Annotated in this window: 92 protein-coding genes and 1 tRNA gene (2 of these 93 running past the window's edge); 49 read left to right on the top strand and 44 right to left on the bottom strand. The window is 61.5% G+C overall.

What is annotated here, in order from left to right:
• Positions 1-1,900 carry the 5' portion of an efflux RND transporter permease subunit gene (locus ACP7BZ_RS04540; protein WP_426110444.1) on the bottom strand. The gene continues 1,211 nt to the left of window position 1, outside the view, so the window shows 1,900 of its 3,111 coding nt (coding positions 1-1,900); it begins with the start codon at positions 1,898-1,900; its stop codon lies off the left edge, out of view.
• 3 nt (positions 1,901-1,903) lie between these two features.
• On the bottom strand, positions 1,904-3,124 hold the full coding sequence (locus tag ACP7BZ_RS04535; RefSeq protein ID WP_426110443.1) for an efflux RND transporter periplasmic adaptor subunit: 1,221 nt from the start codon (positions 3,122-3,124) through the stop codon (positions 1,904-1,906).
• 343 nt (positions 3,125-3,467) lie between these two features.
• Here ACP7BZ_RS04535 and ACP7BZ_RS04530 point away from each other — a divergent pair, with 343 nt between their 5' ends.
• A complete protein-coding gene (locus ACP7BZ_RS04530) occupies positions 3,468-6,029 on the top strand; it encodes a sensor domain-containing protein (RefSeq protein ID WP_426110442.1) in 2,562 nt (853 codons plus the stop codon).
• Here the strand turns inward: ACP7BZ_RS04530 and ACP7BZ_RS04525 are convergent.
• Complete coding sequence (locus ACP7BZ_RS04525; protein WP_426110441.1) at positions 6,010-6,984, bottom strand: endonuclease/exonuclease/phosphatase family protein; 975 nt, start codon at positions 6,982-6,984, stop codon at positions 6,010-6,012. The two genes, ACP7BZ_RS04530 and ACP7BZ_RS04525, sit on opposite strands and share 20 nt — an antisense overlap.
• A gap of 39 nt (positions 6,985-7,023) precedes the next feature.
• On the opposite strand from ACP7BZ_RS04525, the gene ybaK reads away from it, so the two are divergent.
• Entirely contained in the window at positions 7,024-7,518 is a 495-nt protein-coding gene (gene ybaK / locus ACP7BZ_RS04520) for a Cys-tRNA(Pro) deacylase (RefSeq protein ID WP_426110440.1), read from the top strand.
• Between the two features lie 69 nt (positions 7,519-7,587).
• Here the strand turns inward: ybaK and ACP7BZ_RS04515 are convergent, their stop codons facing one another.
• The 4 genes from ACP7BZ_RS04515 to ACP7BZ_RS04500 form a co-directional block, all read right to left on the bottom strand.
• Positions 7,588-8,547 carry an IS1595 family transposase gene (locus ACP7BZ_RS04515; RefSeq protein WP_426110439.1) on the bottom strand — a complete coding sequence of 320 codons (960 nt, stop codon included), beginning with the start codon at positions 8,545-8,547 and terminating at the stop codon, positions 7,588-7,590.
• 107 nt (positions 8,548-8,654) lie between these two features.
• Positions 8,655-10,745 (bottom strand): ATP-binding protein, encoded by a 2,091-nt coding sequence (locus tag ACP7BZ_RS04510; protein ID WP_426110438.1) that lies wholly within the window; start codon positions 10,743-10,745, stop codon positions 8,655-8,657.
• A 188-nt stretch (positions 10,746-10,933) separates the two neighbouring features.
• Positions 10,934-12,409 (bottom strand): sensor histidine kinase, encoded by a 1,476-nt coding sequence (locus ACP7BZ_RS04505; RefSeq protein WP_426110437.1) that lies wholly within the window; start codon positions 12,407-12,409, stop codon positions 10,934-10,936.
• Position 12,410: 1 nt separating this feature from the next.
• A complete protein-coding gene (locus ACP7BZ_RS04500) occupies positions 12,411-13,100 on the bottom strand; it encodes a response regulator (protein ID WP_426110436.1) in 690 nt (229 codons plus the stop codon).
• Between the two features lie 195 nt (positions 13,101-13,295).
• On the opposite strand from ACP7BZ_RS04500, the gene plsY reads away from it, so the two are divergent.
• From plsY to ACP7BZ_RS04475, 5 genes are all read left to right on the top strand, one after another.
• Complete coding sequence (gene plsY / locus ACP7BZ_RS04495; protein ID WP_426110435.1) at positions 13,296-13,931, top strand: glycerol-3-phosphate 1-O-acyltransferase PlsY; 636 nt, start codon at positions 13,296-13,298, stop codon at positions 13,929-13,931.
• Positions 13,932-13,996: 65 nt separating this feature from the next.
• Positions 13,997-14,641: a DsbA family oxidoreductase gene (locus ACP7BZ_RS04490; RefSeq protein WP_426110434.1), complete on the top strand. Its 645-nt coding sequence runs from the start codon at positions 13,997-13,999 to the stop codon at positions 14,639-14,641.
• Between the two features lie 176 nt (positions 14,642-14,817).
• Entirely contained in the window at positions 14,818-16,068 is a 1,251-nt protein-coding gene (locus ACP7BZ_RS04485) for a CmpA/NrtA family ABC transporter substrate-binding protein (RefSeq protein ID WP_426110433.1), read from the top strand.
• 10 nt (positions 16,069-16,078) lie between these two features.
• Complete coding sequence (ntrB, locus tag ACP7BZ_RS04480) at positions 16,079-16,981, top strand: nitrate ABC transporter permease (protein WP_426110432.1); 903 nt, start codon at positions 16,079-16,081, stop codon at positions 16,979-16,981.
• A 1-nt stretch (position 16,982) separates the two neighbouring features.
• The gene (locus ACP7BZ_RS04475; RefSeq protein WP_426110431.1) at positions 16,983-17,789 is read left to right on the top strand and encodes an ABC transporter ATP-binding protein; all 807 of its coding nucleotides are present in this window, start codon (positions 16,983-16,985) and stop codon (positions 17,787-17,789) included.
• A gap of 43 nt (positions 17,790-17,832) precedes the next feature.
• On the opposite strand, the gene ACP7BZ_RS04470 is transcribed toward ACP7BZ_RS04475, so the two are convergent.
• From ACP7BZ_RS04470 to ACP7BZ_RS04460, 3 genes are all read right to left on the bottom strand, one after another.
• A complete protein-coding gene (locus ACP7BZ_RS04470; RefSeq protein ID WP_426110430.1) occupies positions 17,833-18,675 on the bottom strand; it encodes an endonuclease/exonuclease/phosphatase family protein in 843 nt (280 codons plus the stop codon).
• 139 nt (positions 18,676-18,814) lie between these two features.
• A complete protein-coding gene (gene tsaD / locus ACP7BZ_RS04465) occupies positions 18,815-19,855 on the bottom strand; it encodes a tRNA (adenosine(37)-N6)-threonylcarbamoyltransferase complex transferase subunit TsaD (RefSeq protein ID WP_426110429.1) in 1,041 nt (346 codons plus the stop codon).
• Positions 19,856-19,937: 82 nt separating this feature from the next.
• Complete coding sequence (locus tag ACP7BZ_RS04460) at positions 19,938-20,996, bottom strand: 3-deoxy-7-phosphoheptulonate synthase (RefSeq protein WP_426110428.1); 1,059 nt, start codon at positions 20,994-20,996, stop codon at positions 19,938-19,940.
• A 167-nt stretch (positions 20,997-21,163) separates the two neighbouring features.
• Between ACP7BZ_RS04460 and ybiB the strand changes: the two genes are divergently transcribed.
• The 8 genes from ybiB (at position 21,164) to ACP7BZ_RS04420 (ending at position 29,533) form a co-directional block, all read left to right on the top strand.
• Positions 21,164-22,153 (top strand): DNA-binding protein YbiB, encoded by a 990-nt coding sequence (gene ybiB / locus ACP7BZ_RS04455; protein WP_426110427.1) that lies wholly within the window; start codon positions 21,164-21,166, stop codon positions 22,151-22,153.
• 42 nt (positions 22,154-22,195) lie between these two features.
• The gene (locus ACP7BZ_RS04450; RefSeq protein WP_426110426.1) at positions 22,196-23,413 is read left to right on the top strand and encodes an NAD(P)/FAD-dependent oxidoreductase; all 1,218 of its coding nucleotides are present in this window, start codon (positions 22,196-22,198) and stop codon (positions 23,411-23,413) included.
• Positions 23,414-23,533: 120 nt separating this feature from the next.
• A complete protein-coding gene (gene rpsU / locus ACP7BZ_RS04445) occupies positions 23,534-23,746 on the top strand; it encodes a 30S ribosomal protein S21 (protein ID WP_008451879.1) in 213 nt (70 codons plus the stop codon).
• Positions 23,747-23,890: 144 nt separating this feature from the next.
• Entirely contained in the window at positions 23,891-24,337 is a 447-nt protein-coding gene (locus tag ACP7BZ_RS04440) for a GatB/YqeY domain-containing protein (RefSeq protein ID WP_426110551.1), read from the top strand.
• Positions 24,338-24,451: 114 nt separating this feature from the next.
• Positions 24,452-26,248, top strand: a complete 1,797-nt coding sequence (gene dnaG / locus ACP7BZ_RS04435) for a DNA primase (RefSeq protein ID WP_426110425.1) — start codon at positions 24,452-24,454, stop codon at positions 26,246-26,248.
• A 306-nt stretch (positions 26,249-26,554) separates the two neighbouring features.
• Positions 26,555-28,744 (top strand): RNA polymerase sigma factor RpoD, encoded by a 2,190-nt coding sequence (gene rpoD / locus ACP7BZ_RS04430; RefSeq protein ID WP_426110549.1) that lies wholly within the window; start codon positions 26,555-26,557, stop codon positions 28,742-28,744.
• Positions 28,745-28,854: 110 nt separating this feature from the next.
• Positions 28,855-28,933, top strand: a tRNA-Ile gene (locus tag ACP7BZ_RS04425).
• Between the two features lie 105 nt (positions 28,934-29,038).
• Positions 29,039-29,533: a hypothetical protein gene (locus ACP7BZ_RS04420; RefSeq protein WP_426110424.1), complete on the top strand. Its 495-nt coding sequence runs from the start codon at positions 29,039-29,041 to the stop codon at positions 29,531-29,533.
• Positions 29,534-29,565: 32 nt separating this feature from the next.
• Here ACP7BZ_RS04420 and ACP7BZ_RS04415 read toward each other — a convergent pair whose 3' ends face one another.
• Entirely contained in the window at positions 29,566-30,126 is a 561-nt protein-coding gene (locus ACP7BZ_RS04415) for a recombinase family protein (RefSeq protein ID WP_426110423.1), read from the bottom strand.
• A gap of 151 nt (positions 30,127-30,277) precedes the next feature.
• Entirely contained in the window at positions 30,278-30,676 is a 399-nt protein-coding gene (locus ACP7BZ_RS04410) for a surface-adhesin E family protein (RefSeq protein WP_426110422.1), read from the bottom strand.
• A 147-nt stretch (positions 30,677-30,823) separates the two neighbouring features.
• Here ACP7BZ_RS04410 and ACP7BZ_RS04405 point away from each other — a divergent pair, with 147 nt between their 5' ends.
• Positions 30,824-31,093, top strand: coding sequence for a hypothetical protein (locus ACP7BZ_RS04405; RefSeq protein WP_426110421.1), 270 nt, complete (start codon positions 30,824-30,826; stop codon positions 31,091-31,093).
• Positions 31,094-31,259: 166 nt separating this feature from the next.
• Here the strand turns inward: ACP7BZ_RS04405 and ACP7BZ_RS04400 are convergent, their stop codons facing one another.
• Together ACP7BZ_RS04400 and ACP7BZ_RS04395 are read right to left on the bottom strand one after the other, a co-directional pair.
• The gene (locus tag ACP7BZ_RS04400; RefSeq protein WP_426110420.1) at positions 31,260-31,643 is read right to left on the bottom strand and encodes a hypothetical protein; all 384 of its coding nucleotides are present in this window, start codon (positions 31,641-31,643) and stop codon (positions 31,260-31,262) included.
• Positions 31,640-31,984 (bottom strand): hypothetical protein, encoded by a 345-nt coding sequence (locus tag ACP7BZ_RS04395; RefSeq protein WP_426110419.1) that lies wholly within the window; start codon positions 31,982-31,984, stop codon positions 31,640-31,642. Before ACP7BZ_RS04395 ends, ACP7BZ_RS04400 begins: the two co-directional genes overlap by 4 nt.
• 500 nt (positions 31,985-32,484) lie before the next feature.
• Between ACP7BZ_RS04395 and ACP7BZ_RS04390 the strand changes: the two genes are divergently transcribed.
• Positions 32,485-33,639 (top strand): hypothetical protein, encoded by a 1,155-nt coding sequence (locus ACP7BZ_RS04390; protein WP_426110418.1) that lies wholly within the window; start codon positions 32,485-32,487, stop codon positions 33,637-33,639.
• 101 nt (positions 33,640-33,740) lie between these two features.
• On the opposite strand, the gene ACP7BZ_RS04385 is transcribed toward ACP7BZ_RS04390, so the two are convergent.
• From ACP7BZ_RS04385 to ACP7BZ_RS04360, 6 genes are all read right to left on the bottom strand, one after another.
• Positions 33,741-34,466, bottom strand: a complete 726-nt coding sequence (locus ACP7BZ_RS04385) for a hypothetical protein (RefSeq protein ID WP_426110417.1) — start codon at positions 34,464-34,466, stop codon at positions 33,741-33,743.
• A gap of 202 nt (positions 34,467-34,668) precedes the next feature.
• A complete protein-coding gene (locus tag ACP7BZ_RS04380; protein ID WP_426110416.1) occupies positions 34,669-36,666 on the bottom strand; it encodes an AAA family ATPase in 1,998 nt (665 codons plus the stop codon).
• Between the two features lie 94 nt (positions 36,667-36,760).
• A complete protein-coding gene (locus tag ACP7BZ_RS04375; protein ID WP_426110415.1) occupies positions 36,761-37,120 on the bottom strand; it encodes a hypothetical protein in 360 nt (119 codons plus the stop codon).
• 414 nt (positions 37,121-37,534) lie between these two features.
• Positions 37,535-39,133 (bottom strand): hypothetical protein, encoded by a 1,599-nt coding sequence (locus tag ACP7BZ_RS04370; protein ID WP_426110414.1) that lies wholly within the window; start codon positions 39,131-39,133, stop codon positions 37,535-37,537.
• Positions 39,134-39,241: 108 nt separating this feature from the next.
• On the bottom strand, positions 39,242-40,603 hold the full coding sequence (locus ACP7BZ_RS04365) for a tyrosine-type recombinase/integrase (RefSeq protein WP_426110413.1): 1,362 nt from the start codon (positions 40,601-40,603) through the stop codon (positions 39,242-39,244).
• Between the two features lie 480 nt (positions 40,604-41,083).
• Positions 41,084-41,641, bottom strand: a complete 558-nt coding sequence (locus ACP7BZ_RS04360) for a hypothetical protein (protein ID WP_426110412.1) — start codon at positions 41,639-41,641, stop codon at positions 41,084-41,086.
• A gap of 276 nt (positions 41,642-41,917) precedes the next feature.
• Between ACP7BZ_RS04360 and ACP7BZ_RS04355 the strand changes: the two genes are divergently transcribed.
• The 3 genes from ACP7BZ_RS04355 (at position 41,918) to ACP7BZ_RS04345 (ending at position 47,416) form a co-directional block, all read left to right on the top strand.
• Positions 41,918-44,149, top strand: coding sequence for a TonB-dependent receptor (locus ACP7BZ_RS04355; protein WP_426110411.1), 2,232 nt, complete (start codon positions 41,918-41,920; stop codon positions 44,147-44,149).
• Positions 44,150-44,179: 30 nt separating this feature from the next.
• The gene (locus ACP7BZ_RS04350) at positions 44,180-45,505 is read left to right on the top strand and encodes a metallophosphoesterase family protein (protein WP_426110410.1); all 1,326 of its coding nucleotides are present in this window, start codon (positions 44,180-44,182) and stop codon (positions 45,503-45,505) included.
• A gap of 279 nt (positions 45,506-45,784) precedes the next feature.
• On the top strand, positions 45,785-47,416 hold the full coding sequence (locus tag ACP7BZ_RS04345) for a methyl-accepting chemotaxis protein (RefSeq protein WP_426110409.1): 1,632 nt from the start codon (positions 45,785-45,787) through the stop codon (positions 47,414-47,416).
• A 16-nt stretch (positions 47,417-47,432) separates the two neighbouring features.
• Here ACP7BZ_RS04345 and ACP7BZ_RS04340 read toward each other — a convergent pair whose 3' ends face one another.
• From ACP7BZ_RS04340 to ACP7BZ_RS04330, 3 genes are all read right to left on the bottom strand, one after another.
• Positions 47,433-49,592, bottom strand: a complete 2,160-nt coding sequence (locus ACP7BZ_RS04340) for a DUF1631 family protein (RefSeq protein WP_426110408.1) — start codon at positions 49,590-49,592, stop codon at positions 47,433-47,435.
• Positions 49,593-49,751: 159 nt separating this feature from the next.
• Positions 49,752-50,309 (bottom strand): cytochrome b, encoded by a 558-nt coding sequence (locus ACP7BZ_RS04335; RefSeq protein WP_426110407.1) that lies wholly within the window; start codon positions 50,307-50,309, stop codon positions 49,752-49,754.
• 53 nt (positions 50,310-50,362) lie between these two features.
• Positions 50,363-51,058, bottom strand: a complete 696-nt coding sequence (locus ACP7BZ_RS04330) for a VIT1/CCC1 transporter family protein (protein WP_426110406.1) — start codon at positions 51,056-51,058, stop codon at positions 50,363-50,365.
• Positions 51,059-51,223: 165 nt separating this feature from the next.
• On the opposite strand from ACP7BZ_RS04330, the gene ACP7BZ_RS04325 reads away from it, so the two are divergent.
• Positions 51,224-52,063, top strand: a complete 840-nt coding sequence (locus ACP7BZ_RS04325) for a metallophosphoesterase (protein WP_426110405.1) — start codon at positions 51,224-51,226, stop codon at positions 52,061-52,063.
• Positions 52,064-52,392: 329 nt separating this feature from the next.
• Here ACP7BZ_RS04325 and ACP7BZ_RS04320 read toward each other — a convergent pair whose 3' ends face one another.
• Together ACP7BZ_RS04320 and ACP7BZ_RS04315 are read right to left on the bottom strand one after the other, a co-directional pair.
• Positions 52,393-54,780 carry a phosphoketolase family protein gene (locus ACP7BZ_RS04320; protein WP_426110404.1) on the bottom strand — a complete coding sequence of 796 codons (2,388 nt, stop codon included), beginning with the start codon at positions 54,778-54,780 and terminating at the stop codon, positions 52,393-52,395.
• Complete coding sequence (locus tag ACP7BZ_RS04315; protein WP_426110403.1) at positions 54,777-56,000, bottom strand: acetate/propionate family kinase; 1,224 nt, start codon at positions 55,998-56,000, stop codon at positions 54,777-54,779. The genes ACP7BZ_RS04320 and ACP7BZ_RS04315 overlap by 4 nt, the downstream gene beginning before the upstream one ends.
• A gap of 347 nt (positions 56,001-56,347) precedes the next feature.
• Here ACP7BZ_RS04315 and ACP7BZ_RS04310 point away from each other — a divergent pair, with 347 nt between their 5' ends.
• Positions 56,348-57,484: a sensor histidine kinase gene (locus tag ACP7BZ_RS04310; RefSeq protein WP_426110402.1), complete on the top strand. Its 1,137-nt coding sequence runs from the start codon at positions 56,348-56,350 to the stop codon at positions 57,482-57,484.
• Between the two features lie 79 nt (positions 57,485-57,563).
• Here ACP7BZ_RS04310 and ACP7BZ_RS04305 read toward each other — a convergent pair whose 3' ends face one another.
• Both ACP7BZ_RS04305 and ACP7BZ_RS04300 read right to left on the bottom strand, forming a co-directional pair.
• Entirely contained in the window at positions 57,564-58,934 is a 1,371-nt protein-coding gene (locus ACP7BZ_RS04305) for a M28 family peptidase (RefSeq protein ID WP_426110401.1), read from the bottom strand.
• A 61-nt stretch (positions 58,935-58,995) separates the two neighbouring features.
• Positions 58,996-61,803, bottom strand: a complete 2,808-nt coding sequence (locus ACP7BZ_RS04300; RefSeq protein WP_426110400.1) for a TonB-dependent receptor — start codon at positions 61,801-61,803, stop codon at positions 58,996-58,998.
• Positions 61,804-62,020: 217 nt separating this feature from the next.
• Here ACP7BZ_RS04300 and ACP7BZ_RS04295 point away from each other — a divergent pair, with 217 nt between their 5' ends.
• From ACP7BZ_RS04295 to ACP7BZ_RS04275, 5 genes are all read left to right on the top strand, one after another.
• Positions 62,021-62,512: an Lrp/AsnC family transcriptional regulator gene (locus ACP7BZ_RS04295; RefSeq protein WP_426110399.1), complete on the top strand. Its 492-nt coding sequence runs from the start codon at positions 62,021-62,023 to the stop codon at positions 62,510-62,512.
• Between the two features lie 129 nt (positions 62,513-62,641).
• Entirely contained in the window at positions 62,642-63,127 is a 486-nt protein-coding gene (locus ACP7BZ_RS04290) for a cupredoxin domain-containing protein (RefSeq protein WP_426110398.1), read from the top strand.
• Positions 63,128-63,194: 67 nt separating this feature from the next.
• Entirely contained in the window at positions 63,195-63,809 is a 615-nt protein-coding gene (locus ACP7BZ_RS04285) for an LON peptidase substrate-binding domain-containing protein (RefSeq protein WP_426110397.1), read from the top strand.
• Positions 63,810-64,000: 191 nt separating this feature from the next.
• A complete protein-coding gene (locus tag ACP7BZ_RS04280; protein WP_426110396.1) occupies positions 64,001-64,459 on the top strand; it encodes a sigma factor-like helix-turn-helix DNA-binding protein in 459 nt (152 codons plus the stop codon).
• Positions 64,456-65,334 (top strand): hypothetical protein, encoded by an 879-nt coding sequence (locus tag ACP7BZ_RS04275; protein ID WP_426110395.1) that lies wholly within the window; start codon positions 64,456-64,458, stop codon positions 65,332-65,334. Before ACP7BZ_RS04280 ends, ACP7BZ_RS04275 begins: the two co-directional genes overlap by 4 nt.
• 109 nt (positions 65,335-65,443) lie before the next feature.
• Here the strand turns inward: ACP7BZ_RS04275 and ACP7BZ_RS04270 are convergent, their stop codons facing one another.
• Positions 65,444-68,626: a ligand-binding sensor domain-containing diguanylate cyclase gene (locus tag ACP7BZ_RS04270; protein WP_426110394.1), complete on the bottom strand. Its 3,183-nt coding sequence runs from the start codon at positions 68,624-68,626 to the stop codon at positions 65,444-65,446.
• Between the two features lie 622 nt (positions 68,627-69,248).
• Between ACP7BZ_RS04270 and ACP7BZ_RS04265 the strand changes: the two genes are divergently transcribed.
• The 13 genes from ACP7BZ_RS04265 to ACP7BZ_RS04205 all read left to right on the top strand — a co-directional run bounded on the left by ACP7BZ_RS04265 (position 69,249) and on the right by ACP7BZ_RS04205 (position 84,010).
• Positions 69,249-70,739, top strand: a complete 1,491-nt coding sequence (locus tag ACP7BZ_RS04265; protein ID WP_426110547.1) for a DEAD/DEAH box helicase — start codon at positions 69,249-69,251, stop codon at positions 70,737-70,739.
• Between the two features lie 688 nt (positions 70,740-71,427).
• On the top strand, positions 71,428-72,237 hold the full coding sequence (locus ACP7BZ_RS04260) for an ABC transporter permease (RefSeq protein WP_426110393.1): 810 nt from the start codon (positions 71,428-71,430) through the stop codon (positions 72,235-72,237).
• 4 nt (positions 72,238-72,241) lie between these two features.
• Complete coding sequence (locus ACP7BZ_RS04255; protein WP_426110545.1) at positions 72,242-72,985, top strand: ABC transporter ATP-binding protein; 744 nt, start codon at positions 72,242-72,244, stop codon at positions 72,983-72,985.
• Positions 72,986-73,016: 31 nt separating this feature from the next.
• Positions 73,017-73,772 carry a glycosyltransferase family 2 protein gene (locus ACP7BZ_RS04250; RefSeq protein WP_426110392.1) on the top strand — a complete coding sequence of 252 codons (756 nt, stop codon included), beginning with the start codon at positions 73,017-73,019 and terminating at the stop codon, positions 73,770-73,772.
• A complete protein-coding gene (locus tag ACP7BZ_RS04245) occupies positions 73,772-74,401 on the top strand; it encodes a hypothetical protein (protein WP_426110391.1) in 630 nt (209 codons plus the stop codon). The genes ACP7BZ_RS04250 and ACP7BZ_RS04245 overlap by 1 nt, the downstream gene beginning before the upstream one ends.
• Positions 74,402-74,456: 55 nt before the next feature.
• Positions 74,457-75,080 carry an HAD family hydrolase gene (locus tag ACP7BZ_RS04240; protein ID WP_426110390.1) on the top strand — a complete coding sequence of 208 codons (624 nt, stop codon included), beginning with the start codon at positions 74,457-74,459 and terminating at the stop codon, positions 75,078-75,080.
• A gap of 1 nt (position 75,081) precedes the next feature.
• Complete coding sequence (locus ACP7BZ_RS04235) at positions 75,082-75,822, top strand: glycosyltransferase family 2 protein (protein WP_426110389.1); 741 nt, start codon at positions 75,082-75,084, stop codon at positions 75,820-75,822.
• Positions 75,819-76,145 (top strand): hypothetical protein, encoded by a 327-nt coding sequence (locus ACP7BZ_RS04230; protein WP_426110388.1) that lies wholly within the window; start codon positions 75,819-75,821, stop codon positions 76,143-76,145. The genes ACP7BZ_RS04235 and ACP7BZ_RS04230 overlap by 4 nt, the downstream gene beginning before the upstream one ends.
• 7 nt (positions 76,146-76,152) lie before the next feature.
• Complete coding sequence (locus tag ACP7BZ_RS04225) at positions 76,153-77,235, top strand: FkbM family methyltransferase (RefSeq protein WP_426110387.1); 1,083 nt, start codon at positions 76,153-76,155, stop codon at positions 77,233-77,235.
• A 15-nt stretch (positions 77,236-77,250) separates the two neighbouring features.
• Positions 77,251-79,251: a hypothetical protein gene (locus ACP7BZ_RS04220; RefSeq protein WP_426110386.1), complete on the top strand. Its 2,001-nt coding sequence runs from the start codon at positions 77,251-77,253 to the stop codon at positions 79,249-79,251.
• A 71-nt stretch (positions 79,252-79,322) separates the two neighbouring features.
• Positions 79,323-81,776 carry a hypothetical protein gene (locus tag ACP7BZ_RS04215; protein ID WP_426110385.1) on the top strand — a complete coding sequence of 818 codons (2,454 nt, stop codon included), beginning with the start codon at positions 79,323-79,325 and terminating at the stop codon, positions 81,774-81,776.
• Positions 81,766-82,977, top strand: coding sequence for a glycosyltransferase (locus ACP7BZ_RS04210; protein WP_426110384.1), 1,212 nt, complete (start codon positions 81,766-81,768; stop codon positions 82,975-82,977). Before ACP7BZ_RS04215 ends, ACP7BZ_RS04210 begins: the two co-directional genes overlap by 11 nt.
• Positions 82,970-84,010 (top strand): acyltransferase family protein, encoded by a 1,041-nt coding sequence (locus ACP7BZ_RS04205; protein WP_426110383.1) that lies wholly within the window; start codon positions 82,970-82,972, stop codon positions 84,008-84,010. The genes ACP7BZ_RS04210 and ACP7BZ_RS04205 overlap by 8 nt, the downstream gene beginning before the upstream one ends.
• A 71-nt stretch (positions 84,011-84,081) precedes the next feature.
• Here ACP7BZ_RS04205 and ACP7BZ_RS04200 read toward each other — a convergent pair whose 3' ends face one another.
• From ACP7BZ_RS04200 to ACP7BZ_RS04170, 7 genes are all read right to left on the bottom strand, one after another.
• Positions 84,082-87,792, bottom strand: coding sequence for a glycosyltransferase (locus ACP7BZ_RS04200; RefSeq protein ID WP_426110382.1), 3,711 nt, complete (start codon positions 87,790-87,792; stop codon positions 84,082-84,084).
• Positions 87,789-88,070 carry a hypothetical protein gene (locus tag ACP7BZ_RS04195; protein ID WP_426110381.1) on the bottom strand — a complete coding sequence of 94 codons (282 nt, stop codon included), beginning with the start codon at positions 88,068-88,070 and terminating at the stop codon, positions 87,789-87,791. Before ACP7BZ_RS04195 ends, ACP7BZ_RS04200 begins: the two co-directional genes overlap by 4 nt.
• An 89-nt stretch (positions 88,071-88,159) precedes the next feature.
• A complete protein-coding gene (locus ACP7BZ_RS04190) occupies positions 88,160-89,863 on the bottom strand; it encodes a hypothetical protein (protein ID WP_426110380.1) in 1,704 nt (567 codons plus the stop codon).
• A gap of 7 nt (positions 89,864-89,870) precedes the next feature.
• Entirely contained in the window at positions 89,871-90,266 is a 396-nt protein-coding gene (locus ACP7BZ_RS04185; RefSeq protein ID WP_426110379.1) for a GtrA family protein, read from the bottom strand.
• A gap of 25 nt (positions 90,267-90,291) precedes the next feature.
• On the bottom strand, positions 90,292-91,278 hold the full coding sequence (locus tag ACP7BZ_RS04180) for a glycosyltransferase family 2 protein (protein WP_426110378.1): 987 nt from the start codon (positions 91,276-91,278) through the stop codon (positions 90,292-90,294).
• Positions 91,279-91,326: 48 nt separating this feature from the next.
• Entirely contained in the window at positions 91,327-92,187 is an 861-nt protein-coding gene (locus ACP7BZ_RS04175) for a sulfurtransferase (RefSeq protein ID WP_426110543.1), read from the bottom strand.
• Positions 92,188-92,329: 142 nt separating this feature from the next.
• Positions 92,330-92,638 (bottom strand): hypothetical protein, encoded by a 309-nt coding sequence (locus ACP7BZ_RS04170; RefSeq protein WP_426110377.1) that lies wholly within the window; start codon positions 92,636-92,638, stop codon positions 92,330-92,332.
• Positions 92,639-92,823: 185 nt separating this feature from the next.
• Between ACP7BZ_RS04170 and dnaE the strand changes: the two genes are divergently transcribed.
• Positions 92,824-96,372, top strand: a complete 3,549-nt coding sequence (gene dnaE, locus ACP7BZ_RS04165; RefSeq protein ID WP_426110541.1) for a DNA polymerase III subunit alpha — start codon at positions 92,824-92,826, stop codon at positions 96,370-96,372.
• Here dnaE and ACP7BZ_RS04160 read toward each other — a convergent pair.
• Positions 96,369-97,652: an O-antigen ligase family protein gene (locus ACP7BZ_RS04160; RefSeq protein WP_426110376.1), complete on the bottom strand. Its 1,284-nt coding sequence runs from the start codon at positions 97,650-97,652 to the stop codon at positions 96,369-96,371. The genes dnaE and ACP7BZ_RS04160 overlap by 4 nt on opposite strands.
• 155 nt (positions 97,653-97,807) lie before the next feature.
• Here ACP7BZ_RS04160 and msbA point away from each other — a divergent pair, with 155 nt between their 5' ends.
• Complete coding sequence (msbA, locus tag ACP7BZ_RS04155; protein WP_426110539.1) at positions 97,808-99,532, top strand: lipid A export permease/ATP-binding protein MsbA; 1,725 nt, start codon at positions 97,808-97,810, stop codon at positions 99,530-99,532.
• Positions 99,529-100,569 (top strand): lipopolysaccharide heptosyltransferase II, encoded by a 1,041-nt coding sequence (gene waaF / locus ACP7BZ_RS04150; protein WP_426110375.1) that lies wholly within the window; start codon positions 99,529-99,531, stop codon positions 100,567-100,569. The genes msbA and waaF overlap by 4 nt, the downstream gene beginning before the upstream one ends.
• A gap of 55 nt (positions 100,570-100,624) precedes the next feature.
• Here the strand turns inward: waaF and ACP7BZ_RS04145 are convergent, their stop codons facing one another.
• The 8 genes from ACP7BZ_RS04145 to ACP7BZ_RS04110 all read right to left on the bottom strand — a co-directional run bounded on the left by ACP7BZ_RS04145 (position 100,625) and on the right by ACP7BZ_RS04110 (position 108,732).
• Complete coding sequence (locus ACP7BZ_RS04145; protein ID WP_426110537.1) at positions 100,625-101,326, bottom strand: ABC transporter ATP-binding protein; 702 nt, start codon at positions 101,324-101,326, stop codon at positions 100,625-100,627.
• Between the two features lie 11 nt (positions 101,327-101,337).
• Positions 101,338-102,045, bottom strand: coding sequence for an ABC transporter ATP-binding protein (locus tag ACP7BZ_RS04140; protein WP_426110374.1), 708 nt, complete (start codon positions 102,043-102,045; stop codon positions 101,338-101,340).
• On the bottom strand, positions 102,038-102,994 hold the full coding sequence (locus ACP7BZ_RS04135) for a branched-chain amino acid ABC transporter permease (protein WP_426110373.1): 957 nt from the start codon (positions 102,992-102,994) through the stop codon (positions 102,038-102,040). Before ACP7BZ_RS04135 ends, ACP7BZ_RS04140 begins: the two co-directional genes overlap by 8 nt.
• Positions 102,991-103,863 (bottom strand): branched-chain amino acid ABC transporter permease, encoded by an 873-nt coding sequence (locus ACP7BZ_RS04130; RefSeq protein WP_426110372.1) that lies wholly within the window; start codon positions 103,861-103,863, stop codon positions 102,991-102,993. Before ACP7BZ_RS04130 ends, ACP7BZ_RS04135 begins: the two co-directional genes overlap by 4 nt.
• Before the next feature lie 39 nt (positions 103,864-103,902).
• The gene (locus tag ACP7BZ_RS04125; RefSeq protein WP_426110535.1) at positions 103,903-105,069 is read right to left on the bottom strand and encodes an ABC transporter substrate-binding protein; all 1,167 of its coding nucleotides are present in this window, start codon (positions 105,067-105,069) and stop codon (positions 103,903-103,905) included.
• 70 nt (positions 105,070-105,139) lie between these two features.
• Positions 105,140-106,705: a class I adenylate-forming enzyme family protein gene (locus ACP7BZ_RS04120; RefSeq protein ID WP_426110371.1), complete on the bottom strand. Its 1,566-nt coding sequence runs from the start codon at positions 106,703-106,705 to the stop codon at positions 105,140-105,142.
• Positions 106,705-107,859 (bottom strand): acyl-CoA dehydrogenase family protein, encoded by a 1,155-nt coding sequence (locus ACP7BZ_RS04115; RefSeq protein ID WP_426110370.1) that lies wholly within the window; start codon positions 107,857-107,859, stop codon positions 106,705-106,707. The genes ACP7BZ_RS04120 and ACP7BZ_RS04115 overlap by 1 nt, the downstream gene beginning before the upstream one ends.
• Before the next feature lie 15 nt (positions 107,860-107,874).
• On the bottom strand, positions 107,875-108,732 hold the full coding sequence (locus tag ACP7BZ_RS04110) for an IclR family transcriptional regulator (RefSeq protein WP_426110369.1): 858 nt from the start codon (positions 108,730-108,732) through the stop codon (positions 107,875-107,877).
• A gap of 255 nt (positions 108,733-108,987) precedes the next feature.
• Here ACP7BZ_RS04110 and ACP7BZ_RS04105 point away from each other — a divergent pair, with 255 nt between their 5' ends.
• The 6 genes from ACP7BZ_RS04105 to ACP7BZ_RS04080 all read left to right on the top strand — a co-directional run.
• A complete protein-coding gene (locus ACP7BZ_RS04105) occupies positions 108,988-110,649 on the top strand; it encodes an OFA family MFS transporter (protein ID WP_426110368.1) in 1,662 nt (553 codons plus the stop codon).
• Positions 110,650-110,767: 118 nt separating this feature from the next.
• Positions 110,768-111,643, top strand: coding sequence for a formate dehydrogenase accessory sulfurtransferase FdhD (locus ACP7BZ_RS04100; RefSeq protein WP_426110367.1), 876 nt, complete (start codon positions 110,768-110,770; stop codon positions 111,641-111,643).
• The gene (locus ACP7BZ_RS04095; RefSeq protein ID WP_426110366.1) at positions 111,643-112,350 is read left to right on the top strand and encodes an ABC transporter permease; all 708 of its coding nucleotides are present in this window, start codon (positions 111,643-111,645) and stop codon (positions 112,348-112,350) included. Before ACP7BZ_RS04100 ends, ACP7BZ_RS04095 begins: the two co-directional genes overlap by 1 nt.
• Entirely contained in the window at positions 112,347-113,000 is a 654-nt protein-coding gene (locus ACP7BZ_RS04090) for an energy-coupling factor ABC transporter ATP-binding protein (protein WP_426110365.1), read from the top strand. Before ACP7BZ_RS04095 ends, ACP7BZ_RS04090 begins: the two co-directional genes overlap by 4 nt.
• 47 nt (positions 113,001-113,047) lie before the next feature.
• Entirely contained in the window at positions 113,048-113,857 is an 810-nt protein-coding gene (locus ACP7BZ_RS04085) for a substrate-binding domain-containing protein (protein WP_426110364.1), read from the top strand.
• Positions 113,858-114,010: 153 nt separating this feature from the next.
• A protein-coding gene (locus tag ACP7BZ_RS04080) for a diguanylate cyclase (RefSeq protein WP_426110363.1) crosses the window boundary here: on the top strand, positions 114,011-115,343 show its 5' portion. The gene runs 3,983 nt beyond the window's last position; the window shows 1,333 of its 5,316 coding nt (coding positions 1-1,333); its start codon is at positions 114,011-114,013; the stop codon falls past the right edge of the window.

Genomic DNA, 115,343 nt, shown 5'->3' with positions numbered 1-115,343 from the left:
CCTGTTGCGTGCGCCGCTTGACGTGGTTGCGGTCGGCCAGCTTGAGGTTCATCTGCGCCGTGTTGCGGCCATCATAGGTGCCGGCGGTGGTGGAAATGGTATCGATGTCCTTGCCGAATTCGCCCAGTGCCGCGGTCATCTGCTCGACCTTTTGCGCGGTGTAATCGAGGCTGGAGCCGACTGGCGTTTTAAAGCGCAGCTGGATGTAGCCATTGTCGGTCTCCGGAAACATTTCGCCGCCCACTTGCGGGATCAAGGCCAAGCTGCCGATGAACAGGGCCAGCGCCAGCGCCAGCGTGGCCTTGCGCCAGCGCAGCGCCGTGGCCAGTATCGCGCCGTACCACAGGTGCACGCGGTCGATGCCATGCTCGATGCGCTCCATCAGGCGGCCCAGCCACGGCACGTATTTAAAGCGGTCTTGCACCGGGTCCGGCCATACCGATGACAGCATGGGGTCGAGGGTAAAGCTGACGAACAGCGAGACCAGCACCGCCACGGCCACGGTGATACCGAACTGCATGAAGAAGCGGCCGATGATCCCCTGCATGTAGGCAATCGGCACGAACACGGCGACGATGGCAAAGGTGGTGGCCATCACCGCCAGGCCGATTTCATTGGTGCCGTCGAAGGCGGCGCGCAGGTGGCTCTTGCCCATGTTCAGGTGGCGCACGATGTTTTCGCGCACCACGATGGCATCATCGATGAGCAGGCCGATGCACAGCGACAGCGCCATCAGGGTGAGGAAATTGAGGGTAAACCCAAACGCTTTCATGGCGATAAAACTGGCCAGCACGGAAATCGGCAAGGTCAATCCGGTGATGATGGTGCTGCGCCACGAGTGCAGGAACAGGAACACGATGATCATCGTCAGCACGGCGCCTTCGATGATGGTTTCTTTCACGTTGTCGAGCTGGCTTTTGACGCGCTCGGCCTGGTTTTCCATCACCCGCAGCTGGTAGTCGCTGCCGAATTCCTTTTGCAGCTGCGCCGCCACCCGGGCCAGACTGGTGCCCACTTCGACCACGTTGGCGCCCTGCACCTTGGTCACCTCGATCGAGATGGCGCGCCGGCCATTGACGCGCGAGACCGAGGTTTCTTCCTGCTCGCCATCGACGATGGTGGCGACCTGGTCGAGGTAGACCGGACCGGACGCGCGCCGCGCGACGATGATGCGATTGAAATCGCGCGCCGTCTTCATGCGCCCTTCGATGCGCACCAGCTGTTCGCTGGCGCCGAAGCTGATGTTACCGGCCGGCAGATTGGCATTGGTCGCCTGGATCGAGCGCAGCACCTCATCGACCCCGATGTTCTGGCTCTGTAACTGCTCGGGCTTGAGGTTGACCAGGATCTGGCGGTTGGTGCGGCCGTTGACGCGCACCTGGCCGACCCCGGCCACCCCCTGCAGGCGCTTGGTGATGACTTGCTCGGTCAGGGTCGACAGCTCGCGCAGGCTGCGGCTGTCGGACATCAAGGTCATCTCGACGATGGGCTGCTCGTTATCGCCCTCGGCGCGAATGACCAGCGGCTCCTTGGCATCCTTGGGAAAGGCCGGGCGCACGCGGCCGATATTGTCGCGCACTTCCTGCATGGCCTTGTCGATATTGGCGCTGAGCTGAAACTCCAGGCTGATGCCGGCGCGCCCTTCCCACGAATTGCTGCGGATGGTCTTGATGCCGCTGACCGAATTGATGGCGTCTTCGAGCGGGCGGGTGATGTCGTTTTCCACCTGTTCGGGCGAGGCGCCGGGGTATTGCACTTCGACCCAGGCGAACGGGATTTCCACGCTGGGCATGCTCTCGAGCGGCAGCGTGCGGTACGAAAACAGCCCGAGCACCATCAGGCCGACCATGACCATGGTGGCGAACACCGGGTTGTTGATACTGGTTTTGGTGATCCACATGGCTTATCCCTTGCTGGCGCTGGTGGCAGTAGCAGCGGCAGCGGCCGGTGCCACAGTGGGGGCGGCGCCGATTCTGACCTGCTGGCCCGGCTTGACAGCATCGAGCCGCGCAACGATCACGGTGGCGCCGTCCTGCAGCCCGGTTTTGACTTCAGCGATGCCGTCGTCGTCATTGCGCAGGCCCAGGGTAACGGGCTGCAGCGCGACCTTGCCGGCGCTGATGGTGTAGACCACCGAAGCGCCCTTGACCTGGCGCACGGCAGCGAGCGGCACCAGCGGCGCCGGCGCCGACTTCTCGGTGGTGATGGCGCCCTTGGCGAACATGCCGCCGCGCAAAGAGGCATCGCGGTTGTCGACGCTGATATACACCACCATCGAGCGCGAACCGGCTTCCGTGGTGGGGCTGATGCGCGCCACCTGGCCGATAAAGTCGCGCTGCTGAAAGCCATCGACCTTGAAGCGCACTTCCTGCCCAATTTTTACCCGCGGCACTTCCGAGGCGGGCACCTGCGCTTCCAGGTTCAGCTGGCGCAGGCTGACGATGGTGGCCACCGGCATGTCCGGCGCCAGTTTTTCGCCGGCCTGCACGTGACGCTTGCTGATCACGCCAGCCAGCGGCGCCTTGATGACGGTGTCGGCCAGGGCGATGCGCGCCATGTCGAGCTGGGCGCGGGCGGCGGCCAGGCTGGCCTGCGCCAGTTCGACGCTGTTCTGGCTGGTATCGTGCGACGATTGCGAAATATAGTTTTGCGCCAGCAAAGCCTGGCTGTTGGCGCGGTTCTTGGTGGCCAGCGACAGGCGGGCCTGCGCTTCATCGCAGGCTGCCTGCATCTGCGCCACGCGGGCGCGCTGGTCGGCAGCGTCGAGGCGGGCGATGACTTGCCCGGCAGCTACTGACGTGCCTTCCTGCAGTCTCATCTCCAGCACCACACCCGATACTTTCGATTTGACGGTGGCCATCTCGGAGGGCGCCAGGGCGCCCGCCAGCGGCAGGTCCAGGCGCAGTTCGCGCCGCTTGATCAGCGCCACATCGGCCTTTGACAGCTCGTATACCGCCACTGCTGCGCCGTCTTTGACGGCCTTGGCGTCAGTGGCGGCGGTGGCGCGCGCCTTCATGGCGTACCAGCCGGCGCCGCTCAAGAGCACCAGCAGCAGGGCCGCGCCTTTTTTCCAGTGGCGGCGGGCAGTGGTGGCGGGGGGCAGCGGCAGGGTCTCGATTTTCATGGGGGCTTGGTGGCAACAGGGTTTGGGGTATTGTTATTGTTAATGCAATTGCGTGAACAGCGGTGCGCGTGTGCTCCGTCGTCAGCCGGTGGAGCGGGAAGCGCATGGTGACACTATAGAAAAACACCAGGCACATGGCCAGTAGTGCGCGACAGGCCGGCGAAAGGCGCCGATGAAGTGCGCAACAGCGCGACGAAGCGCGCCCGCATTGCCCCTGGCAACGGGGGCGGCGCGCAGTCCGGGATCTACTTTGAGGCCGCGCAAGCGCCAGACTGTCCGGCCATCCAAAATGCATAGTCAGAGTTGACCGCCACCACAGAGCGAGGATGCAGTGCCAGAAGACATGCAAATGCATTACCCCGGCAACGACCCGGAAGGTGCCGGCCTTGCCGCGCTCGATTTTCTGTATCGCTTCGTCGCCGCCGTCGAGCTCACCCCGAATGTCGCCGTGCACAGCTGCGACCGCGACGGCACCCTGCGTTACTGGAACAAAAGTTGCGAAACGCTGTTTGGCGTTCCCGCCCGTGACGCCATCGGCCAGCACCTGACCACGGTGGTGCCGCGCCCCGGCCACAACGACGAGTTCGACCAGCTCATTGCCCACGTCTGGGACAGCGGCGAGGTGCCGGCGCCGCGCGACTGGTTGATTGAACGCGCCGACGGCAGCGAGCGCTGGGTCTATTCGAGCCATTACGCCATCAGCCGCGACGGTTTTACGCGGCAAGTGCTGTGCATGGAAATCGACGTCACCGGCCGCAAGGTCGACGAAGCGGCGCTGCGAAGCGAGGGGGTGCATTTTCGCCAACTGTTCGAGCGCTCCAACGACGCCATCGTGCTCTTGCGCGGCAACATTGTGATGGACGCCAACCCGGCGGCGCTGCGCCTGTTTGGCTGCGAGCATGCGCAGCTGGTCGGGCACAGCCTGCTCGACTTCTCTCCCGAGCAGCAGCCCGGTGGCCAGTCGTCGCTGCTGCGCGACGCCGATTTCGCTGCCAGCGCCTTTATTGAAGGCAACGAGCAGTTCGAATGGCAATATAAACGCTGCAATGGCGAACTTTTTTTTGCCGAGGTGCTGTTAACCTCGGTGGCGCTCGACCATGAACAGCTCGCTTACGCGGTGATCCGTGATATTTCCACCCGCCTCGCCGCCGAGCAGACCTTGCTGATGGCGGCGCAAGTATTCGACAAGAGCCGCGACGCCATTTTGATCCTCGACCGCGAGCAGCGGGTGCTGGCCGTCAACCAGGCCTTTACTGACATTACCGGTTATGCCGCCATCGAGGTCATCGGCCGGCCGCTGCCGAATGTGCAGAACGGACCGCACGAGCCCGCCTTTTACCAGCAGATCTGGGACTACCTGACCGACCACGATCACTGGGAAGGCGAAATTTTCGGCGAGCGCGCCAACCACGACATCTATCCGGTGCATGTGGCCCTCACTGCCATCCGCCGCGCTGACGGCGCCATCAGCAGCTACATCGTCATCCTCAGCGACATCAGCAACCGCCGGCTGGCCGAGGAGCACACGCGCCACCTGGCCGAACACGACTTTTTGACCGACCTGCCCAACCGCGTGCTGTTTCTCGACCGCCTGCAGCAGGCGCTGGCCACGGCGCGCCGGCGGCGCACGCGGGTGGCGCTGATGTTCATCGACCTCGACCGCTTCAAGCAGGTCAACGACAGCCTCGGCCACCAGGCCGGCGACGCCGTGCTCAAGGAGCTGGCGCTGCGCATGACGCGCTGCGTGCGCACGGTCGACACCGTCAGCCGTCACGGTGGCGACGAATTCGTCATCATCCTGGCCGATATCCGCGGCGCCGACCAGGCCGCTCACGTGGCCGCCACCGTGATGCAGGCGGTGGCGCAGCCGATGACCATTCGCCACCCGCTGCCGGGCAATGGCAGCGTGCCCCCGCGCGAAGACCCGGTGGCCATCTCCGCCTCGATCGGCATCGCCATGTTCCCTGACGACGGTGACGACGCCGACACCTTGTTGCAGCATGCCGACGTTGCCATGTACCACGCCAAGCAGGCCGGCCGCAACACCCTGCAGTTTTTTAGTCCCGCCATGAACGCCCACCTGCTTGAACAGGTAGAAGTTGAGCAGCAGCTGCGCCAGGCACTGGCGCTCGACCAGTTCGAGTTGCACTACCAAAAAGTCATTCAAATCGCCAGCGGCCGCACGCTCGGTGTCGAAGCGCTGCTGCGCTGGCGCCACCCGCAACAGGGCTTGCTGCAGCCTCAACAGTTCTTGCCGGTGGCCGAGTCGGCCGGGCTGATGGGGGCGATCGGCGAATGGGTGCTGGGCCAGGCTTGCCGCCAGGGCCAGCGTTGGCATGCGCAGGGGTACAAGGTCATCGTCGGGGTCAACCTGTCGCCCAGCCAGTTTTTGCATGGCCAGCTGATGGCCGTGGTTGACGCCGCGCTGTTGCAGTCGGGGCTGGACGCCGCGTACCTCGAACTGGACATCGCCGAGGCGATGCTGGTCGAGCCCGACGCCGCCACCGTTGCAACCATCGACGCGCTGCACCGCCGTGGCGTGCGCCTGACGGTGGATGGCTTCGGCGCCGGATACTCGAGCCTGGCGAGCTTGCGCCGCTACCGCCTGTCCGCGTTAAAAATCGATCAGCGTTTTATTGACGAGTTGCTACCCGAGCCGGGCGTGCAATCGGTGGTGCCCGCCATCATTGCCGTTGCCCGCAGCCTGCAATGCGCGGTGATCGCCGAGAGCGTCGAACAGGCGTCGCAGTTACGTTATCTGGAACAGCATGGCTGCGATGCCTACCAGGGCTGGTATGCGGGGATGCCGTCGCCCGAGCCTGACTTGGGTGATCCGCTGGGTGATCCGCCAGCTGATCTGCTGGCTGATCCGAACGGTAAACCGTTTACAGGTCCGCAGCAGTAAATGGGGGCGCCAGATCAAACAGTCGGATGCGCGCCAGTACCTGGCCATGGTCGGACGCTTCCGGCACGCCCAGCACCAGGTGGTCGTTGAGATAAATGACGTCGACCACTTCGCCGATCGCATGGGGCAGGTCGGCGTTAAATTCTTCCGATACCAGGATATGGTCGATGGTGGTGTACTGGCCGTCGTGCATGCTGGAAAAGCCGACATGGCCCAGGTAATCGGGACGGCGCTGCAACTGGTAAGCATCGAACAAGCGTTCGCCCAGCGGCGCACCGGCACCGATGACGATGCCGGTGGTGACGGCATCGGCGACATCGTTGAAGTCGCCCAGCAGCACGCAGGGACGGCGCGTGTCGCGGTGCAGGTTGCTCAGCAGTACGCGCAGGGCCACTGCTTCGGTACCGCGCCGTACCAGCGAGCGCAGGCAGGCGAGGGCATACAGCAGGGAGTCGTCGCTGGTGTCGCCGGTGCGGTAATCGGGCCGCTTGCTCTTGAGGTGGACCACCAGCACATCGACTGTCAGCGTCGCCGACACCACCACCTGCGCGTGCAGCACGGGGCGGGCGAAGCGGTCGGCATCGCGGCTGCCAGCGGGCATGGCGACGCCGTCGGGAAAGGTGGTGTAGCAGACGGCGGTAGCGGCCAGCGGCAGGCGCGAGACCAGGGCCACGGTCGGGGTCGGCCGCTCGCAGGCGGGATCGGCATCGAAGCCGACATGGGTGGCGTCGCGGTAGTTGGCGGTACGCGATAGCACCAGCTTGAGTATGTCTTGGGAAAAAATTTCCTGAAAACCAATGACGTCAGCATCGAGCAAATCGATTTGCCGTGCTGTCCAGTTGACCTTGGCTTCGAACTGGGCATCGGTGCAAGGTTCCAGATTGTCGTACAGCTTGGCGCCGACGGGACCGAGGTTCAACAGGTTGAAGGTGGCAAAGCGAATTTCCTGTTGCATAATGACAGACTCCCCCGATGAATAAACAGCGTATCACGCATGGCCAAAAAAGAGCATATCTCCGAAACCCCCGCCACCGCCTGGCTGCGCAAGCACGCCGTTGCGTTTGGTAAACATCCATATGCCTATGAAGACAAGGGCGGCACCAGCGTGTCGGCGCGCGAACTGGACGTCGACGAGCACGCCGTCGTCAAGACGCTGGTGATGGAAGATGAGGGCGCCAAGCCCCTCATCGTGCTGATGCACGGCGATTGCAAAGTGTCGACCAAGGAACTGGCACGCCAGATCGGCTGCAAAAAAATCGAACCGTGCAAGCCGGAAGTGGCCACCCGACACAGCGGCTTTCTGGTGGGCGGCACCAGCCCTTTCGGCACCAAAAAAACGCTGCCCGTGTACATCGAGCGCAGCATTCTCGATCTGCCAATTATATATATCAATGGCGGCCGCCGCGGTTACCTGGTCAGCCTGGCGCCGCAGGACGTGCTGCAATTGCTGCAGGCGACGCCGGTAACGGTGGCGCTGCACGAGCGCTAGGGCAATGACGTTCAGTTTACCTATGTCCCCATATGTCCCATGTCTGCTCACCGAACGGCGCTTTACCCGTTAACTCCGGAAAACCCCCAGCGCCGCTCTCAGGAAGCCTTCGGCACTGCCAACGCGATTGTCATCAATGGCCCAGCGCCACCCCAGGTAGTTCGCCAGATAGCGGGTGGCGACGCCATTGAAATGGCTTAGCCAGCCCTTAAAACGGTTGTGATAGTTATTCACGTTCTGCACATGAATGGCGCCATCGACGCGGATTTTTCGTTTGAGATTGACGGCGCGGTGGGCAATGCCGGCGTCACGGGTAAACCGGCGGTAGACCGGATTGCCGTCGCTGACCAGTAAGGTATCGCTCTGCAGTGTTGGCAGCAAATGGCGCTGCAGACTGGCTGCCTTTAAGGCGCCACGGCCGCCGATAAAATCAATGGTATTCGCGGCGCGGTCGCGCGCCACCACGATCGTGACCTGTTCGGCCGAAATGCCGCGCCGGCTGGCGACGCCGCCGCGCCGGCGCGCAGGTCGTGTTAACTGCTTCGCGCCTTTTTGCGACTCCAATAAAAACGTTTCGTCAACTTCGACGATGCCCTGCAGGCTGCGCGGCCGGTCAAATTTCACCCAGTCGAGAAAACGGTGGCGCCACCGAAAACTGGTGTTTGCATGCACGCCCACTTTTTTTGCTGCCCGGTGTACGGTACACGCCGGATCGCGCAAACAATCGAGATAGCTCAGCCAGCGGTCTTTATGGCGCAGGCGCGCCAGCGGCGTGTCCGTCAAACTATTAAAGCTGCGCCCGCATTGGCGGCAGCGATAGCGTTGTAAGCCATTGGCGCTGCCGTCGCGATACAGCCTGGTGTTCTGGCAGCGTGGACACTGCAAGCGGTCCTGGGCCGCCTGCTCGATCAGGGCGTAAATGCGCTCGCCGTAAATCGAGTGGGCCATCTCCAGGCACACTTCCTCGCGCTCGTGCAGGCCCAATGCCCGCAAGCGTCGTAACAGCCGGTCGAAGGCGGCGCGGTCCATGTCACTCCCCTAATCAATGGTCGAGTAACTTGGAGTCGCGCGCGAGAATGAAGTTCAACAGCTGTCCGGACTTTACGGGTAAAGCGCCTGCCGAACGGTATGACCGGCTAAGCGACAGTTTCAGCGCGTTTGATCGCGGCCAGGATTGCATACAGCTGTTCCAGGTCAACCGGTTTGACGAAGTGGTAATCGAAGCCGGCCGCCGCTGTTTGCGCGCGGTCCTGCGTCTGGCCGTAGCCGGTGATGGCGATCAGTACCGCGCCAGCGCTGGCGCCGTGGGCGCGCAGGCGACGCGCCAGTTCGTTGCCATCCATGCCAGGCAGGCCGATGTCGAGCAGGAACACATCGGACGTTGCCGTGCTGATGTGCTCGAGCGCGCCGCGCGCGTGGTGGGTGACCGTTACTTCATGGCCAACGGCTTCGAGCAGCATGGCCAGCATGACGGCGGCATCGACGTTGTCGTCGACCACCAGAATGCGCAGCGCCGTCTTGGCCACCTCGCTGGCGCTGCCGATGGGGATGACGTCGGCGCCGCGCTGCTGCGCTGCCACCCGCGGCAGGCAGACGGTAAAGATACTGCCGCAGGCGGCGCCGGCGCTGCTGCAACTGACGCTGCCGTGATGCAGGCCGACGATGCTCTTGACCAGCGCCAGTCCCAGGCCCAGCCCGCCCAGTGAGCGGTCCGACGAGCGTTCGGCCTGGGTGAACAGGTCAAACGCATGCGCCGCCAGATCGGCCGCCATGCCGATGCCATCGTCGCTCACGTGAATGAGCACATGGTCGTCGCCCACTTCGGTGGTGACGGCAATGTGGCCGCTTTCAAAGGTGTATTTGGCGGCATTGTTAAGCAGGTTGGCCAGCACCTGCACCAGCCGGTGGCGGTCGCCCAGCACCAGCGCGGCCTGTTCGGTCGAGCTCACCGTCAGCCGGTGGCGGCGCGCGCGCATAAGCGGGCTGAGCTGCTCGACTGCTTCAGCCACCACCTGGGCGATATCGAGCCGCTCCATGTTCAGCTCGACCAGGCCGCTGGTGACGCGCGAGACGTCGAGCAGATCGTCGACCAGACTGGTCATGTGACGTACCTGGCGGGCGATGATCTGGCTGGTCTGGCGGATTAAGGCTTCATCGAGCAGGGCCACCTGCAGCAGATCGGCGGCGGCGCCGATCGGTGCCAGCGGATTGCGCAACTCGTGCGCCAGCATTGCCAGAAACTCGTCCTTGCGGCGGTCCGCCAGCGCCAGCTGTTCCTGGGCGGCGCGCCGCTCACTGACGTCGCGAAAGAAAAAGGCGACGCCACCATCGAACGAGCGCTGCGCGCGGACTTCCATCCACGCCTGCTGCTGGTCCGGCCAGGTGTAGAGGAGCTCAATGATTTCCGTGATACCTGTTTGCATGACCCGGTGGTACACCAGCTCCGCTGCGGTGTCTTTTAGCTCCGGCCATACCTCCCAGTGATTGCGGCCGATCACCTCGGCCGCCGTGCGCCGCGTCAGCCGCAGGCCTTCGGCGTTGACCTGCAAGATGGTCCAATGGCGGTCGAGCACGGCGAAGCCTTCGGCCATGCTGTCGAAGATGGACTGGCTGCGGTCGCGTTCGTAACGCAGGGCAGCCTGCGCCTGCGCCGCTTCGACCGCCGACCAGGTGCGCTCGGCGGTTTCCTGCGCCAGCCGCAGTTCGTGCGGCTGCCACTGGCGCGGCTGCGCGCTTTGCAGCGTTAGCACCACCGTCAGGACGCCGGCGCGCACGTATGGAATGATCAGGTCGGCACGGATGCCGATGTGCTGGTAGGCCAGCACGTGGGCGGCCGTGCGCGGGTCGCTGGCCACATCATGATTGACCACCGTCGCGCCCGCACGCAGGGCGTTAATGATGTGCGGGCTAAAATCATCCATGATTTTGTGCTGGCCCGCCAAACTGGGGCAGTCGCCGGCGGTCCAGTCGTGCCGCACATAGGCAGTACCGTCTTCTGCATGGACTTCGGCGTACAGCACGCGCGACACCCCCAGCGTGCGGCCGAGCAGGGCACAGGCGATTGCACTGACTTCGTCGGGATCGCTGAACTGGCGGATGCGGTCGCTGAGCTCGAGCTGGAAGGCCTGGTTGGCCTTCGCCTCTTCTAACTGGGAAATTTTTCGCGCCAGCGTGCTGTGCGCCAGGCGGGCGGCGCCCCGGTTCGCCCGCGCAAACGTGCCGCTCACCGCACCATCTTCGGCAACACGTTCGCATGGTGCGACACGCCTGCATCAAGTATTGGGCAGCGGTGGGTCGGGTCTGTAAACAGCGCGGCAGGGGGCAGATGGCCTGACATTGCCCATTTTTACATAAAATCGATTACCGGCGCGCACGCTCGGTGGTGACTGTTGGTCGCAGCAATGGTGACTGTTCACTACCTCGTCGCACTGCTGCAGGGCAGCATGATGCTCACGCACAGGCCGCCGCCGATGCGGTTACGGGCGGCCAGCGTGCCACCGTGGGCAGCGATCACGCGCTGGGCGATGGCCAGTCCGAGTCCGTGGCCGTCGATATTGTTGGCGCTGGGATCTGAGCGAAAAAAGGCTTGGAAGATACTCGACAGATGGGCCTCCGGCACGCCTGGACCGCGGTCGCGGACATCGATGAGGACGCGGCGGGCCGCGGTCGGGGTCGTCGCTGCCGGCGCCTGTACCGCGATTTCCACCACTGCACCGGGCGGCGAATACTTTATCGCATTGCGCACGATATTTTCGATGCCGCGCCACAACAGCTCGGGCGCGCCGCGCACCTGCATGCTGGCGTCGTCGCTGTCGGTGTGGCCCAGCAGTTGCACGCGGCATCCGCACAGTTCGGCTTCGAAATCGGCGTCGGTGGCGATCTGGTGCAGCAGTTCGCCGATGGCGACGTCTTCCAGCGGCGGCAGGTTGATGGCGGTATCCAGGCGCGACAAGGTCAGCAGTTCGCCCACCAGCTTGTCCATTCGCATGCTTTCGCGTTCGATCCGTTCGAGCGAGGAGCGCAGCTTGTCGGGATTTTGATGGGCCAGGCCGATGGCGGCGTGCAAGCGGGCCAGCGGCGAGCGCAGTTCATGGGAAACGTCGTGCAGCAGGCGCTGCTGGTTGTCCATCAGGGCGCGCAGCTTGCCGCTCATGCGGTCGAATTCGGGTCCCAGTTCAATCAATTCATCGCCCTTGCCTGGCTTGCCGTCGGCAAAGCGGGGCGCCAGATCGCCCGAGGCGGCAGCGGCAAAGGCGCTGCGCAGGGCGCGGATGGGACGCGAAATATACAAGGCGAGCACGGCGGCAACGACAAAACTGGCGAGGATGCCGATGACGATACCGATATACGGAATGCGCGGACCATGGGCGTCGCCGCGCATGGCACCGGGCTCGGTGGGACGGGCGAGGGCGGGCGGCCCGCCGAACAGCGGCGGCGCTGCGGGGAACGCCCGTGCAGCGTCGCCAAAGCCGCCATGGCCGACGCCGTGAATGACGAAGGCGGTCCAGACCGCTCCCCTGCCATTCTCATTCGAAAAATTGCGCACCACCGCGTGCCCTTCGGCCGTGCCCAGCAGGCGCTGCGCTTGGCCGCGCAGGGCCGCTGCCACCGGCCGGCCGCGCAGTTCGGTGCCGGCGCCATCGAGCACGTACAGATTGGCACCCATGCCCGTTTGCAGGAACTCGCGCAGGCCGGCAATGTCGCCATACTTGAAGGCGACCGCCGCCGCATCGAGGGTGGCGCTGGCGCGCATGCCGGTGTCAACGGTGCTGGCGGCGTGACTGCGTTCGACGGCCTGGCTGCGCAGCCAGAAAAACGCGCCGACGCCGCCAGTGGCGGCGACCTGGGCGAGCAGGATGGCGACAAAAAACTTCCAGAACAGGCGACCCATGTCAGTCGCCGATCAATTGGTAACCCTGGCGGAAAATGGTCAGCAGGCAAGAGCGGCCATCGGCCAGGGTGCCCAGCTTTTGCCGCAGGCTGCTCAGGTGAACGTCGATATTCCGGTCAAAACGGGCCAGCGGTCGTCCCAGTGCTTCTTCCGATAATTCATTCTTGCTGACGGGGCGCCCGGCGTTTCGCGCCAGCACTTCGAGCAGATTGAACTCGGTGCTGGTCAGTTGCAGGGGCTCGCCAGCGATGGTGGCGCGCCGCATGGCGGGCGTCATTTCCAGCTTGCCGACCTTGAGGGTGAGCGCTTTGACGGCATCGGCCACCGGCGCTTCGGCACGGCGCAGGATGGCGCGGATGCGCGCCGTCAGTTCGCGCGGCGTGCACGGCTTGGTGACATAATCGTCGGCGCCCAGTTCGAGGCCGAGAATGCGGTCGCTGTCGTCGCCGCGGCCGGTCAGCATGAGGATGGGCAGGCGGCTGTGCTGGCGCACCCGGCGCAAGGTTTCAATGCCATTCACACCCGGCATCATCACATCGAGCACGGCAATGTTGTAGTTGCCCGACAGCGCCAGCGCGGTGCCCTGCACGCCGTCATGGGCAGTGGCGACGGCAAACCCTTCCTGCGTCAGGTATTCCTGGAACATGTCCACCAGTTCCACATCGTCATCGATCAGCAATACCTTTTTCATGCTGCGATCATAGCAAAGCGGGGCGCGCCGCCGCCGCCCGGCTGCCTGATCTTTACACTGATTTACACCGCGCGGCGGCGCTGCCGCGCCGCCGATGCTTGCTATCATGGCTGGCAATGGCGCGCATCGATGGTGTATATTCAGCACCCCGGTGCAGCTTGCCGGAGTGATAACAAAAGCCACCAGAGAGAAACCATGAACACCCTGATATTTGTCATCGCCGCCTATTTGATCGGGTCGATTTCGTTTGCCGTCGTCATGAGCCGCCTGTTCGGCCTGTCCGACCCCCGTACCTATGGCTCGAAAAATCCCGGCGCCACCAATGTGCTGCGCAGCGGCAACAAGAAAGCCGCCATCGCCACCCTGATCGGCGACGCCGTCAAGGGCTGGTTCGCCGTCTGGCTGGCGCTGCGCCTGGCGCCCCAGTACGGCGTGGCCGATGCCGGCGTCGCCATGGTGGCGCTGGCGGTGTTTATCGGCCACCTGTATCCCATCTTTTTCAAATTTGTCGGCGGCAAGGGTGTGGCCACCGCGCTGGGCGTGCTGTTTGGCGTGAGCGTGTGGCTGGGTCTGGGCACCCTGGTGACCTGGCTGGTGATTGCCTACGCCTTTCGCTATTCATCGCTGGCGGCCTTGATCGCCGCCATCTTCGCGCCCTTTTTCTATGGCCTCATGAATGGCGTCGATGAAATGTTTATCGCTGTACTATTGATGAGCAGCTTGCTGGTCTGGCGCCACAGCAAGAACATCAGCAATTTGCTGGCTGGCAAGGAAAGCCGGATAGGCAGCAAGGGCGCTGTCGCCAAGCCCGCCAAAGGGGCCCACAAGTAAGCCGTCCCAGCTTGAATTTCCGCGTCGCATGCCCATCTAGGCTTCTGAACAAAATGGAGAGTGCCATGAGCAAGGAAATGAGGATTGATTTTGTGTCGGACGTATCGTGCCCGTGGTGCATCATCGGCCTGAAGGCGCTCGAGCAGGCGCTCGACAACGTTGGCGACGCCGTCGACGCCAGCATCCACTTTCAGCCTTTCGAGCTGAACCCGGCAATGGTGCCGCAAGGCGAGGATATCGGCGAGCACATCTTCAATAAATACGGTGCCGGTCCCGAGCAGCGGGCCGAAAGCAGCGAGATGATCCGCGCCCGTGGCGAAGCGCTCGGCTTTGAATTCGGCAGCCGCGACCGCATCTACAACACCTTCGATGCGCACCGCCTGCTCCACTGGGCGGGGCTGGAAGGCAAGCAGCACGCATTGAAAATGGCACTGTTCAGTGCCTATTTTACGGCTGGCGAACATGTCGGTTCGCACGATGTGCTGGTGCGCCTGGCCGGCCAGGTGGAGCTCGACCAGGCCGAAGCGAAGAAAATTCTCGCCAGCGATACCTATGGCAGCGAAGTGCGCGAGCGCGAGCAGTTTTTTCAGCGCCATGGCATCAATTCGGTGCCGGCGATCATCATCAATCAAAAGCACCTGATTTCCGGCGGCCAGCCGCCTGAAGTGTTCGAGCAGGCGATTCGCGATATCGTTGCCCAGGCCGACTGAGACACGACTAACGCTCCATTCTGGTGCGGCGCCCTGTTGCGGTGCTGTCCAGTCCCAACCCCGGCCGACGCTGTGACAGCGCCCGCTGGGGTTTTTGCATTTCATCCCCCTTTCCTTGCTGGCACGCCGCTTGCTGATAGTGATCTATCTGCCGCCGGCGCCCAACAAGGAAAACCATGAACGACGACCACAATCCCAGCCGCCTGCGCCGTACCCTGCTCAAGGCGGGCGCCAGCGCCAGTGCCAGCGTGGCCTTGACCGGCCTGGCCAGCGGCGGCGTCTGGGCCGCCGGCTCCGACAAGCCGGAAAAGGAAGAAGTGCGCATCGGCTTCATTCCGCTGACCGACTGCGCCTCGGTGGTGATGGCCTCGGTGCTCGGCTTCGACAAGAAGTACGGCATCAAGATCATTCCCAGCAAGGAATCGTCGTGGGCCAGCGTGCGCGACAAGATGGTCAATGGCGAGCTCGATGCCGCCCACGTGCTGTACGGCCTGGTCTATGGCGTGCAGATGGGCATAGGCGGTCCCAAGAAAGACATGGCCGTGCTGATGAACCTCAATCACAACGGCCAGGCCATCACCCTGTCAAAAAAAGTGGCCGACAAAGGCGGCGTCGATGGCGCCTCGCTGGCCAAGCTGATGCAGGCAGACAAGCGCGAATATTCATTCGCCCAAACCTTTCCCACCGGTACCCACGCGATGTGGCTGTATTACTGGCTGGCCACGTATGGCATCAATCCCATGAAAGACGCCAAGGTCATTACCGTGCCGCCACCGCAGATGGTGGCGAATATGCGCGTCGGTAATATGGACGGCTTTTGCGTGGGCGAACCGTGGAACCACCGCGCCATCGTCGACGGCGTCGGCATTACCGCCACCACCACCCAGGACATCTGGCGCGACCATCCGGAAAAGGTGCTCGGCACCACGTCCGAGTGGGCCAAGGCGCACCCGAATACGGCGCGCGCGCTGATCGCTGCCATTTTGGACGCCAGCAAATGGATCGACGCCTCGCTGTCGAACAAGAGCAAGATGGCCGAAACGATCGCCGACAAATCGTATGTGAACACCTCGGTCGATGTCATCAACCAGCGCATCCTGGGGCGCTACCAGAATGGCCTGGGCAAGACCTGGGACGACCCCAATCACATGAAGTTTTTCGACGATGGCGGTGTCAATTTTCCGTATCTGTCGGACGGCATGTGGTTCATGACCCAGCACAAGCGCTGGGGCTTGCTCAAGGCCGAGCCCGATTACCTGGCCACCGCCACTGCCGTCAACCAGATCGCCCTGTACAAGGAAGGGGCGGCGCTGGCCAAGGTGACCGTGCCGAAAACCAGCATGCGCACCACCAAGCTCATCGATGGCACCGTGTGGGACGGCAAGAACCCGAAAGCCTACGCCGACAGTTTCAAAATCCGCGCCTGAGGAGCATGCCATGAGTGCCGTGATCGAGACGCTGGGGCCCGAGTCCAAGGCCGGGGATGTGCCGGAAAAGCCGCGCCGCAGCGAGCGGCTGGCGCGCCAGGGCGTGCGCCTGGGCCGTTCGCCCGCTGCCGAACGGCTGCGCAGCGCGCTGCTGCTGGTGCTGCCGCCGCTGGTGGGGCTGGGCTTTTTGCTGCTGGTGTGGCAAGCCATTTCGCTCAACAACCCGGCCTTTCCCTCGCCCGCCGTCACTGGCGCCGAAGCGCTGCGCCTGTTCGCCGACCCCTTCTATGACAAGGGACCGAACGACCAGGGCATCGGCTGGAATATTCTGGCCTCGCTGAAACGGGTGGCGGTGGGCTTTGGGCTGGCGGCGCTGGTCGGCATTCCGCTGGGATTTATCATCGGCCGCTTCGGGTTTATGGCGGCCATGTTCAACCCCATCATCAGCCTGCTAAAACCGGTGTCGCCGCTGGCCTGGCTGCCGATCGGGCTGCTGGTATTCAAGGCCGCCAACCCGGCTGCCATCTGGGCGATTTTTATCTGCTCGATCTGGCCGATGATCGTCAACACCGCCGTCGGCGTGCAGCGGGTGCCGCAGGATTATATGAACGTGGCGCGCGTGCTGAACCTGTCGGAGTGGAAGATTTTTACCAAGATACTGCTGCCCTCCGTGCTGCCCTACATGCTCACCGGCGTGCGTCTGGCCATTGGCACCGCCTGGCTGGTGATCGTCGCCGCCGAGATGCTCACGGGCGGCGTCGGCATCGGTTTTTGGGTGTGGGATGAGTGGAACAATTTGAATGTGCCGCACATTATTATTGCCATTGTCGTCATCGGGGTGGTCGGGCTGGTGCTCGAGCAGGCACTGGTGGCGCTGGCCAAATCGGTGACATACGCAGACCCGGGACACTGACATGCACAAGGCCAAATTCATCGAAGTGCGGGGTGCCGACATGCGCTTCGACACCAAAAAAGGCAGCTTTCACGCGCTCGCCAATGTCGATCTGACCATTGAACAGGGCGAATTCGTCACCCTGATCGGCCACTCGGGCTGCGGCAAATCGACCCTGCTCAATTTGCTGGCGGGGCTGACCCGCGCCACCGACGGCGCCCTGATCTGCGCCGGCCGCGAAATCGACGGTCCGTCGCCCGAGCGCGCCGTGGTCTTTCAAAACCATTCGCTGCTGCCGTGGCTGACCTGCTTCGAAAACGTCTATCTGGCGGTCGAACGGGTGTTCGGCGCCAGCGAGCCGACTATGCAATTGCGCGAGCGCACCAACGCAGCGCTGGCGCTGGTGGGCTTGACGGCTGCCGCCAGCAAGCGGCCCCATGAAATTTCGGGTGGCATGAAGCAGCGCGTCGGCATTGCCCGCGCGCTATCGATGGCGCCCAAGGTGCTGCTGCTCGACGAGCCCTTCGGCGCCCTCGACGCGCTCACCCGCGCCCATCTGCAGGATGAATTGCTGCGCATCGTCGCCCAGACCGGCTCGACGGTGGTGATGGTCACCCACGATGTCGACGAAGCGGTGCTGCTGTCGGACCGCATCGTCATGCTCACCAACGGACCGGCGGCGACCATCGGCGACATCGTGCAGGTGCGGCTGGCGCGCCCGCGCGACCGGGTGGCGCTGGCGCAAGACCCGCTGTATATCGATTACCGCATGCGGGTGCTGGAGTTTTTGTACCGGCGGCAGTCGCGGCCGGGCAAGGAAGCTGCGTGAGCACTGCAGGGGCCTGCCCCAATTTCGCACCCAACCATGTCGCCTAAGCCAGTTCCAGCAAGATCGGCTGATGATCCGACGCCGCCGTCTCCGACAGCACGTCCACCGACGTCACGCGCGGTGCCAGGTCATCGGTGACAAAGAAATAGTCATAGGTATCCGGCTTGTCCGGCCAGGCAAAGCCATGCAGGCCGGCGGTGGGCGCATGTTTTTGCTCGTTTTTTAAACCCCAGGCATCGACCAGCGGCAGCGTCGCCCCTTCGCCCGGTGCCAGCAGCGCCTGGTATTCCGCCGAGCCGGGCAGCATATTAAAGTCGCCGCAATAAATGGCGGAACCGGGCCGGTAGCCGAGCTGAAACGGCGCATCGAGGCTGGGATCAGGCTGGAAGATGACGGCGCGCTCGCACGCTTCCCAGTGCTGATAGCGCAGGTACTGTATCTGCGCCATGCGCTGCAGCGTTGAATAATATTCGAGGTGGGTGGTGAGTATGCGCAGCTTGCCGCCAGGGGCCTCCAGCACCGTTTCGATCAGCCCGCGCGGCATGCCGGCCGGGCTGTCCGGATCGGGCGGCCACGGCAGCATGTGGCGGTGCACCTGGGTCATGCGGTATTTTGAGAGCAACAGGTTGCCAAACTGGCGCGGCAAATTGTTTTGGTAAATTTCCGAGGTCGGTTCAATGACCGCGTGATAGCCGCCGAAAGCGCCGCTGAGCTGGCGGAACTGGTTGGCGCTGGCGCTGCCTTCGAGTTCGGGGTGATTTGATGCCACTTCTTGCAGGCAAATCACATCAGGATTGAGTTTGCGCAGCACGTCGATGATGGCGTGAATGCGTATGCGGCTATCTTTCCCGCAACCCCAGTGAATATTCCAGCTGACTACCCGCATGCCTCACCTCCACGTCAAGAAAACGCTGGCATCTTGCCAGTTTTCGGGAGACGACGAGAACACCGTAGGATGTTGTTACACTTTGTAAATGCCTGATTAATATGCGTAAATGACTGAGGGAAACTAAACCACATGCCGCTCAGATTTCGCGGATGTCGTCCAGCGACCAGCGCGGTCGCACATTAAAACTGTAGTCCTTTTTGGCCGCCAGCGGATTAATTTTCAGGCGCATGGCGCCGGCAAAGGCGATCATCGCGCCGTTGTCGGTGCAAAATTCCAGCTCCGGATAAAACACCTGGAATTTTTTCTGCACAGCCGCACTGTTCAGGGCCGCGCGCAGCTGGCTGTTGGCGCCGACGCCGCCGGCGATCACCAGCCGTTTCAGGCCGGTATGCTTGAGGGCACTGATGCACTTGGCAGTGAGCACGTCGACGATGGCGTCGACGAAACCGCGTGCAATATTCGCCTTGTCCTGCGCGCTGATGGCGGCGCTATCTTTTTCCGGATGGTTTTTTACCACCGTCAGTACCGCGGTTTTCAGGCCGGAAAAGCTGAAATTGAAGTCTTTCGAGTGCAGCATCGGCCGTGGCAATTTGTACGCCAGCGGGTCGCCGGCTTCGGCCAGCCGCGAAATGGCCGGGCCGCCGGGATAACCGAGGCCGAGCAGCTTGGCCGACTTGTCGAACGCTTCGCCGGCGGCATCGTCGAGCGTTTCTCCCAGCAGTTCATACTGGCCGACACCATCGACCCGCATCAACTGGGTGTGGCCACCCGACACCAAAAGGGCGATGAAGGGAAACGCCGGCGGAGTGGCCGCCAGCAAGGGCGAGAGCAAATGGCCTTCCAGGTGGTGGATGCCGAGCACCGGCTTGTCGGCCGCCAGCCCCAGCGCGCACGCCACCGACGAGCCCACCAGCAGGGCGCCGGCCAGGCCGGGTCCTTCGGTGTAGGCGATGGCGTCGACTTCGGCCAGCGTCATGCCGGCCGTGTCCAGCACGGTTTGCAGCAGCGGCAGGGCGCGCCGGATATGGTCGCGCGAAGCCAGTTCCGGCACCACGCCGCCGTATTGTTCATGCATGGCCACCTGCGAATGGAGGGCGTGCGACAGCAGGCCCCGTTCGGTGTCGTAGAGGGCGAGACCGGTTTCATCGCAGGAAGATTCGACGCCGAGAACAATCATGGGCTGTAGCCAGAGAAAAGAGGGGAGGGCGGTATTGTAAAGCACGCCATCGGTGGACGGCGTGCTCGAAGGGATGCTGCGCTCAGGGACGCTGCAGCAGTTCGGCGTGGGCGGCGCGCAGCATGGTCTCGGTGGTGGCCCAGTCGATGCAGCCATCGGTGACCGAGCAGCCATATTTGAGTTGGGTCAGGTCGGCAGGAATCTTCTGGTTGCCGCCGACAATATTTGACTCGATCATCACGCCCACCAGCGAGCGGTTGCCGTGGCGGATTTGCTGCATGACGTCAGACATCACCAGAGGCTGCAGTTCCGGTTTCTTGTAGCTGTTGGCGTGCGAACAGTCGACCACCAGGTTGGCCGGCAGGCCAGCCTTGGCCAGCGCCTGCTCGGCAATCGCCACCGACACCGAATCGTAATTGGGACGGCCGTCGCCACCGCGCAGCACCACGTGGCCGTAGGCGTTGCCGCTGGTGCGCACGATCGATACGGTGCCTTCGCCATTGATGCCGAGGAAAGAGTGCGGATGGGCCGACGACAGGATGGCGTTGACAGCAATGCTGATGTCACCATCGGTGCCATTTTTAAAGCCGACCGGGGTCGACAGGCCGGACGACATTTCGCGGTGGGTCTGCGATTCGGTGGTGCGGGCGCCGATGGCGGTCCAGGCGATCAGGTCACCGAGGTACTGGGGAGAAATCGGGTCGAGCGCTTCGGTGGCGGTGGGCATGCCCATTTCGCACACATCGAGAAGGAACTGGCGGGCCTTTTCCATGCCCTGGTCGACGTGGAAGGAGTCATCCATGTCGGGGTCGTTGATATAGCCCTTCCAGCCGGTGGTGGTGCGCGGCTTTTCAAAATACACGCGCATTACCAGCAGCATGGTGTCGGCCACTTCGGCCTGCAGCGTCTTGAGGCGGGCGGCGTAATCGAGGCCGGCAACCGGGTCGTGGATCGAGCAGGGGCCGACGACGACGAACAGGCGCTTGTCCTTGCGGTCGATGATGTCGCGCAGGGCGGCGCGGCCACGCATGACGGTGTCGAAGGCGGTGGCCGTGAGTGGCAGTTTGCGGTGCAGTTCGAGGGGCGACGGCATGCGCGCGAACGAGCTGACGTTACTGTTTTCAATATCGTGGGTGGTCATGGTGCGTCTGTGCGGGTGGTGGATCAGGAATCAGTGTAGCCGCAAACGGCGGCCTGTGTCCGCCAAGCGCTTGCCATTGAGACCATTGTGGCAGTCAATGTTTCCCCGCGCGCAAGCAAGGGCGCGCGCATTTGCACCACAGGCACGCCGCCGTGTAAGCTTTCGCCATGACACCGACCCCCACCTTCCCCGCCGACCACTTTCCCGCCGCCGCCTTCATCAAGGAGATCGGCCGCGGCAAGAAAGGCGCGCGCAGCATGACGCGCGTTGACGCCCGCACCCTGTACGGTGCCATGCTGGCCGGGCGCGTGTCCGACCTCGAACTGGGTGGCATTTTGCTGGCCATGCGCATCAAGGGCGAATCGGTCGAGGAAATTGCCGGCTTTCTCGACGCTGCCGAAGCCTCGTTCACGCCGCTGCCCCTGCCGGACGGGCCATTCGCCCCCGTTCTCATTCCCAGTTACAACGGCGCGCGCAAGATGGCCAATTTGACGCCCCTGCTGGCGCTGCTGCTGGCGCGCGAAGGGGTGCCGGTGCTGGTGCACGGGGTCAGCCGCGATCCGGGCCGGGTGACGACGGCGGAAATTTTCGAAGCCATGGGCCTGGCGGCGGCGCCCGATCTGGCAGCGCTCGCGCTGGCGCATAGCCGCGGCCAGCCCACCTTTATCCCCATCGAGGTGCTGGCCCCTGCCATGCACCGCCTGCTGGCGCTGCGCCGCGTGCTCGGCGTGCGCAATTCGACCCACACCCTGGTCAAAATCCTGCAGCCGTATGCGGGGCCGGCGCTGCGGCTGGTGTCCTACACCCACCCGGAATACCTGGAAATGCTGGCCGACTATTTTGTCAATGCCGCCCCCGGCGGCCGCGGCGACGCCTTCCTGATGCGCGGCACCGAGGGAGAAACGGTGGCCAACGCCAACCGCGCCAACCAGATCGACTGGTTTCACGATGGCCAGCGCGAGCTGTTGGTGCCGCGCGACGCTCCCACCGACCTGCTGGCGGCGGCGCCCGCGGCGCGCGATGCCGCCGCCACCGCCGCCTGGATTGCCGCCGCCCTGCGCGGCGACGCGCCAGTACCGCCATCGATTGTCCAGCAGGTGGAACAGTGCGTCAAAGCGGCGCGCCGGCTTGGGGCGGCCACCGTTAAACTGGCATAATGCCGGGCTACTCATAAGGACGGCCTGGCGCCGGCAGCAATCATGGCAAAAGAATACGACGTCGCCGTCATCGGCGCAGGCGCTGCAGGCATGTTGTGCGCGGCCGTGGCCGCCCAGCACGGCAAGCGGGTGGTACTGGTCGACCACGCCAGCAAGCTGGCGGAAAAAATCCGCATTTCCGGCGGCGGCCGCTGCAATTTCACGAATGTCAACACCACGCCCGCCAATTTCCTCTCACGTAATCCGCATTTCGCCAAGAGTGCGCTGTCGCGCTACACGCCGCAGGATTTTCTCGCGCTCTTAAAAAAGCACCGGGTCGGCTTTCATGAAAAGCACCGCGGTCAGCTGTTTTGCGACACCTCCGCCGAGCAGATCATCGATGTCCTCAAGGCCGAGTGCGCCAGCGGCGGCGTGACCTGGCGCATGCCCACCAAGGTCGAGTCGCTCGAACAGATGGACGATGGCTTTTTGCTGGCCACCGACACCGGCGACATCCTCGCCCAAGCGGTGGTGATCGCCACCGGCGGCCTGTCGATCCCGAAAATCGGCGCGACCGACTTTGCTTACCGGATCGCGGCGCAATTTGAACTGGCCGTGGTCGAGCCGCGGCCCGGCCTGGTACCGCTGACGTTCGATGGCCCCGCCTGGGAAGCGTTCGCGCCGCTGTCGGGCATCGCCCTCGAAGTGGAAGTCGAAACCAGTTCCGGCAAGGGCAAGACTGCCATCAAGGGCAAGTTCCGCGAAGATTTATTGTTCACCCACCGCGGCCTGTCCGGCCCTGCCATCCTGCAAATTTCCAGTTATTGGTTGCCGGGCACGCCCATCATCGTCAACCTGTTGCCTGACGTCGATGTTGCCGAAGAACTGATCGACAACAAGGGCACCCTGAAAAAGCAGATGGGCAACCTGCTGTCCCAGTGGCTGCCCGTGCGGCTGGCCGAGCGGCTGCTGGAAGTGGCCGGCATTGCCGCCGACGCCCGCCTTGCCGACATGCCCGACGCCAGGCTGCGGGCGCTGGGCGAAGCGATCAACCGCTGGGCCATCGTGCCGACTGGCTCGGAAGGTTATCGCAAGGCCGAGGTAACGCTGGGCGGCATCGACACGCGCGAACTGTCGCAACAGACCATGGAAAGTAACAAAGTCGCTGGCCTGTATTTTATTGGCGAAGCGGTCGATGTGACGGGCTGGCTGGGCGGCTATAACTTCCAGTGGGCCTGGGCGTCGGCAGTGGCGGCCGGTACGGCTTTAAGCGACGTGTGACGGGCCGGCTCTGTTGGCCAGAGGCAATAGAGCCGGTAAACACGCCAATGCCACTTCCCATGCCGGCCAAACCCTGCTACACTCTCCTTCTTCCCTAAATCAAACGGTTTGAATTTTTACATGACCACTATTCGCCTTAAAGAAAACGAGCCGTTCGAAGTCGCCATGCGTCGCTTCAAGCGCACGATCGAAAAAACTGGTCTGCTGACCGAACTGCGTGCTCGCGAGTTCTATGAAAAGCCAACAGCTGAGCGCAAGCGCAAGCTGGCAGCTGCAGTCAAGCGTCATTACAAACGCATCCGCAGCCAGCAACTGCCTAAGAAATTATTCTAAGATCGCTGGCCCAGTGATCCGCGACGGCCAGCTCGTCCGGATTCATGGTCCAAAGCATCGCAGACCCGCTCCGGTTTTACCGCAGCGGGTTTTGCCTTTTATACTGACCGTTTGATGGTCGCCAATCACACGAACGAGGAAGCCATGGGCCTGAAAGAACAAATCACCGAAGACATGAAAACGGCGATGCGCGCAAAAGACGCCGGTCGTCTGGGCACGGTTCGCCTGATCATCGCCGAAATCAAGCGCAAGGAAGTCGATGAGCGCATCGACGTCAGCGACGACCAGGCGCTGGTCATCATTGAAAAAATGATCAAGCAGCGCAAGGACTCGATCACCCAGTTCGAAGCCGGTGGCCGCGCCGACCTGGCCGACATCGAAAAAGCCGAGCTGGCTATCCTGTCGGCCTACATGCCGGCCGGCCTGTCCGCCGAAGAAATCGGCGCTGCGGTCGCCGATGCGGTGGCTGCCTCGGGCGCCGCCGGTCCCCAGGACATGGGCAAAGTGATGGCGCTGATCAAGCCGAAGATGCCAAAAGGCACCGACATGGGCTTGGTGTCGTCGCTGATCAAGCAAGCGCTGACGGCGTAAGCGCGAGGGTGGGGCGCGCGTAGTGCGCCTGCCCCACCGGTTCTATTGCGGCATATCAACTCAAGCCGTCCTCAGCGGTATAGTCTGACCTAACGCAAACTCTGACCATCTGCAGTGATTCCTCAATCCTTTATTACCGATTTGCTCAACCGGGTCGATATCGTCGACGTGGTCGGCAAGTACGTCCAGCTCAAAAAGGGCGGCGCCAATTACATGGGGCTGTGCCCGTTTCACAACGAAAAATCGCCCAGTTTTACCGTCAGTCCCACCAAGCAGTTTTATCACTGCTTCGGCTGCGGCGCCCATGGCACCTCGATCGGCTTCATGATCGAATACTCGGGCATGGGCTTTATCGATGCCGTCAAGGACCTCGCCTCGGGCGTCGGCATGGTGGTGCCTGACAATGACGACAAGATCCCGCCGGCCCAGCGCGCCGTGCAGGCAGCGCAATCGCTGGCGCTGACCGAGGCCATGACGCAAGCCTGCGATTTTTACCGTGGCCAGTTAAAAGGCGCCACCGAGGCCATCGCCTATCTGAAGAAACGCGGCTTGACGGGCGAAGTGGCCGCTCGCTTCGGCATGGGCTATGCGCCGGCCGGCTGGGACAATCTGAAAAGCGTGTTTGCCGACTACGAGGCGGTGGCGCTGGTGGAGGCGGGCCTGGTGATCGACCGGGTCGATGAAGACGGTGGCAACAAGAAGCGCTATGACCGCTTTCGCGAGCGCATCATGTTCCCGATACGCAATACCAAAGGCCAGGTGATCGGTTTTGGCGGTCGCGTGCTCGACAATGGCGAACCCAAATACCTGAACTCGCCAGAAACGCCGTTATTTCAAAAGGGGTTCGAGCTGTACGGCCTGTTCGAAGCGCGCCAGGCGATCCGCGATGCCGGCTACGTGCTGGTGACCGAAGGCTATATGGACGTGGTGGCGCTGGCCCAGCTGGGTTTTCCGCAGGCCGTGGCGACCCTCGGCACGGCCTGCACCAGCACCCATGTACAAAAACTGCTGCGCCAGACCGACTCGGTGATTTTCAGTTTCGATGGCGACAAGGCTGGTCGGCGTGCCGCCCGCCGCGCCCTCGAAGCGTGCCTGCCGCAAGTGACGGACAACAAGACCATCAAGTTTTTGTTCTTGCCGACCGAACACGATCCAGACAGTTTCGTGCGCGAACGGGGTTTTGAAGCCTTCGAGCAAGAAATTCACGAAGCCATGCCGCTGTCGCAATTTTTGCTGCGCGAGGCGCAGGGCGACAACGATCTCGACACGCCCGAAGGGCGCGCCCGTGCCCAGTTCGACGCCAAGCCCTTATTGCAGGCGATGACGCCGTCGTCGCTGCGCTTGCAAATCGTCCGTGGGCTGGCCGGCATGACGCAGTCAACCCCGCCCGAGATCGAAGCGTTGTTTGAACTGGCCAAGCCGGTGTCGGTGGCGCGCCGCGCGCCGCCGCGTCAGGGACGGCCGCAGCCTTTGGGGCTGGAATTGCAGATTTTGCGCCATCTTGTTGCGCATCCGCCACTGAGTCTCAGCCTGGACGAGTCGGCGCTACAATGTTTCGACTTTTTCGGCCCCGAGTCGGCCGAGCGCCTGCGACAATTGGTCGCCGCCGGTCAGGCGCTGGGCGAGTTCGGCGGCTTTGCCGCGCTGGCCCAGCAATTAAAAGAAGTCAGCGTCGAATATGACGGCCTGATCGCAGAAATTGCTGCTGAAGGGGAATCGGATCTCGACAGCGACAAGATGTGGCTGACCGGTGCGGTGCGGGATATCAAAAAGAACCAGTTAAAAAAAGAAATTGACCAGTTGATGTCATCCGGTTTGCCCTCAGATGAATCGCGCAAGCGGTATTACGAATTGATTGCAATTCAGAATCAACTGACGGTCGAAGAAGCGGCCGACCGGGTGCCCCGCTAGCCCCGCGCGGGGGCCTGCGTTGACTGGAAATACTTGGTGTGCGTGCTATAATAAAACGATAAGTATTGTGTCTAAGACACTGGTTTTTGCCGGCCCGAGGGCTTGTCGAAAGCATGCAAGGAAGGTCATATTCAGGGGTGGTCGAGTGCAGTAGGGCCAGGCTGGCCGCGAGGCAGCCGGGAGACGTAATCCCCGCATGGGGCGGCAACAAACTTTATCAATTCCATCGTAAAGCTAGTCGTTGTGACATCGAAAGCGCCTGTGCCAATCAAGAAAACTGAAACCCCCGTGGCTCCCACGCCCAGTATGCCCGCCAAGGCGGACAACGCCCAAGACAAGGCGGAGTCGCGCAGCACGACGACCGTCAGCCAGACCACCGACGCCGCCACCCTGGCCGCCATCGACACGTCCGGCTATGTGCTGCCGTCCGTCAAAGTGCCGGGCCGGCGCGGTCGCAAGCCCAAGGAATTCCAGCCGGAAAACGATGAAGTCGCCGCCCTCAACGCCGTCGAGCGCGCCGAGCTCAAAGCGGTCGACAAGGCCAAGGCCAAGGACCGCAAGGCGAAGGAAAAAGCCCTGCTGAAAGACGCTTTTTCGTCCGACACCGAGGCCTCCGAAGAAGAGCTGGAAAAACGCCGCACCAAGCTGAAAACCCTGATCAAGCTGGGCAAGGAACGCGGTTTTCTCACCTACGCCGAGATCAACGACCACCTGCCTGAAAACATTGTCGACCCGGAAGCCATCGAAGGCATCATCGGCACCTTCAATGACATGGGGATTGCCGTCTACGAGCACGCGCCCGATGCCGAATCGCTGCTGCTGACCGACAATGTCGCCACCGTCACCAGCGACGACGAAGCCGAGGCTGCTGCCGAAGCGGCGCTGTCGACGGTCGATTCCGACTTCGGCCGCACCACCGATCCGGTGCGCATGTACATGCGCGAGATGGGGTCGGTCGAGCTGTTGACGCGCGAAGGCGAAATCGAAATCGCCAAGCGCATCGAAGGCGGTCTGAAGGATATGATCCAGGCCATTTCCGCCTGCCCGGTGACGATTGCCGAGATTATTTCGGCGGCCATCCGCATTCGCAACGACGAAACCAAGATCGACGAAATCGTCGACGGCATGGTCGAAGAAGATCCGGTGGTGGCACCGCAACCGCCGGCGCCGCCAGCGGCCTCCGATGACGACGAGGAAGACGACGAAGCCGAGGAAGAAGAGGGCGAAGAAGAAGAAGAAAACAACGCCTCCGGCGCCGCCGGCTTTTCCGCCGAGCAGCTCGAAGCGCTGAAAAACCAGGCGCTCGAGAAATTCGACACCATCTCGACGCAGTTCGACAAGATGCGCAAGGCGTTTGAAAAAGACGGCTACAACTCGAAAGCCTACGTCAAGGCGCAGGAAGTCATTTCCAACGAGTTACTCGGCATCCGCTTTACTGCCAAGGTGGTCGAAAAGCTGTGCGACACCTTGCGCGGCCAGGTCGACGAAGTGCGTCACATCGAAAAGCAAATCCTCGACGTCGCCGTCAACAAGTGCGGCATGCCGCGCGCCCACTTCATCAAGGTCTTCCCGGGCAATGAAACCAACCTCGACTGGGTCGATGGCGAAGTCAATGCGGGCCATGCGTACAGCGCCATCCTTGGCCGCAACATCCCGACCATCAAGGAACTGCAGCAGCGCCTGATCGACCTGCAGGCGCGCGTGGTGCTGCCGCTGCCAGACTTGCGCAATATCAACCGCCAGATGGCCGCCGGCGAAATGAAGGCGCGCAAGGCCAAGCGCGAAATGACCGAAGCCAACTTGCGGCTGGTGATTTCGATCGCCAAAAAATACACCAACCGTGGCTTGCAATTCCTCGATCTGATCCAGGAAGGCAATATCGGCCTGATGAAAGCGGTCGATAAATTCGAGTACCGCCGCGGCTATAAATTTTCCACGTATGCGACCTGGTGGATCCGCCAGGCAATCACCCGTTCGATTGCCGACCAGGCGCGCACCATCCGCATCCCGGTGCACATGATCGAAACGATCAACAAGATGAACCGCATCTCCCGTCAAATCTTGCAGGAAACGGGGGCCGAGCCCGATCCGGCGACCCTGGCGATCAAGATGGAAATGCCAGAAGACAAAATCCGCAAGATCATGAAGATCGCCAAAGAGCCGATCTCCATGGAAACGCCGATTGGCGACGATGACGATTCCCACCTGGGCGACTTCATCGAAGACAACAATACGCTGGCGCCGTCCGATGCGGCCTTGCACGCGTCGATGCGGGGCGTGGTCAAGGATGTGCTCGACTCGTTGACGCCGCGCGAAGCCAAGGTGTTGCGCATGCGTTTTGGTATCGAAATGTCGACCGACCACACGCTCGAAGAAGTGGGTAAACAGTTTGACGTTACCCGCGAGCGCATCCGCCAGATCGAAGCGAAGGCACTGCGCAAGCTGCGCCATCCTTCCCGTTCCGACAAGCTCAAGTCCTTCCTCGAAGGTAACTAAGGCTTGACGACCCGGCGGCGCAGCCCGTATCCTCTTGCCACTTCGTTCCGGGCTGCGCCCGGGACGGTGGCCAGTTGCATATCCAGCGCCGTTGCTGCCATACCGCTTTCGGGCCTCTAGCTCATGCTTGGTTAGAGCAGCGGACTCATAATCCGTTGGTGCCGTGTTCGACTCACGGGAGGCCCACCAATAAAATCAAGGGCTTAGGGCTGATAATGGCTCTTGTTTAATTGGCAGAAAATTTCGTGTAGGCACCATGTAGGCATGCCAAGTCAACGCAGCTGGGAGACATTAATGTCCAGGTATGAAACAGCGGTGCAAGAAGCGCTCGGGTGGAACGGACGGTACTTCGCGTACCTCAACGAATGCCGCCACTTTGGTCGGCTCGTAGCGCATCGGTATGAGCAATACCTTGAGGCCCCGAAAGGACGGCTCCGCTACATGGGGTTGAGTGACAAGTTGGAAGGAACGGACGACGTGAGAGAGCTCACCGACTATCCAACCCTTGTCCGGGGACCAAATACTTTCTATTACTTCGGCTTGAGTCTTCGTTATACGCACAACGACTCACGTTACGTCGATGAGCGCTTTTATCTGGGGCTGCAACGTAGCGGCGCAGGTTGGGTCGTCATCTGGGCGGAAAAAAGCTTTTTAGTTCCGGATGACAAGCCAGATGCACTGAATGTGTTGTTCGACGCGCTCCAACAGGACACATTGCAGAACTTTGCAGCTCCCATTACGTCACCGACACGTACCATCGGCTTCCTTCAGCATGAAGTGGCCGAGTAGCATTCTGGCGGCTGTTCCGTCGATGCGCTTCGTTATACAGACTTTATTGCCGCATACAGCGTAGCCCGGCTCACGCCATACTCCACGGCGAGGGATGTTTTGCTCTCGGTGGCAGCGCGCAGGCGAATAGACGCGATTTGCTCGGCAGTCAGCTTTGCGGTTCGGCCCATATGCTTGCCCTCCGCGCGTGCTTTAGCCTGTCCCTCCGCACGGCGCTCATTAATCATTGAAAGCTCGAAAGCCGAGACTGCGCCCAACATCGTAAGCAGCATTTGGTTCATTGCGTTAGCTTTGTCGCCGGTGAATGTCAGACCTTCTTTCTTGAACGTGATGGCGACCCCCTTGTCCGTCAACTGCTTGACTAGCGCCAGCAGGTCGGACGTATTGCGCGCCAGCCGACTGATTTCGTGGACAACCACCGTATCGCCCTCGCGAACATGCGACAGCATCGCTTGGAGGGCAGGGCGGTTGGTATCACTGCCGCTGCATTTGTCGTCGAAGACTTTGTCCAGGCTCAGACCGTCAAGCTGGCGGGCAGTGTTCTGGCCAACGCTCGAGACGCGGGTATATCCAACTGTTTGACCTTTGCCCATTTTGCTCTCCATTGCGGTTGTGTATGGAAAGTATATAGAACTTATTGGAATGTGTATAGTTGATTCGTGTTGATACTTGTTGGACGTCGGCGCTCCGGGCGTGGTGCTGGCGCTGCAGGATGTCGGGAAAGTATGCCTTCTTAGACGGGCATTACTTTTTGCAAACCGCCTTAACGACGTCCTCGGCGACCGTTCCTGGCTCCGCGTACTGCCATGATGGGTTGTTTGCTCTAGTTGCAAAATCCAACTGCTTACCTGCACCCATGCCATTTTCATAAGTGGTAAGTTGCAAGGCGCGCATTTTCTCATCACTACAGTCCACTTCCTGCAATGTGACCATCGAGCGATAAGTCTTCGCCGGGTTCCCGGGAGACATCGTGGCTTTTGCTCGGTCACTCAATGTCCATACCTTTACATTGCCTCCAGAGCGCCGGACAGTGGCGAAGTCCGCGTACAAATTGTTGTTAGCCCCTTCCGATATCAGGGTCCATTCCGCGGCGGCGTTTCCAGCGAGTCCAGACAGTACGACAGTCAAAAACAGCGTCCGCATATTGCCTCCTGTTGTTATAAATGTAAATAATAGCCGAAACCGCCACGAGAAGGACCACAGCGTCATCGCTGTTAGGAGGCCGAGTTATTTGGTGACGTACGGCATTATGCCGCTGTATCATGCCGAAGTATCAACGTCGAGGAGAAGATGATGCGGGTATGGAATGTGCGATACGTTGACAAAGAGGGAAAATCCCATGAGCTTGAACTCGATTGGCACCACAAGCCAAGCCGTGAAATTGTCGCGCAGGAGATTTTGGTCGCCGAGCATAACCGCCGTTCGGACGATAATCCATTGCGTGCCATTGATATCCTAAAAACGGACCCCACGCCCCGTCTTACAAAACTGGGTGCGTTAGGACTCTCAATCGAAAGCATCAAAGAGGTGGACCAGAATGCGAAAACCGTACCAACGTAAGGGGCGGCGGCCAGGTATATACGTCGGTGGCAAAGGCGCTTTGGTCATCTTTGCGATTGCCGTCGTGGCGATGGTCGTATCGTGCGCGGGGCAAATGAGGTGAGCAAGAAGCGCGGGGCCAGCATTGGCCGCCACCCGCGCAATAAGTACTGCTCACCGTAAATCATCAGAGTGCAGGGGTGCGGTCAAGGCGCTCCAAGTCCTGCGTCAACTTCCAATCCAGCTCCTGGAGGAACTGGGCCTCAACAGCGAGGTGAGAAAGAAGCGTGCCGAGATTTCGAACCGCGCGCATGTCTAGTCCGCAGTCCTCGTTTTCGGCGGCCACGAAGAGAACATGCCCCAGCGCTTCGATACCATGCATGAGCGTGTCATTTGCATTGCCCGCGTGCTGCAGGACGGCCGCAACGGCGTCTCTAGGATGTTCCGCAAGCGCTGCTTCAGAACGTTCGGCCGCGAAGCTGGCCGGCTGAAGTTTCAGCAGTAGGTGCCCAAGCTCGTATGGCGCGCGGTCGCAATGTCTAAAGTTTGGGTTGGTGGCCGGTGCGGTCATTTCACACCGCCTTCTTGCGCGGGCGCCGCCGTTGTTGCGGTAGGCCTGCGGTGAGAGTGTTCGTCAATATAGTTGGCTCCGACATCCTCAGCACGGCTATTAATGCAGTTTTCGATGTCATCCGCGATGTGCCAGATAGCTTTAAGAACGTTGATGATGTCGCTGTCTTCCCGTGGACGTGGCGGGCCTTGCAGCGCGGCTAGCGCCATCCTCGCTATAGACGATATTTTGGAAAATCCGCTTTGCGCCATCGCGTCCATGTCGACCACGACGGCCCTGAATTGGTGGACGTCGGCATCTGATGCGGGTGCTGAGGCTGAGAGAATTGTGCTGTTTGACATAGTGCGCTCCTTGGCAAGTTGAACCCTACCCCGTAAGTAGGGGGGGCGGTGAGTGACAGGGTTGGCGAACCGGCACGAAAGCACACCGGCATGCCCGAAGGCATCCCCGCCGCCACCGCCCATAGAGGACAAGCGCAAGGCAGCACGCACGTAAAAAAGCCGCATTGCGCGGCTAGTGCGCTTTCGTTATTCAGGTCGCCAAACCTGGCCCCCTCTTTTTCGGGGACGCTTCAGTATCAACCGCCCTTGCGTTTCCCGTCAAGCGGTTTTTCCGTCATCAAAGAATCCTTAAGGTTGGCAGTAAAGTGCTTGCTGGAAAGGGTAGTATTGCCATTCACACAATCAGGGGGCGCACGATGGCTTACGATGAAGTTTTAGACGAAGCTTACCTAGCGCGAGCTCCCGCTGACGCCGTGTACTCTTGGCTGAAGTCCTCGTATCTGGACTACGACTCGCGGCCTCTTTTCCACTCCGGGGTTTCGAAGAGGACTGAGTCGACCTTGTTGGCGAGGCGTGATGAGACGATTGATTTAGGGCTCGCTCGATGGGCGAACAATCCCGAAACGCTGAGCACGCTGTTCGCTCGCTGGTGCGGCTCACCACCTGGAAATTATTGGGCAGCTCAAAATACATTTGCGTACCCAATTCTTTGCGCAATTCTCAGTAACACATCCGTAGTTTCGCTGCTGTTCTGCCAGGCTGACTCCACAGATGGCATATCCGCCGAAGCATTCGACTGGATTGTTGAACACGGAGATGACGAGCTTGCCAAACGGATGCACAGCAATGATTGCGTTGGCCTGAACCTTATCAGGAAGTGCTGCCGGCGAGAGGGAATCTACGCAGCCATTCCCGACCAACGGTGGCTTCAAATCTTAGTATACTTGTCAGAGAGTAAGCGCTTCAAGCGCCCTGCCATTGAATACGACGATAGCCCCGATATGTTCCATTGGGACGTTCATCGCGGCATCGTCGACGCCGTAAGGAGCGCCCCAAAGACGCTGGAAGCATCTAACTTTCTGTGGGGAGTGCTTAATCGTATTCCCTCCAAAGTTGCCTATGATGCCTACGTGAGCAGCAAAGACTTGATTGCTGTAGTCGATTTGTGGGAAGTTGATATTGCAGACGGCGGGGCGTACAGTCACCACAAGGACGACGCTCTTACCGCCGCTGAGCGAGTCCAGTTTAATTTGTTGCGGCTTTATGGTTCGTCAAGCGACCTGGACCCTAACAATGAGCGGCGGATTGTCCGCTTGGCTGCTTATTCGAAGTGCTACCTATCGGGTTCAAAAGGATTGAAAGTCGAGGATTTCAAAAAGTATTCTGACCGGGACGGCCCTGCCTTTGTCTACGCGGCTTCGTTCAACCCTCACATTTGGCAACGCCCTGCCGCGGCGCTGGCGATGTCGCAAGGAGGCTTTCCGTCTCCCGAAAAAAGCGAATATTTGCACTACAATCGACCGGAGTACAACGAGGCGCCGACCGCTGAGTATGATGCGGGTTCGGACGTAGGCAGTGAGGTGCCGCCAGGGATTGGGGCGCCGCATCTACTTTCCACCCCAGACCTGTATGCTCAGCTATCAGAACAGTTAAAGAGCCTAAAAGGCTGGGTTTTCTGGGCGGCGTTGATAACGGTGGTTGCGGTGAAATGGTAGGGCTGATTCACGTAACCGAAGTTCTCATCGCCCCCATGAGGTCGAGGATGCGCCGCTCCTCATCGAGCCATGCCGCAGAGCGCGTCCCGTGTGATAGCGCGTTACCGGATGACGTAGCCTTGCCGGCTTGCGTTCTCGGTCCCGTGGAGCGCTCCCACGGCTTCCAAGTGCGAATCAGCGCCGATTGTTTGGCCCGCCGTTCCGATGTCCAACCGTTTGCCATGCGTTCTCTCCAATAGTTCGTTCGATGAATCGATTTGTTTTTCTTGCGCGGGGCGTGACAACGGCGGCCCGCCATTGTTCACTTGCTGATTTTGCGCCACGTTTTGCTGCTTGATGAAGGTCGGAGAGCGCGGGTTTTTGACTTCGGACAGGGCTTCCAAGGTGGTGCGGCACTGCGACTGCGCTTTGAATGCCAGCCGAAGATAGGTTTCCGTCGCTTGCAGATAACCAGCATTCATGTTTGCCGCAGCCTTTTGCGCCAAGCATGAGAACATCACGTCAAGGGCATGGGCCTGCGCGGCCAGCATTGCTTCTGGGCGGTCCATACACTCATCGCGGATGGTTAAAACTTGCTTTCCCAGCTCGTCGACCAAGTCAGTTATGTTTGCGCCTGCCTTCATAGGGTGGTAGTTGAACATCGTTGTAGCTGCGTTCACCGTCGGGCTAGCCATCATTCGGGAATGCGCGCGGCCCGCTGTCTCCCCTTCATGCTGCGTCATTTGCAAGGTATTGGGGTTATCAGCCCGAGGGTCCTCGCTCTTCGCTTTTACATTCCTAACGCGCTGTCGGGATTTTGCACCCGGCGCTTTTTTGGTATCGCTCATTTTTACCTTCCTTTATCTGTGCCCGTCGGGCCTGCAGGATAGTCGTATTGACTTCCCCGAAATCCCCGAATCTTCCCGTTTCGGTCGTTTTCGGGCTCGTCCATTTCCCCCGAAATTACCCGGCCCAGGTATATATACCGGGCAGGTTCGGGGAGGACCGCACAGAAGGGCGCACTGAACTTGTTTATGGTGCTGGCTTTGATTAGATGCGCCACAGCCAGTCCCCCTTCACGCCGTAAATTCCGCGAGCGACAAGGCCTTTAACAGCCTCCTTGGCACGAGACGATTTGTGCTTGCCCTCGCATACCATCCGTTCCGCTACATGGCTCACAGCATCGTCAAGGCGGATGCAGGGGTGCCCTGCAGGCGCTCCGTCCTTTCCGAAGTCACATGACTTGCGCAGCGGCTCGCCTAGCGCATCCAATGCAATCTTTTGATTACCACCGCTCGGCAGCCTCACCCGCTTCACCGTTTCAGATGAATCGTCAGCGACGGCTACGCAGGAAGTGATTTCATCGCCCTCGTCGTCATAGCCGAGACTGACGACCTCTAACTTGAAGGGGTGCACGCTCCCGGTCTCATCGTCTTTCGATTTCGCGACGCTCCACTCACGGCGGCTGTCGGTTTTGTTCACTTCAATGGCTCCGTCGAGGGCGGCATACAGGCTCGAATGCCCGCGTAATCCCTTTGTCGCGTCCTTGCCGGTGTGGTGGACCAGCAGCACCAGCCCGCCCGTAAGGCCCTGCAATCGCTTGGCAGCGGCGATGATGCGACCCATGTCCACGGATGAATTTTCGTCGGCACCAGGCGCTGCCCGGTTAAGGGTGTCGAGAATCACCAGGCCGCCAGCACCACCGGCAGATTGCACGGCCTTGGCCAAGTCGTTTACATCTTTCCCGTCGAGGATGTCGAAGGGTTGCGCGACGAAGCGCAGGCTATCGGGCACTGACTTGTTGTTGTGCATGCTCCAGGCGGCAATACGCTTGCCCATGCCTGCCTCGCCTTCCAGCGCGCAGTACGTTACCGGGCATTGCGTCACGCGGCGGCCAAACCAATCGAATGCGCCAGCCGCGACGGCTGCGGCGACATCCAGCACCAAAAACGATTTGCCGGAGCCGCTTGGACCGTACAGCGCGGCCAGGCCATCGAGCGGCAGCACACCACGCACCATCCAACGCAGCGGCGGAGCCTGTGACAGGTCCGCACCCGACAGCACGTTGAAACGCATAGGCGGGCGCTTTGTCCGCGTCAGCAGACCGGTGAGCGCTGCGGCGCCAAACTCCAACGCATAATCGTTTGCGTCGTAGTTTGCTGGCTTATCAGCTGGCAGCTCACACCACTCCCCGTTGACCGCGGCGGCGATTGCTTCCGCCTGGCGCTCTTTGGCACGGTCGGGCACCAAGACAAGTCTTGCGGCGGCGATGTGGGCCCGTAAGGACGCCGCCACGGTCGCCATGCGGCCTGCACCGAAGCAGACCACAGCGGCGGCGCCGGTAGCAGCGTGCACGGCCCACGCTTGTCCGATTCCCTCAACCAAGTACAGCACGCCATTGGCTGCGCTGCCGCCCACCACAAAAGCACCGGCTCCGAACGATGCCCCTGGCAGGTTAAGCTTGGGCCCTTCACCTGGCACGAATTGAATGGTCTGCAGCCTGTCGCCGTCCCAGCAAGGGACCGCAAGGAACCCAGCTACGTCCTGCCCCTGAATAACTAGCGTCGGTGCGTCAGCTGGGTAGATGCGCAGGCCTTCGGGTATGCCACCCTTCCGCGCCAGATAAGCATGATTGGCGGGCGCCGGCTCGCACCGATTCCAGACAGTTACCGCTTTGGCGCTTTCGGCGTGCATAGCGAGCGCTGGCGCTGCTTTTACCGGCACCGAATGCAAAGGCCTGTAGCTGCGCACGTTCGCGGCCTGAAGCCCCGTTCCGCGCGTCTTGCTAGGGTCGGACCAGCCTTCCGCCGCAGCCATAGCAAACAACGATGCCGCCGTCACGGGGCCAGACTCGTGGAAAGACTTCCAGACGGCGCGGCAGTCACGTTCGCCCGCATAGTTGCCGCCCATAGCGCTCCAAGTATTGAAGTCCTCAAATTCGAGCCCGGCAGCTTTAGTGGCCATGCCTGCACGCACCCAGCTTTCACGGTCGCATCCTGGGTCAATCGCTTGTAGTGCCGACGCGGCGCGCTCATATTCGTTCACCATGGGCCGCTCCAAGCGATAGCGCATACCAGCGCGAGACAAAGGAGGTCCCATGGCAGGGTCGCTACCATGCGGATAGCTCGGTGAAGGCGTTCCATCATTTCGCCCGTACTTCGCGCTTACGCAGCCATGCCGTCAGAGCGCGGCGGTCTGCGTCATCCAGCTCGTAGATGCCGAACTTGATTGGGCAACCGTCCCGGTCGATGCCAGGGGTGCGATGGCACTTAGCCGTGAGACCGCGACGGCGTAGTTCAGCCATCAACTCGGGCCCATTTGAGGCGCCTGCTATGCGGTCGATTTCCTCGCGCTTCCTCGGGCGAAGCAAGAGGGATTGAATAACGCGCAAATGGCGTGGGTTATCGGTTCCGGTGAATTTACGGGCTGTGTTTGCGGTAGAATCTTGGGTGTCAGCGCCAAGGGTCAATTCTGCAAATACTGGGAGTTGGCCTTTGTCCATTATGCTTCCCCCTTCAGCAGCTTTTGAATGTCCGCTACCGCCCAAGCGAGGCGGCCATTTATGCGGACTGGCCGCAACGGTCCGTTCTCCAGGCAGGCCCAGGCTCTACACGTCTGCTCTCTGCGGTTAAGGTGGAAGGCAGCGCATGCTGTTTCCACATGGCTGCGTGTCTCCTGCTCAAGTGCAGGAAACCGGGGAATGGGCGCCGCGCCAGAAAATTGCGGCGTCTGCGTGGTTTCGGCGGTTTGCATTCTGAATCACTCCTTGGCATCGCTGCCTGTTTAAGTGTGTTCAGAATTTATTACCGCGCTGTGGCGGTCAGTTGCCGGGGTATTCAAAATCAACTTCTATGGGGATGTTGCTAGCGTCCTGCGGTATTTCCCCGGTATTTCAGTCCGGAGTTTGCCCCACAGCTCACCAGACTAAATCGTCGCTTTGCTCGTGCCACTGTTCACGCCACTCCTTCAAAAACCCATGCTTGAAGAATGCTTGGTTGAGTTGGACTTTTTTCACTCTATGTTTTTCGTTAAGACAAACCGCAAGCAAAATCGGGCACCAGATTGTCTTGTGCCGGCCGCCTGGCGTCCCCTTCCTTAGCCGAGCATGACTTATCCATTTCGGAACGTCTTCTAGCGCGCTCGCTAAGTCGATGTCCACGAGGTCCGAGAAAGCGTCTAAAACTTGAGATTTGGAAATGCCCGCGACGGGGGCAGCCTCTGGGGCTTTGGCCGCAGGTGTGGTCGTTTCGGAGGGCGCATCGATTGCTGCAATTTCCGCCTTCAGCGACGCCAGTCGGCGTTCGATTTCTATCGCACGAAGGGGGTCATTATTGTGTTGCATTCGCTCCCACTTTTCGAGCTCATCATACAGCGACCAAGCCTTATCGTATTTTGCTTGGTCCTCTGGGTTGCGCTCGGAATGTTCCGTCTCCGTCGCTGCAAGTACCTGCTCCGGAACTCTTTTATCCTGCACGAGCGAGGTGAGTTCCAAGGGTATATCACGCCAGCCCACGGATGCAGCCCATGCAGCAAACTCACGTAGTAGTACTTCCCCAGAGCCAAGGTTGCTGAACTTGGCCATTGGTAAAGTGAAGAAATTGCCATCGTAACGATGCGCCTCAAGCAATCGTAGGCGCTTATCAAACGCGTCCTCGGATGCTCGGTCTGGAAAACTACTGCTTTCGAAAACTGGGCCACGTCCCGGACCAGCCATCCACGAATGCGGCGACTGTTTCAGCGAGTCAGGGTCAATGGAGAGCGACAAAGCGCACGCCTGCCAGTGCCATACCTTGGGCATGGCGCGCCAGAACTCCCAGTCTATTTTTTGAGAGTGCGCGCTTTGCATTGCCTCATCTTCACGCGCTCCTACCACCGCCGAAGGCTGAGCGGCGACAGTCACGCCGATGTGATGGGTAGCAGCGTATTGAGCGAGTTCCGCAACAGTGAAAAACGCATGGTCCAGCTGGTTTCCGGTAATGCCCGGCTCCGGCAGAAGGCTTAGCGAAGAACGCGGCACAATCAGACCCGCAGCCATTGCTTTGTCGAGGGCTTTGTCATGCTCAACCATAGTCGCCAGGCGAGCAAAGTTGTTTAAGAATGTCGGAGACTCCCATATGGCCACCAGCCTCCAATCCGGCCGAAGGGGCGACTCTTGGAAAGCAATCGCGTACTTTTCCCAATCTGTCTCGCGAATGGGCAACGTCAGCGGAGGCAGTCCATCCCAGATAGCTTCGAGCAACGCCCAGTCGGTTTCGTAAGTCATAGCGACTCCGGCCTGCCTATCCATGGAGGCGAGAAGCTGTTCTTCGGCGACTCTGTCAGCCCCGGTTAGGTGCTCATCGTGCCCGCCAGGTTGACCGTCTTGGGTTAAAGCCTGCTTTGCAAGGGTTTTTACAATACGCGGTGCGTCGCTGGGCAAATCTGGATGGATGGCCTCCGCCAAGAGTCTGGTAACGTGAGAAACGGTAATTCTTGTCGTACCTGGCGGCAGGACGAGTTCAGCAAGATAGGACATGACACCCCTTCAGGTGCCCTTCATTTGTTGGGGCACTAGGCAGGCAGTGAAGGAGTCTGCTTTTCTCCCCGTCGGGATAGCCTAATGCTTTGAACTTGTTATGGTATCTCAGGCTGCGTTGACAATGCGCAACCCGGCTGCAGCTGGCTGGAACTCAATCCCGGCCATGGTCAGCATCCACGATTCGATTTCGTCATGCCACTTTCGGAGCATGTCGATAGGGCGGCGTCGATAGTGTTTCTCTGCCAAGGCGCTGGGCTTATGGCCCATGATTTGAGCGGTGACACCACTAGGAACGTCTACCCATTCGCTCAGCGTTCCGAAGGACCGTCGTAGCCCGTGAATGGTAAGGTGTGGGAGGCCAGCGGCTGCAACGGCTTCATTGTGGGCTTTCGTCGGCGATGTCAGTCTGCCAAACTCACCTCGGGCGCTGAAGAATACCCAGGGCGACGGCATCCACTGCGACCTATCAAGCCCTAAGCGTCTTAGTTGCCTCTGGTTTGGCGGCGCCTCGTTTAGAGCCTTTAACCCCAATAGTAAGCTCGTGACATAGGGCGTCATGGGTATCACGCGGGAACCGTCGACCTTGTCGCGGATGGTAATTTTTCGCCATTGGAAGTCCACGTCTGCCCATTGCAGCGATGCGAGCTCCTCTCGCCGCGAGCCGGTAATCAATAATGCTTGAAGATAGGCACGGACTACTGGGGAGCACTTGCGGACCTCTGCAAACCAGCCGGCCAGCTGTTCCCGTTCAAGGCAATCGCCCGCCTTTGGTTTGCAGTTCGGTACCGCATCGCGAACGGAGCGTCCAGAGCAAGCGTTAACAGGGATGAGGTTCTTAAAGGCCTCCCTGTCTGCGGTCCAGTTTATGAAGGCCCGCAAAAGGCGGTAGCACTTTGCTGCGCTCGTAGGGCGTGTTTCCGATTCCACGTTCAGCCAGGCGGCAATTCGTTCGGGCGTCAGTTCAGACAGTTGTAGAGGCATCAGCGCCGCAAGCGGCATCGCCATCGTCTCACCCTCACCAATTTTTTTGGTTTCTCCGCCGGGGCGTGTGTATAGAAGATGGTCGCGGTAAGTCCTAGGTTGCCACTTAGGCTTGCGTGCCTTCAAGTATTCGTCCCACGCAACCTGAAGCGTCAAACTTTGTCGTTTTGCTTCGGCAGTGGCAGCATCCTGCGCCGAGCGCTGCGCGGCCATCTGCTGACGCGGGTCGATGCCTTGGTCAGTGAGCGCCTTGAATCGGGTGGCCTCCGACTGGGCTTTGCCAATGGGCCAGGTTCGAATGTCACCGATTGTCAGGCGAATCGTTTTTCCGTGTAGACGGGTTTCAAATATGTAAGACTTCGCGCCGGCCTCCGTCACCCTTAAGCCTAGGCCTGGGGTTTTGGCGTCCCAGTAGATAGATTGATTTTTCCCGGTCTTGCACTCAAACGAGGCCACCCGGTCCGAAGTGAAGTTGACTTTGCTCATGCGCCATTTTTGTTGATTGTTTTCAGTGTAGGCACTGTGTAGGCAAATAATATCAACATAACCGAATATTGGCGAATACTTTGATAGGGCGAGTCGTAGCCTAAGAGGCTGATTTTGCAGGTATTTGCTGGGAAATCCGATATAAATCAATGGCGCTGAATGCGTAAACTCACGAACTCATAATCCGTTGGTGCCGTGTTCGACTCACGGGAGGCCCACCACATTTGCACCTGCAGCGCCCCCCTTGTCATGGGCGCTGTCATTTTCGCGAGCGCGAGCGAGCAGCCGGCGCTGGACCTGTGGCGTGGTCAACCAGAAAATGGTGGCGGCGCAGCACCTGCTGGTGCATCGCGCCAACTGCAACGGCGCCGCGCGCCCCGCGCGCTACAGCGCTGCCATGGAAAATGTTTAGGCGCGACGACGTCCCAGTTGCCAGCCAGCCAGGCCAAGGGCGAGCCCGAACAGGGCCACGCTGGTCGGTTACGGCACGTCAGCCGACTGGGCCACCGGCGTCACCCGGAAAGTCCAGTCGTGGTTGCGTATAACTTCGTCGTTCGCATAGCCGGTACCGCCCGCGTAATCGCGCTCGCTCGACGATACGCCCCAATAAGGACTGTCGCCGGTGACATCGATCGACGCCGTGTAAGTTTCACCGAGGAGCAGCGCGACGTTGCTGAAATCGGCGTCAAAAAAGCCGCTGAAATCGGTCGCCAGCGTGAAGCTGCGGGTGGCGAGAATCCCGCCCCCAAGGCACTCGCCGGCCATCAGGCTGACGACCATCGGCGTGTTCGGCCAATCGAGATTCATTGGCGTGAAATAAAAGGCAAATTTGATGGCGCTGTCTTCGGCAATGAAGGACTGTGCAATCGTTTGATAGTAGGCTACCTGACTGACCTGGTAGTTCGCGTCTGTTTCGATCACGCCTGCCTGCGAAGAGGCGGCGGTCATCAGGCCAGTAAGCAGGCCAGCAAGCAGACCAGCAAGCAGACCAGCAAGCAGACCAGCAACAGCCCGCGTGTATTGAATCGTTTCATACAAGCTCCTTTGAATGGGTTGTGGCAATAATTCAAATATTATGCCAACATCAAAATTGCTATAAAAAACAAACTATTGGTTAAGAAAAATAATTCGGTTAAGCAAGAAGTGTAAGAATTGTCGACAGCCGTTTTGGCGTTGACAGGGGCGGGGTGATGGGCCGGCAAGGTAAAATGTTAACTGTGAAGTCATGTAGCGGTCATTTTTGCCATGTATCGTTGTTGGATCGGCAAATAACCAGCAGTCGCTCATGTGCCTAACCCAACCCTACTCATTTCAATGATCGCTTCCCGCTTCGCACGAAAACAAGTTGCCCTGCTCATCTCCCTGGCCTTCAGTCCGGTCCTGGCGCACAGCGCCGTCGACGACGCCGCCGCCGCGGTGAGCGGTCCGGTCGCCACCGTGGTGATTTCCGCCAAGAGTGGCGACTACCTGGGTACCCAAACGGCGGCCGCGGTCGCCCCCACCCAGTCGAGCATGGATGCCACCCAGCCGCAATCGATCATCACGCGCGATTTCATCGAGCTGTCGGTGACGCCGACGGCCGAGTACAGCCGCATCGTCAATATCGCGCCGAGCCTGTCGGGCGATTCGTCGAATGGTCCCGGTCTGTCGGAAACCAAGACCACCATGCGCGGCTTTTCCGATGACCAGTACAACATCACCTTCGACGGCATTCCCTGGGGCGACACCAACAATCCGGCGCACCACTCGACTTCCTTCTTCCCCGGTTCGGTAATCGGTGGCGCCATCGTCGAGCGCGGTCCCGGCAATGCCGACAACCTCGGCTTTGCCACTTTCGGCGGTTCGATCAACCTGTTTTCCAAGAAGCCCTTGCGCGAACAAAAGTTCAGCGTGTTCGGCTCGGCCGGTACCTGGAACACCACGCTCGCTGGCGCTGCCTACGAGAGTGGCCAGCTGGCCGGCTTCGGCAATGGCACGGTGCAGTTCAATGCCCAGCGCCTCAAGTCCGATGGCTACATCACGCTCAACCGCATCAAGAGCGACAACTTCATGATCAAGGTGCGCCGCCCGGTTGGCGACGACACCGTGCTGACCGTGTTTGCCTCGTACAACCGCATTGGCTACGTGCAGCCCGATAACAGCAAGGGCCCGACGCTGGCCCAGGTGGCCCAGTATGGCAAGAATTTTGGCCTGAACAACGACCCCACCAGTTTTAATTATGCTGGCTACAACCACACCGACAAGACCACCGACTTCAGCTACCTGCGCAGCCAGACCAGCTGGGGCGCCGGCTGGACCTCGGACAACCAGCTCTATACCTATTCGTACGACAACGAAACGATTTCCTCGACCGACCCCACCGGCGCCACCGCGCCCGGCACCAAGATCGGTCCATTGGGCAATAAAGACATTCCCGGTATCGACAAGCGCAACAAGTACCGCGTGACGGGCGACATTCTGCGCCTCAACAAGGAACTCGAGGCTGGCATGATCCGTGGCGGCCTGTGGTATGAATATTCGAAGACCGACCGCCACCAGTATGACCTCGACCTGACGCTGGGCCTGCGCGATCCGCGCGAAACCAAGCCGACCCCGCTGCAGGCACCGAGCGTGCTGTTCGACCAGCAGTCGACCATCCGCAATGTGCAGCCCTTCGTTCAGTTCGAATGGGCCGCCACCCCCAGCCTGACCGTGACCCCGGGCGTGAAGTACGTGCAGATCACCCGCAGCGTCGATGCCGACATCAACCAGACCACGCGCCTGCCGCAGCACACCTCGCTGGAATACAGCACCACGCTGCCATTCCTGACCGCCAACCAGAAGGTGTCGAACCAGCTGGCCGTGTATGCCCAGTACGCCAAGGGCTTCCAGGTGCCTGACCTGAAATCGTTTTATATTGCCGACCCCAGCAAGAACAGCAGCGATCCGCAAAAATCGGTCAACTACCAGCTAGGCGTGGTGGGCGACGCTGCCGCGCTGACCTGGGATATCGACGTCTACAAGATCGACTTCACCAACAAATATGTGTCGAATGGCTTGAGCGGCGCCGATGCGGCCTTCGTCAACGTCGGCGGTGCCACCTACAAAGGTGTCGAAGGGCAGGCGACCTGGCTGGTGGGCAGCGGCGTGGCGCTGTATGCGAATGGCTCGAAAAACAAGGCGACGGCCACCGATACCGGCAAGACCATCGCCAATGCGCCCGACATGACGGCCGCGCTGGGCTTTCTGTTCAAGGACGGTCCGTGGGCCGCATCGCTGATCGGCAAGCGGACCGGCAAAAACCGCCAGGTCGATTACGATCCCGCCAAGCCAGCCGCCTACGATACCTACCTGATCGGCGGCTACACGAATACCGACCTGTCGCTGGCCTACCGCTTCCTCAAGCCGGGCGCCGGCATCAGCATGCTCAAGCTGCAGTTGAATGTATTTAATCTGGCCAACAAGCAGGCGATCACCTCGATTTCGGTGGGCAAGACGGTGCCCTTCGACCAGTACACCTTCCAGGCTGCGCGCAGCTTCCAGGTGTCGGCGCGCGCCGAGTTTTAAGGGATGTGGCGCTGCTCAATGCTGCACGTAATGACTGTGCTGCTGTGCCTGACGGGTTGCAGCACGTTCAGCGCCATCGCGCCACCGGTCGAGGAAGCGTATCTGCTGCGCGGCGCTGGCAGCACCTTGCTGGCACGCGCGCTGGTGGCCGGTACGCGCTGTCCCGCCATGGAAGTCGACGGTGCATCGTTGCCCATGCAGTTGCGGGTGGCAGCCGCTGAGGTAGCGGCGCGGCCGGTGGCGCAGGGCTTGACCAAACCAGCCCGCTTTCCCTTGAGCGTGTGCGAAGCGACGCTGCCGGCGGCAGCGCGCAGCGCGCGGGTGGGGTCGATTGCGCTGGCGGTGCCGCAGCATGCGGCCGAACGCATCGTCATCGTCGGCGATACCGGGTGTCGCCTGAAGCAGTCGGACGGCGCCTTCCAGCCGTGCCTCGACAGCGCTGCCTGGCCGTTTGCCCAGATCAGCCGCAGCGCGGCCGCCCTGAAGCCCGACCTGGTGATCCACGTGGGCGACGTTCATTATCGGGAAAGTCCCTGTCCGCCGGGGCAAGCGTCGTGCGCCGGCAGTGCCTGGGGCTTCGGCCAGGATGCCTGGTCGGCCGACCTGTTCGAGCCGGCGCGGCCCCTGCTGCGGGCGGCGCCCTGGGTGTTCGTGCGTGGCAACCACGAAAGCTGCGCGCGCGCCGGGCAGGGATGGTTCCGTTTCCTCGACGCTGCGCCGTGGACGGCGCAGCGCTCGTGCGATCTCGCGCGCGACGACGCCCAGGCAGCGCACAGTGCACCGTTCGCCATCGCCGTCGACGCGCACACCCAGCTCATCGTGTTTGACTCGTCCGAGCAGGACGACGCCGCGGCCGCTTTTCAGCGCGAATTTGCCCAGATCAATGCGCTGGCACGCCCTGGCGTGCAATCGATTTTTCTCAGCCACCACCCGCTGTTTGGGCTGGGCCTGCCCGGCAAGCACAAGGCGATCGGTCCATCGTCGAAGACCATGCTCAGCGCGCTTGCCGCCAGCAACGCCGATGGCTTGCTGCCCTCCTCGGTGACGCTGGCCCTGCATGGCCACGTGCACCTGTTCGAGGCGCTCGGCTTCGAGGCGGGCGGCACCCCCACTTTTGTACTGGGCAACAGCGGCACGCTGGCCGACCGCGGCTTGCCAGAGCAGCTGCCGGAGGCGGCGCTGCAGCTGGGCGCCGCCCGCATCGCGGCGTTTTATACGCAGGCGGGACACGGCTTCGCGCTGCTCGAACGGCAGCAAGCCGGCTGGCAGCTGACCGAATATGCACGCGACGGCCGCGCCAGCCTGGTGTGCGCGGTGCAGGGTGCCAGCCTGAGCTGCGCGGCGACGACGCCGTAGCTGCCACAGGCGTTGCCGCTGCATTGATCCGGTCGGTTCGATCCTAAAAACAACAGATGTTGACGTGTTTCAACTTTTGCACCATGATAGTGACTAATGGTTGCAAAGTGTCGCGCTACATGGCGCGCTGCTTTACACCACGCGCGCATGCTGATCATCGTTCCGGTGCAGCCTGACACTTGAGGGGTATCCTGGCAAACGCGGGGTGCCCCGACCGGGTACGGGCGACCAGACGGTAGCGGCCATGCTGGTCTGTCTCTCATTACTTCTCTCGTCATCATGTTCACATCGTTCGGTAATCTTGGCATTGGCCGCAGACTGGCCCTGGGCTTCGCCGGCCTGCTGCTGTTTTCGATGATCACCATTGTGGTCAGCATCAACCGTCTCGATACGGTAGCCAAGGCCGCCGACAATCTGCTGCATGGACCGCTGGCCGTAGAACGGCTGGTGGTTGACTGGAGCCGCTACATCCACGTCGCTGTGCGCCGCGCGCAGGCAATCATCAAGAGCAGCGACCCCTCACTCGAAGCATTTTTCGCCGACGATGCGGCCGAAGGGGCGAAGGCGTCCGATCAATTGCAAAAGGACGTGGGAAGCTATATGGCGACGCCGCGCGAAAAAGCCTTGTTCGAGCAGATCGGCGAGATCCGCAAAGCCTATCTGGCCAGTCGTAAAGAAATTATGGCGCTGCGCAAAGCGGGTGACCTCGAGACCGCCACCCGCCTGCTCGATCAACAATTCGTTCCCTTGTCGAAAACGTTTATCGCCACCATCGCCGAGCTGCTGGCCGAGGAGCGGCGCCAGATCGATGCCGCCACCAGCGAGATTGCCGCGATCAATGTCGCCAGCCGCAACCTGATGACGGCGCTCGGCGTGGTCATGCTGGCCTTTGGCATCTGCTGCTGGTGGTTATTGAGCCGCTCGATCACCATCCCGCTGGCCCGCGCCGTCGCGGCCGCCCGCAAAGTGGCCAGCGGCGACTTGACCAGCCAGATTGACAACAGCCGCCACGACGAGGCCGGCCAGTTGCTCGAAGCCCTGCGGCAGATGAATAGCAGTTTGTCGAGCCTGGTTGGCGGCGTGCGCGTGTCGACCGACACGATTTCGGTGGCGGCCCAGGAAATTGCAGCGGGCAATGCCGACCTGTCGCGGCGTACCGAGATGCAGGCATCGGCGCTGGAAGAGACCGCCAGCACGATGGAAGAGTTGACCAGCACCGTCAAGCAAAATGCCGACAATGCCCGCCAGGCCAACCAGGTGGTGATGTCGGCCAGCGCGGTGGCGCTCAAGGGGGGCAGCGTGGTCAGCCAGGTGGTCGAGACGATGGGCGCGATCAAGGCCAGTTCCGGCAAGATCGTCGATATCATCGGCGTTATTGATGGGATTGCATTTCAAACCAATATCCTGGCCCTGAATGCGGCCGTCGAAGCGGCGCGCGCGGGCGAACAGGGGCGCGGCTTTGCAGTCGTGGCCAACGAAGTGCGCTTCCTGGCCCAGCGCGCCGCATCGGCGGCCAAGGAAATCAAGCTGCTCATCGATGCATCGGTGGGCAAGGTCGAGCAGGGCAGCCGGCTGGTCGATGAAGCGGGGCAGACGATGGGCGCGATCGTCCAGAGTGTGCAGCAGGTGGCCGATATCATGAGCGAGATTGCCGCTGCCAGCGAGGAACAGAGCAGCGGGATCGAGCAAATCAATCTGGCGATCAACCAGATGGATGAAATGACGCAGCAAAATGCGGCGCTGGTCGAACAGGCCTCGGCAGCGGCGCTGAGCATGCGCGACCAGTCGCAGTCGCTGCTGACCGATGTCAGCCAGTTCAAGATCAATGCCACGATGCCGTCGCCGCCGCCCTCGCCGTCTCAGCCGCGGGCAGCGCACGCCCGGCCGACGGCGGCACTGCTGGGCCACTAAGCAGCGGCGGCTGCACTCAGCCCGGCGGCGTTGTCAGCCCCGTCATGGCGGCGCTGACAGCGCGCTCGAACAAGGGCGCGTACTCGAGCGGACGGATGGTGCCGGCGTCGATCGCGGCCAGCAGCGCATGCTTGCGGTAGACCAGCGGCACAGCCGGCGCCGGCGGACTGAACACAAAGATGCCCAGATCGGCGCTGACCGCCTGCAGGCCGGCGGCGACGAAGCGGCCGTCGATCAGTGTTTCAAAACTGGCGCCCGGGCGCGCCCGCTGCAGCCATTCCTGGTCGGACGCCAGGCTGTCACGCCAGGCCGGCTCGCCCTGTACCACGGCAGCAAGGCCTTGCTGCGCCAGCGCTGCTTGCAGCGCCGCCGGCGCCAGCACGTCCGCGGCCGCGGGGGCACTGGCGCCAGCAGGGGCAACGGCAGCGCCCATGCTCAGGGGCGCGAAGTGCACATGCAGCCAGTCCAGCCCGGTCGACAGCCCGCCGGCGGCAATCCGCTGGCCCAGCACATCCATATGAATTGCCACCAGCTGGTCGAGCGCGCCATTCGCCTCGGCCGGGGGCAAGCCCAGCTGGGCAATGCCTTCGCGAATGCGGCGCACCAGGGTGGGCAAGGCGCGCATGAGCACGCTGCGGTCTTCGGCGGCCGCTTTTTCTTGCGAGCTCCAGATCAGTTCGGGAAGCAGGGTGGCGTCGAGTCCGCCTCCGGGACGCTGCATGACGCGGATCCAGACGGTATCGATAAAGGCCCGCAGGCGCGCATCGAGGCGCAGCGGCGCCAGCAGGGCGGCCAGCGTCTTGTGCGCGGCCAGCGACTGGGCGCCGTCGACATCGGCCACCTCGATCGCCGCCCGCAGCGCAGCGTACTGGGGTGCGCTGCGCTGCAACAGGGTGTCGACGATGGCGTCGAGTTCCCGTTCGGCCGCGGCGAATACGGCCGTGTCGGCATCGAACTGCTGGCGTACCTGCTCGATCAGGCGGCTGGCCTGGCCTTGCAGGGCTGGCAGGCTGGCGCCAGCGTTTTGCATGGTAGCGGCGAGCGTGCCCAGGCGGTCGAGCAGGCTGCGGGCCGGGTGGTTGTGTTCTTGCAGCATCTGCGGGTCGAGCACGGCGGCGCGCAAGAAGGGCACGTGCAGGCGCAGCAGCACATTGCGCATGTCGCGTTGCAGCAGCTCGTCGCGGGCGATGTAATCGAAGGCCAGGCCGACCAGATCGATGGTCACGCGGCTGTGCGGATCGGCTTTTTCAGCGAGCTGCTCGGACAGTGCCAGCGGCGATGGCGCCAGCGCGGCGGCGGCGGCGTCGCCCGGCCCCTGTTGCAGCTGGCGCAGATGGGCGTTGAGCCACGAGCGTTGCGGACTGGCCGGTGCCGCCGGCCGCGCCGCCGCCCCATGGCCGCTCGGCGTTCCCCGCGGCGCGGCGCCGCGCTCATCGAGCACCTGCCATACCAGTTCCTGCAAACCCTGCATCTGGTTGGCGGCGCCGCTGGTGTATTCGGCGTTCATGCGCTCGCGCTGGGCGCGCGTCATGTCGGATGGTTGCGCCAGCAGGCGGGCGTCGAGGCCGCGCGCTTCGAAGTTGCCGAGGATGGCGGCATAGTAGGCGGGCAGGCGGTTGGCCATCGCCGCCGACATGTGTTCGAACAGCACTTTCGCCATCGGCGTATCCCGGGCCGTTTCGCGCACGCTCTCGTACAGGGCGCGCGCCAGCAGATAGGGGCGGAACGGATTTTCACGTTCGCGCACCTTGCTCACGCCATGCAGGCTGGCGATGGTCAGATTGATGCGTCCCAGGCTCAGTTCATCGACGTCGCGCAGGCGTACCGCCAGGCGGTCCAGTTCGATCTGCCGGGTCATCACTTCGTCATCGACCAGGCTGAGGGTGTCGGCACGGATGTCGTGCAATCCCGCCCGCAGGTCGGTGTGCATGGTTTCCATGGCACGCTCGAGCAGGGTGGTGAATTTCGCCAGCATGATCTGGCGGAACAGGCGGTCTTTTTCACCCAGCCAGTAGCGCGCGGCATTGAGTGCGGCGTGGTCGGCGGCCGGCGCGTTGCGCACGGCGTTGCTGATCAGGACGTTGCTATCCATCAGCATGTGGCCGACCAGGTCCGCGAAGCTGGCCAGCGCTTGTTGCTGTGCAAGACGGACAATGTGCTTGATATTGTTTTGCATGCGCTACAGCAAGGCTTACTTTGTTAAAGGCAACAGCCGCATCATAGCGCACTGCGCCCCAGTTGTACGCGCTTCTGGTGGCGGCGCCCCCGGCAGCGGCCCATTGTGGCGTCAGGTCCACGGAAAATGGACCGGTTCAGGCGGGCGCTGCGGGCGCGCTTACCACCACATGCGCTGAAATACCCCATCCTTATTGACCAGCAAATGCTTCAAGCCACCCACGGCGTGCACGGCGATCAGCGCCACCAGCACCCAGGCCAGCGTACCATGCAGGTCGAAAAACTGCTCGGCAGTGTCGTGATTGGGGATCGCCCAGGCTGGCACAGCCAGGCCGAAAAAAGCCAGCCCCTGCTTGCTGAACGAGGCCCCCAGCAGGCCCAGCACGGGCATCGCCAGCATGGCCAGGTAGAGCGCGCCCTGGGTCACCTGGCTCAAGCGGACCTGCCAGCGTGGCAAGCTCGCTGGCAACGATGCCGGCCGGTGCGTCAGGCGCCAGAGAATGCGCAGCACGATCAGGCCCAGCACCAATAGTCCCAGCGACTTGTGCAGGTCGAAGTACCACTGGCTGCCGGGGTCGTCTTCGATCGCCATCATGTACCAGCCCAGTCCCAGCAGGCTGGCGATGAGCAGCGCGATGGTCCAGTGCAGCAGCACGGCGGGTTTGCCATATTTCCAGGCGCTGTCGCCAGCGGCAGCGGTGAGATCAAGTTTGGCCATGCGGGCTCCAGGTGTAGGTGAAATGCAATGCGTGGAAAAAACGGTCGACGGCGTTACACGGTGGTGCCGAACAAAGCGCCGATGCCAGCCGCGGCCGCCATCGATAGCGCGCTCCAGAACGCCACCCGCAGCACCCCCTTGCGAATGCTGGCGCCGCCGACCTTGGCGGCCAGCCCGCCCAGCGCTGCGAGAAACAGCAGCGAGGCTGCGACGATCGCTGGAATCAGGCTGTTGTGTGGCACCAGCAGCACCACCAGCAGGGGCAGCGCGGCGCCGATGGCAAAGCTGAGCGCCGACGCCAGCGCCGCCTGCAGCGGCCGCGCGCTCATGGCGTCGGTAATGCCCAGTTCGTCTTTCGAGTGGGCGCCGAGGGCGTCGTGCGCCATCAGGCTGGCAGCGACCTGTTGCGCCAGCGCCGGCGCCAGCCCGCGCGCCACATAGATATTTGCCAGCTCGAGCTGCTCGCCCTTGGGATTGTCGTCGAGCTCGGCGCGTTCCTTGTCGAGCGCCGCCGCTTCGGTGTCGGCCTGCGACTGCACCGAGACATATTCGCCAGTGGCCATCGACATGGCACCGGCGACCAGGCCAGCCACGCCGGCCACCAGAATGGCCTGGTGGGTGGCATGGGCGGCAGCGACGCCGAGGATCAGGCTGGAAGTGGAAACGATGCCATCGTTGGCGCCCAGCACGGCGGCGCGCAGCCAGCCGACGTTTTCCAGCTTGTGCATTTCGAGGTGGCGTTTTGACATCGGGAATGATTACTATTTAGTTGGGAAAAGTTTAACGTTTGACGGATTCTACGCCTTGTCGGGGATGTGCGTTGGCGCGCTGCGTGTGGCCGCCGCGAGCGCTGGCGGAATCTCGGCGGTATCTCTGCGGTATCTCGGCGATATCTCTTATATACTGCCCGGCATATGCGCCTACAGCTCTTCTCCGACCTTCATCTCGAACGCTATCCCGATTTTCAGCCGCAGATCGGCGTCGATGTCGACGTCGTCGTGCTGGCCGGCGACATTGGCTCGTACCAAAACGGCAGCCGGCTGGCGGACGCCGACTTCGGCCTGGCCCGCTTTTCGCCCCTGCAACCGGGCGCGGTTTGCTCCATCGTGCTGTTCGTGCCGGGTAACCATGAATTCGATGCGCTCGATTTCGATGCCACCTATGCGCGCCTGCGCGCCACCTGCGCGCGGCTGGGCATCGGCTGGCTCGACCGCGAAGTGCTCCACATCGGCGGCGTGCGCTTTATTGGCACCACCCTGTGGAGCGATTTCGAGTCGCTGGCGCTGCGTGAAGCCGATGCCGCCAGGCGCGCCAAGGCGCTTGACAAGGCTTTTCGCGCGGCCAATTATTATCTTAGCAAAAACACCACGCTCAAAGGTGGGGTAGCGGTGCTGGCTGAGGAACTGCGGGCGATGTCGCTCGATTGCCAGGCCTGGCTGCGGCAGGCGCTGGCGCAACCGTTCGATGGCGCCACCGTGGTGGTGACGCATTTCGCGCCCAGCCTGCAAAGCGCCGATCCGCGCTACGGTCTGAGCGCTGGCAGCGCCGGCTTTTGCAATGCGCTCGACGACCTGTTTCCTCTGGTCGACGTGTGGATGCACGGGCATTTGCACTGCATGAATGATTACCTGGTCAGCGGCGAGCAAGATGGCCGGGCGTGGCAGTGCCGGGTTGTTGCCAATCCGCTCGGTTACCTGAGCAAGGGTGAGCAGGATAGTTTTCGGGCGAATCTGGTCATTGCGGTGGGGTCCTGAAGGGGGAGTAAAGCTGTTCAGGTAGGCGTACATGGGACGGGCTCCCTGCGGTGCCAGTCCCCCCTGCGACGCGCGCCGCAGGGGGGGGGCTGACGCGAAGTCGCCTGTCCCAGCGCTGTTTAACTGCACAGCATTACTGCGCCCGCGCGTTCTTTTCCTGCTTTTCCTTCTTCGCCTGCTTTTTTTCCTTGGTGGTCTTGGCTGGCTCTTTCTTGGTCTCTTTTTTACTGTCCTGTGCTTTGCTCATGCTGCGCTCCTGGTAATGAAATGGGGTGCTACCGCCAGTATTGCATGGACCGGCGCCGTTGGCGACGCCAGCGGGGCAGTCGTCACGACCACAGTGGCGCGCCGGCATGGTCGCCATGCCACTGCCAGTCGAGGATTTCCGGCAAATCGATGCCGTGTGTGCAGATCTGCAGGCGGTGCGCCTGCAGTTGCGCCGCCACGTAGGCGCGCGCCGCGGCGCGCTGCGGCGCCAGCTGCGGCACCCGCTCGACCACCGCCAGCATCAGGTGATAGCGGTCGAGCCGGTTGAGCACCACCATGTCGAACGGCGTGGTGGTGGTGCCGTTTTCCTCGAAACCGTGGACGTGGATATTCTCATGGTTGGTGCGTCGGTAGGTCAGCCGGTGTACCAGCGCAGGATAACCGTGGAAGGCGAAAATCACCGGCTTGTCGGTGGTGAACACGGCGTCGAACTGGGCCGTGGTCTTGCCGTGCGGATGGACCGAATCTGGTTGCAGGCTCATCAGGTCGACCACATTTACAAAACGGATGCGCAGCTGCGGAAACTGGGCGCGCAATAGTTGCACGGCGGCCAGCGCTTCGAGCGTGGGCACGTCGCCGGCACTGGCGATGACGACGTCGATGCCATCTTCACTTTCATCTTCATTGCTGGCCCAGTCCCACACCCCGAGGCCACTGCGGCAATGGGCGATGGCGGCATCGATGTCCAGCCACTGAAATTCCGGCTGCTTGCCGGCGACGATGACGTTGATGTAATTGCGGCTCTGCAGGCAGTGTTCGGTCACCGACAGCAGCGTGTTGGCGTCGGCCGGCAAATACACGCGGGCAATCTCGGCCCGCTTGTTGACCACGTGGTCGAGAAAGCCGGGGTCCTGGTGGCTGGCGCCGTTGTGGTCCTGGCGCCAGACGTGCGAGGACAGCAGGAAATTGAGCGAGGCGATCGGCGCCCGCCACGGCAGCGCGTTGGCCGCCTTGAGCCACTTGGCGTGCTGGTTGACCATCGAATCGACAATGTGGATGAACGCTTCATAGGACGACAGTATGCCGTGGCGGCCGGTCAGCAGATAGCCCTCGAGCCAGCCTTCGCACTGGTGCTCGCTGAGCATTTCCATCACGCGGCCATCGATTGCCACGTTGTCGTCGTCGGCCAGGATGGTGGCGGTGGAACAGCGCGCGGTCACCTCGAACACGGCGCCCCAGCGGTTCGAGGCGGTTTCGTCGGGACTGAACACGCGGAAGTTGTCCATGTTCAGGCGCATGACGTCGCGGATATACGCGCCCTGCACGCGGGTTGCTTCGGCCACCACGGCGCCGGGGGCGGCCTGCGCCAGCGCGTGCTGGCGCAGCGGCGGCAGCACCAGCGGACGCAACAGGGCGCCGCCATTGGCCACCGGGTTGGCGCTCATGCGCCGCAGGCCGCTCGGCGCGCAGGCGCGCAGGCTGCTGCGCAGGCGGCCGTCAGCGTCGAACAGCAGTTCCGGCGCATAGCTGCGCAGCCATTGTTCGAGCAGTTCGAGGTGGCCAGGCACGCCCATGTCGGCGATCGGCACCTGGTGCGCGCGGAAGGTGCCCGTGCTCTTCTTGCCATCGACAAAGGCCGGCCCGGTCCAGCCCTTGGGCGAGCGCAGCACGATCATCGGCCAGCGCGGCCGCGCCGTCTCGCCCAGCGCGCGCGCGCGATGTTGAATTTCGGCGATGCGCGCGGCGACGGCGTCGAGGGTGTCGGCCATCAGTGCATGCATCTGTTCGGGATCGTCGCCTTCGACAAACCAGGGTTCATAGCCATAGCCGACCATCAACGCCTGCAGTTCTTCGCGCGAAATGCGGGCCAGCACGGTGGGGCCGGCAATCTTGTAGCCGTTCAGATGGAGGATCGGCAGCACGGCGCCATCGCGTGCGGGATTGAGAAATTTGTTCGAATGCCAGCTGGTCGCCAGCGGCCCCGTCTCCGCTTCGCCGTCGCCGATCACGCAGGCAACGATCAAATCGGGCTGGTCGAAGGCGGCGCCGAAGGCATGCGCCAGGCTGTAGCCGAGCTCGCCGCCTTCGTGGATCGAGCCGGGGGTATCGGCCGCGACATGACTGGGTATGCCGCCGGGGAAAGAAAATTGTTTGAACAGGCGGCCGATGCCGACGCTATCTTCGCTAATCTCTGGATACACTTCGGCATAGCGGCCTTCCAGGTAGGCGTTGGCCACCAGGCCGGGACCACCATGGCCGGGGCCGGTGACGTAAAGAATCGATAGATCGCGCTCGATGATCAGGCGGTTGAGGTGGGCATAAATAAAATTCAGACCCGGCGTGGTGCCCCAGTGGCCCAGCAGGCGGGGCTTGATGTGTTCGGGCAGCAGGGGCTGGCGCAGCAGCGCATTGTCGAGCAAATAGATCTGCCCCGCCGACAGGTAATTGGCCGCTTGCCAGTAGCAGTGGAGGGCGCGCAAGGTGTTGGCACGCGCGGGAGCGATCGTCATAGGGGGCTTTCGGTGGCGGCGCTGGTGGTGTCGAGCAGCATGCGGGCGTTTTCGGCCAGCATCCACTGCTCGTCGGTGGCGATGATGCGCACGATCACGGCGCTGGCGGGCGCTGAAATTAGCGGCGCGTGGCGGCCGTTGGCGCCATCGTCGAGCAGCACGCCCAGGTGCGACAGGCGCGCGCAGATGCGCTGGCGGATCACCGCCGCATGTTCGCCAATGCCGCCGGCAAACACCAGCACGGCCATGCCATCGATGGCGGCGGCCATCGCGCCGATGGCTTTGCTGGCCTGGTAGCAAAACAGCGCGATCGCCTGCGCCGCCTGGGTGTCGACCGTTTCGCGTGCCAGCAGCTGGGCCATGTCGCCGTTGCCGTTGTCGCCACCGCCGGCAATGCCACGCATGCCCGATTCGTGCATCAGCATCTGCTGCAGCGCGTGCGGCGTCATGTGCTCGTTGTGCAGGCAGTGCCAGGCAAAGCCGGGGTCGATGTCGCCCGAGCGGCTGGTCATGGCGATACCACCGGCGGGACTGACGCCCATGCTGGTATCGCAGCTGCGCCCGTGTTCGACGGCGGTGATGCTGGCGCCGCCGCCGAGGTGGGCGAGGATCACCTTGCCGTTGGCAATGCGGGGTGTTTCGAGCGCGCGCAGCTGGTGCATCAGGTACTGGCACGACAGGCCGTGAAAGCCCAGCCGCATGATGCCGGCGTCGTGATAGCGGCGCGGTACGGCCAGCCGGCTGGCGACATCGGCCATGCTGGCGTGGAAGCTGCTGTCGAAGCACAGCACGTGGCGGGCCAGCGGAAACCGGTGGCGCAGCGTTTCCAGCAGGCGTATTTCCTGCGGCAAGTGTTCGGGGGCATCGCGCCGCCCGCTGTAGAGCTGCTCGAGCACCGCCTCGTTCAATTCCACGGTGGCCCGCAAAGCGGCGCCGCCGTGGACGATGCGGTGCACGACGCAGTGCAGGGAACTGGCCTCGACATGCTCGACCAGCCAGTCGACGACGACCTGGACGGCGGTGACGGCGTCGGGAATGGCAAAGCTGTGGCTGTACTGCGGGTGGGCGCCGGTGGTCACTGCAAAACAGCTGGTGGCGGCGCCGATATCGCTGACCTCGGCCTGCACCAGCAGCTCGAGGGCGGGAGCGGCATACAGGGCGAACTTGATGCTCGACGAGCCGGCATTGATCGCCAGCACAGTCTGTGTTGGTGTGGTCATGGAAGCTCCAGGTGCGTAATTGGCACCGTCGCAGCATGGACGGTGTGAGAGGTGCTCGCCGGCGTCAGAAATAGTTTTCGCACATGTTTAACTGTAGCAATAAAACATTGACCGCCTTGCGACCGGCTTCTTTATCGTGCACCTGCCTGACCTAACTGGCAAGGACTGTTCGTCAGGGCGTGGCAAACGGCGGCAGCGGCCGTCGGAACTGCTTGGTAGTCAATAGAATTTACCAAGAGTATTAAAAAAATGCGCAATACAAATGGTACGATTGTTAAATGTCGTCAAGATTGCTTTGCACATCTGCGACTCCTGCATGCACCAGGTACGGTCGAAAGCTTTTTTTTATGATGCACGATTTCCTGTCGAATAACCGCGATGAGCTGGCCGCCCGCTGCCGCGTCAAGGTTGGCACGCGGGCGGGGCGTTCGGCGACCGAGAAGCAGTTACAGGACGGTATTCCGCTGTTTCTCGAGCAATTGATCCAGACCTTAAAAGTAGAAAAATCGCGCCACCCCATGGACAGCCGGCTGATCTCCGGTCCGTCGAACGGCGCTCTGGCGCTGTCGGCGGTGGGCGCCTCGGCGGCCCAGCATGGCAAGGATTTGCTGGCGCTGGGTTTGAGCGTGGACCAGGTGGTGCATGACTATGGCGACCTGTGCCAGGCGATTACCGACCTCGCCGTCGAGCGCGATGCGCCCTTCGAGGTCGATGAATTTCGCACCCTCAACCGTTGCCTCGACAACGCCATTTCCGATGCGGTCACCGAATACAGCTACCAGCGCGACGCCATCAATGCCGAGGCCAATGAACTCGAGTCGAACCGCCGGCTGGGTTTTCTGGCCCACGAACTGCGTAACCTGCTGGGCACCGCCTCGCTGGCGTTTGCCGCCGCCAAGGCGGGGCAGCTGAGCCTGTCCGGCGCCACCGGGTCGATTCTCGAGCGCAGCCTGCAAGGGCTGGAGCGCTTGATCGCCAGTTCGCTCGATGAAGTGCGCATCGCGCCCGATGGCGTAGCCACGCCGCCGCCGGCGTTTTCGCTAGCCGATTTCATCGGCGAGATCCACGACGCTGCCTCGATGTCAGCCAGGCAGCACGGCTGCTCGCTGCGCACGCTGGCGGTCGACGCCGACCTGGCGCTGGACGGTCCGCGCGACCTGCTGATCGCCGCCGTCGCCAACCTGCTGCAAAACGCCTTTAAATTTACCCAGCCGGGCACCGAGGTGCGCATGAGCGCCCACGCCTCTGGCGACCACATCCTCATCGATGTGCAAGACCATTGCGGCGGCCTGCGCCCCGGTGCGGCCGAACGGATGTTCCTGCCATTTACCCAGATGGGCAAGAACCGCGATGGCCTCGGCCTCGGTCTGACCATCGCCAAGCAAACCGTGCGCGCGGCCGGCGGCGCGCTGACGGTAAAAAACCATCCCGGCGATGGCTGCGTGTTTACCATCAGCCTGCCCCGTAAAGCGATGCCGGGCTAAGCGGGCGCGCTGCTCATGCAAACAAGGGGGCGAACACTTGCGTGGCCGCCCCCTTGTTTGCACTGCTTGACCGGCGCGCTTAGCGCCCCGGCAGCGGATACGTCGCCGGACTGACGTTGCCATCCTTGTCGATCGCCTGCACCCCAAAGAACACATTGTCTTTCGAGATAGGCATGCTGACCGTGGTCACCTTGCCGACGAATTTGCTGTGTTGCCACTGGGCGGCGGTGGTATCGCGCCACACCACGCGGTAGCCGGCCAGGTCCGGTTCGCCGTTGGCGGTCCAGCTCAGGTCGGTCTGGTTGGTCAGGCGCGCGGTGATGATCTTGACGCCCTGCGGCGAGGCCGGCGCCAGTGCCAGTGACGCCAGCGCGGCGGCGTTGACGCGCGTGACCTGGGCGATATACGCAGGGTCGACGAACTGCGGCAGGTCGCCGATCTGCAGCGTGCCTTCCTTCCGCACGTTCTGGTGCTGGTGATTGAAATCTTCCGCCGGTTCCGTAAAACGCAGCGCTGCGTAGCCCTGATCGAGGAAGGCGGCATGGTCGCCGCCGCGCAAATAGCGGTCGCGGCGGTTGATGATGGTGACCTTGAAATTGGGCACGTAACGCTCGCCCACTTCCTTGACCAGGCGCGCCAGCTGGCGCGGCGTCGAATCGTTCTCGCCGCCCGTTTGTACCAGCGTGCGCAGGTTGTCGGGTACATCCTTGACGGCCGGAATGCCTTCGGCAAACAGGCGCACCTGGGTGTTGTCGCGCTTGCCTTCGTCGCTGAGCGAACTGCCGATGATGTCATTGGTGAACATGCCGGCGATATTCAGGTTTTTCTGCTTGGCTTTCTGGGCGAAATCGGCGGCGCCGTACAGACCCTGTTCTTCGGCTGCCACGGTCATGAACACCAGGGTGGCATCGAACTGGTACTTCGACATCACGCAGGCCATTTCCATCACGGCGGCGGTGCCGGAGGCGTCGTCGTTGGCGCCGGGCGAATCGCCGACGGCATCGGCATCTTCCGAGTTGCGCGAATCATAGTGGCCGCTGACCACATACAGGCGCTCGCGCGATTCGGCTTGGGCGCCGGGCAGGGTGGCCACCACATTGACGATCTCGACGGGACGGGCAATGCGGCGGTCGACCGGGTGCAGGTGGCTGTCGAAGACAACGTTGAGCTTGCCGGCGCCGCAACGCTCGAGTTCGCTTTTGATCCAGCGCCGCGCCGCGCCAATGCCGCGCGTGTCCGATTCGGTGTCTGACAGGGTGTGGCGGGTGCCAAAGCTGACCAGCTTGTTGACATAGGCTTCGATGCGCTTCGGTGAAATTTCGCCAACGATGGCGCTGATGGGCGCCTGCCGCACGGTGGTGTTGGGGCCGTTGTCGGCGGCGGCGCCGGCCATGCTGCTCGCTGCCAGCAGGCTCGCCAGCAGGGCGGTGTGGGAAAGCTTGTGTGCCATGTGCATCCTTCAATTCTGGGGTGAAAAAAAAGCCGGGCAGCTTGCACTGCCCGGCTTTGTATCAGCGGAAGGTGTAAGCCGCTGTGACGTAGACGAAGCGGCCGCGCGGATCGCCGTAGCTGACATCGTAACCGCCGAGGAAGTTCGAGGCCAGATTGGTGTACGGGGGATCGCGGTCGGTCAGGTTTTTGATGCCCACGGTCAGCTTGGCCGCCTTGATGCCGGTGTAAGTGAGCTGGGTGTCAAAGGTCTGGTACGCCTGCACCTTGCGCGGGGTGGTGCCGGCTGCCACGCGGCTACCGAGCGCATCGACATAACCCTTCTGGTAGTTTTGCGACAGCGACGCCGACAGCGGGCCCATCTCGTACGCCACGCTGGCATTGTGCTTCCAGCGCAAGACCACGCCGCCGCCGGCGTTGAGCGCCGTGTCGAGGGCGCTGGTGTAGGCGCCGCTCGGACCTTGCACGTCATACTTGGACAGATAGGTGCCGCTCATGCGGGCGGTCAGGCGGTTGCCCGACGCCATGCGCCAGCCGTACTTGGCATCGACGTCAACGCCACCGAGCTGCGTCTTGAACAGGTTGGCATTGGTTTGCAGGATGCCGGTGATCGGACCGACGCCGCTGGCGTTGCCATCGGCGGGGCCGCGCTGGATGAAGCCGGCGTACTGGGTGGCGCGGTCGGCATTGGCCAGGAAGTAAGTCGATGACAGGCCACCGACGACGATGGAGTTTTTCAGGTTGACGCGGAAGGCATCGAGGCTGATCGACAGGTCCTTGAGCGGTTCCAGCAAAATGCCGGCCGTGTAGGACAGCGATTTTTCCGGTTGCAAATTCGGGTTGCCGCCAGTGATGGTGGTGAACTGGAAGCTGCAATCGGTGGCGGCGCCGGTGGCCAGGTTCGGGCAACGGATCGGGTCGCGCGTGCCATTGGCGGTGACGCTGGTGGCCTGCGGCGTGTACAGGTCGGTCAGCGACGGTGCGCGGAAACCGGTACCGACCGACGAGCGGATCAGCACGGTGTTGCTAGGCTGCCAGCGTACCGACGCTTTCGGATTGACGGTGCTGCCCACGCCCTGGTAATTGTCGTAACGGACGGCGCCATCGATATCGAGCTTTTTCGCCAGCGGCACGCTCACTTCAGCGTAGGCGGACGACACATTGCGCTGACCGACCACGGGGAAGGCGTTGCCGCCGAGACCGGCGATGTCACCGGTCTGGATCGCCACCGATGGATCGTAGGCAAATTTTTCGCGGCGCAGTTCAGCGCCCAGCGCCAGTGCCACGGCGCCATTGCTCAGGTTGAACAGTTCGCGCGAGGCTTTCACATCGATCGAGGTGGTCGAAGTTTTCGACGAATAGCTGGTGCCGCGGAATTCGGCGGCACGGGCGGCGGCCAGCACGCTCTGGTCGGCGGTGTCGCCAAATGGATTGATCAGGCCACTGTTAAAGATCGGCAGGGCCTTCGAATACTGGGCATAGCCGGCCAGCAGCAATTCTTTTACTTTCGATTCGCTGTACAGGAAGGCGCTGTCGAGATCCCAGCCAGCGCTGCTGCCACGCACGCCGAACATCACGCGCGACGCTTCCGACTCGTCGCGGGTGCTGCGGGCGCCGTTGACGACGTCGCGGTAGTTCAGCAGCAGCGGCTTGCCGGCGACGCCGTTGGCGGCGGCAAACGCGGCCGGGTAGTACGGGCTGGTCGGCAGCAGGATGAAGCCGCCATTGCCGAGGTTGCCGTACGGCGCCGTCAGTGCCTTAAATGCTGGCACATAAGGATTGCTGGCGGTGGTGATGGCGTTATAGGTCAGCGGCACCGGCTGGGTGGTCGAATCGATGCGATTGCGGGTGAGCGAAGCTTCGAAATACGCTTCAGCGTTGGCCGAGATCGTTTTGCGGCCGTTGGTCATCACGCTTTGCTTGTACGAGTAAGGCTGGATCGAGCCGTACGGGCTGTTGTCGAAGCTGCAGCGCAGGGGGTTGAACGGCGTCACCTGCGAGACCGGGCCGCAGTTGGCCAGCGACGGCGTGCGCAGCACGGTGCCGGCCAGTACGTTGGCGGGGAAGGTGATCGATGACGTCAGATCGTTGTTTTCGGCGACATTCAGGCGGTTCGCATACGGGCGGTCGGCGCCGAAGATGGGGTCGGTTTCCTGGATGTTGACGGCCAGGGTGACGTTGTAGCCGTCAGCTGCCAGGTCGCCCCAGCCGCCGAACAGGGTGGCCGTCTTGTCCTTGCCGTGGCCGCCGCGCGATGGCTGGCCGTAGGTGCCGCTCACTTGCAGGCCCTGGTAGTCTTTGCGCAAAATAAAGTTGACGACGCCGGCAATGGCATCGCTGCCGTACACGGCCGAGGCGCCATCCTTGAGTACTTCGACGCGTTCGATGGCCGCCAGCGGAATGCTGTTGACGTCCACCGACGAACCGGCCGAGCCGGCCGAGCCGCCGCCGTACACCGACACGCGGCGGCCATTGACCAGCACCAGGGTGCGCGCGCTACCCAGACCACGCAGCGACACGGTGGCGATATTGCCGCCGCCGAAACCGGAAGCGTTGGCCGCGGTGGTCGAAGTGCCGTTGCTGCTCAGTGAGCTGAGTTGCTTGACCAGTTCTTCAGTCGATGAGGCGCCGATCCGTTCGATGTCCTCGCGCTTGAGAATTTGCACGGGCAGGGCGGTTTCGCCATCGATCCGCTTGATCGACGAGCCGGTAACGATGACCCGTTCCATCGGCGCCTTGGCGGCGCTGCTGTCCTGGCCGGCGGCCTGGGCGAGGCCAGGGAGGACGCCGAACAGGACGGGTGCGAAGGCGGCGGCGATCAAGACAGCTGAGCGCTTTCGACGGGGAATGGTGAGATGACGTGCATGCATGGCGAAACTCCTGGAGGCGACGGTGGAAAATGCGAGCTGGAACGGCTACAACGAGTGCGCGCAGCGCATGGCCCTTATGGGCAATGGTTTTTTTCTCAATTGCAGTTATTTCGTGTAAATAAATTATATATTTTGCATCGCGCAATAACTTGCTATATTTAGGCAAATACAACAGTTAAATTTGCAATAGCTATTTCGTCTAACAAGGAACCGCGCATTGACTGAAGCACGCGTCAAATTGGACCGGATCGACCGGAAAATTCTGGAGGAATTGCAGGCGGATGCGCGGCTGTCGAGCGCTGACCTGGCTGATCGGGTAGCGCTGACGGCGTCGCCGTGCTGGCGGCGCGTCAAGCGGCTGGAAAGCGACGGCATCATTTGCGCTTACCAGGCCAAGCTGGACCCGAAGAAGCTCGGTTACCAGGTCACCGCGTTTATCAGCATTTCGCTGGAAAAGAGCCACATCAAGTATGTGCAGGAATTCGAGGCGGCGGTGGCGACCATTCCGCAGGTGCTGTCGTGCCACCGTATTTCCGGCCGTTATGACCACCAGCTGATGGTGGTGGCCGAAGACCTCGAAGCGTATGGCCGCTTCGCCGAAAAATACATCAATGGCTTGCCCAGCGTGAAGGAGGTGTACACCTCGTTTGTGCTCAAGGAAGTCAAGGCGCCGTCCAATCCGCCGCTGCCGCCGATGGAAGGCAACTGAGGCGCTGCCATGACGGGCGCACCGCAGTGGGACAAGGCGTGGCCGCGCTTGCGCCCTGTGTGCCTGACCGAACGTCCTTGGGCGCCGGCTGCCGCTTTGCTACACTGCGCTCCCGCGTCGAAGCGCACAATGTCTGCAGTGTGCAGCCTGCCACCCTTGTTCAATCTGATTTCTTTGTATGCGCGCTGCACCGCTCGGCGGCGCCTGTCACTGGCCCTGTGGACCGGCGCTGCCCTGCTGCTGGCCTGGCTGGCGCTGGCGCCCGTGCACGGCGCCAGCCGCCAGAAAACGCTGGTCATTCCCGCCAGTGCCGGTACCACTTTGCCAGCGACCATCACCCTGACGCTGGGCGTCGAGGACGTGCTGGTGCTACACAACCAGGACACGGTGGCGCTGCGCTTCGGTCCCGTGCTGCTCGCGCCCGGCCAGCACTGGCGGCTGCCGTTCGAGCAGGTCGGGGTCTATCCGGTGGCCGCCAGCGCCTGGCCGGGGGGTGCGGTGACGGTGCTGGTGGTCGAGTGGCCGGCGCCCGGCTGGCAGCGCCTGGTGTGGCGACTGGGGGCGTTCAGCGACCGCCTGCGCGCCTGGCCGGTGCTGCCGCGCCCACAGCCGTAACGACGCCCGCGCACTGATGGTGGGGCAGCGGTGCGCCAACAGCGCGCGATTCTGGCATCATGCCTGCATGACCATCTCGATTCCCCTGTTCCCCCTTGGCGCCGTGCTGGCACCCGACGGCGTGCTGCCCCTGCAGATTTTCGAAGTGCGTTACCTGCACATGATCGGCCAGTGCATCGCGGATGGCAGCCCGTTCGGCGTGGTCCTGCTCACCGCCGGCAACGAGGTGCGCGCGCCAGAGCGCAGCGAACGCTTTGCCGATACCGGTACGCTGGCCAGCATCGATACCCACCATGCACCCTCGCCCGGCTTGATCCAGGTGGTGTGCCGCGGCGGCGCCCGTTTTCGGGTGCTGCACGCCGAGGTGCAGGCGGCCGGCCTGTGGATGGCCGAGGTGGAGTTGCTGGCGGCCGACCAGTCGGTGCGTATCCCCGCCGAACTGCGCGGCGCCGCCGACGCCCTCGACCGGGTCCTCGCCTCGCTCGACGAGGTGCCGGAAGACCGCTGGCCGTTCCGGCCGCCGTTCCTGCTCGACGACTGTGGCTGGGTGGCCAATCGCTGGTGCGAATTGCTGCCATTGCCCATTGCCCAAAAACACAGCCTGCTGATGCTCGACAACCCGCTGATCCGCCTCGAACTGCTGCACGATATGCTCGACGAGCACGGCCTTATTACCTCGTAAGCGCCGCCCCCAACATTGCAACGCGTAAAACGGCGGCGGCCTGTCATGACAGCGCGCGGCGGTGATAAACTGCAGCCATACCGTCTCGCGCAGTGAGGGGAATGACGGCAACGCTGTTCGAGGCGCCCGCCCGGCCATTGATGACACCACGCCCATCGCCGACCATCGCCGACCATCACCGCCCATCACCCATGACGACCTCCGCCTTCCATACCGAGCTTGCCGCCCTGGTGCCGCGTCTGCGCCGGCTGGCCGCAGTGCTGGTGCCGCAGGCCGAGGCGGGCGATGCCCTGGTCCAGGCAGTGGTGCAGCATGCACTGGCAGCGCTGGCCAGCCGGCGCGCCGATGGTCCGCTCGACCTGACGCTGTTTGGCCTGCTGGCGCAGCAGTGGCTGGCGCTGGCCGGCGCCAGCGAGCGCGCACCGGCGGAGCTCGCCAACGGCAGCGCCGATCTGGCCATCCGCCAGGCGCTTGCCATGCTGCCTGCGCGCCAGCGCCTGGTCGTCGCGCTGGTGCTGGTGGAGGGCTTGCGCTACCAGCAGGCGGCCAGTGTGCTCGGGGTGCCGCTTGCGGTCATCGGCGACGAACTGGCGTGTGCCCGCCAGGCGCTGGGCGCGGTGTTGCCCGGCCACGCCAGGAGTGTTCCATGAAATTGAGCGACGATATCCTGATGGCGTATGCCGACGGCGAACTCGACGAGAACGTGCGCCGCCAGGTCGAACTGGCCATGCAGGCCGATGCCGCCGTGGCGGCGCGCGTGCGCCAGCATCTTGACGTGCGCCACGACTTGCAGCGCGCTTACGCCGGGGTGCTCGAGGGGGCGCTGCCGGCGCCGCTGCAGGCCTTACTGGCCGGCAGTGGCGGCACGGCAGTCAAGCCTGGCGCGCCGCTGCGGCCGAAGGTGATCCAGCTCGACAGCGTGCGCGCCGCCCGCCGTGCCTCGGCCCCCGGCGCCGCGCCGGCGCGCGCCGAAGGGCGCGAGGGCAGGCAAGGGCGCGATTTGCGTGGCGACGGCCACCAGCAGGCGCCATTGCGCATGGGCCGGATGGGGCAGTTGGGGCGGCTGGGGGCGCCACGGGCCGTGCTGGTGGCAACGCTGCTGGTCGGCTTGATCGGCGGCATCGCTGCAATCACCGCGTACCACGGCGAGACTGCCTTCGCCACGCTCGACGAGCAGGGCATGCTGCGCGCCCACGGCAAGCTCGACACGGCCCTCAATGTGCAGCTGGCCAGCGGCGCGCAGACGCGCGGCCGCTTGCGCATCGGTATCAGCTTCGTCAGCCGCGAGGGCCCCTACTGCCGCGCCTTCGAACTGGGCGCTGCCGCCGGTCTGGCGTGCCGCGCCGGCGCTGTCTGGCAGCTGCCGGTGCTAATTGATGGCAACGGCACCGGCGCCGGCGCCGAGCGTGCCGTCGGCAGCGCGTTTCCGGCTGTCGTGCTGGCAGCGATCGATGCGCGCGCCGTCGGCCCGGCGCTTGACGCCCGCGCCGAACAGGTCGCCGCCGCGCGCGGCTGGGCGCGCTGAGCGCACGCTACCGTCCCGCTTTCTTCTCGCTTTCTTCTGGCTATCTTCTCGCTCACTTCTCGCTCTCTTCACGCTATCTTCACGCTATCTTCGCCTGAGCCGATCACCCTCACGCCTCCAGCGGCGCCCCGCGGCTGGTCACGGCCTGCGCCGGCAACATCGCGCTCGCCATCGCCGCACGGTTGCGGCCAGCCTGCTTGGCGCGGTACAGCGCTTGATCGGCCAGGCCCACCAGCAGCGCCGTATCGGAAGCGGCCGCGGCCGCTTCGGCCATCCCGCTCGCGGCAGGTGCGGGCGCCGCGTCGGCAGGCCGGACGGCGGCCACACCGATGCTGATGGTCACCACGCCGTACGGTGACTGCGCGTGCGGCAGCGCCAGGCGGGCCAGCTCCACACAGATCGCGTCGGCAATCACCAGCAATTGATGGTCGTCGAGCGCCGGCGCCAGCAGGGTAAATTCCTCGCCGCCATAGCGCGCCACCAGGTCGCCCGGGCGCCGGCAGAATGAAGCGATGACGCCGGCGACCACCCGCAGGCAATGGTCGCCGGCCTGGTGGCCATAGCAGTCGTTGTAACTCTTAAAATGGTCGACGTCGAGCATGGCCAGCGCCAGCGGGGCGCCGGTGCGGCGGGCGCGGCGGCACTCGTTGTCGAGCGCTTCGTCAAAGCCGCGGCGGTTGGTGATGCCGGTCAGGCCGTCGGTCGACGATAGTGTTGCCAGCTTGGCATTGCTTCTCTCCAGCTCGCCGGTGCGCGCCGCCACCAGCGCCTGCAAGTCTTTCTGGCGCCGCGTCAGGCCGCGCACGCGGGCGTGGTAGATGAAAGCCAGCACGCCGATCGCCAGCACCACGCCCAGCAGGCGGGCCCACCAGGTGTGCCACCACGGCGGCAGGATGTGAACGGTGACGGTGGCCGGCTGCTCGCCCCAGATGCCCTGCTCATTGGCCGCCTTTACTTCGAACACATAGGTACCGGGGTCGAGGTTGGTGTAGGTGGCGGTGCGGTGGTTGGCATCGGTAATGACCCAGTCGCGGTCAAAGCCGCGCAGGCGGTGGGCGTAGCTGTTGCGGGCCGGATCGGTGTAATGGAGCGAAGAAAATTCGAAGGCGAATACCGATTCCTGTACCGACAGGGTGATCGCGCTGGGCGCCGTGACGGTGCCGGCCAGCTTGACCCCGGCGCCGGCGCCGGCAGCCAGCGAGCGGTTGAACACGCTGACATCGGTCAGCGCCACTTGCGGCGCCACCGACAGCCGCCGCACTTGGCGCGGGTGGACTGCGGTCATGCCCTTGACGCCGCCAAAGTACAGCACGCCATTGGCGGCCACCGTCGCCGAGTTGGCGGCAAAGCCTTCGGTCAGGCCATCGGCACTGGTAAAGCGGCTGACCTTGCCCGTATTCGGCTCCATGCGCACCAGCCCGGCGGCCGTGCTCAGCCACAGCATGCCAGCGGCGTCGGCGCGGATGGCGAGGATCTTGACCGCGCCCACACTGTCGCTGCCGGCAAAGTTGCGAAAGCTGATGCTGCCGTCGGCGCTGGTGAGCACTTCGCTGATGCCCTTGGCGGTGCCGGCCCACACGCGGCCCTGGCGGTCTTCGTAGACGGTCGACACGTTGTCGTCGGCCAGCGCGGCGCCGCGGCCGGGCGCTTGCCCGGCCTGGCGTTCGCTGCGGAAGTTGCGGAACTTGCCGGTGGCGGGATCGAGCATGTCGAGGCCGCCGCCGCTCCAGTCGGAGCCCATCCAGACGCGGCCGCGCCGGTCTTCGACGATGCAGGTGGTGCCGGTGACACTGCGCGCCGTCGGATCGCGGGCGTCGGTGGCATAGATGGTGGTGGCGCCGGTTTGCGGGTGGTAGCGCACCACGTGCTGGCCGGTGCCCAGCCACAGCACGCCGCCGGCGCCGGGCACGATGGTATTAATAAAATCCATGGCGGTGCTGGTGCTGGTGCTGTTGCTGGTGCTGTTATTGGTACTGGAACCGGCGGCGCGCTGGCTAAAACGCAGCGTCTGGAAGGCGCCGTCAATCTGGTCAAGGCGGTTCAGCCCGGCTGCCGTGCCCACCCACAGGGGGCCGCCTGGCGGCTGGTAGAGGCTGTAGATGACATCGCTCGAGAGACCGCCCGGCCGTTTCGGCTCGCCGTGCCAGGTCTTGATGACGGCGCCATTGGCGGGATCGAACAGGGAAAAGCCGGTATTGCTGCCCACCCACAGGCGACCGTCGGGCGCCGCTTCGAGGTTTTGCACCGAGTTGTTTGGCAGGGTATTGTCGGCGGCGGCGTCGAACGGGATGAAACGCTGGAAGCCGTGGCTGTTCAAGTTGACCAGGCTGATGCCGTCAGTAAATGATGCGACCCATAGCATGCCGGTGCGGTCGGTCATCACGGCGCGGATATGGTCCGACTGCAAGCTGTAGGGATCGTTGGCGCGGTGCGCATAATGGACTGGTGCAGCGTCCGGCCGGTCCCAGCGCCACAGGCCGGCCGCCAGCGTACCGGCCCAGACGGCGCCGGACTGATCGGCGTGCAGCGCATTGATGCGCACCCGCGGCGAATCGATGCGCGCGCGCGTCTGCCACGGCGAGCGGCTATCCCAGGTCATCACGCCCACTTCGGTACCGATCCACAAGATGCCGGCGCGACTGAAATGGAGCGCGCGCACGATGTTGAGCTTGTCGTCGGGCGCGGCCGGCGTATCGGTGCGCAGGTGGCGAAAGCGGCTGGCCCCCTTCGGCAGATAATCGAGGCCGCCCGGCCAGGTGGCCACCCACAGGCCGCCATCGGCGTCGAGGGCGAGGGCGTTGACGTCGTTGGCGCCGAGGCTGTCGCCATCCTTGTCGTCATGCACGTAGCGGCGCACCGTGCCATTGCGGTCGACATGCTGCAGGCCACCCCAGGTCGCCACCCACATGCCGTCCGCGCCGTCGCCGATGATGGCCTTGACGATGCGCCCGCTGCTCGGGCCGGGCGGCAGTAGCAGCGCCGTAAAGGTGCCGCTGGCCGGGTTGAAGCGGGCCAGGCCGTCCTGGGTGCCGGCCCAGATGCGGCCCTGGCGGTCTTCGAACAGGGCCGAGACGCGGTCATTCGGCAGGCTGTCGGGGCCGCTGGTGTCATGCGTATACTTGACTGCCTGGTAACCGTTATAGCGGTACAGTCCGCCGCTGTGGGTACCGATCCACACGAAGCCCTGGCGGTCTTGCAGCATCGACAGGATCGACAGATCGTCGGCGTCCAGCGATCCCAGGCGCTTGAAGCGCAGTTCGGAGGTCGGCGTGGCAGCGGCCACAGCCGCCATGGCAAGCAGGCAGAACGTTGCAAGCAGGCGTAGCGCGGCTGTCAGGTGTGAGTTCAACAGGGGAAGCATTGGTATCCAGGAAAGGCGGGTGGCGACGGCAGGCGGACGTTGCAACCAAAACAACAGTACTGTGCCTTCAGCGATGTTTGATGTCAATAAAATAGCAAGATGGTGCTTTGCCCATGTTGCATAGCGACTACGCCAAACGTGCTGCCGCGCCGGCGCGGCGGACGGCGGCTGGCGCCGCGCTCCCATATACAGTATGGGCAAATTAGGGTATCGTGATGGGTCTGTAAAAAGGCGCTGTGCCGGCTGTCGCCTGCGCGCCCTGTTGTGCGGCCTCAACGTTACGCGACGTTACAGCTGGCGCTGGCAGCGCCCTTGGCGTCCTGGCCGCGCCGGCCCGCCAGCACATGACTGAACAAGCGCACGTCCGAACACCCGAACACCTATCCATAGATGAAAGCAGGCGCCCGCCGCGCCCACCGACCTGATGCCCGACACCGACGCCAGCAACGCCCCCGATTCTTCTTTCGCCATCGATGCCAGCGTGCCGGCCGATGTTTTACCTGCGGTAACTCCTGAGACTGCGTCCGAGCTGCTGCCCGTGCCCGTGCCTGAAATGCGCGCTGCCGTCGACGTAGCCGCCACCAGTGCCGATCCGGTCCGCTTTGACCAGTTCGGCCTCGATCCGCGCATCCAGCGCGCGCTGGCCGACCAGGGTTACACGGTACCGACGCCGATCCAGGCACAAGCCATTCCCATCGTGCTGCAGGGCCGTGACGTCATGGGCGCGGCGCAGACTGGCACCGGCAAGACGGCGGGTTTCTCGCTGCCCATCATCCAGCTGCTGCTGGCCCATGCCAGCCCCAGCATGTCGCCGGCGCGCCACCCGGTGCGCGCGCTGATCCTCACCCCCACGCGCGAGCTGGCGGTGCAGGTAGCGGAAAACGTCAAGGCCTACGCCAAGCACACGCCGCTGCGTTCGACCGTGGTGTTCGGTGGCATGGACATGAAGCCGCAAACGGTGATCCTGCGCGGCGGCGTCGAAATCGTCATCGCCACCCCGGGTCGCCTGCTCGATCACGTCGAGCAGAAAAACGTCAGCCTCGGTCAGGTGCAGATGCTGGTGATGGACGAAGCCGATCGCATGCTCGACATGGGCTTCTTGCCGGACCTGCAGCGCATCATCAACATGCTGCCCAAGCAGCGCCAGAACCTGATGTTTTCGGCGACGTTCTCGCAAGAGATCAAGAAACTGGCCGCCAGTTTTCTCAACGACCCCGTCACCATCGAAGTCGCGCGCAGCAACGCCACGGCCGACAAGGTGACCCAGGTGGTCTACAAGGTGGCCGAGTCGCAAAAAGTGGAAGTGGTGGAATTCATCATCCGCCAGCGCCAGCTCAAGCAGGTCATCGTGTTTTCCAACACCAAGATCGGCGCGTCCAAGCTGGCCCGCCACCTCGAACTGGGGGGCATCAAGGCCTCGGCCATTCACGGCGACAAGACCCAGCAGGAGCGCATGGCGGCGCTCGAGTCATTCAAGCGCGGTGAAATCGAGGTGCTGGTGGCCACCGACGTCGCCGCCCGCGGCCTCGATATCACCGATCTGCCATGCGTGATCAACTACGATTTGCCCTACAACGCTGAAGATTATGTGCACCGTATCGGCCGCACCGGGCGCGCTGGCGCCTCCGGCGATGCGGTGTCGGTGTATTCGGACAAGGATGAGCGCTTGCTGGTCGATATTGAGAAATTGATCAAGCAAACCATTACGCGGGGCGAACTGGTGGGGTTCAAGCCAGCGCCGGCGGCGGCGGTTGGCGAGCGCGCCGCGCCGCGCGCGCGCGACGGGCGTAGTGCCGAGCCTGCAACCGAAGCGCGTGCCCGCCGGTCCGAGAGTGACGGGGGAGCCCGCCCGGCCGAGAGGCCTGCGCGCTCAAGCAGTCCGACGGCACGCCGCGACAAGGTCGATCCGTGGTTTCTCAAGCCATACGAGCCGTCGGTCGCACCTCGTCCGGAGGGCGCCCCTGGCCTGTCAACCCCGCAGGTCAAGTCCAGGCAAAAGCTCGCTGCATTACTTGGCGGCGTGCCGAAGCCGCAGGCGCAGTAATGACGGAAGCCGGCGCTGCAACGCGTAGCGCCTGCGACAGGGCTTCCCTAGATGGCACATCATTGCCCCACCGTAGCCAGTTAACCGGTGGACATGTCGTGCCCCGCCGTTCGCGCCGCGAATGAATCGCGTAGCATTGGCTGACATCCTGTGCGGTCATGCTGTCGTAACGTCGCACACGCGATTTCTTCAAAAAAATATTTTAACTATCTGCAACAGCATTCGCCGATGCGCTATTTCTGGCGAAGCGTTCATTTCCTGCCAGCGCTGCGCAGTAGCAAAGCTGGCTTGTCGGGTCAGTGAGCGTTGCCTTCGCTTCGCACGAAAGGCAGCTTGGACGCCAATGCCCGCGCCGGTCCAGTGAAAAGGCCCGCTGCGACTGATCAGAATCGCCGGCCCGTGCGCTATAATATTTGCTCAATTACTACGCTGTTGCCCTCCGAACGGTAGGACGTTAGACAGGCATTAATCAGACTTCAGCCGTCGTGTAGGATCGGCCATTCTCTTTCGCGTGAGGAATTGAAAGCTGATCCTTAGCATAACGTCTTAGGCCGTCCAGTTTGGCGAATCATTTCATTGTAAATATTTTTAAAACCCGCCGGACGCGCCAATGCTGCTCGCTTTAACCGGGTCTCATCTTAGCGAAAAATTCTCGTAAACGTTATTACATAATGCCTAAGAAAAAATGTTGAAAAAGAAAAATACTAATGCTGCTGCGATTGCCTCCAGAGACATCACTGAGGCAATCCGGCGTTACTCTCTGGTAGGTATGCTTGGTTGGCAAGACGTCAAGCAACGCTACCGGCGTTCTGCCCTGGGCCCGTTTTGGCTCACGATCAGCATGGGCGTTATGATCGCGACGATCGGTATCGTGTTCGGGAAAATATTCAATTCACCAATGGCCGATTTTCTGCCATTTCTGACTGTGGGCATGATTCTTTGGACGTTCATGTCCACCGTGATTGCCGAGGGGTGCCTGAGTTTTGTTGCTGCGGAAGGAGTAATCAAACAGTTGCCGCTGCCTTTGTTCATCCACGTATTGCGTGTGATCTGGCGAAATTTCTTGATTCTAGCGCATAATATTATTATCTTCCCGCTCGTTTTGCTCGCGGTCGGCAAACCCGTCGGCATGGAAGCTTTTTTAAGTATCGCGGGATTACTTGTTGTGATCGTTAATTTGACATGGATGATATTGATTCTTGCAATTTTATGTGCCAGGTACCGCGATCTGCCGCAAATTGTCAACAGTGCTTTGCAGATTGTTTTTTACTTAACGCCTATCATGTGGTTGCCCAACCTGTTGCCGGCGAAGGCGAGTGTTTATTTGTTGGTTTGGAATCCTTTCTTTCATCTCATCGAAATTGTGCGCGCGCCGTTGTTGCAGCGCCTGGCATCGGAAGTAAATTGGGAAGTTACGCTGGGGTTAGCAGTGGTCGGTTGGGCGATGGCGCTGGCAGTGTATGGCAGATATAAACTCCGTATTGCATATTGGTTATAATATTATGGCGTCAATTGATTTTAATAATGTGAGCGTAGATTTTCCTATTTACAATGCCAGCGGCCGGTCTTTGAAAAAGCGCCTGATTCAGGTGGCGACGGGGGGGCAATTAGGCTCGGATGCGCACGGGCGCGTGGTGGTACGGGCGCTGGAAGACGTCACCTTCTCATTTCGTGATGGTGACCGTGTCGGACTGTTGGGACACAACGGTGCCGGCAAGAGCACGTTGTTGCGCTTGCTGACAGGGGTTTATTCCCCCTCCATCGGTACGGCCGACGTCGATGGCGAGATTGGTTCACTGATCGACATCTCGCTCGGCATCGATGCCGAGGCAACTGGGCGCGAAAATATATTTTTGCGAGGCGGCATGCTCGGAATGAGCAAGCAAGAGATCACCAGGCACCTCGATGACATTATCGATTTTTCCGAGTTGGGCGATTTCGTCAATATGCCCTTGCGGACTTACTCCACGGGCATGCACATGCGTCTGGCATTTGCAGTTTCAACGATCATGCGCCCACAAATACTGTTGATGGACGAGTGGCTGTCGGTCGGTGATGAAGGGTTCAAGCACAAAGCCGAGGCCCGCCTTCGCGATTTGGTGCAGACTACAAACATTTTGGTTGTCGCCACCCATTCGCGTGAATTATTGATGGAGACCTGCAACCGGGCGATCTGGCTCGAACATGGACGTGTCAAAATGGACGCTGATCCGGTGACGGTCGCTACTGCATATTTTGGAAATTGAGTTGTACAGACTTAGTTCATAGAAAGAAGCCATGTTGAATATTGTCATACCGATGGCGGGCCGTGGAAGCCGCTTTGCATCTGCCGGGTTTGCTGATCCCAAGCCGTTGATTCCGCTACACGGCGTCCCGATGATACAGGTGGTGATTGCGAATCTAACGCCGACGGTACCGCATCGGTTCATTTTCATTTGCCAGCGGGAGCATTACGTTGCTTACGGACTCGATCGTTTATTGCCCCTGTGGACCAATGATCCCAAAGTCGTATTGCTGGACGGCGTGACGCAAGGGGCGGCTTGTACGGTCCTGGCAGCGCAGCAGTTTATTGATAATGACGACCCGCTAATGATTGCAAACAGTGACCAATACGTTGCTACTTCCATTGACGCGTATTTGTACGATCTGACCAATCGCCAACTCGATGGCTTGATCATGACCATGACAGCAGACGATCCCAAGTGGTCCTTCGCCTCGACGACGGCTGAAGGTCTGGTAACAAAAGTCGTTGAAAAAGAGGTCATTTCAAAAGACGCCACGGTTGGCATTTACAATTTCGCGCACGGGCGCGCCTTCGTTGCAGCAGCACAAGAAATGATCGACGACGACGAGACGGTGAATGGTGAATTTTACGTCGCACCCGTCTACAACAGAATGATTGCAGACGGCCACCGTGTCGGCATATTTGGCATCGGAAGCGATGGAGAGGGCATGCACGGCCTGGGTACGCCTGCCGATCTTGCGGCGTTTCTCGCGCTACCGCAGTCCTTGGCGGCGGCGCAGGGCTGCTGATGGAAATTCTCAGTCATCGTGGTTACTGGCGCGAAGCGGCCGAAAAAAATACAGTGCGGGCATTTGAACGTTCGTTTTCGCTCGGCTACGGCACCGAGACTGACGTTCGCGATGCGTGCGGCCAGCTGGTCATTTCGCACGATCCGCCACGAGGCGGCGAACTGACGCTGGCGCAATTGCTTGCTATGACAGGCGATAAACAGCCTTTGCTAGCGATTAATATCAAGGCCGATGGGCTAGCCTCAGCGGTTGCTGCTGAAATGAGGCGCCATGGTTATACGAACTGGTTCGTGTTTGACATGTCTATCCCTGACACACGTGCGCAGCTCTCCGAGGGTAATCCGACCTATGTCAGAATGAGCGAGATCGAGTCAGCACCGCCGTTTATGGATTGTGCAACCGGTGTATGGCTTGACGCCTTCGAGTCGGACGGCTGGCGGATTGCAGCACTGTCTCAATTGCTCACGCGCGCAACAAAGGTGTGCCTGGTATCGCCCGAGTTGCACCGCCGTGACCATCTGCCGTTCTGGCAGCAGTTGAAGGAAAGCGGATTGTATTTGAGCGGCAATGTTTGCCTGTGCACGGACCTGCCAGAGCACGCCACCGAATTTTTTTCCATGAAAGAATAAATGTGTTTCCTGTTAAATAAATTGATACGAGAAATTCGGCTGGCCGGAGAAGAATATGATTGAAGCAGTGGTGTTTGATATGGATGGCGTGTTGATAGACGCAAAGGAATGGCATTACGAATCATTAAATAAAGCCCTGGCCTTATTCGGTTTCGAAATTTCCCGGTATGATCACTTGACGGTTTTTGATGGGCTGCCAACAAGCAGAAAACTGGAAATGCTCAGCGTTATGAGCAATCTGCCACGCGATCTGCATCCGTTTATAAACAAGATGAAGCAGGCCTACACCATGGACATGGTCTACGAACGCTGCCGTCCGCGTTTTGTACATGAGTATGCCTTGTCTCGTCTGAAAGCCCAGGGCCACAAGCTGGCGGTGGCATCGAATTCTATTTTTCCCACAGTCAAGACCATGATGGAGAAAGCCGATTTGAGTGGCTACCTTGATTTGATGCTTTCTGCGGACGATGTTACGCAACCGAAACCCTCTCCTGAAATTTACGTCACTGCCATGGCGCGACTTGGCGTCAGGCCCGAAAACTGCCTGATTGTCGAAGACAATGAAAATGGCATTCGCGCCGCACGCGCGTCGGGTGCGCATTTGCTGATCGTGGGCGATGTCAGTGAGGTCAATTTTGAAAATATTCAGGCAGCCATACGACGGGCAGAAGGAGCGTGACATGATGAATATTTTGATTCTCGCCGCAAATGATTTCCATGATAACCGCGACAGTGGATACCCGCTTGCTCTCAGTGAGGTCAACGGGAAAACCTTACTGCAGCACTTGACTGAACAATGCAATTCAATTCTTGGTGCACATTTGACGCTGGCAGTGAACGAACTCGACTGTAAGAAATGGCATCTTGACAATGTAGTGCGTTTGTTGGCGCCAGAAGCCAATGTGGTTCAGATCCGGCGCGCCACCAGTGGCGCCGCGTGCACTGCCCTGCTGGCAATTTCCGATTTCAGTAGCGAGCAACCGCTGTTGATCGTTAACGGCAATGAATTGCTTGATATCGACTTTAATACGGTCATTAATCAGTTTTTGCGGGCCGAATACGATGCTGGCGTCGTCATCTTTCCATCGGTGCATCCAAGGTATTCGTATGTGCGGCTCGACGAGCAGCAATTGGTTGTCGAATGCGCTGAAAAAAATCCGATCAGCAATCATGCTACCGTTGGCTTTTACTGGTTTCGGCGCGGGCGCGATTTTGTCGAATCGGCGCAGCAAACCATTTTTAAACATGCCCACGTTGATGGCAAATATTACATTTGTCCAACGCTCAACGAGATGGTGCTGCGCCAGGCGCGAATCGGCGTCCATCGAATCGACGCGCAGCATTTTCACCCACTCAAATCGGAACGTCAGTTTGAAAAATTTGATGCAACTCACAACGCCTTGAGCAAGGAACAAGCATGAACAGTGCCCGTCTGGAAGATATGGTCAAAGGCTGGTTCGTCGGCGCCTTCAATCCGACCGTACTGAGTACCGATGCGTGCGAGGTTGCGATCAAGCATTACGTCAAGGGCGATGCAGAAGGCCGGCATATGCACAAGGTGGCTACCGAAGTCACTGCAGTGGTCGAGGGCGAGGTTCGTATGTGTGGCCGAGACTGGCGTGCCGGTGACATTATCTCGATCGCGCCTGGCGAATCGACGGATTTTCTGGCCCTGACAGATGCGGTGACAGTCGTGGTCAAGCACCCGGGCGCGCTGAATGATAAATACGTTATTGAAGAGTAGACCTCTCATGGCGAATTCCTGCATTCTCGACATTGGCGCCAATAATGGCGAATTCATATTGCCCCTTGCAGCGCGGCTGCCGTGGATGCAGTTTCTAGGAGTGGAACCTATTCCCGAGTTGTTCGATATTCTGGAAGCGAAGCGCACGGAGTTGAATCTTCCAGCAGTGCAGTTCCGCCGCCTTGCCATCGATGAGGTTCCCGGGCGTGCCCGATTCAATGTGTCCCGACATGCAGACCTCGGGGTATCGAGTTTATTGGATTTTGACACCACGTCGTTGCAAAAAAATGAATATTGGCAGGGCCGGAGTGATCTGTACTTTGACGAAGAAATTGAAGTTGAGGTGGTGCGGCTCGATACGCTGCTTGAAACAGCCGGTTTTGACCATGTCGATTTCATCAAAATTGACGCACAGGGTGTTGATTTGAGAGTGCTCGCTTCGTTGGGCAAGTACTTGTCCGCGGTCGACGGTGGCATGCTCGAGGTGTCCACAACGCGAAATTCGGTACTCTATCAAAACGAGCCTTTGCTGCACGACGTCCTCAATTTTTTGGCAGCTCACAACTTTGAGCCCTACGCAATCAAGTCAAACGATCCGGCAGGGGCGGAGGTCAATGTCTTTTTTAACCGTCACGGTGTTGATTGGCAGGCCATGGAGCAGCGTTTACAGTTGCGCGGCATCGCCCTCTACGATGGCAGGCACTACTGGCACGTGCCATCCCCGCTGCCGGAGTTGCCGGCGGAGGCCAGTGCACCTGTTGTGCACCAACACGTTGCACGCGCTCGCCATCTGGTGGCTGAAAATGCCGCCTCTTGGGCGCGGGTTGTACATTGGAAAAAAGAAGTGGCCAGGCTGGGCCGGGAAAAGGACGCATTGACGGTGCAACTCGCTGAACAGAAGAACGAGCTGACAGCGCGCCGAACCGTTGCGCCCGCGCCCCTTGGCGACAATGTTCCGTTGGCTGCGGAACTCGTTCATATGCAACAAAACGAACAGTCGATGCGGCTTGAAATTGCGGCGCTGCGCGATTCCACCAGCTGGCGTGTGACCGCACCTTTACGGGCGTTGAAGTCTTTGATTTCAAGATAGAAAGTGGTCTAGCGGATGCTCGAATCAAAATTACTGAGCGATTTCAATAACGGTGAGCCTGCCTATTGGGCGGGTGAAAACGTTCCCAGCGCCGGGTTTGAACACTCCACTGATTTGTTCGATGCGGGGGCAGATTTTCGCCTCTCGCCGTCCGAACACGGGCGCTATCACCGCGTCTATCTGGTGGAGAATGATCTGGGCCATTACAAACAGTGGCCACTGATCATGGATGAGGCATTGCGACTATTTCAATACGGACAGCAAGGTACCTTGTTTGTCAGGTTTTCGGAAACGCCTTTGCTCAGCGCGTTTGCGTTTGCGGCATTCCTGCGCCGCCGTAAAGACTTCGCATTTGAACTCGTATATCAGGACAGTTTTCCTGGCGGTGTTCTGTTTTATTGCCTTCGTTGTCAACGCGAAAATATTGAACCGGCATTATCAAGCATCGAATTCGCCTTGATCACCGACGGACGGCGACCTGAAGCGGTAGCCCGTTTCGTTGCCAGTATCGCAGCCATTCGCGGCATCGATTTGATCGACTGGAGTATCGCCATCTGCGGGCCAGCGTTGGCAGAGGAAGGCGCCGTCGCTGTCAAGCCCCGTATCCGCCATATCGACGCGCCCACCGCGCACCTCAATCGGGGCTGGATCACAGCGAAAAAGAATTTGATTGTCAGCACTTCGCAGGCAGATAACCTGGTGATTGCGCATGACCGCTACAAGGTGCCGGCCGCTTTTCTCGAGGAGCTGTTCGAATTCGGCGCCGACTTCAGCGTCCTCGTGCCGGCCCAATTCGACGATAGCGGCGATATATTTCCGGACTGGGTGACCATTGGCAGTCAGTGGTCCTGTACGGGTAGCGCGCTGCTGCAACACGGCGATTATAGTCCCCATGGTTATGTCAATGGCGGCGTCATCATCGGAAAACGCCATGTTCTGTCCGCGACGCCGTGGAGTGAATTACTTTTTTGGGGACAATACGAAGACGTCGAGCTGAGCCGTGCACTGGTTGCTGATGGTGTAACGCCGCGGTTGGCTCGCTCTGTTCAATTGCATGCAACAACGAGTCGTCCGGGCTATCTGGGCGATTTCGAACGTTTGCCGTACCTGCCATCCAATTTCCCGTTGCCGCGGTTTGCTGCCAACCAGACCGACGTGGTGGTTGGGGAGTTTCCGTTTGGAGATACAGTCAAATTCAATGTCACCACGACGCCGCGCACCTTGTGTGCGGTGGGGATTGTGGCCACCAATTCGGAGTGGACGTGTGTCCCTGACGGACTGGTATTGCTGCAACGGCGGGCCCATTTGGCGATCGGGCTGCCTTTTCACGCTCACCGTCGTCTGTTCCTGACAATTTACATTCCGGCGTACTCCGGCGCGATGTTGATGACGATCGACGCAAACGGCACGCGCTTGCAGCTGCGATGGAAGGAGTGCGACAACGGTCTACGCTGCGCGACGGCATCGCTTGACAGCACAATGACGGGCCAGGAACGCAATGTGGTCCTGTCATTCACATCGGATATGGATGGCGTTTTGCTCAGTGCGCTTGGGATCTCGGCACAGGACGGCGGCGGCAGCAAAACGCCGCTTGCATATGCCCGCGTGAACGGTATGACCGCCGGCATTTTCCGCGAAGGTTGGGGCGATCCGGAACCATGGGGTATCTGGACAGTTGCTGCCCAAGCCCACCTTGAACTTCCCTTGACCGGCCTTGCCGCAGGCCGCGACCTCGAGGTTTCCATCACTGCCACATCTTACGGTCGCGTGGCAGGTGCCATCCAGCTCATTGGTATTGCCTGTAACGGGCTTCCACTCACGTGCGTGGCCATTGCTGCACTGACAGCGCCGGCACAGTTTGTGATCCGGATTCCTGTGGCCATGATTAGAGAATTACCCATAATTAAGCTCACATTCGTTCCCGCGACTGCTTCCAGGCCTGACGCTGCGGGCGGCATTGTCGATGGCCGTCTGCTCGGTTTTGGCCTGATTGCGCTCGAAGTGCGTGCAGCATAGGCCGGTAAGGCATCACCGTTCCATCTGTTTACGCAGTTCGATGGTCGCTCTCTAGGAAAATTAACGTCGCCATGTTCCCTCATACAACAGTACTATCCCTCATTGAACAGTTGGAATTGTCCGGTGAGCGGGCATGGATCGGGGACGCCTCCCCGCAAGACCATGCTTTTTCTCAATGCGACTTGCACCGTCTCGCGGGATTCAGGCCATCGATCGAACATTTCGGGCGCTATGAGTCGGTCTGGGTGGTTCAGGATGTGCTTGCGCTGCAAGGCTGGCGTATTCTGCTCGATTCTTGTATCCGCATGCTGGCGGCAAATGGCACCTTGGTAGTCCGCTATTTGCAAAATCAACATATTTCCATTCCATCGTTAAAAAGCTTTTTGTTCCGAAAGTATGGAATACGCGTCAGCGTGCGTGCGGAACTGATTAACGCCGGTGAGTTTGTCACAGCATTTCAGATTAAAAAGGACGTGATTACCCGCGCAAAGGATCAATCCTGGACTTTCGGCATTTTGACGCAAGGTAAAAAGGTCGACATGGTCGAGCAATTTTGTCGCTCGGTCAGGGAATATGGCGGTTTATCTCACGAAATTTTGATTGTTGGGCCCCGAAATGCTGCCTATGACAGCTACCACCCCACGTATATTGATCACGCTTACAGCGCGTCGCTTGCAGACATCTGCGTTAAAAAAAACGATATTGTCGAGCTTGCGCGTCACGAAAACGTTTGCGTACTTCATGATCGGTACGTCCTCAGCAAGGATTTTTTCAGCGGTTTCGACACCTACGGCTACGACTTCGATTTTCTGACAATACGCCAGCACCATGTTTCCGGAAAAATCTATCCTTCATACTGTGCGATGGACGATGGCGGCGATTTGATCTGGGGGCCGATTTACGAATGTGGCAATGAAAACGAGACGTGGTCGAGGCATTACCTCAACGGCGGCCTGGTCATCGCCAAGCGGGCGCTGTTGCGTGCCATACCTTTCAATGCACTGATTTTTCATAATCAGGCTGAAGACGTGGAGCTGGCCAAGGTCCTCGCCAGCCATTCGGTTTTGCCAAGGATCAATCGTTTGTCCAGTGCGGTCACGGATGTGGCGGACCAGTTGACTGAGGCATTCGCCTTTGCCGAGCACCCGTGGGAGCAGGTACAGGCAGCGCAGGTGATGCCTGTGCCGGAGCAGGTGCCGCCAGTGGCCTCGGCGCCGATTCTGGTAGCCGATGCCAATGCAGTACCATGGCGTCGTCTGAAAGCAATTGAACGCCGGGTTCGAAATCTGCGACGCGATGGTCACAGTTGGATGGGAGTCGCAGGTTCAGCCACACGTTTCGTGCGCCGCAAGTTGCGCGTTAAGATGCGCCAAGCGGTTCCGGCCGCCAGTCAGGACGCGCTGTCCACAGCGGTCAATGTCTCCCCCATCCGCAGTCAGCCGGCTGACAAAGAAGGATGCAACTTCATTCTCTATTGCGGCGATTCCGGTGGCGGTGTGCTCAACGTCACGGTGCACTACATGCGCCGGCTTTTGCGCGAGGGGATTCCTTTCTGCGTCGTTCCGATCGATCAATCGCTCAATAACAGCGTGCTGCCCGCCGATCTCGCTGCTTACGTCGTCGCTGCGCCGGTGTATCCACGTAACTTATGGTGCATCGGTTTTCCTTTTATAAGCCATCATTTTGATCTCTTCCCCGCTTGGGTCGAAAATCGTTGGAATATTAATTTTACGCACTGGGAGTTACCTTACATACCACGTCGCCTGGCCGGAAATTTCGAGCGTCTGGACGGGTTGATGACGACGACCGAATTTGTGCGCGACGCGCTGGCGTGCTGTACGACCTTGCCGGTGCAAGTGGTCGATCCGGAAGTGCGCATTGATCCGGCCACGCTGGCGACCTTCGACCGACAATACTTTGGATTACCAGGGGATAAAAAACTGTTTCTGCTGAATTGGGAATTTACCAGTTCGACAATTCGTAAAAACCCTGCGGCTGGCATGCGGGCGTTTGAGGAGGCCTTTGCAGGAATCGAAGATCAGGTTGGTTTGGTGATGCACGTAAAGTTGGCGGCCGGAAAAGATTCTGCAACACGCGACGAGTATGCGCGCTTTTTAGGTCAAATCAGGGCGCAACATCCCGGCGTGATATTAATTGACCGCGAAAGTTTTTCTTATGCAGAAGCGCTCGGTTTGAAAAATGCGTGCGACTGCTACGTCAGCCTGCATCGGTCCGAGGGCTACGGTATGGGGTGTGCGGAGGCATTGGCGCTCGGACGATACTGCCTGATGACCGGTTGGTCAGGAAATTTGGAACTGCTTAAGACGAAAGAATGGACCGAGCGCATCGCGACGGTCGCTGTTGCATTAATTCCGGTGACGCCTGCCGATTATCCATGGGTGGAGGAGCAGGATGAAGTATTTCAGCTCTGGGCAGATCCGCGTCCCGCAGATGCAGTGAACAAAATGCGCCAAATTTATCAATTGATGAACCACAAGGAAAGAGACGGCTCCAGTGTCCTTTAAAAAAATTTTAATGGCGGTGGAGTCTGATTTTAACCTCACCCATATTGGCGTTCTTCGCGTGATTCGCTATCACTACAATAACTTGGTGGCGCGCGGACATAGTGTCACGTTGGCCACCTATAAAGAGGGCAAGTGGATAACGTGCTCCACGCTCGAAGCGGCACGCGCCATCCTCAGCGACACGAGAAAACTGCAGTTTCAAGCGCCGTACTGGCAAAGCGGCACCGCGTCGCGTGCGGGCTTGGCCGAAGTACGCCCCCATGAGGATGGCACCCCAATCCTTTGGGACGGCGAAGCAGTCGTGCCAGAACAGTTTGACGAATCAATTCTCACTTGCCCCTGGTTGTGTTCGCAGTTTGGCAAAGCAATCGCTGACAGCCGTTTTTCAGTGGGAATTGTTTACGATATGGTGCCAAATTTGTTAGCGCTAGGTATTCTGCGGATGCCACAATTCATCCATATATATCGCTTCGCGAATGAACATCATATTGGATACGACTACTTCATGCGCAACGTCGAGACTATCAGCTGCATCAGCGAAAGCACACGTCACGATTTCATCAAATTATATGGTGCGCACGGCGACGCGGAGATCGATGTTTGTATTCCGTTTGCTGATTTCGGCAGCGGTACGATACAAGACGATCCGTCGGGACAGGATGTGCTGATGATCAATGTCCTTGATCATCGTAAGAATTTTTCGACGGCAGCAAGTGCCTTGAAAGCCGCTGCTGCGGAGAAAAAACTGCATGTCGTGATCGTTGGCCGGGAACGCCTGCATAAAGACGATGTCTTGAAGTTTCTTTCTGAACTTTCCCAAGTGTGTGCAAGTGTTCGCTGGTACCGCAGCCCTGGTGATGCTCAACTGCAGGATTTGATGACGAAGGCAAAAGTGGTATTTTTCCCCTCTTTTTATGAAGGATTGGGTTTGCCGATCCTGGAAGCGCAGGCGCGCGGCGTACCTGTCATCTCATCGAATGTCTCGTCTTGTGGCGAAATTAACATGAATGACACGTTGGCGTCTGATCCGTATGATTACAAGGTATTTGCAAAAAAACTGCTCGACATATTTAGCGGTGAGGTTGCGTTCGTCAACGGCGCCGCTCTCAGAGCTTCGCAAATTTCCCATCTGAATGGGAAAAATCAGCTGTTTGTGTCAACGACCGACGACTCGATTTCATCGGGTGCCCGTAGTGCTTAAGCTCAGATCGCTAAATGCATTGCGAGGCTTTGCCGCTTTACTGGTCGCAATTGATCATATGATATTGATGTCTTCCAATTGTGCACCAGACAGTCTATTATTTTTTTTCGCCACCATACTTGGTTCTTTCGGCGTCGGTAGCTTTTTTCTGTTAAGCGGCTTTGTCATCTATCTCAGCTTGGAAAAGACTGCTTCGCTGGAATTTCTTTGGCATCGAATTTTGCGCTTATACCCCGTCATCGTGGCGGCGGTAGCAATCCGACTGATGGCACAAATCATGATGGGGTATCGTGCTTTGGATGTGGCGACGCTAAAACTATTTTTAATCAACATCAGTCTGTTTGGCAACATTTTGATTCCGGGTGAGACCAATATCGAGCCTCTTGTCTGGTCATTGGCGATCGAGGTGAAGTTTTATATCATCATGGCGATTCTGTTTGGTTTGTCGCGGGCGCCTCTGCGCGTGCCCTTGGTGCCCATGCTGTTTTTTTCTGCGGCGGGACTGGGGGTGGCCGCGCGCTTCGCGCCAATACTGTCCAGTCCGGCCACTGTCGACTGGGCGCTGGCAGTGAGTTCTCTACCGGTATTGTTTATCGGTACGGCCACCTGTTTGTATTACAAAAAAATCATTAGTTTAAATAAATTTTTCGGAATGAGTGTCATGCTGCTGCTTGCCCTCAGTTATGCGCCGATCACCGACAACCTTTCGTTTTCGAAAAATTTCACAGCCTGGATACTCGCCGCACTACTGTTTTGGTGTTGCTTGTTTTCAGCGCGGGCGCAAACCTTTCTTGATCGGCGCTGGCTGATGCTGCTTGGGACAATTTCTTATCCCTTGTATGCCATCCATACAGCGATCATTGAGATGCTCATTTATTCCAACCATGGCTCGGGCCCCAGTGCACTCTTTCTAAGAGGACTGATTTTGGCATTGTTGGCTGCCTATTGCCTCCATCGCCTCATTGAAGCACCGGTTCAGCGTTGGACGAAAAAAATGTCCATGCAAAATGTCAAAATCGGTGGGCTGCAATGATGACCACTCCCCGTAGTCGCGCTGCGGTTCGCCTGGGTTCCTGACGGAGGTGTGCATTCGGAAAACGCCGGTCAGCTGCTTTCAAGGGTCCGTGAAAGTAGCGCAGCGTGTTGGTCCCATGTGTACCAAGGCAGATTCGGTTCGCTGATTTCTCCCTTGGCATTCTTTCCCAGCCACATCTCGATGGCATCCGCGAGGGCCGTGGCATCGGCGCCATTAAAATACTGCACCTCATCGCCGCCCACCTCACGAAATACAGTCAGATCACGGGCCAGCACGGGCAGATGATGGCGGGCTGCTTCGATCAGGGGCAAGCCGAATCCTTCGCCTTCACTCGCTGCCAGCAGGCAGGCGCTGCGGAGGTAGAGTTGCTCAAGTCCGGCGTCGTCCACATGCTTCCGCCAGCTCAGGCGTTTGTCGCCCATCAAGCGATGCAGCTGTTGGAGGATTTGCGGAATGGTACGGCGCTCGGCGTTGGGCAGACTGGTCCAGCCTTCGGTCGCGACAATATTGAGCGACACGTTGACGCCGCGTTGCCATAGCAATTCGAATGCCGCCAAAGCCTGCAGATACCCTTTGCGCGGCTCGATCGTTCCCACCATGAGGAAGGCGGGCGCGCTCTTGCCGACGACATGCGCGCGCGCCGGCGTTGCGGGGCCCGTGCCATCAAAATCGGCGCCCAAGTGCAGCGAAGTGATGCGTGGCAGCGTTTGTCCGGATGCGCCGTTGCTCCCCAGCCAGTGCGCCAGCTCCGAAGCGACGGCACCGGATATGCATACCAGCTGGTCGGCGGCGGTGCCGATGGCGGTCAGCCACTCGGCGTGGACATGGGCGGCCCCTTCCGGAAAAAATTGTGGCTGTAACACCGGCAACAAGTCGTAGACTTGAAACTGCACACTGACACCACGCGCGCGCCAGTCATCGTACAAGCCTTGCTTTGCTGCCGCCGTCACCGCCACAGGTGCGTAGTCGGCACCAAACAAGATGTCGCCGGCTTGCACGTCGACCACATGGTCAGGGGCGCCGTTGGCATCAATGCCGAGCAGCGCCTGGGTCCAGGCATGGGCGTAATGGTATTGCCATCGGCCATGACTGAATTCGAGGCGGACGGGCTCGATTCGTAAACGACCATCCTGGCGTAGCAGTGCCAGTACCTGCGCGCGTACGACTCGTTCTATCCCGGTGCGCAAGTCGTTCTGGACGATCGTCGTCACATCGAGCATTAACTGACGAGCGGCATGCGGGTCCGGCAGGCGTGCCATTGCTGTTGCAGTCTGTTGCATGTCGGTGGTACCACGACCTGTTGCAGCGGCCAGAGCCGTGGTCAGCGCACCTTTTGCGGTGGGCGCTGCCTGCGACGCCGTGGCCAGGATCTGCGCATACAAGGCGGCGCAATGATCAGGTCGATGTGTAGTGGCCAGCAGTGCGCGCGCTGCCATCCCCAGATGCTGGCGATATGCTAAATCGTTGTAGAGTCGCTCCAGCGCTATGCGAATAGCTGCCGCATCCGGGATTTCATCGAGCATGCAGACCGCGTCGCGGGGCAATTCGGCCATCGACCCATTGGCGTTGACGATCGTGGCCAGGCCGTAGTTGAGACAGTCAAGCACCGCTGCCGACGTTTCGCCCCTCGAAATGCAGCGAAGCTGGACGGCGGCGTCAGCGGCACACAGATACTGGTGATAGGCGAGATCGTCGGTCCACCCGGCGATTGTAATGCGGCCGCGGGCGTTGCTGCTGACTTCGACCTGGCGAGTAACTTGCTCACCATAGGCGCCGCCGTGATTGGCGCCCACCAATATCAGGAGGCAGCGTTTGTTGGCGGCCAACGCGCTCGCTTGCCAAGCTTCGATTAACAGCAGCGTCAGCTTCGTGGGGGCGATAAAGCCGAAACTGCAGACCAGAAATACATCATCGTCGATGCCGAGCGCAAGGCGCGCGCTGGAACGCTCAAGCGGGAGCGGCGCTGCCCTTGGCAAAGGGACCACGTGCCAATGGCCTAAGGCCGCTTCACCGTACCAATCGGCAGCGAGGGCTTTGCTGTGCCTGGAATGGACGATGATCTCCGTCGCGTTTTGCAACACGGCCAGATTGCAAGGAAAGGTATCGTGGGCCAGTTCGCTGTCATGCTGTTGATCTGCCGCCAGCAAGCCCGGGTAGCCATGCGAATGGTAGAGGGCATCGGTCCATGCCCCTGGCAACGCGCCCGTCATCTGTTCGTAAGCGAGCACCCGGCTGAGGTAAAAATCATGCAGTACCACCACGCCAGGATGCGCTTCGAGCATGGCAAACATGTGGCCGTGGAAGGGGCTGTTGCCGAACTGATAAATAATATGCGGAAACTGGTCGGCGCGGTCCATGAACCACGCAACGTCACGTTGCGGCAGCTGCGCCAATGCAGACGGCAGGTGCACCTCTTTTTGATGCAGCACCAATTCAATGTCGAAATAGGGCAGCAGGGCGGGCAAGAGCTGCGCCGCATAATCGGCGATGCCACTGCGCTCTGGCGGTAGCGGTGAAACAAAGGCCAGTCGCTGCCGCCCCGGTAACGCCGCCGGTGTAGTCGCTGGCGCATGACCAAAGGTTTGTTCGAGTGCCCGCAAGCAGCGAGCTGCGGTAATGTCCCACGAAAACAGCTGCGTATGTGTGCGTCCGTGATCGCGCAATCGTGACCGAAAAGCCTGGTCCGACAAGGCACGCGCCATTGCTGCGGCCATGGCCGCAGGATCGCTGGCGTCGAACAGCGCCTCGGCCAAACCGATCGCCTCCGGAATGCTGCTGTTGTCGGCGCCGATGACCGCGGCGCCACAGGCCATCGCTTCGAGCGCTGGCAAACCGAAACCCTCATGCAGTGAAGGGAATACAAAGAGGGTGCACGTGCGATAGAGTTCGGCAAGCAGTTGATCGTCGACATAGCCGCTCAGTACAAGCGTGCTGGAAGGCAATCCGACCTTTGTCGCGTAGTGCTGCAAGCCACTTCGGGTGCTGTTGTCCATCCCGCTGGCGATGAGCAACTGGTGGTTGTTCTGTAGCGTCGCCGGCAACAGCGCGAAAGCGTCAATCAAACCATGCAGATTTTTGCGCGCGTCAGTGCCGCCTGGCGCATACATTACGAAGGGCCGCTCGAGGCCCAGACGCCGCAGTTGCGCTTCGTCAGCTTGCGGTCCGGCGCAAAAGCGCGTATCCACCGCAGCGGAAATGGCCACCACCTTGCCGTCGGGCAGCTCCAAGGCACCGAGTGCTTCCGTCATGGCGTGGTCAGAAATGGCTAGCAGCAGACCGGCGCGCCGCAGCGAGTCGATCTTGCGTGCGTAATACTGCTTTTGTATGGGCGTGCCGAGATAGCTGTCCGGGTGAAGCAAAGGAATCAGGTCGTAAAGCACCACGGCTGTGCGCCCGCCCGGAATAAAGTTGCCGACCGAGACGACGGCATCGTCGACGAATCCTTCGAACAGACTGGTGACCAGTACCGCATCGGGTTCCAGTTGGGCTATGAAAAATTCGCGCAGCAGTTCGGCACTGCGACAACGGGCCTCATTTTCAGCAGCCATTTCTGCAACCGGCAGCGGAGTATCAAAGACGCGCATGCGATCACGTGCAACCCATGTGGAAAATGCATTCTGTAGAGCCAACAAATCGCCGAACCCGCCATTCATCACCAGCCAGATTTCATGTTCGCCGGGGTTGCGCGCGATGGCTTGTGCCAGCGCCAGTGAGTAACGGCCTATACCGCGAAAGCGGCTGGCTGACTGGGCGCCTTGCAGGTCGATCACAATTCTCATGGCGCATCCGTGTTACGTGTGGCATTGTTTAGTGCGCGCAGCATCCGGATGGTGCGCGGCGACAGCTCGGCGTCGTCTTTGAGACGATTTGACAGACGCGAATGGGATGACAGCGCTGCACGGTACATCATGCCTTGCACGCGAGTTCGCAAGGATGGAAATGTCGCCAGCAGTGTCTTGGCAGCATACTTGAGCTGCGGCCGGCGCAGCACGGCGCGACCCACTCGTACGGCGCCTGCGATCAGCGCGCGTCGCAGCACGGTGGTGGCGGCGCTCATAGCTCCCTTTCCGTGCACCATTGAGGCGGCGGCGCGGCGGCGCGCGTGCTGGCCGATTCAATTCTGGTCATCATCTCGATCATTCCTGTCTAATTCAGTGTGAGTGTACACAACTGATAATTCCAGCGCGATGTGCCGGCGGCAGCCTGGTACATCGTGCAACTGGCCGGGTCAAGCTTAAAGCCATATTGCCCTACCAGTTCGCTTGCGCGCTTTACGGTGGCGCGGTTTTCGTCGGCTGCGCTCTGCAGTTGAGCGGCGCTGCGCGGCGCTGCTGGGTCGGCCCGATCGGCCTGCATCATTGCAAACAGGGGGCCAGTGCGAGCGCGCGCCATTTGCTTGACCTTGGCGACAAAGGCAGCCGATTCCGGGAACCCCGAGCCGATGGCGACGAACGCCAACGTGGCAGGAAAGCGTGTTACCAGCCAGCCCAGCGGCGGGTCGCCGTGCACGGTGAGCACCATGCTTTCGCGTGGATCGGCAAGCACCGGAACGGCTGCAGTAAATGCATCGCGCGTCCACCCCGCGTGGCCCCATGAGGCGCGCGGAATGCCGGCGATGACGCATAGCGAAATAATGACAATGGCAATGCGGCTCGACCAGGGCGAAGGCAGCACGTGTGCGGCGATCAGCCACACCGCCAAGGGCGCCAGTAATTCAATGGGCACCAGGTAGCGGTAGATGCTGAACAAACTTAGCCACACCAGGTAGGAAGCGGCCACGAAGGTCAGCAGCAAGCGCTGGCGCTGGCGCAGCGCCAGCGCTGCAGCATCATCATTGCTGTGTGCGTCGATGATGAAAATCGCCCTTGCAGCGAATGCGAGCATACCTACGTAGAGCACGGGCCAAATCCACAGGCGCAATTGCAATTCGCCGACCCGACGGGGATTGAGCGCGAAGATGAAAGGCCAAAAGATGCGCTCGGACCAGTTTTTGGGGAGCCAACCCGTGTCGCCGACGCCGATGGGCGCGGCCAAAGGTGCCAGAAAATGGTTGTTAAACTGCGGGAATAATGGATTGCCGAAGGTGTGGTACATCAAGGCAAACCAGTGTCCAGCGCTGATGGCGATGCCGGCGAGGACCCCCACGCCGAATGCGAATGCCAGTTTCGTTCGCATTGCTAACGATCCGGACAGCATGAAAAGTCCCAGGCACAGCGCCACCGCATAAGTGGCATTGGTCAGCTTGAGTCCACAGCCCAGGCCCATGATCAAACCGGAACCCATGACAATGTACAGCACAGCGCTGGCGCCAGCGTAGAGTTGCTGCCAATTGTGCAGCAGCAACCATACAGCGCCCAGCACGAATAGTGACGTCATATTGTCGCCCATGCTGTTGCCGATTTGCGCCAAAAATCCGGGGCTAAGCATCGCAGCGAGCGACAAAAACATTGTCGCACCGAAACGATGGGGCGCCGTCATGGCAGGCAGCACTTGTCGGCAGATGCCGAAGACAAGCAGAAAGTTCAAGCCGTGCAGTATCCCCATGAGCAATCCGGCCACCGGGGCTGGCAACGAGGTGCTCAATCCGTAGTACACCAGGTCCAGCGTCGGATTGAAATAGCTTTGCCACTGGGCAGGCGCTAGGTCGAAACCAATTTTGCCGTTTAAAAAAGCAAACGCGTTATACAAGTGGTAATTTTTTAAGTCCCAGTTGTCGTCTTGGCCCAGACCTAAAGACAGCAGGCCGAGCATCAGAGGAACTAGAAAATACGCCAGGCGCGTGATGACCTTGGAATTCGGCACAGCACTGATCAGGGCAAAAGAACGGGCACTCTGTGGAAGCATGGCCATGGAATTCTCAGGAAGAGCGGCGAAAGACCAAATATTTCGCGCTGATGAAATTGACCGCCATGGCGCTTAATGAGCCAGCAGCAACGGAAATGAAGGGCAGCAGGGGTATGTCGGGTAATGCGATCACCACTACACTGTAAATGACGTAATTGACGGCGCCGCCCAGCAGCATGGCCGAGAGATAGCGCCACCACTCTTGCCATACAGACAGTTTTTTACTTGGCGCGAACGTGTAACGACGATTAAATTGCCAGGTCGTCCAGACTGCGCAGATGAACGATATGGCACGGCCACTAAACCAGTCCAGGCCCAGCGCCAGCGCCCCATACAGCACCCCGACGTCAACCGCCAGGCCAAGCACACCGGCAAGGACAAAGCGCAGCAGCTCGACCCGCAATGGCATGTCCCTGCCGCAACGATCCGTTTGCTCAGCCACGGCGCGCCGACGGCGCTGCTACCGTCAGGTAGGCGAGGCGTTTTTGTTCAATGCGGCCCTTGGTCACGGTATCGAGTACCAGACCGCACGAGAGCAAGATAGTGCCGAACAGCGCCAGCGCCGTGCAAAGTATCGCGGTCGGTTGGCGCGGAACCAGGCCCGTGGTCAGGTAAGTTTGTACCAAGGGAACTGCCAGCAGCAAGGCCAGCAGCATGCAGGCAACCGCCCCGATCGAAAAAAACAGCAGTGGGCGTTCTGCCTTGAACAGACGCACGATCATGCGCAGGATGCGCCAGCCGTCGCGGTAGGTGTCAAGCTTGCTTAGCGAACCCTCAGGGCGGGACTTGTAGCGGGTCGCCACTTCCGCCACCGGCATGCGTAGTTCGAGCGCATGCACTGTCAGCTCGGTTTCCGTTTCAAACCCCGCCGAATGGGCCGGAAACGACTTCACGTAGCGTCGGGAAAACACCCTGTAGCCCGACAGCATGTCGGTAAACGTATGGCCAAACAGGGCGGCCACACAGCCTGTGAGCATCTGATTGCCGAAGCGGTGACCAAAACGGTAAGCCGCCTGTTCGTCCGTCACTCTGGTACCGACCAACATGTCGAGACCTTCCTCGACCAGTCGCGCGGCCAACTGGGGTGCCACGCTGGCGTCGTAGGTGTCATCGCCGTCGACCATAATGTAAATATCAGCTTCGACATCGGCAAACATACGACGGATCACCTCGCCTTTGCCCTGCAACGGTACCGCGCGAACGATGGCGCCGGCGGCGCGCGCCAGTGATGCGGTGTTGTCGCTTGAATTGTTATCGAATACATAGACTTCGGCCTGCGGCAGGTATTTGTTGAAGTCGTCAATGATGGTAGCAACGGTCAATGCTTCGTTATAGCAAGGAAGCAGAATGGCTATCCGCTGTCCCGCCAGTAAGGAGGCCGCGAGCGGTACCAGTCCGGAGGAGGCCTCGAAAGTATGCATTGGAGTGGATGGTGGAATTTATGATCAACAGTGATTATAACTGCCACCTCAGGTCACAGAAGTAATCCTCTGACTACACTGCGGGCACGACACCTCGTACACATAACGCGGATCGAGCTGCTGCCTCGGCGTGACCACCGCGCGGCAGGCAAAACACTGCACCGTCACGCTCGGCTGCAACTCGGGGGTGAGGGCGGTGCGGTAATCGAAGACGAAGCAGTCGCCCGTGTAATGGGCACCGCCGACTTCCTCGAAGTACTTGAGGATGCCACCTTCGAGCTGGTAGACGCTGTCGTAGCCAATTTTTTGCATGTGGATGGCGGCTTTCTCGCAACGGATGCCGCCCGTGCAAAAAGTGACGACGGTCTTGTCGGCGAGCGCCTCGCGGTTCGCTGCAATCACTTGCGGGAATTCGGTAAATTTTTCGATGCGGTAATCGATGGTGTTGTCGAAGGTGCCTACATCGACCTCGAAGGCATTGCGGGTATCGACCATCACCACCGGTTTGCCGGCGTCGTCATGGCCCTGGTCGAGCCAGCGCTTCAAGTCGCGCGGGCTGACCGCTGGCGCGCGGCCCAGTTCCGGCTGGATCAGCGGCATGCGCATGGTGATGATTTCTTTCTTGATCTTCACCAGCATGCGCTTGTGCGACTGCTCGGCCGAATAACTTTCCTTTACTTCCAGGTCGGCAAAGCGGGCGTCGCTGCGCACCCAGGCCAAAAACTGGTCGATATGCGTGCGGGTGCCCGACAAGAACAGATTGATGCCCTCGGGCGTCAATAAAATCGTGCCCTTTAAACCCAGTGCCGCGCAAATCTCCTGGTACTGGGGGCGAAGCGCCTCGAGACCTTCGAAGGTGATGAATTTGTAGGCAGCGATGTTGACAAAACTGGTAGTGCTCTCTTGCATGATGGCGGTGACGATGGATGATTGCGGGTGGCCGCCATTATAAACCGCCAGCGTCGACGCTTCGGCCCCATCGATGGCCGGCGTCAGACGAAAAAAAGGCAAGATCGTCGATCTTGCCCTTTGTTGCCGTACGAACCAGGAATTACTTGGCGGCTGGCGCTGCCATCGCGTCCTTGGTCTCGGCTTTGGCTTCTGCCTTGGCTTTCTTGGCGTGGGCTTTGGTTTTTGCCTTGGCAACCTTGGCGTCCGCTTTTACATCGGCAGTTGCCTCTTTGGCATCCGCTTTGGCTTCCACACCGGCCGCTTTGGTTTTGGCGGTAGCAACCTTGGCATCGGCTTTCATTTCCGTTTTCACCGCTTTGGCATCGGCTTTGACGGCGGGAGCGGCGCTCTGGGCGAAAGCGCTGGTGGCGGCGAGGGTGACGAGCAGTGCGGCGAGTACGTTTTTCATGGTAGGTCCCTGAAGTGTTGTGGTTGATGCTGCCTATCCTTAACGTGAGGTAATTCATGCCGGTTGACACGATTACATCTGCTTACAGTGGCGCTCGCGCCACGCGCCTTCTGTGCAGCCATGCCGGCGCCACGGAGTAAAATAGACACTTCGTCGCACAGCCTTGCAGATTGCCAAAAATGAGTATGGAAGTTCTGGAACAAGCGGCTCACGCCGTGTCTTCGCCGCCGCAGGCCCCACTGGCGCCCGCCTTCGTCCACCTGCGCCTGCATTCCGAGTATTCCATCGTCGATGGTCTGGTGCGCATCGACGACATCGTCGCCGCCGCCGCCAAGGACAAGCAGCCGGCGCTGGCGATCACCGACCTCGCCAATCTGTTTGGCATGGTCAAGTTTTACAAGGCGGCGCGCGGCAAGGGCGTCAAACCGATCATCGGCGTCGATGCATGGATCAGCAATGACGACAACCGCGACCGGCCGTCGCGCCTGTTGCTGTTGGCAAAAAATCACACGGGCTACCTGCAACTGTGCGAACTGCTGTCGCAGGCGTGGCTGAGTAATCAGCACAAGGGCAGGGCGGAAATTCGCCCCGAGTGGCTCGAGGCACTGGCCACCAGTGCATCGACCCTGCACCCCGAGCAGAGTCAGGCGAACGGCTTGATCGTGCTGTCGGGCGCGCAGTTTGGCGACATCGGCATGGCGCTGGAAAACGGCAACGTCGAGCTGGCCGAACGCTGCGCCAAACGCTGGGCCGCCATCTTCCCCGGTCACTTTTACGTGGAAGTGCAGCGCGCCGGCCAGGCCAACCAGGAAGCCAGCCTGCGCAACGCCGTTGCCCTGGCCGCACGCCTGCAACTGCCGGTGGTGGCTACCCACCCCATCCAGTTCCTGGCGCAGGACGAATTCATTGCCCACGAAGCACGTACCTGCATTGCCGAAGGTGAAATGTTGGCAAACGGTAAGCGCGTAAAGCGGTTTAATGAAGAAATGCGCTTTAAAAAGCAGGCGGAAATGGCAGACCTGTTTGCCGATATGCCGGCGGCGCTGGCCAATTCGGTGGAAATTGCCAAGCGCTGCAATGTGGTGCTGACGCTCGGCAAGCCGCAACTGCCCAACTTCCCCACGCCGCCCGGCATGACCATCGACCAGTTCCTGGTGGCCGAATCGCAGGCGGGCCTGGAACAGCGCCTGTTGCAGCTCTATCCAGACGAGGCCAAGCGCGAAGCGGAGCGGCCGCGCTACGAAGCGCGCCTGAAATTCGAGACCGACACCATCTGCAACATGAAGTTCCCCGGCTACTTTTTGATCGTCGCCGAATTCATCAAGTGGGCCAAGGAAAATGGCGTGCCCGTCGGTCCCGGCCGTGGTTCGGGCGCCGGTTCGCTGGTCGCCTATTCGCTGTTGATTACCGACCTAGATCCCTTGCAATACAACCTGCTGTTCGAGCGCTTCCTGAATCCTGAACGGGTTTCCATGCCCGACTTCGATATCGACTTTTGCCAGGAAGGGCGCGACCGCGTCATCCAGCACGTCAAGGATTTGTATGGCAAGGAAGCGGTCTCGCAGATCGCCACCTTCGGTACCATGGCGGCCAAGGGCGCCATCCGCGACGTCGGCCGCGTGCTCGATTTCGGCTACAATTTTTGCGACGGCATCTCCAAGCTGATCCCCTTCAAGCCCGGCAAACCGGTCACCATTGCCGACGCCATCGCCGAAGAGCCGCAACTGGCCGAGCGGCTGGAAAATGAAGATGAAGTCAAGCAGCTGCTCGAGCTGGCCCAGCAAGTCGAAGGCATCGCCCGCAATATCGGCATGCACGCCGGTGGCGTGCTGATCGCCCCCGGCAAGCTGACCGATTTCTGTCCCTTGTACACCCAGGGCGGCGACTCTGGCGTGGTATCGCAGTACGACAAGGACGATGTGGAAGCGGTTGGCCTGGTCAAGTTCGACTTTTTGGGCTTGACCACCTTGACCATTCTCGACCGCGCGGTACGCTATATCAAGCAGCTCGATCCGGCCCAGGCCGAGTTCGACCTGTCGCGCCTGCCGCTCAATGACCGCGCCTCCTACGATTTGCTGACCAAGGCGAAAACCGTCGCCATTTTCCAGCTCGAGTCGCGCGGCATGCAGGGCATGCTGAAAGACGCCCGGCCCGACCGCTTTGAAGACATCATTGCCCTGGTCGCCCTGTACCGGCCGGGTCCGATGGACTTGATCCCCGACTTTTGCAAGCGCAAGCACGGCGAAAAATTCGATTATCCCGATCCGCGCACCGAGGCCATTCTGTCGGAAACCTACGGCATCATGGTGTACCAGGAGCAGGTGATGCAAATGGCGCAGATCGTCGGCGGCTATTCGCTGGGCGGCGCCGACATGCTGCGCCGCGCGATGGGTAAAAAGAAGGCCGAGGAAATGGCCGAGCACCGCGAAATTTTCCGCGCCGGCGCTGCCAAGGATGGCTTGTCAGCCGCCAAGGCCGACGAAATTTTCGACTTGATGGAAAAGTTCGCCGGCTACGGTTTTAACAAATCGCACGCCGCCGCCTACGCCCTGCTGTCCTACCACACGGCCTACCTGAAAGCGCACCACACGGCCGCCTTCATGGCTGCCAACTTGTCGCTGGCGATGGACGACACGGATAAAATCAAGATCCTGGTGGAAGACGCCATCGACGTCTGCAACCTCACCTTGCTGCCGCCGGACATCAATTATTCCGATTATCGTTTTACGCCGGAAGGCGAGGCGCCCTCGGTGACCGGCAAACGCGTCACCAACATCCGCTATGGTCTGGGCGCCGTCAAGGGTTCGGGGCAGGGCGCCATCGAGGCGATTATCGCCGCCCGCGTCAAGGGCGGCACATTCGTCGACCTGTTCGATTTCTGCCTGCGGGTCGACCGCAAGCAGATCAACCGCCGCACGGTCGAATCGCTGATCCGCGCCGGCGCCATGGACTGTTTTGGCGTCGACCGCGCCATCCTGCTCGCCTCGGTCGCCTTTGCGGTCGAATGCGCCGACCAGGCGCAGGCCGCAGTCAACCAGGTCAGCCTGTTTGGCGGTGACGACGCCGACCTGGTGGCGCCGCCCGAGTATGTCAAGGTGGCAGCGTGGAGCGAAAAGCAAAAGCTGTCGGAAGAAAAAATCGCGCTGGGCTTTTATTTGTCCGGCCACATGTTCGACACCTACGCCACCGAGGTGCGCCGCTTTGCCCGCACCAAGCTGAAAGATCTCGATCCGTCGCGCGAGCCGCGCATGCTGTGTGGCGTCATCACCGGCGTGCGCAGCCAGATGACCCAGCGCGGGCGCATCCTGATCGTTTCACTGGACGACAAGACGGCGGTGGTCGAGGTGACCATTTATAACGAGCTGTTTGACGCCCACAAGAACATGTTCAAGGAAGATGAATTCCTGCTGGTGGTGGGCAAGGTATCGGAAGACCGCTTTAATGGCGGCTTGCGGATCACCGCCGAAAAGGTATTCGATATCGCCGCCTCGCGCGTGCAGTACGGCCACCGCCTGACCATGGACATGGCGTGCACCATCAGCCCGGCCAAGGTGGCCGAAGTGCTGCAGCCGTACCGCCACAACGATGGCTTGCCGGTGGCGCTGCGCATCAGGCCGCACGGGGTCGAGTGCCTGCTGCAGCTCGGTGACGAGTGGCGGGTGGCGCCGTCGGACGCGCTGCAGCTGGCGCTCGAGCAGGTGCTGGGAGCGCAGGCGGTGGCGGTCGAGTACTAGGCGCTCGATGCAGCGGCCAGGGCGCCCTGCGCCTGGCGCCGCGCGCCCACATACAGGCAGCCCGCCAGCAACAGGAACCAGTGCGCCTCGGTGGTGTCCCACAGCAGGCTGTTAAACGCTGAGGTAAAAATGTAGATCGCCAGCAGCACGATGAGGATATCGCCTGCAAACGTGCGGCGCGCCGCGGCCGCCGCGCGCGCCAGGCTGGTCAGCATGGCGAAATACACCAGCAGGCCGAGCGCGCCCAGCTGCACGGCCACCAGCATGAATTCGCTGTGCGGCTGGTGCCGCGCCAGCGCCAGTTCGGAACCGGCCGGCCAGTTGCGCTTGGCGGTGGGGGCGTACACTTCGGCAAAGCCGCCGGTGCCCACGCCGATCAGCGGATGGGCGGCAAATGCGCGCAAGCCGACCGCAATAAAACTGACCCGCAAGCCATTCGGCGACTGCACCTTGTCGTGCGCGATTTCATTGATCATGTCGTCGGTGCGCGACTTGACGTTCGCCGAGGTCGCATACACCGCCAGCGCCGCCAGTGTCAGCGCCGCCAGCGCCACCACCACCCGCAGCGGCGTCAAGCGCACGCGCAGCAGGAATACGGTGATCAAGCCGACCAGCAGCACGACGAAGCCAGTGCGTCCCTGGCTGAGGAACATGATGGGCAGCGCCGCCAGCACTGCCGCCGCCAGCGCCAGCACGCGCGAGCTGGTGCGACGCGCATGGCTGGCGATCAGCAGCGCGGCGCTGCTGGCGAAACCGAGCAGGATGCCAATGCTGATATGGTTACGAAAGACGAAGGCGTCGCGGGTGTCGGCGCTGACGCGCCACCAGCCCAGGCTGGAACTGGGCATCAGGCCGACGCTGGTCAAATAGATCGAGGCCAGCAGCACGCCCAGGCCGGCCAGGCAATAAGTGAGCGCGCGGCGCGGCAGCCGTTCATCGCGCCAGGCCAGCACGATCACCATCGGCAGGATCAACAGGCGGCTGTATTTTTTCAGGGCGGTGAGGACGTCAGCGCGCGGGGCGACGGTCCAGCTGACGGCCAGCAGGTACAAGGCCAGCAGCAGCAGTGCCAGCAAGCCCGGTAGCAGCGTGCGCGGCTGGCGCAGCAGCGCACGCAGGGGGGCGCTGCTGGCAAGCGCCAACAGGAAGCTGAGGTAAGCGAGGCCAACGAAGACATTGGTCAGCGCCGTCGAAAACGCCACGGCGAACAGGGCCAGCAAGAACAGCTGGCTGGCCGCGCGTTCCGCCCGCGACAAGGGGTATTGAGAAACAGTTGTCATGTATGGGTTACAGTCGGTGCCAAAGTCAGGGTGAGCCATTCTAGCAAAGCGCACAGCAGGCAGGCCAGTGGTGGCGGTTTTCAGCAGATTGGACCGTGCTCGTGCGAAAATATCGGGCCGGCGACGGCACCGCGCATAACCAGAAAGATGAACCGATGGAAAAAAACAGTATCGCCAGGCGCCTTGGCGCGGTGGTGTGGCCTTATCGGGGTCGCGCGCTGCTGTCGCTGCTGACCATGGCCGGCACCGCCGCCACCCAGCCCTTGCTGGGCAAGGCGCTCGAATTGCTGCTCGATCGCGGGTTTGGACCGCACCGCGAGCCCTTTAGCCTGTGGCTGGTGCCGGCCGTGCTGCTGACCATTTTCGTGCTGCGCGGCGTGTTCACCTTTTCCACGGCTTACCTGAACAACTGGATCATGAGCCGCGTGCTCAACGACATCCGCGGCATGGTGTTCGAACGCGTGCTGCGCCTGCCGGTGGCGCGCTTTGCCCATGAATCGACGGGCAAGATCATCAACACGGTGATCGGCGACGTGCGCCAGGTGGTCGACATGATCAACTCGGTGTTCCTCGCCTTCGTGCGCGATTCGATGGTGGTGGCCGGCCTGCTGATTGGCCTGATGCTGCTGAACTGGAAATTGACGCTGGTGGCGCTGGTGGTGGTGCCGGCCACCGCTGTCATCGTGCGCACCACCACTGGTCGCCTGCGCCGTCTCAATCGCGACAACCAGCGCATCACCATCGAGATGACCCAGGTGGTCGAAGAAGCGGCGCGCGGCCACCAGGTGATCCGCGTGTTTTCCGGCGAGCGTTACGAGCGCGCCCGCTTCGAGCAGCGCAGCACCGCGCTGCGTGGTTTCTCGCAGCGCATGACGGTGGCGCATGCCGCCACCGTGCCGATTACCCAGGTCGCCACCGCGCTGGCGGTATCGGTGGTGATCGTGCTGGCGATCCAGTCGAACATGAGTACCGGCGAATTCACCAATTTTATTACCATGATGCTCATGCTGCTGCAGCCGCTCAAGGCGCTGGTCGAAGTCAATGGCCCGATGCAGCGCGGGATGACGGCGGCGGAAACCGTGTTCGACATGATCGACGCCCCTTCCGAGGATGACCGCGGCAAGGTGGTGCTGGCCCGTTCGCGCGGCCACCTGCGCTTCGACAACGTCTCGTTCCAGTATCCGCAGGCGAGCAGCATGGCGCTCGAGCAGGTGTCGCTGGAAGTGCTGCCGGGGCAGACGGTGGCGCTGGTGGGCGTCTCCGGTGGCGGCAAGTCGACCCTGGTCAGCCTGGTCACGCGCTTTTTTGCGCCGCAGTCCGGTCGTATCACGCTCGATGGCGTCGCCTACGACGACATCACCTTGACCAGCCTGCGTGCCCAGCTGGCCATGGTCAGCCAGAACGTGGTGCTGTTCGACGATTCCCTCAAAGCCAACATCGCTTACGGCGCCGAGCATATCGATCAAGCGCGGCTGGCGGCGGCCATCAAGGCGGCGCACCTGACCGAGGTCGTCGCTGGCCTGCCGCAAGGGGTCGAGACGGCGATCGGCGAAAACGGCCTGCGCCTGTCGGGCGGCCAGCGCCAGCGGGTGGCGATCGCCCGCGCGCTCTACAAGGACGCGCCGATCCTGATTCTCGACGAAGCGACGTCGGCGCTCGACAATGAATCCGAGCGCGCCGTGCAGGCCGCGCTCGACGCCCTGATGGCCGGGCGTACCACCATCGTCATCGCCCACCGCCTCTCCACCATCGAGCGCGCCGACCGCATCGTCGTACTCGACCAGGGCCGCATCGTCGAATCGGGCCGCCACGACGAACTGCTGGCCAAGGGCGGCACTTATGCCAACCTGTACCGGCTGCAGTTCCCGGAGGCGGCGTGAACGACGCTGTCGTGCGTACGCTGGTCATTTCGCCCAACTGGATTGGCGACGCCGTGATGGCGCAGCCGCTGCTGCAGCGTTTAAAACTGCGCGCACCCGGTCGCCCCATCGATGTGCTGGCGCCGCCGTCGGTGGCGCCGGTGTGGCGGGCGATGGCGGAGGTCGACCAGGTGCTGGAGACGCCGTTCCGCCACGGCGCCCTGCAACTCAAGCAGCGCTGGCAGTATGCGCGCCTGCTGCGCCAGCGCGGCTATGGCGACGCTTACGTGCTGCCCAACACGCTCAAATATGCGCTGATTCCGTGGCTGGCGGGGATCGCCCGGCGGGTCGGTTACAAGGGCGAAGCGCGCCATGGCTTGATCAATGTGATGCACCGCGACGATACGCCGCCGCGGCCGATGGTGGCGTTTTATGCGGCGCTGGCGGCGGACCCGCGCGCACCCTTGCAGGCAGCGCCGCGACCGCGCCTGCAGGCCAGCGCTGGCGCCATGCTGGCCGCAGCCGACCAGGCCGCTCTGGCGCCTGGCCAGGTGCTGGTGGTGTTTGCCCCCGGCGCCGAATTCGGCGGCGCCAAGCGCTGGCCGGCGGCCCACTTCGGTGCGCTGGCGCAGGCCCTGGTGGCCGCCCATCCAGCGATCAGGATTGCCATGCTTGGTTCACCGAAGGACCAGGCGGCGGGCGCCGAAGTACTCGATGCTGCCGGCGCCGCGCGCGCCAGCCTGATCAACCTGGCCGGCGCCACCAGCCTGGACGAAGCGATTGCCCTGCTGGCGCGCGCCGATGCGGTGGTGGCCAACGATTCCGGCCTGCTGCACATTGCCTCGGCGCTCAACCGGCCGGTGGTGGCGCTGTACGGTCCCACCGATCCCGATCACGCGCCGCCGCTGGCCGATGTGGCAGCCACAGTTTCACTGCGGCTGGCGTGCGCACCGTGCCGGCAGCGCGAGTGTCCGCTGGGTCATCACGACTGCATGCAACAGATGACGTCAGAACGGGTATGGAGCGCGCTGCGGCCGATGCTGCTGCGCCAAGCGTAGGGGCGACTGGCCAGTGCCGTCTCCCTGCCGCCGCGTGTGCCCCAGCGCCTCCCCCTCAATGCGCAAAATACAGCCCATGCAAATGCGCCAGATCGACCTGACTGGCCGGCTGCGACAGCGCCACCTTCCCGCTTTGCATCAGGTACACATGATCTGCCACCGCCACCGCGCGCGCCGTATTTTGTTCGACCAGGATGATGGTCCGTTTGCCGTCTTTTAAGCGCGCCAGAATCTCAAACAGTTCATTGACCACCAGCGGCGCCAGTCCCAGTGACGGCTCATCGATGATCAACAGCGCCGGATTGGACATCAAGCCGCGCGCCATCGCCAGCATCTGCGCTTCGCCGCCCGACAGCGATCCGGCCAGCTGGCGGCGCCGTTCGCGCAGGCGGGGGAACATGACGTAGGCTTCTTCCAGCCGCGTCGCCAGGTGCGCGCGCTGCGCCTTGGCGAACGCCCCCATCGTCAGGTTTTCTTCCACGCTCATGTCGCGAAATACCATGCGGCCTTCGGGGATCATCGCCACCGACAGGGCGGCCATGTCCCAGGTGCGCTTGCCTGACAAGTTGTGGCCATCGAGCGCAATGCTGCCAGCGCCGAGCGGCACCAGCCCCATGATGGCGCGCAGCAGGGTGGTCTTGCCGGCGCCATTCGGGCCGATGATGGTAGTGAGTTGTCCGCGCGCGGCGCTCAGGCTGACGTCCCACAACACATTGATGGCGCCGTAGCCGGCCCTGACATCGTTCAATTCGAGCATCGCCTGTTCCATCATGCCGCTCCCGTATAACTTTGAATCACTGCCGGATCGCGGAACACAGCGGCCGGCGCGCCATCGGCGATCAGCTGGCCAAAATTGAGCACTGCCACGCGCGGACACAGGCTGCTGATGGTTTCGATGTCATGTTCGATCATCACGATGCCGACATTAAACTGCGTATGCAGCTCGCGCAGCATGCCCATGAAGCGGCGTTTGCCGGTGGTCTCCAGGCCGGCCAGCACTTCGTCGAGCAGCAGCAGCTGCGGGTCGGTGGCCAGGGCCTTGGCCACCTCCAGTGCTTTTAATTCTGTCAGCGCCAGTTCGCTGGCGGCATCGCGGTCGGCCTTGGCGCTGAGCGAGGTGAAATCGAGGATTTCATCGAGTCGCTTGTGGTCGATGCGGCCGGTACCAAAACGCTGCGCCACCAGCAGGTTTTCGCGCACCGTCAGTTCGTGCATCGGTTGCGGCACCTGAAAAGTGCGGCCGATGCCCATGCGCGCGCGCTGGTACATGGGCGCGTGCAGGATATCGCGCCCGCCAAAGCGGATGCTGCCGGCAGTCGGCTGCACCAGTCCGGAAATGGCATTAAACAGCGTGGTCTTGCCAGCGCCATTCGAGCCGACCAGGCCAATCACGTCATTGCTGGCGATTTTCAGGGTGACGTCGTTGACGGCAGTCAGACCGCCAAAGCGCACCGAGACGTTGTGCAGTTCAAGCATGCGCTGCTCCCTTCGACTTCTTTTTCAGGTTCAGCAGCGACATCAGGCCGGACGGGCGCAGCACGATCATCGCCACCAGCAGCACCCCCAGCACCAGCTGGTGGCCGGTGGGCAGATAGCTTTTGAAGATCAGCTGGTCGGCCAGGTAGATCACCAGGGCGCCGATAACCGGACCGAGAATGGTGCGATAACCGCCAAAAATGGCAGCGACGATGGGCAGCGTGACCCACAGCGCGCTGAAGGCATAATCGGGTTCGATAAAATTGATGTAGTGCGAATTGACCGCACCGAACATGCCGGCAATGAAGGCGGACACCATCAACATGGCGGCTTTGAGCAGGGTGCTGTTGACGCCGACGACGCGGGTGGCGTCTTCGCTGTCGTGCATGGCGCGCAGGGCGATGCCGTAATAACTGCCGCGGATGCGCTGGTAAGTGAACGCGCACAGCACCACCAGCGTGAGCGCGATCAGATAAGCGCCCAGCTTGTTGCCGAAGTCGAAGCCGAACAGCACCGGAAAGCCGGGAATGCCGGCCACGCCACCGGCGCCGCCCGTCACGCTGGTCCATTCGGTGGCGAGGATGCGGAAGATATGGGCGTAAGCGAGGATGGCCAGCGCAAAGTACGGCCCGCGCAGGCGCAGCACGGGCAGCATGACAACCGATGCCAGCACCGCACCGACGCCGCCCAGCAGCACGCCGAGCAGCACCGGCACCCCCAGCTTGGCGGTGACGATCGCCGATACATACGCACCGATGCCGAAGAAGGCCGAGTGGCCGAAGCTGACCATGCCACCGAGGTTGCCCAGCAGGGCCCACGACAGGGCGACGCCACCGATGATGATGGCAGCGACGATCATGCTCATGATGTAGTTATTCGCGCCCAGTGTCAGTGGCACGACGACGTAGGCGGCCAGCAGCAGCAGGGCGATGGCAATGTTGTTCTTCATCCGCGCCTCCGGGCTGCGCCAAACAGGCCATTGGGCATCACGAACAGCACCAGCAGGAACAAGCCCATGCCAGCGAGTTCCTGCAGCGCCGAACTGGCCAGGGTGACGGTGAGCGCTTCGGCCACGCCGAGCAGCACGGCGCCCAGCAGCACGCCGGGAATCGAGCCGACGCCAGCGAGCACGGTGATGATAAACGCCTTGACGGTCAGGGCGCCGCCGTAAGCCGGTTGAATCACGCCATAGCTAAACAGGGCGACGCCGGCAAACGCTGCCAGCACGCCGGCGACGATGAAGGACACCAGCTCGGTTTTGCCCGGATCGATGCCCATCAATTTGGCGGCGTCGCGGTTGCTGGAGACGGCGCGCACGGCGCGCCCATACCAGCTGCGCGAGAGCCACCACCACAGCGCCACCATCAGCACGATGGCCACGCCAAAGAAAATCAGTTCGCTGCGCATGCTGTAGAAGGGACCGACGACGAAGGCTTCCTGCAGCCAGGTCGACGACGTCGAGCGGACGTCGGCGTGCCACACCAGCAGGATCAGGTTAGTGAGGATGACGCCGATGCCGTAAGTGAGAATCAGCGAATTGATTTCGCGGTCCTGCTTGATGCGGCTGACCACCGCATACACCAGCGCCGCCGCCGTGCACACCACCAGCAGCGCAATCGGGATGGCGAACATGGGCCCCAAACCGAGGCCCGATTCGACCGCGTAGGCGATGTAGGCAGCCAGCAGTACCAGCTCGCCGTGCGCCAGGTTGATCACCTTCATGGTGCCAAACACCAGCGCCAGGCCGAGCGCGATCAGGGCGTAAGAGCCACCCTGCAGCAGGCCTGAATACAGGGCCTGCAAAATCAGTTCAGTCATGTCGTCTTCTTTTCGTCAGCTGGTATGAATACGCTGCGCTTACCAGGGGGTGGCCGGATAGGCCATCTTGCCGGTGGCCGTTTCTTTCGGCCACACGATGACGATTTTCTTGTCCTGGTGCTGCCCCATACGGTGGATGAAGTTGGGATTGTCGCCATTGGCGCCGAACTGCACGCGGCCGATCAGGGTCTCGCGGTCGGTCTTGCGCATTTCGTCGACGATGCCACCTTTTTTCAGCGTGCCCTTGTCGGCAGCGCGGGCGATCGCTTCAAACAGCAGCATCGATTGGACGTAGCCGAACTGGCCCAGGTAATCGGGCTCTTTCTTGTACAGCGCTTTATAGGTATCGGCAAACGCCTTGCCGTCGGCGGTCTTGAATTCGGCCGGGAAGGGCAGCAGGGCAGTGCCGTACACATTGGGCATCAGGTCAGGAAAATCAGCCGCCATTTTAGGCGTCGCCAGTGACCACACGCCGACCATCGCCTTGACGTTCGGTTTTAACACGCGGGCGGCGCGCAGGATGCCAACATAATCGTTTTCGTAGCCGACCATGGCGATCACTTCGGATTTGTCCTGCAGCTTGACCTTGTTGATAATCGGCTTGAAGTCAGTGATGGCGGGATCGAAGCTGTGCATGGCCACCTTGACACCCTTGGCGGCCAGCGATTTTTCGACATCCTTGGCCAAACCCGAAGTGGCATCCTTGGTCGAGTAGATGATCGACACCGATTTGGCGGCCACCTCGGTGAGCATGCCGACCATGGCTTTTTCGTAGCCGGCCGAGTTATTGATGCGGAAAAAAGTCTTGCGCCCGGCTGATACCAGGGCGTCGTCGACGCCGCCCGAGGTGACGTACACCATCCCCAGCTTGTTGGCGGCGTCCGAGGCGGGCGAGATGTTATTGCTGCCATAGCCGCCGGTGATCGCCACTACGCCGTCGCTGGCGAGCTTTTCGACGGCAGCGATGGCCTTGGCCGGCGCCGATTCGTCATCGATGGTGACGATCTTGATGGTGTGCTTGCCATTGGTTTTATTAAAAACCTCGGCAGCGACCATGATCCCTTCCTGCATGCCGGCGCCGACCCGCGCTAGTGAACCGGTCAGCGGCAATTCGGCGCCGACCTTGATTTCTTCGGCACCGGCGTTGAAACTGAAGGCTGTCGCCACCAGTGCGGCCAGGGCGGCCTGCTTGATCGTGTGCTGCATCGTGTGCTGCATCGTGTGCTTTAACGTCTGCTTCATCGTGCGCTTCATCGTGTCTCCTCGATTGTGGTTGTCAGGGATTGCTGTCTATTTGTGCTGTACTTAATTCGGCTGCCAGTGCTTTCAACCGGCCTTTCAAAATCTTCCCCGTCGCTGCCGCTGGCAGCGCCGCCATGATGATGATCTGGCTGGGGCATTTATACGGCGACAGGTGCTGCGCCAGATGCGCGCGCAAGGCGTCGACCGACGGTGCATGCGCCGGATCAGCCTCCACGAAGGCCACCACTTCTTCGTTGCCGCCAGCGATGGCGCGTCCCACCACCGCCGATTGCGCCACGCCCGGGCAGGCATTGAGCGCCGTCTCCACTTCCAGCGGGTAGACATTAAAGCCGGAGCGGATGATCAGTTCCTTGGTGCGGCCAACGATGAACAGGGCGCCATCGGCGTCCTGCCGCGCCATGTCGCCCGTATTGAGCCAGCCGCCGTCGCGCATGGTGGCCGCCGTCAGCGCCGGTTCCTGATAATAGCCCTTCATGACGTTCGGCCCGCGCACCCATAGTTCGCCGGCCACGCCGGCGTCGACGTCGACCCCACCGGCGTCAACGATGCGTACGGCCACGCCAGGGATGACGGCGCCCACCGACGTGTCGCGGCGCGGCGCATCGAGGCGGGTCTGGCTGATGGTGGGCGACGACTCCGTCATGCCGTAGCCGTTATGCAGTGGCATGCCAAATACCTGTTCGACCTGCGTCTTTAACACCGGGTCGAGCGGCGAGCCGCCAGCGTACAAAAAGCGCAGATCGCTGGCCGCCAGCGCCGGTGCGGCGTCGCTCAATTCGAGCAGGCGCGCGTACATGGCCGGTACCCCCTGCAAAATGGTCAGGCGTGCGTCGACGATCGCGCGCAGCATGGCGCGTGCGGAAAAACGCGGCGCCAGGTACAGGCAGGCGCCAGCGTACAGGGTGCCGAGCATCACCGAAGCGAGGCCGTAGACGTGCGAGATGGGCAGCACACCGTAGGCGCGGTCGGCCGGACTGAGGCCGCGCAGGGTGCTGGAAACGGCGGCGGTGAACAGCAGGTTGCGGTGGCTGAGCATCACCGCTTTCGGGTGGCCGGTGGTGCCGGTGGTGTAGATCAGCGCCGCCACTTGGTCACTGGAAGCGTCCACCGGCTCGGGCGTGCAGTCGCGGTTGAGCGGACCGATCGCCAGTGCGCCTTCTTCCAGCGCGCCGGCGCGCTCGGCGTGCTGGCGCGCTTCCGGCGATGCCGCCACTGTGTAGAGCACGCGCCGCGCACCGCAGTGGGCGCGGATATTGGCCACTTCGGCGGGCGACAGCCGGGCGTTGACGTTGACGATCCAGGCGTCGAGCTCGGCGGCGGCAAAAATCAGTGCCACCTGGGCCAGGCAGTTTTCGCCCACCACCATCACGCGGTCGCCGCCGCGCACTTCCAGCTGGCGCAGCAGGGCGGCGTGGGCGTCGACCGCGGCAGCGAGCTGCTGGTAAGTGGTGGTGACCGCGCCATCGTGCAGGGCCGGCGCAGACGGGCTGGCCGCCGCGCGCGCCCGCACGATGGCGCTGATGCGATCGGGCAGGCTGGCCAGCAGCGCCGCCGTGTCGATGACGTCAGCGGCGTTCATCAACCGCGCGCCGCCTTGATCATGTTGCGGGCGATGACGATTTGCTGGATTTGCGAGGTGCCTTCGTAAATGCGGAACAGGCGCACATCGCGGTAAAAGCGCTCGGCTGCATATTCGCTGATGTAACCGGCGCCACCGTGAATCTGCACCGAGCGGTCGGCCACGCGGCCGCACATTTCGGAGGCGAACAGCTTGCAGCAGGACGCTTCGGTGGAGACGTCGTCGCCATTGTCACGCTTGCGGGCGGCATCCTGCACCATCGATTTGGCGGCATAGATTTCGGCCTTGGAGTCGGCCAGCATGGCCTGGATCAGCTGGAATTCGGCGATCGGCTGGCCGAACTGCTTGCGTTCGAGGGCATAGCGCAGGGCGTCATCGAGCATGCGTTCGGCGGCGCCGACGCAGACGGCGGCGATATGCAGGCGGCCCTTGTCGAGCACCTTCATGGCAGTCTTGAAGCCGACGCCCTCCTTACCGCCAATGATGTTCGACGCTGGCACCCGGCAGTTGTCAAAGATGACGTCGCAGGTATGCGCGCCCTGCTGGCCCATCTTCTTGTCGATTTTACCGAGCGACAGGCCGGGGGTGTCCTTCTCGACGATGAAGGCCGAGATGGCGCCGGCGCCGCGCAGGGTGGGGTCGGTGCGCGCCATCACCGTGAAAATCGACGCTTCCGGCGCATTGGTGATGTAGCGCTTGGAACCGTTGATGATGTAGTGGTCGCCGTCGCGCACGGCGCTGGTGCGCAGCGACGCCGCGTCCGACCCGGAACCGGCTTCGGTGAGGGCGAACGAGCCGATGATGTCGCCGGCTGCCAGCTTCGGCAGGTAATACGCTTTCTGCTCCGGCGTGCCATCGATGACGATGCCCTGCGAGCCGATGCCATTGTTGGTGCCGATCAGCGAGCGGAAGGCGGGCGAGGTGCGGGCGATTTCAAAGGCCACCCGCACTTCTTCTTCCATGGTCAGCTCGAAGCCGCCGTACTGCTCGGGGATCGACAGGCCGAACAGGCCCAGTTCGCGCATCTGGGCGACGATGGCCGGCGGGATGGTGTCGGTTTCGGCGACCGTGTGTTCGGCCGGAATCAGCACTTCGCGCACGAAGCGGGCAATGCTGTCCAATAAAATCGAGAGGGTTTGTTCGTCACGGATCATGGTGGGTGTGAGCGCCTAGCGGCGCCCCAGGTTGGTTTCAATTTGTTTGACGAGGGCGACCAGGCGGGGACCGAGCTCGCCCACCAGCTTGTCGCGCGAGAACAGAAAGGCCGGGCCGCCGCAGTTAAACGCCAGCAGCTGTTCGCCATCGGCGCTGAAGATCGGCACGCCGACCGCGTGGACATCGCTCTGCCATTCGCCGGCGGAGAGGCAAAAGCCGAAGTCCTGGTAATCCTTGTAGGCCTGCTCGATGCCGGCGCGGATGCGCGGCCAGCGCTGGCCATCCTGCTGGCGCACGTGATCGAGCAGATAATCGCGCTCGCCCTGCGGCAGCACGCACAGCAGCGCCTTGCCCATGGCAGTGGTGGCCAGCGGGATGCGCGAGCCGATGTCGAGCCGCAGGGTGACGTTGGCGCTGCTGCGGCAGGTTTCGATGTAGACCATGTTGAGGCGGTCGCGCGTGCCCAGCGACACCGAGGCCTGGGCGTATTCGGCCAGCTCCATCATCGGCGCACGCGCCAGCGCGCGCACGTCCAGGCTCGAGAGCATGCGGTAGCCCAGCGCCAGCACACCGGCGCCCAGCCGGTACTTGGCCTGGCGCTCGGAGTAATTCAGGTAACCCAGTTTGGTCAGGGTATACGTCAGGCGCGAGATGGTCGGCTTGGGAATGCCGCAGCGGCGCGCCAGTTCGGCGTTGGTGAGGAACTGGTCACCGGGACGAAAGCAGCGCAGCACCTCGAGGCCGCGCGCGAGTGCGTTGACGAACTGGCGGTCCTTGTTGTGGTCCTGGTCACCCTGGTTACCTTGCTCACCGCCTTCGCCCCCTGCGCCGTTGTCGGCGCGGTAGTCCGGTACTTTGATCTCCGCTGCCATGCTGTTGACCTTGCCTAGAATGCATTGCGCCCCAGTGTGAACCGGGCGGGCAGGCGCGTCAACCGAAATTCGAAATGGCAGTTCGCACAGCGGAACAAAATTATTCTGTGTGGAAATGTTGTTTCCACGACTCAAAGCGCATTTTTCACTAGCGGTGGTTGCGTTTCCTCATGGTATTCTTTCGAAATCAAAAAATTTGGCCGCGTTTTGCCCATGGGGGCAAGCCAGCGGCCCGACCATAAAACGGAGAAGAATATGTCTTTCCTTGATCGCGATCGTACCATCGCCGGCCCCGGATTTTCGCGCTGGCTGGTGCCGCCCGCCGCCCTCGCCATCCACCTGTGCATCGGCATGGCCTATGGTTTTTCGGTGTTCTGGCTGCCCCTGTCGAAAGCCATCGGCATTACCAAGTCGATCGCCTGCGCGCCTGAACTGACCTTGATGGCGCAGATCATGTCGGCCGACTGCGACTGGAAAATCTCGATGCTGGGCTGGATGTACACGCTGTTCTTCGTCTTCCTCGGTTCGTCCGCCGCCCTGTTCGGCGGCTGGCTCGAACACGCCGGCCCGCGCAAGGCTGGCGTTGTCTCGGCCATCTGCTGGTGCGGCGGCATGCTGATCTCGGCCATCGGCATCAAGACCCACCAGATCTGGCTGATGTGGCTCGGTTCCGGCGTGATCGGCGGTATCGGCCTGGGACTGGGCTATATTTCGCCCGTCTCCACCCTGATCAAATGGTTCCCGGACCGCCGCGGCATGGCCACCGGTATGGCCATCATGGGCTTCGGCGGCGGTGCCGTGATTGGCGCACCGCTGGCCAACAAGCTGATGACCTACTTTGCCACCCCCACCTCGGTCGGCGTCTACGAGACCTTTTTGACCATGGCGGCGATTTATTTTGTCTTCATGATGGCCGGTGCGCTCGCTTACCGTGTGCCGGCGAATAACTGGAAACCGGCCGGCTGGACCCCTCCCGTGCGCCAGACCGGTAACGCCATGATCACCCAGCGCCATGTGCACGCCAGCCGCGTGTGGGGGATTCCCCAGTTCTGGCTGCTGTGGGCGGTGCTGTGCCTGAACGTCACCGCCGGCATCGGCATTCTTGGCATGTCCTCGCCGCTGATCCAGGAAGTGTTCGGCGGCCAGCTGCTCGGTCTTCCCGCCGGCACCTCGTTTGGTACCCTGACACCGGCGCAGCTGGCCCAGACGGCCGCCATTGCCGCCGGTTTTACCGGTCTGCTGTCGCTGTTTAATATCGGCGGCCGGTTTGTGTGGGCCTCGTGCTCGGACTTCCTCGGTCGCAAAAACACCTATTTTGTGTTCCTCGGCCTGGGCCTGGCGCTGTACGCCGCCATCCCGACCATGGCCCACAGCGGCCAGCTGGCCCTGTTTGTCGCCTTTTTCTGCGTCATCCTGTCGATGTATGGCGGCGGCTTTGCCACCATCCCTGCCTACCTGGCCGACCTGTTCGGCACCCAGATGGTGGGCGCCATCCACGGCCGCCTGTTGACCGCCTGGTCGGTGGCCGGCGTGTTCGGTCCGATCCTGGTGACCGGTTTCCGCGAGTACCAGATCGCCGCTGGCGTGCCGAAGGCGCAGGTCTACGACACCACCATGTATGTGCTGGCCGGCCTGGTGGCGCTGGGCTTTCTGTGCAACCTGATGGTCCGTCCGATCGCCGACAAGCACTTCATGAGCGAGGCCGAACTGGCCGGTGAAAAGCAGCGCGCTCACGAGCGCCTGGCCAGCGCCAGCGCCAGCAATGGCAATGCGGGCAATGCGGGCAATGCGGCAGTGGCCGTCAGCAGCGGCACCACCTCGCCGCTGGTGGTCGCCTTTGCGTGGGCCGCGGTTGGCATCCCGCTCGCGTTTGGTATCTGGACCACCCTGCAAAAGGCAGTGACGCTGTTCCAGTGATGGATAGAACCTGACCACGGTCAGGTTTGCGCGAATCACAGCGTTGTTTCGATGGTCAGAAGGGGCCGGGGCGCAGCACCCGGCCCCTTGCATTTGGCGGCTATGGCACAATCACGGCATGTCTGATAAATCTTCCCTGCGCCCGACGCTGTCGTGCGCGAGCGCCGCTCTCACCCATGAAGTCGAGGTCATCGATGAGCGCGGGCGCCGCTCCACCATTGCCATTCCGGCCGAACGCCCGCTCACCATCTACGTCGACAAGCGCGAGCTGGTCACCCTGATGACGCTCGGTGGCGCGCCCGAAGCGCTCACTCTCGGCTATCTGCGCAACCAGCGCCTGGTGCGCAACGTCGATGAAATCGAATCGGTGCAGGTCGACTGGTCGGTCGATGCGGTTGCCGTGGTCACCCGCAACGGCATCGCCGATGTCGAGGCGCGCACCGCCAAAAAAGTCGTCACCACCGGTTGCGGTCAGGGCTCGGTGTTTGGCGGCCTGATGGACGAAATCGAGCAAATCTCGCTGCCGGCGGCGGCGCGCCTGTCGCAGGCGGTGATCTACACCATCGTCGATACCATCCGCACCCAGAACTCGATCTACAAGCAGGCCGGCTCGGTGCACGGCTGCGCGCTGTTTTCCAGCAGCGGCGAGCTGCTGCACTTTTTTGAAGATGTGGGCCGCCACAACGCCGTCGACGCCATCGCCGGCCGCATGTGGCTCGAAGACATCGATGGCGGCGACAAGGTGTTTTATACCACCGGCCGCCTGACGTCCGAGATGGTGATGAAAGGCGCGCAGATGGGCATTCCCTTCCTGCTGTCGCGCTCTGGCACCACCCAGATGGGTCATATGGTGGCTGAACGGGTCGGCATGTCGCTGCTGTCGCGCTGCTCGGGCAAGCATTTTCTGGTGCTGACGGGGCAGCAGCGCATTGAATTTGACAGCAGCCTGCTCGATCCGGCGCTGCGCCCGCTGGCCGCGGCTGACCACCGTTAATGAATCTGTTCGATGCGGTCAAGGGTGCGTTTGCCCTGTTTTTGGCGGGCGACGCCGCCCTCTGGCGCATCATCTGGATATCCCTGAAAACCTCGCTGGTCGGCCTGCTGCTGGCAGCGCCGCTGGCGGTGGTGGCTGGCTACGCCATTGCCGCCCACCGTTTTCCAGGCCGGCGCGTGGTGATCTGGCTGGCGCAGGCGGCGCTGTCGCTGCCGACCGTGCTAATTGGCTTGCTGCTGTATTTGCTGCTGTCGCGCCATGGTCCGCTCGGTTCCCTGCAGTGGCTGTTTTCGCAGCCTGGCGTGATTGCCGGCCAGTTCGTCATCGCCATGCCGGTGCTGCTGGCGTTCACCCTGGCGGCAGTGCAGGCGGCCGATCCGCGCTACGCCGAAACGGCGATCGCCCATGGCGCCTCGCCGTGGCGGGTGATGCTCACGGTGCTGCACGAAGTGCGCTTCGGCGTGATGGCTGCCATCATCAGCGGCTTTGGCCGCGTCATTTCCGAAGTGGGCTGCGCCCTCATGGTGGGCGGTAACATCGCCGGCGAAACGCGCACCATCACCACCGCCATCGCGCTCGAGACCAGCAAGGGCGAATTCGCCCAGGGCATTGCGCTCGGTATGGTGCTGGTGGCCATTGCGCTGTTGATGAATGGCGCCCTGATGCTGTTGCAGGGCGACGCCCACGCCGCCCGGGGGCGCCTGTGAGCGCGCTGCTGGTGATCGAGCAGCTGCGCAAGCGCTTCGGCGAGCGCACCCTGTTCGATATCGACCGCTTCACCATCGCCGCCGCCAGCGCGTATGCGCTCACCGGCGTCAATGGCGCCGGCAAGAGCACGCTGCTGCGCATCCTGGCCGGCCTCGAACCAGCGCAGGCGGCGGTGGTGCGCTTCAACGGCCAGGCGCTGGCGCTGTCTCCCTATCCGGCCGCATTGCGCCACGCGGTGGCGTATGTACACCAGCATCCGATCATGTTTTCTACCAGCGTCGCCCACAACATCGGCTACGGCCTGCTGGCGCGCGGGCTTGGCCGTCAGCAGGTACAATCGGCGGTCGACGAAGCGATGGCCTGGGCTGGCGTCGAGCACTTGCGCGGCAGCGATCCGGTGAGCCTGTCGGGCGGCGAAAAACAGCGGGTGGCGCTGGCGCGCGCACGCGTGCTGCGGCCACGCCTGCTGCTGCTCGACGAACCGACTTCGAACCTCGACGGTGCCGCGCGCGAGCAGGTGATCGCCCTGATTCCCACCCTGATTGCCACCGGCTGCAGCGTTGTCATGGCCTGTCACGACCCTGACCTGATTGGCCTGCCGGGGGTGCAGCGTATCAAGCTGCGGGATGGCCAGATCGAATTTCGCTAAACTGTTTTACCTTTTGATTTTTGAGTCATTCACCCAAAGGAGCACCCATGAAACGCCGTAGCCTGTTCGCCCTGTTGATCGCCGCCGCCATTATTTCGCCGCTGGCCAGCGCCGCCGAGCCGATGGTGATCCGCATGTCGACCACCACCAGCACCGACAATTCCGGTCTGCTCGGCTGGCTGCTGCCGGCGTTTGAAGCAAAGACCAATACCAAGGTCAATGTCATCTCGGTCGGCACCGGCAAGGCGCTCGAACTGGGCAAGAACGGCGACGTCGACGTCACCCTGGTGCATGCGCGCGCCGCCGAAGACAAGTTCGTCGCCGATGGCTGGGGCATCGACCGCCGCGACGTCATGTACAACGATTTCATTGTCGCCGGCCCGGTCAGCGACCCGGCCCGCATCAAGGGCAGCAAGGATGTGCTGCTGGCGTTCCGCAAAATTCACGACAGCGGCGCCAAGTTCATTTCGCGCGGCGACAACTCCGGCACCGACATCATGGAAAAGGCGTACTGGAAGTCGGCGGGCGTCAATCCGGCCGGCGCCACCTACATCTCCGCCGGCCTGGGCATGGGCGAAGTGCTCAATATGGCAGCCGAACTGCAAGCCTACACCCTGACCGACCGCGCCACCTATGGCGCCTACAAGGCCAAAACGGGGCTGGAAGTGGTGGTCGAGGGCGACAAATCGATGTACAACCCGTACGGCATCATCGCCGTCAACCCGGCCAAGCATCCCGGCATCAATTACAAGGGCGCCAGGCTGCTGATCGACTGGATCACTTCGACCGAAGGGCAGGCGCGCATCGCGTCGTTCAAGCCGGCCGGCCAGCAGCTGTTTTTCCCGACGGCGAAGTAAGTACAGGCGCCCACCGCGGCGCTGCCGGCGCCGGCGGCGCCGGCTGGACAGGGACCAGTACAACTGTAACGGATGTGCGTCAACATCGGGACGTGGATCGGCTATACTTGTAAAATTGCAATAGCGGCGGCGCCACACTGCGCCAGCCAGACCATGAGCGCGGCCCCAACCTTTGACCTGCTTGACCAGCTGCACACCAGCGCACGTTCGCGCGTGCTGCGTGCGCGCGGTCGCGACGGCGCTGCGCTGATCGTCAAACAGCCGAACCAGGAATTCCCCTCGTTCCAGGACCATGCGCGCTTTCGCCGCGAATTCGAGATCGCCCGGCGCTGCGCCCACCCGGGCGTGGTGCTGCCGCTGTCACTGAGCCAGGCCAACGGCCACTGGACCATGGTGCTGGCCGATATCGGCGGCATCGCCCTCGACAAACTGCTGCGCCGGCGCGCCCTGACGGCTGGCGAATTTTTCGATATCGCCGTGCAGCTGTGCGACGCCGTCGACACCGTCCATGCGCGCGGCGTGATCCACAAGGACATCAACCCCTCGAACCTGGTGTGGAATGCCGACACGCGCCAGCTGCAGCTGATCGATTTCGGTATCGCCAGCGAGCTGCCGCAGGAGGCCCAGCGCATCGTCCACCCGCATGCGCTCGAAGGCACGCTGGCCTACATGGCGCCGGAGCAGACCGGCCGCATGAACCGCCTGCTCGATTACCGCGCCGACCTGTACGCCATCGGCGCCACCCTGTATGCGCTGCTGGCCGGGCAGCCGCCGTTTGTCGCCGTCGACGCGATGGAGCTGATTTACTGCCATATCGCGCGGGCGCCCGACTGGGATGTGCCGGCGCTGCAGGTGCTGCCGCACGGCTTGCTGGCGATCCTCCAGCGCTTGCTGGAGAAAGACGCCGAGCGCCGGTACCAGAGCCTGCGCGCCCTCAAGGAAGACCTCGAAGCATGCCGCGACGGGCGCAAATCGCAGCCGGCGCGCCTGGCTGACCGCAGCGCGCGCTTCGTCATGCCACAGGGCCTGTACGGTCGCCAGGCCGAGCTGGCGACCTTGATGGCGGCGTTCGAGCGCGTCGCTGCTGGCAGCACCGAGCTGCTGCTGGTGGGCGGTTATTCGGGCATCGGCAAGTCGGCCCTGATCGCTGAAGTGCACAAGCCCATCGTGGCGCGCCGCGGCGTGTTTTTGGCCGGTAAATTCGATCAGTTCCGCCGCGACGTGCCCTACGCCAGCCTGCTCGAAGCGCTGCGCACGCTGGTGCAGCAGCTGCTCGGTGAACCGGAAGCGCAGCTGGCCGCGCGCCGGCGCCAGCTGCAGGCGGCGCTGGGCGACGACCTGGCAGTGGTGGTCGAACTGCTGCCGGAGCTGGCGCTGGTGGTGGGCGCGCAGGCAACGCTGGCGCTTGAGCCGGCACCTGAGCTGGCGCCTGAGCTGGCACCTGAGCTGGCACAGGCACGGCTGGCGCGCGTACTGCCGGCCTTTA

It is taken from the genome of Massilia sp. PWRC2 (assembly GCF_049896725.1).
Taxonomy (GTDB): Bacteria; Pseudomonadota; Gammaproteobacteria; order Burkholderiales; family Burkholderiaceae_D; genus JAFCUW01.
This window is presented reverse-complemented; position numbering and strand designations above follow the sequence as displayed.

Coding starts and splice junctions, on each gene's coding strand:
- ACP7BZ_RS04535 (WP_426110443.1), bottom strand. CDS start 3,124: ATGAAAATCGAGACCCTGCCGCTGCCCCCCGCCACCACTGCCCGCCGC.
- ACP7BZ_RS04530 (WP_426110442.1), top strand. CDS start 3,468: ATGCAAATGCATTACCCCGGCAACGACCCGGAAGGTGCCGGCCTTGCC.
- ACP7BZ_RS04525 (WP_426110441.1), bottom strand. CDS start 6,984: ATGCAACAGGAAATTCGCTTTGCCACCTTCAACCTGTTGAACCTCGGT.
- ybaK (WP_426110440.1), top strand. CDS start 7,024: ATGGCCAAAAAAGAGCATATCTCCGAAACCCCCGCCACCGCCTGGCTG.
- ACP7BZ_RS04515 (WP_426110439.1), bottom strand. CDS start 8,547: ATGGACCGCGCCGCCTTCGACCGGCTGTTACGACGCTTGCGGGCATTG.
- ACP7BZ_RS04505 (WP_426110437.1), bottom strand. CDS start 12,409: ATGGGTCGCCTGTTCTGGAAGTTTTTTGTCGCCATCCTGCTCGCCCAG.
- ACP7BZ_RS04500 (WP_426110436.1), bottom strand. CDS start 13,100: ATGAAAAAGGTATTGCTGATCGATGACGATGTGGAACTGGTGGACATG.
- plsY (WP_426110435.1), top strand. CDS start 13,296: ATGAACACCCTGATATTTGTCATCGCCGCCTATTTGATCGGGTCGATT.
- ACP7BZ_RS04490 (WP_426110434.1), top strand. CDS start 13,997: ATGAGCAAGGAAATGAGGATTGATTTTGTGTCGGACGTATCGTGCCCG.
- ACP7BZ_RS04485 (WP_426110433.1), top strand. CDS start 14,818: ATGAACGACGACCACAATCCCAGCCGCCTGCGCCGTACCCTGCTCAAG.
- ntrB (WP_426110432.1), top strand. CDS start 16,079: ATGAGTGCCGTGATCGAGACGCTGGGGCCCGAGTCCAAGGCCGGGGAT.
- ACP7BZ_RS04475 (WP_426110431.1), top strand. CDS start 16,983: ATGCACAAGGCCAAATTCATCGAAGTGCGGGGTGCCGACATGCGCTTC.
- ACP7BZ_RS04470 (WP_426110430.1), bottom strand. CDS start 18,675: ATGCGGGTAGTCAGCTGGAATATTCACTGGGGTTGCGGGAAAGATAGC.
- tsaD (WP_426110429.1), bottom strand. CDS start 19,855: ATGATTGTTCTCGGCGTCGAATCTTCCTGCGATGAAACCGGTCTCGCC.
- ACP7BZ_RS04460 (WP_426110428.1), bottom strand. CDS start 20,996: ATGACCACCCACGATATTGAAAACAGTAACGTCAGCTCGTTCGCGCGC.
- ybiB (WP_426110427.1), top strand. CDS start 21,164: ATGACACCGACCCCCACCTTCCCCGCCGACCACTTTCCCGCCGCCGCC.
- ACP7BZ_RS04450 (WP_426110426.1), top strand. CDS start 22,196: ATGGCAAAAGAATACGACGTCGCCGTCATCGGCGCAGGCGCTGCAGGC.
- rpsU (WP_008451879.1), top strand. CDS start 23,534: ATGACCACTATTCGCCTTAAAGAAAACGAGCCGTTCGAAGTCGCCATG.
- ACP7BZ_RS04440 (WP_426110551.1), top strand. CDS start 23,891: ATGGGCCTGAAAGAACAAATCACCGAAGACATGAAAACGGCGATGCGC.
- rpoD (WP_426110549.1), top strand. CDS start 26,555: ATGCCCGCCAAGGCGGACAACGCCCAAGACAAGGCGGAGTCGCGCAGC.
- ACP7BZ_RS04420 (WP_426110424.1), top strand. CDS start 29,039: ATGTCCAGGTATGAAACAGCGGTGCAAGAAGCGCTCGGGTGGAACGGA.
- ACP7BZ_RS04415 (WP_426110423.1), bottom strand. CDS start 30,126: ATGGGCAAAGGTCAAACAGTTGGATATACCCGCGTCTCGAGCGTTGGC.
- ACP7BZ_RS04410 (WP_426110422.1), bottom strand. CDS start 30,676: ATGCGGACGCTGTTTTTGACTGTCGTACTGTCTGGACTCGCTGGAAAC.
- ACP7BZ_RS04405 (WP_426110421.1), top strand. CDS start 30,824: ATGATGCGGGTATGGAATGTGCGATACGTTGACAAAGAGGGAAAATCC.
- ACP7BZ_RS04400 (WP_426110420.1), bottom strand. CDS start 31,643: ATGACCGCACCGGCCACCAACCCAAACTTTAGACATTGCGACCGCGCG.
- ACP7BZ_RS04395 (WP_426110419.1), bottom strand. CDS start 31,984: ATGTCAAACAGCACAATTCTCTCAGCCTCAGCACCCGCATCAGATGCC.
- ACP7BZ_RS04385 (WP_426110417.1), bottom strand. CDS start 34,466: ATGAGCGATACCAAAAAAGCGCCGGGTGCAAAATCCCGACAGCGCGTT.
- ACP7BZ_RS04380 (WP_426110416.1), bottom strand. CDS start 36,666: ATGGTGAACGAATATGAGCGCGCCGCGTCGGCACTACAAGCGATTGAC.
- ACP7BZ_RS04375 (WP_426110415.1), bottom strand. CDS start 37,120: ATGGACAAAGGCCAACTCCCAGTATTTGCAGAATTGACCCTTGGCGCT.
- ACP7BZ_RS04370 (WP_426110414.1), bottom strand. CDS start 39,133: ATGTCCTATCTTGCTGAACTCGTCCTGCCGCCAGGTACGACAAGAATT.
- ACP7BZ_RS04365 (WP_426110413.1), bottom strand. CDS start 40,603: ATGAGCAAAGTCAACTTCACTTCGGACCGGGTGGCCTCGTTTGAGTGC.
- ACP7BZ_RS04355 (WP_426110411.1), top strand. CDS start 41,918: ATGATCGCTTCCCGCTTCGCACGAAAACAAGTTGCCCTGCTCATCTCC.
- ACP7BZ_RS04350 (WP_426110410.1), top strand. CDS start 44,180: ATGACTGTGCTGCTGTGCCTGACGGGTTGCAGCACGTTCAGCGCCATC.
- ACP7BZ_RS04345 (WP_426110409.1), top strand. CDS start 45,785: ATGTTCACATCGTTCGGTAATCTTGGCATTGGCCGCAGACTGGCCCTG.
- ACP7BZ_RS04340 (WP_426110408.1), bottom strand. CDS start 49,592: ATGCAAAACAATATCAAGCACATTGTCCGTCTTGCACAGCAACAAGCG.
- ACP7BZ_RS04335 (WP_426110407.1), bottom strand. CDS start 50,309: ATGGCCAAACTTGATCTCACCGCTGCCGCTGGCGACAGCGCCTGGAAA.
- ACP7BZ_RS04330 (WP_426110406.1), bottom strand. CDS start 51,058: ATGTCAAAACGCCACCTCGAAATGCACAAGCTGGAAAACGTCGGCTGG.
- ACP7BZ_RS04325 (WP_426110405.1), top strand. CDS start 51,224: ATGCGCCTACAGCTCTTCTCCGACCTTCATCTCGAACGCTATCCCGAT.
- ACP7BZ_RS04320 (WP_426110404.1), bottom strand. CDS start 54,780: ATGACGATCGCTCCCGCGCGTGCCAACACCTTGCGCGCCCTCCACTGC.
- ACP7BZ_RS04315 (WP_426110403.1), bottom strand. CDS start 56,000: ATGACCACACCAACACAGACTGTGCTGGCGATCAATGCCGGCTCGTCG.
- ACP7BZ_RS04310 (WP_426110402.1), top strand. CDS start 56,348: ATGATGCACGATTTCCTGTCGAATAACCGCGATGAGCTGGCCGCCCGC.
- ACP7BZ_RS04305 (WP_426110401.1), bottom strand. CDS start 58,934: ATGGCACACAAGCTTTCCCACACCGCCCTGCTGGCGAGCCTGCTGGCA.
- ACP7BZ_RS04300 (WP_426110400.1), bottom strand. CDS start 61,803: ATGCATGCACGTCATCTCACCATTCCCCGTCGAAAGCGCTCAGCTGTC.
- ACP7BZ_RS04290 (WP_426110398.1), top strand. CDS start 62,642: ATGTCTGCAGTGTGCAGCCTGCCACCCTTGTTCAATCTGATTTCTTTG.
- ACP7BZ_RS04285 (WP_426110397.1), top strand. CDS start 63,195: ATGACCATCTCGATTCCCCTGTTCCCCCTTGGCGCCGTGCTGGCACCC.
- ACP7BZ_RS04280 (WP_426110396.1), top strand. CDS start 64,001: ATGACGACCTCCGCCTTCCATACCGAGCTTGCCGCCCTGGTGCCGCGT.
- ACP7BZ_RS04275 (WP_426110395.1), top strand. CDS start 64,456: ATGAAATTGAGCGACGATATCCTGATGGCGTATGCCGACGGCGAACTC.
- ACP7BZ_RS04270 (WP_426110394.1), bottom strand. CDS start 68,626: ATGGCGGCTGTGGCCGCTGCCACGCCGACCTCCGAACTGCGCTTCAAG.
- ACP7BZ_RS04265 (WP_426110547.1), top strand. CDS start 69,249: ATGCGCGCTGCCGTCGACGTAGCCGCCACCAGTGCCGATCCGGTCCGC.
- ACP7BZ_RS04255 (WP_426110545.1), top strand. CDS start 72,242: ATGGCGTCAATTGATTTTAATAATGTGAGCGTAGATTTTCCTATTTAC.
- ACP7BZ_RS04250 (WP_426110392.1), top strand. CDS start 73,017: ATGTTGAATATTGTCATACCGATGGCGGGCCGTGGAAGCCGCTTTGCA.
- ACP7BZ_RS04245 (WP_426110391.1), top strand. CDS start 73,772: ATGGAAATTCTCAGTCATCGTGGTTACTGGCGCGAAGCGGCCGAAAAA.
- ACP7BZ_RS04240 (WP_426110390.1), top strand. CDS start 74,457: ATGATTGAAGCAGTGGTGTTTGATATGGATGGCGTGTTGATAGACGCA.
- ACP7BZ_RS04235 (WP_426110389.1), top strand. CDS start 75,082: ATGATGAATATTTTGATTCTCGCCGCAAATGATTTCCATGATAACCGC.
- ACP7BZ_RS04230 (WP_426110388.1), top strand. CDS start 75,819: ATGAACAGTGCCCGTCTGGAAGATATGGTCAAAGGCTGGTTCGTCGGC.
- ACP7BZ_RS04225 (WP_426110387.1), top strand. CDS start 76,153: ATGGCGAATTCCTGCATTCTCGACATTGGCGCCAATAATGGCGAATTC.
- ACP7BZ_RS04220 (WP_426110386.1), top strand. CDS start 77,251: ATGCTCGAATCAAAATTACTGAGCGATTTCAATAACGGTGAGCCTGCC.
- ACP7BZ_RS04215 (WP_426110385.1), top strand. CDS start 79,323: ATGTTCCCTCATACAACAGTACTATCCCTCATTGAACAGTTGGAATTG.
- ACP7BZ_RS04200 (WP_426110382.1), bottom strand. CDS start 87,792: ATGAGAATTGTGATCGACCTGCAAGGCGCCCAGTCAGCCAGCCGCTTT.
- ACP7BZ_RS04195 (WP_426110381.1), bottom strand. CDS start 88,070: ATGAGCGCCGCCACCACCGTGCTGCGACGCGCGCTGATCGCAGGCGCC.
- ACP7BZ_RS04190 (WP_426110380.1), bottom strand. CDS start 89,863: ATGGCCATGCTTCCACAGAGTGCCCGTTCTTTTGCCCTGATCAGTGCT.
- ACP7BZ_RS04185 (WP_426110379.1), bottom strand. CDS start 90,266: ATGCCATTGCGGGTCGAGCTGCTGCGCTTTGTCCTTGCCGGTGTGCTT.
- ACP7BZ_RS04180 (WP_426110378.1), bottom strand. CDS start 91,278: ATGCATACTTTCGAGGCCTCCTCCGGACTGGTACCGCTCGCGGCCTCC.
- ACP7BZ_RS04175 (WP_426110543.1), bottom strand. CDS start 92,187: ATGCAAGAGAGCACTACCAGTTTTGTCAACATCGCTGCCTACAAATTC.
- ACP7BZ_RS04170 (WP_426110377.1), bottom strand. CDS start 92,638: ATGAAAAACGTACTCGCCGCACTGCTCGTCACCCTCGCCGCCACCAGC.
- dnaE (WP_426110541.1), top strand. CDS start 92,824: ATGGAAGTTCTGGAACAAGCGGCTCACGCCGTGTCTTCGCCGCCGCAG.
- ACP7BZ_RS04160 (WP_426110376.1), bottom strand. CDS start 97,652: ATGACAACTGTTTCTCAATACCCCTTGTCGCGGGCGGAACGCGCGGCC.
- msbA (WP_426110539.1), top strand. CDS start 97,808: ATGGAAAAAAACAGTATCGCCAGGCGCCTTGGCGCGGTGGTGTGGCCT.
- ACP7BZ_RS04145 (WP_426110537.1), bottom strand. CDS start 101,326: ATGCTCGAATTGAACGATGTCAGGGCCGGCTACGGCGCCATCAATGTG.
- ACP7BZ_RS04140 (WP_426110374.1), bottom strand. CDS start 102,045: ATGCTTGAACTGCACAACGTCTCGGTGCGCTTTGGCGGTCTGACTGCC.
- ACP7BZ_RS04135 (WP_426110373.1), bottom strand. CDS start 102,994: ATGAAGAACAACATTGCCATCGCCCTGCTGCTGCTGGCCGCCTACGTC.
- ACP7BZ_RS04130 (WP_426110372.1), bottom strand. CDS start 103,863: ATGACTGAACTGATTTTGCAGGCCCTGTATTCAGGCCTGCTGCAGGGT.
- ACP7BZ_RS04125 (WP_426110535.1), bottom strand. CDS start 105,069: ATGCAGCACACGATCAAGCAGGCCGCCCTGGCCGCACTGGTGGCGACA.
- ACP7BZ_RS04120 (WP_426110371.1), bottom strand. CDS start 106,705: ATGAACGCCGCTGACGTCATCGACACGGCGGCGCTGCTGGCCAGCCTG.
- ACP7BZ_RS04115 (WP_426110370.1), bottom strand. CDS start 107,859: ATGATCCGTGACGAACAAACCCTCTCGATTTTATTGGACAGCATTGCC.
- ACP7BZ_RS04110 (WP_426110369.1), bottom strand. CDS start 108,732: ATGGCAGCGGAGATCAAAGTACCGGACTACCGCGCCGACAACGGCGCA.
- ACP7BZ_RS04105 (WP_426110368.1), top strand. CDS start 108,988: ATGTCTTTCCTTGATCGCGATCGTACCATCGCCGGCCCCGGATTTTCG.
- ACP7BZ_RS04100 (WP_426110367.1), top strand. CDS start 110,768: ATGTCTGATAAATCTTCCCTGCGCCCGACGCTGTCGTGCGCGAGCGCC.
- ACP7BZ_RS04095 (WP_426110366.1), top strand. CDS start 111,643: ATGAATCTGTTCGATGCGGTCAAGGGTGCGTTTGCCCTGTTTTTGGCG.
- ACP7BZ_RS04085 (WP_426110364.1), top strand. CDS start 113,048: ATGAAACGCCGTAGCCTGTTCGCCCTGTTGATCGCCGCCGCCATTATT.